The organism is Bradyrhizobium sp. USDA 3397, assembly GCF_054060965.1.
The window spans coordinates 3,778,659-3,894,001 of record NZ_JBSSDS010000001.1; the positions used below are offsets into that span (position 1 = coordinate 3,778,659).

The window sequence follows — 115,343 nt, forward strand, 5'->3', positions numbered from 1 at the left end:
ATAGCCCGCAACACTTCATGGCATGGATCGCTACGGGCGAGGTCTTCGCAGATCATCGTAGTGAATACCGACGCACTCCGAATTACCTTGACGTGAATCTCACGCTGCTGAAGCACAATCTTCTCCCACCACAGATATCGTGGATCGAGAGCTTTAGTGAGGTCGTAGCTAATGAGTTGATGCGAGTCCAACCGCCACCGATGGTGTTTGGCGCGACTGGTGGTCGCTGCCATCCTGGTGGATTGATCGTTTTTGGTCTCATCAAAAAAATGAGACGAAAGTGCGAAATTTCCCTTTTCTCCCGCGCAGTTATCGCTCGAGCCTGCAACAAAAAATTCTACATCAGGATGCTTGTCCCGAAGATTGTCTGCGACTGCCTTATACGATTTCCAATCTAGAGCATATTCTGGGAAAACAACTCCGTTGATACTCCCCGATTTCGCTCTGGCTTGGTCTAGAAGCAGATCGACCATTCTTACGACAGACTGTGGATTTCTCGGCAGCCAGTGCTGATCGAGCGTAAACCAACCCCACGGCTTGGCTCGACCGGATCTTCCGACCTCGTCTTCGCTGATCACCTTCTCACCTTGAAACCATTCGGCATCAAGCTCGAATGGATACGGTATTAAGAGCAAGCGAAGATCGGTCCGAGATTCTGGCAACATATATTGAGGTGGCCGCTGCCAATGCGCACGCATCTCCCCTCGCGGCGGAAGAAGCGCGAGATTGTGAGCCAACGTGCGGGGCGTGCAGCCCACCTCGGGCGTGTGAGATTTCGGCTGGACGCAGACGACGTCGCGATCCGCCATTAGGCAAATGCTTGCAATCTGCCTGTCAACGCGACGGTGGCGATCTGACGGAGTAATGCCGTCCGACGAATTGCGCAAACAATAGTCCACAGTGAGGGCAACCCAACTCCCGTGCCAATCGCTCTGTTTGTCGTCCACATGGATATAACCAACGTTCTCGCAAGCCTCGTCGGCTATGGCCATAAGCGCCCAACAAACCTTCCACCAGCTCGGGGCCGGCTTTCCTGCCTCGGGCTCCTTGAAGACTGGCTCGTTCCTAGATTTCCATAACTCTTTCCAAAGAGGCTGTATTTCGCTTGGCAGTTCGGGGTATTGCTTCGCCCAACTTTTTCCAATTCGCTGCCAGTTCTGGAGATCGGCGTCTTCAATGCAGACGCACGCTTCGCTCCATGCGTCACGAGCGCCTCGCGGCACAAAATAGTGATAGGCGCCCCCGACTTGGAGCAACAGGGCGGCAACCGCAAAGAGATCCGGGGGGAAACTCGCCGCGTCCTGCAGCCTCTTGTTCTGCTGATCAGGGCCGTCGGGAAACACCCAGGAAATGACCGCCCCGACGCTCAGAAACCTCGGGCCAGCTGAAGGAGAAAATGGAGGCATTTTCAATAAGATGGTTAATTGGGAACAGGAAGGCAGTTCCGCATTTATCTATCATGACAAGTTTGTAAGCAAGGGTTGTGCAGTGCAGCGTTTCAACTTAAATAAGCAGCAGAGGAGCGGCGCCAGTGCGACGCCCCGACGCGGGCGAGAAGATCATCTGCCTCGACTCAGAAGCGCGCATGTGTTTTGCTTGAACCACGAACGCTCTGGCGTAGACGGACGATTAACTGGATGACGCGAAGCTGATACCGTCATCTGATTCGTTCTTGCAAAAGGTGAACCGTGACTATCCTGGTTGATGAAGCGTACGAAGAAGCAAATCGCCGCTCCGCAAATTGGGCGGGCGAGATGGTTCGTCGTCGTTTTGCCGAGGTTTACGGCGCTCGCGGCGAGCAGGTCCTGACTGAAATTCAGTCGCGGATGGAATCCAACATCCGCAGCGATGGACGTTCGGACCCAAAGGCGACGGACAAACTATCGCAGAAGTGATTCTGGAGTCTGCGATCGAAAAGAAAAGCCCCGGCACTCCAACCGGGGCTTTTGCGTTAATGCGCCCAGATGATTGCACCCATCGCTTCAACGCTGACAGCGGGTGCCTTGACACCGTGCCCGCGATTAAAGAACGGACGTCTATTTCAGAGTCGCGATTAATGCCGTTGAGATCGCCCGACCCAGAACTTGGCGGTTCTCGCGGACATCCATCATAGTCACGTGGTCGCCTGGAATCGGCACGGCATGAATGGCCTTTGCACTTAGAATTCGGTCCCAACCCCGCAAAGGCGAAGTTGCTTCTGGACCTAGCGACGTTCTTCGAGAACGTGTCCGACTGCTAAGAGGCCGGCTCGCATAGAACTGGTGTATCTCAACTGAGAGGGACGGAACTTGATATAAGCGCAGCGCCTGTTGGAACTGCGTGGCCCTTTCATACGTCAGAATATCATTGCGTAGATCACGCTCCGGCGTGATCGCCCCCATCTTTTGAGCCTTTTCAAGCAGTCCGGAAATTGAGCTTTGTCCAGCGAAGCGGTTGAGGATTTCGAACTTCTCGTCACTCAATTCGAGAGACTCCAACGCTAGTTCTTGTATCATTTGGGTGGGTGATGTTCTTGATGGACTTGCAAATAACACAACGTCAATCAGGCCGATGAAGGAAACAGCTTCGTTGAGGTTTAGTAAGTGCTGCGCGATTGCATAAGCCAAGATTCCTCCTGATGAGTATCCAGACAACCGATATGGACCTCGTGGCTGGATCTCGCGAATCGCCAAGCTCGCTTGCGAGGCGATCTTTTCAAGAGTTGAAAATTGAAATGCACCGAATTGCGGCCATGGCAAAGCGTAGACAGGACAGTCGACGTCCATTTCTTGCGTCAAACTGGGGACATAGGAGCAATCGCCCAAACCTGTGGGAACAAAGAACAGCGGCGGCTGCGATCCGAATTCTCGAGCACAAATCGCTCTCAAACAGCTGAGCTGTGGCGCCAAATGAACTTTCGATGCAACTTCCTTCAGAAGGGGGGCTTGGAAGAGGTCGGCGGCGCTGAACTTGAGCCCGAGATCGACTGCGCGACTGAGCAGTTGCACCACTAGGAGCGAGTGGCCGCCCAGTTCGAAGAAGTGGTCGTTGCGTCCGACCCGCTCCAGCCCGAGAAGCTCGGCCCAGATCCGTGCCAACGCCGTCTCGACTGCGCCCTGCGGCGCCTCATAGGCCGCCCGTGCATAGGCATCGTCAGCCGGCGGCGGCAGTGCCTTGCGGTCGAGCTTGCCGTTCACCGTCAACGGCAGCACCTCAAGCCGCACGAATGCCGACGGCACCATGTAGTCCGGCAGCCGGCTACTCAAGTGCGCGCGCAAGGTGTTGGCAAGGTCAGGGCCATCCACCTCATCCGATTGAGCTTCGGGCGCACACACCACATAGCCGACGAGGTGCTTGTCGCCGCGGCGATCCTGTTGCGCCACCACCACCGCCTCGCGCACCAAGGCGTGTTCGCAAAGCCGCGCCGCGATCTCGCCCGGCTCGATGCGGAAGCCGCGGATCTTCACTTGGTCGTCATTGCGGCCCAGGAACTCCAGATTGCCGTCCGGCAGATAACGCCCGAGGTCGCCGGTCCTGTACAGCCGATCGCCGTCCACAAAGGGACTGGCGATGAAGCGCTCGGCCGTCAGCTCGGGGCGGTTCAGGTAGCCTCGCGCCACTCCCGCCCCGCCAATGTAAAGCTCGCCCACCGCCCCGAACGGCACGGGCGCGCCATGCCCGTCCAGCAGGTACACCCGCGTGTTCGCAATCGGACGGCCGATCGGGACCACTGCCCCATTAAAATCAGCCGGACAATTCCAGACTGTTGCGCAGACTGTTGTTTCGGTCGGGCCATAGGCGTTGACAATTGATGCCGGGGCAAGACTTTGGATCAGTTCAGCCTTCGGCAGCTCTCCAGCAAGAATGAGAACTTGTGAAGTCAAACATTCCAGATTCTTGCTTGCCTGAAGCATCGCTGGGGGTAGCGTCGCATGGGTGATGTCTTCGCTCCGGAGATAATCCGAGAGCTTGTCACTCGCTTGACGGATCTCGTCCGCAGGCAAGTGCAATGCGGCTCCAGAGCCAAACGCCATAGCAAGCTCCCAAGCGCTTGCATCAAACCCAACGGAGGCGAACTGCACCACGCGCCTGTTGGAAGAAGCGCCAAAAAGACCGACCTGAGCCAACATCAGATTGACCAACCCCCGATGCTCGACCATCACGCCCTTTGGGTTTCCGGTTGAGCCTGAGGTGTAGATCACATAGGCGAGATGGCGCGATGTGAGGCCGAGCGTGCGCGGGTCGGGGTCCGAAGCCGGCCGTTCGGCCCAGACCGGCGTGGCCGTCTCCAGATCGACCACTGTCACATCGATCAGCACCTCGGGGCCGAGTGCGGCGCGGCCGGCGGCATCGCAAAGCAGCAGCCGCGGCGCGGCATCGCCCAGCACTTGGCGCAGCCGCCGAGATGGGTAGGCCGGATCCAGCGGCAGATAGGCCCCGCCCGCTTTCAGGATCGCCAAGAGCCCCACCACCATTGCCGGGCTGCGCTCCAGGCAGATCGCCACGGGCTGATCGGGCCTTACTCCGAGTGCGATCAGATGATGCGCCAGCCGGTTGGCCCGCGCGTTGAGCTCGCCATAGCTGACGCGCTCGTCCTCGTGGACCATCGCCACCGCCTCCGGCGCCTTTTGCACCTGCGCCTCGAACAGCTCATGGATGCACCGCTCCGACGGATAGGCCGCCGCCGTCCGGTTCAGATCCTCCAGCAGGTAGCTGCGTTCGTCGGCCGGTAGGATGTCGAGCTCGCGCACCGGCGTGTTGGGGGCATGCTCCAGCGCCTGCGCCAGTTGCTCGAGCGCCCGCTGCATATAGCCGCAGAGGCGATCCGCAGAGACCGGCGCCGCCACCTGCGCCGTCAAGCCGAGCGCTTCGCCATAATCCTCCACCGACAGCGTCACGGGATAGTTGGTGCGCTCCTCGGCGCCGAGCCATTCCACGCCTGACAGGACATCATCCGGTCCGGGGCCGGGCGTGGCTGCCGGCCTGTTATGGCGGTAGTTCAACAGCGCGCTGAACAGCGGCGCCGGCGCCGCAACGCCGCTGCAGCGCTGCGCCAGCGCCAGCGAGGCATGCTCGTGCGCCAGCAGCTCGGAAAGCTGCGCGTGGGTGCTGCGCACGCTCGCCGCAACCCCGGTCTCGTCCAAGGCAAGCCGCACAGGCAGGGTGTTGATGAACAGGCCCATTGTGCGGTCGGCGCCCGCACCCGCATGCATCCGGCCGAACAGCACCGTGCCGAACACCACCTGCTCGCGGCCACTGCTGCGCGCCACCACCTGCCCCCAGGCCAGATGGCACAGGCTGGCCAGGCTCACCCCGAGCCGCCGCGCCTGTTCGCGCAGCCGCGCGTTGAGCGCCTGCGGCAGCATCCGATGCGCCTCGCCGACGCCGCTGCCGTCGCCGTAGACCTCGCTCAAGCCGAACGGCATGGTCGGCTCGTCGATGTCGGCCAGCAGCCCTCGGAAGAACTCTTCATGCGCCTTGGCATCAACAGCAAGACGCGCCTGCGCCACCAGATTACGGAACGGCAGCGGCGCGGCCAGTTCATCGGCCCGCCCTGCCAGCATGGCCCGCACCTCGGCATGCATCACTTCCAGCGTCGTGTGATCCCCGATCAAATGATGCTGCAGCTCCAGCAGCAGCCAGCGCCCGCTGCCGGGATCGCGCGCGGTCACAAACCGCAACAAGGGTGCCCGGCCAAGATCGATGCGCTGCCGGCGCGGATCAAACCGGCGCCGGAGCTCATCGGCGGCGCAACCATCACAGCCCTCCAGCTCGACCTCGCTCACCTGAAGCGAGGCACGACGCCACACCACCTGGGCCGGGCTCGACAGTCCGTCCCAGACAAAGGCCGTGCGCAGGATGTCGTGCCGGTCCACCACGTGCTGAACCGCACCAAGATAGCGCTCCAACAGGCTGCGGTCGGCAAACGCCATCTGCGACACCAGCAGATAGGGATCACCCTGGCTGGCCAGCAGATGATGGAACAGGATGCCGTCCTGCAGCGGCGTCAGCGCATAAATGTCCTGGATGTTGCGGACGCCACCAGGCACCGTGGCGACGATCCGGTCGATCTCAGGCTGGGCCAGCTCGATCAGCGGCAGCATCTGCGGCGTGATCGCCGTACTCTGCTCGGTGATCAGGTTGGCAGGCACCGCCACTTCATGAGGACGGCCAAGGCTTGCGGCAAAATCGGCCAGCACCGGCGTGGCGAACAGCGTCGACAGCGGCAGTTCGACTCCAACAGCCTGCGACAGCCGGCTCGACACCTGCACCGCGAGAAGCGAGTGGCCGCCCAGTTCGAAGAAGTGGTCGTTGCGTCCGACCCGCTCCAGCCCGAGAAGCTCGGCCCAGATCCGCGCCAACGCCGTCTCGACTGCGCCCTGCGGCGCCTCATAGGCCGCCCGTGCATAGGCAGCGTCAGCCGGCGGTGGCAGTGCCTTGCGGTCGAGCTTGCCGTTCACCGTCAGCGGCAGCCCCGATAGCCGCACGAACGCCGACGGCACCATGTAGTCCGGCAGCCGGCTACTCAAGTGCGCGCGCAAAGTGTTGGCAAGGTCAGGGCCATCCACCTCATCCGATTGAGCTTCGGGCGCACACACCACATAGCCGACGAGGTGCTTCTCGCCCGTGCGATCCTGTTGCGCCACCACCACCGCCTCGCGCACCAAGGCGTGTTCGCAAAGCCGCGCCGCGATCTCGCCCGGCTCGATGCGGAAGCCGCGGATCTTCACCTGCTCGTCATTGCGGCCCAGGAACTCCAGATTGCCGTCCGGCAGATAACGCCCGAGGTCGCCGGTCCTGTACAGCCGATCGCCGTCCACAAAGGGACTGGCGATGAACCGCTCGGCCGTCAGCTCGGGGCGGTTCAGATAGCCTCGCGCCACTCCCGCCCCGCCAATGTAAAGCTCGCCCACCGCCCCGAACGGCACGGGCGCGCCATGCCCGTCCAGCAGATACACCCGCGTGTTCGCAATCGGACGGCCGATCGGGACCACTGCCCCATTAAAATCAGCCGGACAATTCCAGGCCGTTACGTCGATAGCAGCTTCCGTGGGACCATATAGATTGTGCAGACCAGTCCAGGGTAATACGCGCCGAACCTTCTGCGTAAGGGAGGCAGAAAGCGCCTCGCCACTACACACGAGACGCTGCAGGGATGTGCAGCGATCAACGCCCTTCGTGTCCATGAAGCTGGCCAGCATGGATGGTACGAAGTGCGCAGTGGTGATGCGCTCGCCGATTATCAAGTCTACAAGCGCATCTGGGTCTTTGTGCTCACCAGGAAGCGCCAGCACCAGGGTTGCCCCTTCAAGCAATGTCCAGAAGAATTCCCAGGCCGAGACATCGAATCCGAACGGGGTCTTCTGCAAGACGACATCAGCCGCACTGAGTGCATAGGCCTTTTGCATCCAGATCAGGCGATTGATAATAGCCCGATGCTCATTCTGTACCCCTTTGGGAGTTCCGGTTGAGCCTGAGGTGTAGATCACGTAGGCGAGATGGCGCGATGTGAGGCCAAGCGTGCGCGGGTCGGGGTCCGAAGCCGGCCGTTCGGCCCAGGCCGGCGTGGCCGTCTCCAGATCGACCACTGTCACATCGATCAGCACCTCGGGGCCGAGTGCGGCGCGGCCGGCGGCGTCGCAAAGCAGCATCCGCGGCGCGGCATCGCCCAGCACTTGGCGCAGCCGCTGAGATGGGTACGCCGGATCCAGCGGCAGATAGGCGCCGCCCGCTTTCAGGATCGCCAAGAGTCCCACCACCATCGCCGGGCTGCGCTCCAGGCAGATCGCCACGGGCTGATCGGGCCTTACTCCGAGTGCGATCAGATGATGCGCCAGCCGGTTGGCCCGCGCGTTGAGCTCGCCATAGCTCAGGCGCTCGTCCTCGTGGACCACCGCCACCGCCTCCGGCGCCTTTTGCACCTGCGCCTCGAACAGCTCATGGATGCACCGCTCCGACGGATAGGCCGCCGCGGTCCGGTTCAGATCCTCCAGCAGATAGTTGCGCTCCTCAGCCGACAGGATGTCGATGCGGCCGACCGCCTGGCCTGCATCGGCAGCCATCGCCCGCAGCAGCGCCAGTAGATAACCGCGCTGCCGCTCGATCGTCGCCTGATCAAAAAGCGCCGTGGCATAACTCAGTGTTCCAGCGATTTCCTCGCCCTGCTCGCTAAGGCTCAGCTCCAGATCGAACTTGACTTGATCGAACGCCTTCCCGGCAGCCTCCACACTCAGTCCTGGCAGCTCCAATGACCCAACCGCATTGTTTTCCCAGGCCAACATCACCTGCACCAACGGCGTGTGGTCAAGAGCCCGGGGCGGCTGCACGATCTCCACCACCTGCTCGAACGGCAGGTCCTGATGCTCCTGCGCAGCCAGCGCCGTGCGCCGCGTCCGCTCCAGAAGCTCCGACACGCTCGGCTCGCCCGACAGGTCCAGCCGAAGCGCCAGGGTGTTGACGAAGAAGCCGATCAACTCTTCGATCTCGCGCCGGCAGCGATTGGCGCTCGGCACGCCGATCGCAAGGTCGTCCTGCCCTGACAGACGCGACAGCACCGTCGCCCAGCCCGCCAGCACCGTCATGAACAACGTCGTGCTATGTTGCCGGCTCAGCCGCTTCAAGTCCCGCGTCAGATCCGCATCGATGACAACAGGAATACTGGCCGCAGCAAACGACTGCTGGGCGGGCCGCGCACGGTCCGTCGGCAACACAAGAAGGGGCGTGCCTGACAGGGCGTTGCGCCAATATTTCGCCTGCTTCTGCAGCCGTTCCCCCGACAGCCATTGGCGTTGCCAGGCGGCATAATCCGGATATTGGATCGCCAGCGGCGGCAAAGGATCGTCCTGTCCAGCCTCGAACGCCCGGTAAAGCTGACTGAGTTCACGCGCCAACACGCCCATCGACCAGCCGTCCGAAACGATGTGATGCTGGGTCAGCAGGAAGACGTGTTCCTCATCTGACATCCACACCAGACGCCCGCGGATCAGCGGCCCCTGCGCAAGATCAAACGGTGTGCGCTCCTCTTCATGGCACAGATCCAAAAGTGCCGCTTCCGCATCCGGCCTCTGCCGTAGATCGTGTTCAAGCACCGGCAGTCCCGCATCCGGCGGCAGGATCTCAACCCGGGGCTTGCCCTGCGGCGCGACAAAGACACTGCGCAGCGCCTCATGACGCGCAAACAGACGGTCAAGGCTGCGCTGCCAGGCGCTGCGATCGAGGACCCCGCGCAGCCGCAAGGCTAGCGGAATGTGATAGTGCGTGCTGCCTTCGTCCAGCTGCGCTAAGAACCACAGCCGCTGCTGCGCAAACGACAGCACAAGCGGCTCATGACGCGATACGGCTGCAATCGCCGGCACGTCTTGGCGACCGGAGCGGCTCAACACCTCGACGATGCTTGCGGCCAGATCGGCCAGCACCGGCGTGGCGAACAGCGTTGGCAGCGGCAGTTCGACCCCAACAGCCTGCGACAGCCGGCTCGACACCTGCACCGCTAGAAGCGAGTGGCCGCCCAGTTCGAAGAAGTGGTCGTTGCGTCCGACCCGCTCCAGCCCGAGAAGCTCGGCCCAGATCCGTGCCAACGCCGTCTCGACTGCGCCCTGCGGCGCCTCATAGGCCGCCCGTGCATAGGCATCGTCAGCCGGCGGCGGCAGTGCCTTGCGGTCGAGCTTGCCGTTCACCGTCAGCGGCAGCCCCGATAGCCGCACGAACGCCGACGGCACCATGTAGTCCGGCAGCCGGCTACTCAAGTGCGCGCGCAAGGTGTTGGCAAGGTCGCCATCCACCTCATCCGATTGAGCTTCGGGCGCACATACCACATAGCCGACGAGGTGCTTGTCGCCGCGGCGATCCTGTTGCGCCACCACCACCGCCTCGCGCACCAAGGCGTGTTCGCAAAGCCGCGCCGCGATCTCGCCCGGCTCGATGCGGAAGCCGCGGATCTTCACTTGGTCGTCATTGCGGCCCAGGAACTCCAGATTGCCGTCCGGCAGATAACGCCCGAGGTCGCCGGTCCTGTACAGCCGATCGCCGTCCACAAAGGGACTGGCGATGAAGCGCTCAGCCGTCAGCTCGGGGCGGTTCAGGTAGCCTCGCGCCACTCCCGCACCGCCGATGTAAAGCTCGCCCACCGCCCCGAACGGCACGGGCGCGCCATGACCGTCCAGCAGGTACACCCGCGTGTTCGCAATCGGACGGCCGATCGGGACCACTGCCCCATTAAAATCAGCCGGACAATTCCAGACTGTTGCGAAAGTCGTCGTCTCGGTCGGGCCGTAGCAGTGAATGAGACGTACGGGACCTTCTTCTTTCAGCAATCTCAGAAATGAGCGAAGATCATTGCGCTCTCCTCCACAGAGGAGGTACTTGAGTTGGGCTAACGTCGGAGCAATCGATGATGTATGTTGATTGAATAATGCTGTTGTTAGAAAGAGTGACGTCACCCGGTGCTGTTTAAGCGCCCGGGCAAAGCTGCCAGGATCTGTGACAGCTTGCATTATAACAATGCAACCGCCGTTAAGCAGCGGCGCCCACACTTCGAATGTGCTTGCGTCGAAGGCGGGATTGCCGGCCCATGCCACACGATCCCCCGCCTCAATCTTCGCATATCCATTATTGATCACCAGCCGGTTGACAGCACGATGAGGAACAAGAACTCCTTTGGGAAGGCCGGTTGAGCCGGAGGTGTACATGATGTAAGCGGCAGCCTCAGCGCTCAACGCTAGGCCAGGATCGGAACTAGATCCCGTTCCAACTATGAGCGGCTCAATCGCCAGAACAGGTATCGTCGCCTCAACCAGATCATCACCGTCAATCTCGCTAAGCACCAGGCGGGCAGCACAATCAGCCATCAGCCATTCTTGTCGCGCGGATGGAAGGGCGCGATCAATCGCGCACATACACTCCGCCCGTCTTCAGGATCGCTAGCTGCGCCACCACAAGAGCGATGGAGCGATCAAGCAGTGTCGCAATTTTATCCCCCGGCCTTACTCCGAGTGCGATCAGATGATGCGCCAGCCGGTTGGCCCGCGCGTTGAGCTCGCCATAGCTCAGGCGCTCGTCCTCGTGGACCACCGCCACCGCCTCCGGTGCCTTTTGCACCTGCGCCTCGAACAGCTCATGGATGCACCGTTCCGACGGATAGGCCGCCGCGGTCCGGTTCAGATCCTCCAGCAGATAGCTGCGTTCGTCAGCCGGCAGGATGTCGAGCTCGCGCACCGGCGTGTTGGGGGCATGCTCCAGCGCCTGCGCCAGTTGCTCGAGCGCCCGCTGCATATAGCCGCAGAGGCGATCCGCAGAGACCGGCGCCGCCACCTGCGCCGTCAAGCCGAGCGCTTCGCCATAATCCTCCACCGACAGGGTCACGGGATAGTTGGTGCGCTCCTCGCTGCCGAGCCATTCCACGCCCGACAGGACATCATCCGGTCCGGGGCCGGGCGTGGCTGCCGGCCTGTTATGGCGGTAGTTCAACAGCGCGCTGAACAGCGGCACCGGCGCCGCAACGCCGCTGCAGCGTTGCGCCAGCGCCAGCGAGGCATGCTCGTGCGCCAGCAGCTCGGAAAGCTGCGCGTGGGTGCTGCGCACGCTCGCCGCAACCCCGGTCTCGTCCAAGGCAAGCCGCACAGGCAGGGTGTTGATGAACAGGCCCATTGTGCGGTCGGCGCCCGCACCCGCATGCATCCGGCCGAACAGCACCGTGCCGAACACCACCTGCTCGCGGCCACTGCTGCGCGCCACCACCTGCCCCCAGGCCAGATGGCACAGGCTGGCCAGGCTCACCCCGAGCCGCCGCGCCTGTTCGCGCAGCCGCGCGTTGAGCGCCTGCGGCAGCATCCGATGCGCCTCGCCGACGCCGCTGCCGTCGCCGTAGACCTCGCTCAAGCCGAACGGCATGGTCGGCTCGTCGATGTCGGCCAGCAGCCCTCGGAAGAACTCTTCATGCGCCTTGGCATCAACAGCAAGACGCGCCTGCGCCACCAGATTACGGAACGGCAGCGGCGCGGCCAGTTCATCGGCCCGCCCTGCCAGCATGGCCCGCACCTCGGCATGCATCACTTCCAGCGTCGTGTGATCCCCGATCAAATGATGCTGCAGCTCCAGCAGCAGCCAGCGCCCGCTGCCGGGATCGCGCGCGGTCACAAACCGCAACAAGGGTGCCCGGCCAAGATCGATGCGCTGCCGGCGCGGATCAAACCGGCGCCGGAGCTCATCGGCGGCGCAACCATCACAGCCCTCCAGCTCGACCTCGCTCACCTGAAGCGAGGCACGACGCCACACCACCTGGGCCGGGCTCGACAGTCCGTCCCAGACAAAGGCCGTGCGCAGGATGTCGTGCCGGTCCACCACGTGCTGAACCGCACCAAGATAGCGCTCCAACAGGCTGCGGTCGGCAAACGCCATCTGCGACACCAGCAGATAGGGATCACCCTGGCTGGCCAGCAGATGATGGAACAGGATGCCGTCCTGCAGCGGCGTCAGCGCATAAATGTCCTGGATGTTGCGGACGCCACCAGGCACCGTGGCGACGATCCGGTCGATCTCAGGCTGGGCCAGCTCGATCAGCGGCAGCATCTGCGGCGTGATCGCCGTACTCTGCTCGGTGATCAGGTTGGCAGGCACCGCCACTTCATGAGGACGGCCAAGGCTTGCGGCAAAATCGGCCAGCACCGGCGTGGCGAACAGCGTCGACAGCGGCAGTTCGACTCCAACAGCCTGCGACAGCCGGCTCGACACCTGCACCGCGAGAAGCGAGTGGCCGCCCAGTTCGAAGAAGTGGTCGTTGCGTCCGACCCGCTCCAGCCCGAGAAGCTCGGCCCAGATCCGCGCCAACGCCGTCTCGACTGCGCCCTGCGGCGCCTCATAGGCCGCCCGTGCATAGGCAGCGTCAGCCGGCGGTGGCAGTGCCTTGCGGTCGAGCTTGCCGTTCACCGTCAGCGGCAGCCCCGATAGCCGCACGAACGCCGACGGCACCATGTAGTCCGGCAGCCGGCTACTCAAGTGCGCGCGCAAAGTGTTGGCAAGGTCAGGGCCATCCACCTCATCCGATTGAGCTTCGGGCGCACACACCACATAGCCGACGAGGTGCTTCTCGCCCGTGCGATCCTGTTGCGCCACCACCACCGCCTCGCGCACCAAGGCGTGTTCGCAAAGCCGCGCCGCGATCTCGCCCGGCTCGATGCGGAAGCCGCGGATCTTCACCTGCTCGTCATTGCGGCCCAGGAACTCCAGATTGCCGTCCGGCAGATAACGCCCGAGGTCGCCGGTCCTGTACAGCCGATCGCCGTCCACAAAGGGACTGGCGATGAACCGCTCGGCCGTCAGCTCGGGGCGGTTCAGATAGCCTCGCGCCACTCCCGCCCCGCCAATGTAAAGCTCGCCCACCGCCCCGAACGGCACGGGCGCGCCATGACCGTCCAGCAGGTACACCCGCGTGTTCGCAATCGGACGACCAACGAGAGGCAACTGGGGCCAACATGATGGGTCAGCTGCAAGGTGGTGCTCGGCAATGACGCTGATTTCCGTGGACCCGTATTGATTGATCAATCTCGCCTTTGGGTGTGCTTCGAAGAAGGCCCTAAGCAGTGGAGTGGCCTGCAGTTGCTCACCCGCTGTATAAACCTCACTTAAGGAGGGCAGCTTCACTTGCTGCGCGCCCCAGACCTCCGCAAAATGGTTCAATGCTACGAATGGGAGGAACAATCGCTCGATCGCCTCCTTTTTGATGAATTCCAGCAACTCGGGGAAATGGCTACGGGTCTCTTCCCGCAGAAGTACGAGCAGTCCACCGTCTTTCCAACAAATGAACATTTCCTGACAGGACACATCGAAGTTGAGGGTAGCGAATTGAAGTGTGCATCGTTTTGACGTGCCAATCCCCGCGAGCGAATTCACAAGCGAGCCGTGGGACACTTCTACGCCCTTTGGCGTTCCAGTGGAGCCTGAGGTGTAGATCACGTAGGCGAGATGACGGGATGTGAGGCCAAGCGTGCGCGGATCGGGGTCCGAATCCGGCCGCTCGGCCCAGACCGGGGCGGCAGTATCCAGATCGACTACGCTGACGTCAGCCACAGCCTCGGCGCCCAACGCGGTTCGACCGGCGGCGTCGCAAAGCAGCAGTCGCGGCGCGGCATCCTCGACAATCTGCCGCAGCCGCGCCGACGGATAAGCCGGATCGAGCGGCAAATAGGCCCCCCCGGCCTTCAGGATCGCCAAAACACCAACCACCATTGCCAAGCCGCGTTTCAGGCAGATCGCCACCGGCTGGTCCGGCTTGACCCCGAGTCCGATCAGATGATGCGCCAGCCGGTTGGCCCGTGCGTTGAGTTCGCCATAGCTCAGTCTCTCGTTCTCATAAACCGCAGCCAACGCCTTCGGCGCCGTTTTCGCCTGCGCCTCGAACAGCTCATGGATGTACCGCTCCGACCGATAAGGCGTCGCCGTCCGATTCAATTCTTCCAGCAGATATTTGCGTTCGTCTGCCGGGAGAATATCCGTGCGGCCGACCGGCTGCCCCGCATCGGCCATCACACCATTTAACAAAGTCTCCAAATGCTGCGTCATGCGGCCGATCTGCCTCGGCGCAAATCGGCTGGCATCAAAATGCCAGCGGAAGCTCCCATCCAGAGCGCAAACCTCAAACGTCAGCAAATCGCCGCATAGGGCTGGACCAGCTTTGTGACTCGTCATCAGATCGCCAGCCACCGAACAGCTCTGTGTCGTGATTGTGATGCCAATCGGCCAGGGTCGCTGCGAGTGTAGCGCCTCCACACCTCGCAAGGACGGGCAGCGCGCGATAAGATCCCGGGCAAAGCTACCGTGCGCCCTCAGCTGAGCCAATTCGGCCGCTACGGTTTTGCGCACTTCTTCAAAATCATTAGCAAGGTCAATCGTCACTTCCATCGGCACGACAGAAGAGATCAACACCTCCATCACCTTGGAGGCAGCTTGCGAACCATCCGATGCAGGCGTCCATCCCAGCTGAAGCTCTCTTTCTCCGGTGATGCGGGCGAGATAGATCAGCCAAGCCGTTGCCAAGGATTCCGAGCGATCGCGTGGGGACAGTTTAGCCAAAGCACTTGGAGTGAACCACGAACTCGACTGCCATTCGGGCGGCGACGCGGCCACGGACGATGACAAGAAAGGAGGACGCAATGTTCTAAACTGCCCGAGCCGCTGTCGCCAAAAATCCTCCAGAGGCGCCAGCATTTCGTGGGCGGCAGTTATGCTCCGCGCCTGTTCATCGCTCAAGATCGGAAGGCGGCTACCTTCATCCACATTGAAGTGCCTGGCGAGGGCTCGCGCGTCCAGCTTCTGCCCATCGGGTTCCTCAAAGTAGACTTCGACATCCTCGGTGCCCGTCGCCACACGCCAATGGCTCGCGTGGACTTCAATGAGGGAGCCTGCCGGACGGCCCGCGCTTCGAGCCAACACCTTCAAGTTCCTGACTTCGACGGCCTGATCGCCTATGAGAACCTTGGGCAGACACATTGGATTAAGATCATGCGGCCCAAAGCCTAGGGCCCGTGTCATGGCCGATATCTCTTGCGCGGATTGATCCCATCGCAGACAGCCTGCGGAATCTGGCCGTCGATGTCTCGGAAAGTAGCTTCTGTCCACCAGTGCCTGCGGATAGGCTAAAAGCTCCCCGTTCTCGAGGCCAGTTAAGAGCTCGCGGAAGCCTTCGACCGCGGCTTCATGGCATTTAAGATTCAGGCTCAGTGCCGTATCGGTGGGCGCAATCAACACCTGGCGCTGAACCACGATGTCACCGGTATCAATACCGTCATCGATCAAGTACCACGTGATGGCATATTCGGTCTCACGCGCCAGCAGCGCCCAGGACGTCACGTGCGTTCCCGCATATCGTGGCAATGGACCGTCGTGGTAATTAAAAGCACCTCGACGAACCCACTCCAATACATCCGCCGGCAGTATGAACGGATTGGCAACTGAAAAAATGAAATCTACCGGCGCGGCCTTCAAAAAAGAAGAGAGCTCTTCAATGCTTGCTATAGACGGGATGTTCGAGCGAACAGCCCAATCGCGGAATACGCCGTCAGCACACAAGGCTGCACCAATGACGTGGCCCATCTCAATTGCCAGCTGCACACATCTGATAGCGAGCGTACCACTGCCGACAACGACGGCAGAGGAGATCGATCGCGCAGGTAATCTGTCCTGATCGCCTGGTTGGCAGACGCTCCCGCGCGCCGGAGATACCCGATACGACATCTTCACCGCTCCTGCAGTCAATCCATCAAGCTGGGCATTCCCACCATGGGCGTCGCGCGACGAAGCGACTCAAATCAGCCACACTGGTTCGAATATGCTCAGGATAACCGCGCCCGCCGTCGCTTGCGCAATATAGGGGTATTGGCGGTGCCGAAGCTCTTGGGCGCAGCCAAGATCTTCCCAACGTCGCGGGCAGGCCGCACGCCTCAGATATCGTCTCCGGCAGAATCGCAACTGCCATTTCAGCCTGGTCTGAGTAGAGATCATCGAACGACAGCTCCTCCGTCAACGCGCCTTCATAGAGGAGACTACGCATGTACTGTGCCAAAGGAGGAATCGTTCTTTGTCAGTATGCTGGCCCTAACACTGCTATGTCACTTATCCGACCTCGTCGGACATCATACCAATTCAGCGCGCTATCAATCGGCCCAAGGCTTGTGGAATCTCGCCAGATGTGTTTCGGGCAAAGGAAAGAGGAGCCTAGAACGTCAAAGAGATTTTTCCGCGGCGCACCGGCTTTTCAGGTGTGACTCTCTTGAAATTCCGATAGTGCGTGATCGAGGCCAGTGGCTTTCGCAGTGGACGCCTAGAGGTCGTGCTCGTTGATCGGGGGTCACAATCCAGCGGCTGCGAAGTAGTTGGCGCGTTGGCGCATGCCTGTGGCTCGAAGAGTTTGACGATTTGCCAACTCCACAGGGCGATGAACCGATCCGGGTTTGCCGGAGGCTCCAAATCCTGAGAGGATGGAGCCATGACAAGCAAGTGGCGGCGGGACGTCGATTGCGGCCAAGATCGGCTGCACACCGGAGACGCTGCATGACTGGGCCAAGAAGGCGGAAGTCGATAACGGGCAGCGGCCGGCGTTCCGACCGAGACGCTGAAGGCGCTGCAACGGGAGAACCGCGAGCTTAAGCAGGCCAAGTAGATCCTGCGCAAGGCACGCGCCTATGTTGCGATGGCGGGGCTCGACCGCCGTGTCTAAGCGATGATCGCCTTCATTGACGATCATCATGGAGCGCAGGTGGGCGAGCCGATCCAGGGTCTTGCCGAGCCCCCCTTCGGCCTACCATGCCGATCGAGCCAAGCTGTCAGCGCGCGCCCGGCGGCACGCGGCGACGAAGATCGAGGTTCGGCGCGCCTTCAATCAGACTTCTCCGTGTACGGCGTGCGCAAGGTCGCAAGGTCTGGCGCCAGCTCAAGCGCAGAGATCTTCCATATTGTGCGTTCCACAGTCTCGCCATTAATGCGGGACATGGGTTTGCAAGAAACATCCGCGGCAAGCCCGTCAAGACCAGCAGCGACAAGGCGGCGGCTTGCCAGCAGGATTACGTCAACCGCCAGTTCCAGTCGTCACGACCTTGGCACTCCGATTTCACCTATCTCGCGACCTGGACCGGCTCCGTGTACGTCGCCTTTGTCATCGGCGCCTATGCTCAAAGCATCGTGGGGCTGGCGGGCCTAGCGCACGACAAGCGCCGGCTTCGTGCTCGATGCGCTGGACTGGAGCAGGCCCTGCGGCGGCCGGTACGTCGCGGGGGCTTGTGCAGCATAGCGACAGGGGCCGCCAGAACCTCTCGATCACATACACCGAGTGCTGCTGAAGTAGGCGCGGAGCTATCTATCGGCAGTGTCGGAGATCCTATGACGACGCTCTCACCAGAACCATCAACGGCCTTCACAAGGCCGAGGTGATCCACGGCCGGGTCATGGCGAAGCTTCGAGGCTTTCGAATTTCCACCCTAGAATGGGTCGATTGGTCAACAAATCGACGGCTCCTGGAGCTCATCGCCAACATTCCCTCGTGCCGGGACAACCAGCCATGGCAGCATAACTCAAACCAAATGGCCTCGAGGGCAAGCCCGGGGTGGTTCACTTGCTTAATATGCCGAGCCTGCCGGGTCGTTGAGCTTGTGGCGCTCGGTTCCGTTGAGGGGCGGGTTGAAGATACTAACGAGGATCAGATCCTTGTCTCGCCCCCCACGCAGAAGATGCTTGTCATGCTTGTCTAGCACATACATGTCGCCCTTGCGAATGGGGAAGACATTGCCGTCCATGTCCTCCACCTCGCCCTCCCCGGCGATGCAGTAGCAGGCTTCGAGATGATTACGATATTGCAGAAGCGAGATGGTGTTAGCGCGCACTACGGTGTGGCAGATGCTAAAGCCCATGCCGTCCTTAGCCGTCAGGAGGCGGTGGCTAGTACCATTGCCCCAATCGACGAAGTGATCGGTCGCTTCAATATCGTGCAGGCTACGCACAATCATATTGTTTGATTCCAGGAATACAGGTGCGAGTCACTATTGTGGAAGCGCGCCATTGTTCTGACCTAGAAGCGCGGCTTCCGCGCTCCCGAAGCGGAAAGCCTAGGGCTATTTGGGCGGGGCGGGCCGGCGAGAGCCTGCCAATCCATGTCCTTCACGGCCACTCGCCCATTCCTGATACGGCGGCGTCTGACCTCACCGGGAAGCCGTAGCCCAATCACGAGACGAGAGACCCCGCCACCATGGCGGCGCGGCGGCTGCGGTGGCATCAGGATCGATTGAGCAAGTTTCATCCGAACTCTTAGAAGTGAGCTGCTAGATTGTTAGGGTCGTGACGGCCCTCTCTCAAGCAAGCGATGTGCCAACGACATTCTGAAAACACTCCTGAAAAAACAATGCGCCTCTCGCCGCGCTAGCTGGGATCTGCCGTCACGCTTGCGACACCGATGTCTTGAATGAAACGCAGCTCAACACAGGACCGCGGCGGGGCAAGCTTCGCTGAAATGTGGACAATGGTGATAAATGATCCGGAAACTCTCAAATTCGCTGCTGACATTCGCTGTTCGTACAGCAGCCAACTGGCGGCCAGTCGAAACGAGTCGGCGTCACATCAACCGCTATTCCGAAGCAATCTGTCACAGATCTAGGCAATACCTGGCAGGCTCACGGTCGGATCACCTATGATAACCAGCGTCTGCCTGTCCATCGCCACTAACTGGCGGTACAATGCGAAATCGCGCATACTTGGCTCGCCGGCGTTTATTCCAGCTATCGCATCTTGCCAAGCCGCATAAAACGCTCCGGCCTCGCGATAGACCTTCTGCAGCGCCCAACCGATCGGATTGCGCTCGTAACGTAAGTAAAGTCTATCGTAAAGCGCTGAGCAAAGGACATGCGTGAGCACCTGCTTGTTGGCCGGATCCCGCAGGGTCCAGTCGAATGTGGGCTCGACATGCCCGACAAATGCGCGCAGCGGCTTTTCCGCACCAAGCAATGCACGCGGCACCGGCGCGATCGCGGCACCTGCGACGGTCGCAATCCTGTTCAGAACCGTACTTATTGTCCCAGATTCAGGCAAAAGTCCCTTGTACCGTGAGACCGAATCCGATCCCGCCGAACAGCACGCATGCGAGTACCAGATCGCACCAGACGGCTGCCACATCTGCAATTGCGTGCCGTCGACTACCTTGTGGTCGATATCGACCGGGGCACCGATCCACGATTTCAAGCGAACGTCGTCGTCGAGCGGGCCAGTCATGCCGTGACTTGTCGTGATCAAGAGTGCTGGCGACAATTCCGTAAGTGAAGCAACCAAACTTGATCCATTGGCCGACGTGTCCGCAATCCTTCGGCGCCGAACCAGATCGTTGTTGCCGTCAATCTTCTCCCAGAGTTTTCCGGCGACCGCACGAGCCATCAACCATGTAATGTCGTTCTTTCCGAGATCGACGCTCCATACGACGGGCGCCTTCGGATCGGAAAATTGACCCTGCCAGTCGTTGATCCGCGCATCGACATAGTGATCGAGCGCAGTATCGACCAAGTCCAGGCGCCCGACGAAGAGCGACATCTGCAGCGCATATTGAAGCGCCCAGGGAAGTTGAGTGGGCGAACCATACAGCAGCAAATATTGCGGAATACAGCCCTTACCGGTTCCAACCGTAGGGGCGAGGGTCGACAAGTCGTGAAAGTTGCCGTCCGGATAATAGCGACGCAAAAAGCTTTGCCCCAAACTACTGCGCCAACGCAATACCGGCGCGTTTGACCGCTTCTCGATCAGTCGTCTGATTGCGGACGGCGCATCTACCGCGGTCGACCTGTCCGAGTTTGATAGAACATCATTGTCCAGCAGAACAACGCCCCAGCCTATTCGTGGATCGCTCCAGTTGCGTTCATCAATCTCTTGCGGTGCTGCCAGTTGCGCTGCTGACAGCGCAGGTACCAGCCTTTGCGACTGAGCCCAAGGCGTTCGCAATGGCAACACATCGCCCGCCGTCCTCTCGCCGTTCCATGCGTTGATCTGTACATCCTTGGGGCGGTTGATTTCGTCGGTCATGGTGTGACGAATTCGCCGAAGCGGTTCGGCCTGAAGTGCGGCGGAACCGAGGGTGGATTGTCGAGCAAGGCCGCGATCTGGTCGCGCACTTCCTCAGGCGTTTCCTCCTCCATCCGCCGCAGAGTTCTCGCAACGGCGAGCACCCTACTGGCGACGTCGGCAGGAAGTTGCAACGCTAGGAACGGCTTGTGAGATGCCTCATAGAGGACCGGCAACAACCATCGCCCAAAACCTCCGGGCATCGCGCAGCAGTGATCGTGAATGATTCGACGAGCGGGGATCACAGCTGGGGCGAAATCGAATATCACCGGACCGGCCGCCGGCTCAGGAGTGAGTTTCGACCCAACGATCCGAAACAGCTCTCTGTAAAACGCTTGGGTAAACGTCGTGGCGGCGGCTGTATCAATCGGCTCGGCCATACCGACGGTATAGGGACAACCCTTCCTGGCCACGGTGAGCGCCATCGAGAACAGCTGATGAAGGACCTCGGCACCGGAACAACTATTAAACACCGTAACCCAAACAGAGGAATTCAGTGCAAGGGCCTCACTCAAAGCTGTGACGGAGAGGAAGATCGACGAGGAATCGGCATTGCCGTTTGCCTCATTCGCTTCGTGATCGCTCGTCGTGGCGATCGACAATCCCTGAATGCCAAGCCGATCGATGCCGTGACAGAAGAAATGCACAAACTGTACCGGAGCGTCTCTCAGAAGGTTCGCTACTTGGGTGGCCGTGGAAGGCATCTGCTCGATGGTGATGCCGGTGTTGTGCAGCGGCCCCACTGCCGTCTTGTGTCGATACTCATCCAGCAACGCCTGCTCGGCTAGAAAGACGGTGCACTCGATCTCGAGGCCGTTCTGTTTGCTTTCGACGATCTGATCGCAGATCGTTTTCATTTCTCGGTCGGCCTTGATCCCGGCGGCGGACAGGAAGGCAAACATGCGCAACGGACGGGTGAACGCCTTCAGCGTCGAACCGATCCTGGCCGGGGCCAGCCTACTAACGGTGCACAATTCGCTCATGGCAAGGAAGCGTGGTTCTGCACCGCCATGGATCGCTTCCCAGCGGAACCGTTCCGCATCCGGTGCCTTCATGAGAAATCTCAAGGCCGCCCTTTGAGGAACCTGCTGGCCAAACATAGCGGTCAGCTCCGCTTTAATCGCCGGGTGGTCCGACAAGGCTTTGTGAACCGCGGCGCCGTAAGCGGTGACATTTGTCTCCGTATCGAGCGGCGGCATTGCTGCTGCATCGAGGTCGAGCGATCTAAACTCGAGCGCATAGGGATGATTGCTTTGACTCTCGAGACAGACAATCATGTCGTTGTTGCCGCCTCCGATAATCGAAACGATCGTGTCGCGCATATGTCAGCCGCCGAGCTTGCGGAGATAGTTGCCTACCACCTTGTGAATTTGCTCAAGAGTGTCGTCAGAACCTGCGATCGGTTCGACGCTTTCATCGGGAGTAACCTGGGTCCGCGCGTTATCCGAGGACGAAAGCAAGACGTCCGATGCGTTGCGACGTAGTCGTTCAAGTGCCGAAAATTCACATTGGCGCTGCAGCGACGTTGCCCAACTGGGCGCCTGCTTCATCTCATAGTCCGGGATGCCGCGAGTATCAGATGACATGTGGGGCGGTGTCCGATCTGCGATTGAGGCGGAGTGGAAAATGGATGCATTGGCCTTCAAGGCTGGAAGCGGCGAGGATATATGGAGGCTCTCGTACGCATCGACATAGTTGGGCGGGCAATATAGAAAACCATCGACCATAGAAGGCGCTGGCGCAGAGTTAGGTGCGAACAGGAACGAACAGGCGGCTCGCAAGGATGCAATTTGCTGGGAACTGCCGAGCGGTTGATAGAGCACCGCGGTGGGACGGGTGTGCGCGAGTGCGTCAGCGGCCAAGGCCAACGTTGGTCTGGCAGCGCCCGAAGGCGAATTTGAAAACAATGCCGCCCAAGCGCCGGCTCGTGTTACGATTGCGGCGAGATCCATCGCATCGACATATGAGTAAGACTCATATTTCTCATTCGGCGCGATCGAATTAGACATCCTGAGGGCGGGTCCGAATTCAGTCATGCCCGAATTGCAGACGAAGAAGATCGCATCGAGGCTTCTCGTGCCGAGTGCTGCCTTCATCCAGACCCACCAGAGCGATTGGAACGGTGGCTCGATGGGCCCCTGCGAGAATACTGCCGCGCTGGTGGGCGCAAACATGGGGTCATGGATTCTCAACCGTTTGTCATAGCCATCCTTTTCCAATAACCGATGCCAAAAGCTGGCGGTGAACAAGTGCACCCTGCTTTGGGCTCGCGGGGAAGCGGATAAGATGGTCTCTACGATCTGGTTGAGGAGCGTTTGAACGTTGGTCAGAGGCGCGCTTCGATCAGGGTCGAACCAAATCGCAAGTTCGAGAACATCACGGTCTTCGCATGGGCGTTCGAGAAGATCGGGAAAGCGCAGCACCGGGCGTTCCAAGGTTTCGGTCAGCGCCCTCTCCCACGGGAGTACGGATACATAGCCGTGGGGCTTGGCAAAACGAAGCCAGAGCGGCAGATCCTTGGCATCGCCTTTCAGGCTCTTTTTGATACCGCTGGTGATCTGCGGCCACAAATTCAGATCCGGCGCCGCATCGGTCTCGATGCTACTAGGTACACCCAGCTCTCGAGCAGGAATCTGCCAGCTCTCAGTCGACCCCGCCGTTCCAACGCCCCGGATCAATAGCAATTCAATCTGAGGGCTGGCTTCCCAGAACGTCAGCGTGACCTGCAATATAATCAACGGTGGAGTTGATGACTGTCCGGACATGAACGCTCTCGTCGACTAAGGCCGTTCGTCGTTTCAACGCGACATCTGCTCACGCAGTAACCAGGCGATGGAAGGATTTGCGATGCCGCCATGGGCATCGATCCGATTGCCTGCCGAGCCGTCGAAGCCGACAATGGGCGCATTCGGGTAATCCACATGTTCACCCGGCAGGGGAATGGGATCTACCAACTGCTCGGCGGCATCCCGGGGGCCATAGCCGCCCAGCGCCGCGTAAACGCTCGGCGGCGAGCCTGCCGTTGTCGGTGGTGCAGCAATTTGCAATTCGCCAAGATCCTTCTGCCTCAGCAAGGCAAGATGATAGATGGCGTGTAGAGGAATGTCCGCTGCACTGTAGGTGGAAAAGATTGGAGTTTCGACGAGATCGAAGGCGTCTCGATATCCACCCGGGGCATCGCGTCCGGGTATGTGGGTCGCAAAGCTGAGGTAGGAAATGGCGGGCTGCAGGAGAAGCAGCGACTTCATCCTGCGGGTCGGTCTTGAACCTGCCACAAGGGCCGACAGCATGACTTTGCATCCGAACGAATGCCCGACTCCGTGAATCGGCGCCGGACAACCAGTGAGCATTTCTCTCAGCAGAGTGGCGATGCCGTTTGCGCCGACCTTGCCGGCGCGATCCTTCATAATGTAAAGCGACGCCATCCGTATCGCGTTGCGGGGATCAAGATATTCGAGACCTCCGGCGGCCCTTATCCTGCCGCGCCCACCTTCCATCGACGGTCCCGATCGCGTCGATGTCGTCGTCAGTCGACGCTTCTCCTTCGCTTGCAAGCTGGATGTCCTTAATTGCAGCGAGGATGTTGTCCTCGTTGGCCTGGGCTTCCTTGACGCCTTCGGGCTGGCCAGGGATGATGATGGGTTTAAGCAGACGCGCCAATTCTCGCGCCTCCGTTAGGTCGATCTTGTTGACTTCCAGCAACTCATATAGGCGCGCGCGATCGGCTGTCGATGGAAGCAGGCCGGCGACTTCCTGCAATACTGCTTCATTTGTCAACATCTGCAGATCGCCAGCGGCCGCCATCTGTGGTCCGGGCTCGGACGGCAGCCAGATACTTGGCCAGCTCACGCCGACGAAAATAGCAGGTCCGTGACCGATGGGATGAGCCGCTAGGACCCGCTCGAAATCGCTCAGGAATCGTCGATATAGGTCGACTGCGTCGGCGAAGTCGTTATTCCAGCCGTGCGAGAAAAAGATGATTGGCTGTTGTCTATCGGCAATTCTCGTCAGCAGCGCATCGCGAGTCTTCGGAGAAGTGCATGCGCCATCCTTGTCAAACCGTATGAGCCAGCTTTCCATCGCTATTCCTGGCAATGGATATGGACCGGGAGGACGGACAGCAGCCATTTTCTACCCCGCTTAATCAGACAAACCGCTTGGCGCTACCTCTCCAATTGTGGCTTCCAAATTGCCCCGCATGCGAAACGCCCATTCGCTGGTTACTAGCTCCTAACGAGCCTTCACGAATTGAATAATAGGACGCGCGCAAGGGCGAGCTGTGAAGTGGGTCACACTCTATCCGTTATTTTAACCTACCCTTGGTTGCGGCGCTGCATTCCGGATGTCACAGGGCTTCGGCTCGTTGGTACAATGCCAAGATTTCGTCGTTTGAGATCGGCGCCGTCCGTGTCGTCGGCTGTCAAAAACGTTTCCGGCGCGGCAGTATTGCTTACCAATTCAGTTGGCTGAAACTCGGCACCGACCGTGCAGGAACACTTACGAAAGTGATCCAAAATTCTGTACCCCTATTCCGCGGTGCCGCTGCTCCGGCTCCCGCTCGCCTCTTCGACTGGACGTAGAGCCTGCAACCCGCACCGGTAGAACGCGCGGTCCTCGACAGTGAGGCGGATTCGCGTTGTGCGAAAGTCGTCTCTCGATAGCCAGACTCCAGAATACAGGCCTCCACCTAGTCCCAGGCAGCTGGCCTCATGGACGAACCGGATTTCCAGCGACGAGGTCTGAATGGCGGTACCCGTCCCCTCGGCTGGCACCTGGGAGTGAGGGACCCACCGGCGGCCTGGATCGCAGCTCGCACGTGATCGTGCGTGTCCGCCACAAACTGGAGTTTGCCTGCGAGCAAAAGGGAGGACATAACATTTGCGGGATACTGCCCACTGATCAATCTGCGGGGGTCCACTCGCCTTTCTGGCGTCAAACCAAAACGGGGCACCGGTTGGAAGCGTGAGCTGGCCGATGTTCGGGTCTCCGGCCGCCCAAGCACTTGCGCCCTGAGGCAGCCGCTTGGTGCATTTCGGTGAACAAGGAGTTCGAACTACACGACCGCCACCGCCGCCTTCTAGTGAAGGCAAATAAAACTTGGAGTATCGTGAGATAGTCCAAAGCGCCAAAGTAATCAGGGGCCTCCTTCTCGATGGGGGCACTCAACCCCATCGTCCAGCGACATCCGATCAAGCGCAATCCCCAGACCGTCATTCTTCATGAAGGAGATCGCCAGGTTCAAGCATGAGTGCGTATCCCTCTTCACGCTCGCCTGGAGCCAAGGAAAGCACATGCCCGTCCTACTCGGGGAGCTGAAGGCAATCCGGGTAGCGCCGGCTTTCCACTTGGGGGCAACGTTTTTCAGGCGAGACGAGCTGCCAAGTTAGCGGTTCAGCTAGAGCCGATCTTAGAATATTCACTCGCGGGAGTACTTTTTCTGACCGGTTCGGTCGAGGCCGGTTAGCGCGACAATAAAGGACAACCTGGTGCGCCACCCATGGACGCGTCCGCGCGAACTCAGATTCGAGAGGGCTAGCAAAGCAAGGGCTTCGCGCACCACACGTGGACAACTTGGCCTAGATTTCACATCGCGATGTGCTGGAAAGTAGTCCGCCTGCAGTTGATCCATAATCGGCGATTTGGATTCAGTCGCCCACAGCTACCAGGTCTCAGTAATCTGGACCGCGCAGTAGCTGCAGCGCTGATAGAAACACCCATGCCCCGAGGTGCCACGGCTTTTCCTCGCGGAGCAAGGCTGCAGCTTTTCGTTGCCCTCGCCGTGCTTCGCGCAGATTTTCCTCGCGACTCTGCACATCTTTGGAAACGGAAAGGCCTGGCCGCTCGGCACAGGACCGAGAAGTGTGAGCAACGAGTCGAGTGGATTGCAAAATCGTCTGCGCACGCCTATCGATGGAAAATATTGCTGGTCTGATTTGGACGAAAACTTTGCCTGCGCCCGTGGATAGCCAAGCCGAAACGTCAGCCTTCGACGCCTGGAAGAATGGAGCGCGAGAGCTTGCCAAGCGGCAGGAGCTGATCACGAATGCCAGTCGGGATGAGCTCAGAAAAGCGCTGATCGAGCTCGACATGTTGTTTAGGAATGCTCCGGGAAGCGTGCACAAGGCCTATCGGAATCTCACGGAAAAGCGAATCGAGGAGGCACGAGAGAGCTTCGCCTCCTCAATAGGAGACGGCCATCTCTCGTGGTCGTTGTCCGACGAGACGCCTGAGCTGGCGGCGTCAAGGATGGGCGGCCTCATACGGGAAATCGACAGGGTGCTTGCTGAGCGGCGTTCGCAGTGGCCGATTGCGCCGAGTGAGTGGCATCTCGATCAGCTTGGATGCTGGTTCATTCCGCGGCAAGGCGTGAGCGTACTGCGCCCAGCTCGAAGACTTCAGGCTTATTCGAAGCGGGGTTTACTCTTCCATCGGATATTGCCGGCAGTGATCCAGGGCTACCCTGTCCATGTCGTGGATACTCGCACGTTGCATACGACCGCTTCGGACGCGCGCAAATGGAAGATGGGTGCTTGCCTGTTCAAAGCCGTAGAGCTCAAGCCAGAGTTTTGCTCCATAGCAGGCGATAAGCGTTTCAGGGTCGCCAGCGTTGAAGCGCCGTCAGCAGAGGACGCAATTTCTGAGCAGATTACTCAGGCCCTGAAGGAGAACTGCATCGCGGTTGTGTGGCCGGAGTTAGCTGTCTCGCCGGACCTGCGTGCGAAGATCCTCGAGCTCATTCGAGACCGGGATGTTACGGACCAGCTCGAAGCGCCCGAAATTCTGATCCCAGGGACTTGGCATGAGAGAACCGACCACGGGACCGTCAACCGGGCCCGGATCTACGACGGCTACGGAGAGGAGCGCTTGAGCTACGACAAGATCGCCCCTTACGCCGACGATGGTTGGGGCATTGAAAATATCACCGCTGGCGACCGGGTATGTGTCCTTGCCACAGAAGGCGCATTGATCGGTGTCGCCATTTGCCTGGATTTTTGTGACGTGTGCCAGACGCCTTTTAGTGAGCTCGACGTCGACGTCATGCTCGTCCCGTCAATGGGTAACGACCGCACAATGCAGGGCCACCAGACCACCGCGGCGCAAGTTGAGGTGAGGTTCGGTACCCGCAGCTTCGTGGTGCAGCATCCGACCCAGACGACGCTACCGGACCGTCTAGGTACTATATTACCCCTGCTGAAAGAACCCGCCTCTGTTTCAGCCAAGGAACTCGGCCAAAACACCGTGTGGGCTGCCTACAAATGGGGCTCTTGACAACTAGATTGGGCGACTAAAATCAGAGTAAAGCGTTGTAAAGCGTTATTAACCGTTGTGATGTAGGGCTAGCCCATGTCGGATCTGGCACTGGAAAAGGTAGAGACGGGCGAAGCGACGGCGAGCGAAGCCAGGCATGTCATTTCCGAGCTCCTCAAAGAGGGGTCTGAAAAAAGCCTGGAGCGCCTCTACGCCACTCTGGGAGCGTGGGTTTGGAACACCCTGGAGAGCCGCCGGCGTGACCAAGAGCTACGAGAATGGTTTGATATCCTGCGACGGATAAGCGCAACGCTTGGCGCGCGGAATACTGCCTATGCGGAGCGCTTCAGAGCATTCTACGACCTTCTACATATGTCGATAAACACGTCCAAGCTCGCACGTCCGAGCAAGGTCCTGCATCGTCAGCACGTGGTGCCAATACTTCGATTGCTCCGCGACACGCCATCCCGACAGATGGAGAAGGCGGCGATCGCCAAGAGACTACATCTGCGAGATGCCAATCTCAGCAGGATTCTTCGTTTGATGACTAATGCACGGTTCGTCGAACGAACAACCCAAGGCAAATTTGCCCTTTTCGCCCTGACCCGTGGCGGCCTGCTCGAGCTGGAAAGGCGCGAAAAGCGCGAAACGAAGAACCGCGACCGATTACCCGCGCAAGTGCGAGAGACATTCGCGCGAGTCGGAGCCGCTCATCCTCAGCACGTCGTAGCAGACGCGGATGTTCTTCGGGACTTCTTTAACCTGGCGATCCACGGTTCAGTGCACACTCATGATTCCGCGGGGCTACGGAACGCGTGTCGCGCGATTGAGGATTATTTGCTCCATCTTCACGGACCAATACCTTCAGCGCCCGGATATTTGAAGGCTCCGACGAAAAACTCATATCAAGGCTTTTCAGTCACGGTTGTGCAGGCAAAAAAGGCCGAGGCTCATGGCTTCTACACGATTGAGGCGGTGAGCAATCCGAAACCTGCCTCATTCCCCGTGGGGATACTGCATCCATACGGCGAGGAGAGCGAACATGTCGACTGAAGATGATCTTGGTGCTTTGAGCCCAGATGAACCGCAAAGCGACCCCGATGCCGTCATGCTATACGGAAGCGCCCTAGTCGACCGGCTCACCTACATATCATCAACCTTCAGTTCGCTGGTCATGAGTGTAGGCAGAGCTGCGCGTGATAATCGCGATGTCCTCGTTCCATTCGTCGAGGTGAAGTTCGAGGGCCCCATCGGCCAGGACAACCCTGTTTCGAAGAGCTTCTTCTCGGAGCTCGTGCCCCTCGAAAATATAGCGTTCGTTCTCGAGGACATATCGAACGATCTCACAACTGTTTGCCAACACTTCAGCGCCGTGGCTGCCGGCCCAGTGAAGCCTGACTTCAAGCGACTTGGCGAAACGCAAAGGCTCTTGAACGATGCCAAGGGCAACCTGGAAAAGTGTCTGGCCGATTTGGAAAAAATCGGGTGAGAGCCCCTGAGTTTCAAAGTACCGATCAGATCGAAGGCTACCGCAGTTCGGAGAAGACATCATCGCGCTTCGACGGCGCCGGACGGCATGGCTGGATACATCGTCCATCACGTGGGTTGGCGCTCGGCGGCCGGCCGGCGGCAAGCTTCGCCAAGTGGCTCATGCTGCCTGTCAGCAACGATACCTTGCTGCGGGTGGTCCGCCGGCGACGGTGATGCCGACAGATCCGTTGCTTGTTGTGGGCATCGATGACTGGGCGTTCCGGAGAAACCATCGATACGGGACGATCGTGTGCGATTTGGAGCGCCGCCGGATCGTTACCCTGCTGCCCGACAGGGAAACTGCGACCGTTCGGGCGTGGCTATCGAAGCACCCAGCGATCAACATTGTGTCGCGAGATCGCGGTGGTGGATGCGGCGAGGCAGCAGCCAAGGCGCTGCCGAACGCCATCCAAGTCGCCGACCGCTGGCATGTGATGGAAAATGCGAGCGCGGCCTTCCTTGATGCGGTGCGCCGCTCCATGAACAGAATCCGAACCGCAATCGGAGCGACGATCAGTCCGGAACTGCACACCTGGGCGGAAAAGCTGCGTTATCAGGGCTATTTGCGGCGCCAGGACAGCCATGCCGCATTGCGGCTCTCGTCAGCGACGGTGTGCCGCCAAGGAGATCGTCCGCCGCACAGGACATGGTCGCAATCTGGTTCGCCAAATTAGCCGCGGCGGCGATGCGGATGTGTTCCGCACCCGTCAAAGCACCCCTGGACGGGCATCTGCCGTTCCTGGACACGCAGTGGTCAGGCGGCTGTCGCAACGGTGCCGAACTCTGGCGCCCTTTAAAGGGACAAGGCTTCAAGGGATCGCTGCGCGTGGTGGCGGAATGGGCGACGCGACGGCGGCGTGCCGAGACTATCAGCCATCAACAATTGCAGAAGGTCCCCGCCGCCAGGACGATAGCGCAGCTGATGACGACGACGCGCGACCACCTAACCAGGGCCGAGACCGTCACGCTTGCCGTCATCGAACAAAATTTCCTATGCTGGCCGATGCGCAAGCTTTCGTTGGCCGCTTCCACGCGATGATCCGAAGGAAGGCCGAGATGGAGCTCCAATCTTGGATTGATGAATCCAAGCGGAGCCTCATTGCCTCGTTCGCGAATGGGATCGCCAACGATAAGGGGCGCGGTGCACGCCGCTATTACGCAACCCTGGTCCAATGGCCAAGTGGAAGCTCAGATCACCAAGCTCAAGCTGGTCAAACGGCAGATGTACGGGCGCGCTAAGCTCGATCACCTTCAGACCAGGCTGATTGGCGCGCCATAAAACCAATCACGATCATCGAATGCGTCAGAGCCAAATTTGAACGCCGATTGACATTTTGGATGCGTCGTCTTGACCGCAGTCATAGCGGCCACCAATCATTCGCCGAGGCTGGAACAGCTACTCAACGAACGACGAAGAAGAGGTTCAATTCAGCCATCTGATGCGGTAGCCCCCTACTCGCTCGCAGGCAGCCAATTGCCCGATCTCGGGCCAATCGTAGCCGCGGATCAGCCCCGCGGTGGGCCATATGGATTAGGCCCGTCAATCCATGTTGGTTTCCTGTGAGCTCGCCACCCCGATCACGGCTGCCGGATTAACAAGGTGGGAGCCCTTCTGAGACCACATGGTCGGAGCGCTGGTCAACGCCGTCTGGCCGATTTGCTTGAGGACCTCAATGGACGTCTCTCCTCGTGACGCAGCTTCAAGAATTCTCGAAGCGACGTGCGTTCGGGTGCCAGTCTCACCTGCCGGGAGTTCTCTGCAAACTTCATTCAGAACTGCGCGCAAGAGAGCGGTGGTTTCGGAGTCGAACATGAGGACTACCAACAATTTTGATGGGTGTGCCTTGATGCGAATCCATACGAGCTTCGGTGGGGTAGTGCCGTTTACGTCGGGAAACAACAGACGAAGGCGTGCGCATCAGCTACTCAGCCTCATTGCGCGCAGGAGAGCCTTGATGACGCTCAATTCAGATCACTTCCTTCTATTGGCGATAGACCAGATCAGTGGCCACACTAGGCAGCCTTGGCCGTCTGCAGCTTTGGCTTGGAGCGCGCCACGCTGGGAGGACCAGCGATACTGAGCGGTACATCGCCATCGATAGCGCTACGCCTCTCGACTCCATCTCGGTCACTGGATTTTCCGATGGCGCAACGCTGGGTCGCGCGGTTATCCCAGATTACAACGTCGCCTGGTTTCCAGCTCCATCTTACGCTATTCTCGGGCGAGGCGAGGTAAGATCGAAGGCGCTCAAACAGCTTCTGGCTCGCATATCTTTCCAGGCCGACGAAGTTCCTCACGGACTCTCCAAGCACGAGCAACCGCTCGCCCGTCTCGGGATGGACGCGAACAACCGGACGCGCGTCCTCGCAGATGGCTCCGGTGAAGACATCACCAAATTGCTTTGTGTCCATCTCGGCGGAGTGCCTGATCAAGCTGCAATCATAGGTACTGCAGTGCACTGCCCAGAGATTGTCGGCCAGCATCCGCAGCGGCTCCGGAAGATCAAGATACGCGGCCGCAGTGCTTGACCACACTGTGTCACGGTCATCAGGCGGGATCACGACGCCGCGCAGCACCGAGATCTTCGGAGATTCGTCACCGAAACTGACGTCCCTGTGCACCTGGTCCGCATGGCTGCTGCGACGATCCGACTTCATATCTATAGGCGTTACCAGCGAACCAAGCCTGAGGGCAAAGCGATGCTGCTCGAAATCATCGAGATGTCCCTGATCGCGGAAGAAGATGACCTTGTGCTCGAGGAGTAACTGGCTAATAGCCCGAACCATCTCGTCTGATAATTCATCTGATAGTCTGATGTTCTTGATCTCGGCACCCAGCCGGGCCGTGGATTTGACGATATCCGCTCGCGGGATAATGTTATGGTCTGTCATGTTGCTCATGCTCATTCTCTCGCTATCGTGATGCGCGAACAAAGCTGCGTGATGCCTCGGTCGAGGGACCGACTCCAGAAGCCATCCAAGTCGGCTTGGCGATGCACCCTACTCGCTCGCAATGTGCTGCAGCAGTCGCCACAAAAGGTTGCGATGGATCTTGGGCTATAGACCACGACGATCGTGTGACCTGCTCCGTCGCGCACAGCTCCGACTCTTGCATCGGCTCTGACCAGAGGACGAGTCGACGGGCAGCGGTGCCGGGATCGACGTGCAACATGATCGATTACCTCGCTCTTACATCGCAATCATACGGTCAACAGATGTCCAGTCCATGAAACGAAACCAGCATTCTTTTCGCCGATGAGAAATGTTCGCTCTGTCCGGGAGCCAAGCTTAAAGATATTTTTGGGAACGCAATTCCTCACACGTCCGCAACAGGTACATTCGAGCTTATGAGGACGAAACGGATAACTCGCGGTCTCATCAATCAGCGCGACACGCAGCGATATTCTACCACAAGTTACGAATACTTACATATGCAATTTACACGTCAACATACATTTGTTTCGTCGCATTGAATTTAGTAAAATTGCGCAACGGTTTCATCCGCCTGTCACATACGAGCAGGCGCGCAGTCCCGAAACGAGAGATCAATATCAGCCGCAATATCACTTCCCGCTGCGGTTTAACAACGGGCTATACCACTCGTTTTGCGAGATTTCCATTTCAGGAGACCGCTTCAACGTGAACTGGGACTTGTTTCAGTAGCTTGGATATCATCGCTGCCAATCTAGAGGATTGAATTAAGTCGCGACTTGGCGATCATCGCTCGCACAAATGTCCGATACGTTGAGCGCCGTCATAAGCCACTTCTCGGAAAAGCCAAGACGGCCCGCACCGCCAGCAGTGGACGACAATGCCTCGGCGGAGTGACCCGTGCACGCAACGCACACCAAGGCGTGCTAATCCGTCTCGGCTTCCATTGGCGTGATCTCGGACTCGATTGTATCTCACAAAATGCTTTTTACGTTTGTCAATGCGCGCCACGACGTGCCAGCTCCGCTTCACCACCCTATTTGGTCGCGGGGCCAGGAATGGAAACATCGCGACTTCATAGCTCGACTCGACATTGGGAAACGAGATGATCGGTTGTCGCGACGCGAGCGAGTCATTTCGGTTGGGCAGCTTCAGGCCAATCTGCGAATTCCATCTCGAATTGACGAGAACTGACGGGTTTGATCGTGAAATTTAAGGTCCTTCCTGAGAGAGCCACCAACGATCCGGATGCGAACTTAAATACCATCTTACCGGAAGTTGCCATGCCAATAGCCCTGTTGTTCTCCGTGACAGAGGAACCGGTCGCCTCCAAGAGTTGACCAACCGCAATTCCGTCGAGCGCGCGGTAAACGTCGATAGAACCCAAGTACCTACCTTTCTCACTGTCCCACTCGCTGACCGACAGTCCCGTAATTCCCCCGTCCTTCAACAAACCATCTGTAACGCGGCAGGTGTATTGAAAGCTTACAATGGTACGCCCATTCCGATCGCCTGTCGGCTCTCGATCGGTGCCATCTATGGTGCACTCGTAGCGCCGCGTTGCGTCCGCGCGCGCAATCTCATTCAGCCAAAGCAGTCCGCAAAGGACACATAGTACCATACACAGAGAGAGCTGTTTCATTGCCTATACTCCGCCGATATGCCAGCGTAGTGTTGTACAACCTGACGCTACGACCGGTTCAAGCGCATCGAATGTGTTCGGATGGGTGCTCCTCATAGTCACATCTGCATGTTTGTAGGCACCGGAGTACTCGCTGGAATGAAGCTCAACGCTGCTGGAGAGCACAACGAGCAATTCGATCATAAGGATCAACGGCGGCTCAGAAACAATGTATCGGCGGTTAAGCCGCGTTTGGAGTTCTCCGGTCCCTTCCGCGACCGCTGCCGCACTCCGATCTCGCGTTCATGTCTCGACTGGCTCCATCTGGAGTTTCCCTCCGCCGGTTTGCGAATGCCGAGAGGCCGGCGACGAGAGGTGCAAGATCTGCCGCTGGCACGTGAAGACGCTGATGATGCGGCGGATGGGGTTAGAGGCGCTCTATCGCGGTCCGCGCACCACCAGACCCGAGCCCGGCCACAAGATCCATCAATATCTGCTGGGCGTCATCGAGATTACGCGACGAACCAGGTCTGAGCGATGGAACCACCTACATCCCGATGGCGATTGGATTCGTCTATCTCGCGGTGGCGCTGACGGGCAAAAAATCGCGTTCCGCCCGCGACTGTCGAACACCATGGAGGCAGCCTCAAAGTCGTGACGCTGGAGCATGCCTTTGCTGGTCATGGCAAGCCGGACATCTTCAATACGGACCAGGGCTATCAGTTCACTGGACAAGATTTTACCGGCGTGGTCGCCGAGAAGGGCATGGCGATCAGCATGGATGGCAAGAGCGCATGGCGGCACGACGTATTTGTCGAACGGCTCTGGCGCACCGTCAAATACGAGGAGCTGTACGTGACAGCGTCAGCCGGGCGCGCAGCTCGATCGGCATATGCTGAACTTCCGTAACAATAGGCGTCCCATTCGGGTAATGGCGGCAGGGCGCCGGATCCCGCCTCCTTTACCCCTCTGTCATTCCGCATGGGAGCCCAAGGCCGGCAAAGGTCGATCTACCGACGCGGAATCGGGACCGGCTTTATTTCACTTGAGGAACTTACAACGGGGGCGTCCGCGAAGCTGCAATTCCCCGATCTGTATAGGTGGACGACCTGGCCTGTCATGAGGTCGCCGCGTAAGAGACGTGCGCGACCAGCGCGATCGACGTCAGCGTAGTCCGCCAACCGGACCTGCGGTCAACGGGATCAATGTATGGCGGGACTATCGCTCGCTCGCAGATCACTTGCTGCTCCTCTCCCCCGGAGACTCGTCAGCGTTTCGAGGACCAATTGGCAATTAAGTCCGAGGTGTCGCGTAAAGCGAGGAGCTTCGGCTGGAGCGAGAGCAACTCGCTAGAGGCAAGCAGCAGGTTGAAGATGAAATTCGAGCCGCCTGCCCGTTGAGCGACCAATGCACGAACTGCCGCTGGTCTCTTCAAGCCCGCGCTTGCGCATGGCCACCAGACTCCCACCTTTCAGGCAACTCGATCCATATATCTGCTGGCCCATGCAACAGTGTATCCTGATCCGGTACAAAGATATTGTCAGGCACTCTGAGGCCACGACCAAGGGCGACTCCACTGATTATAAACGGAAGCTCGATCCGCTTCTGATCTTCAAAGCTGTCCGCGCCAACAATGCGAAGGGATTCCAATTCGAACCGCCGGAATTTTATCAGCCGTCTTGCCGACGCTATCAGGTCTTGGGCGCAAGACACTCCCCGCACTGCCTCTTTTCTCGCGTGGTCCAGCGCCAGGAAGAGGGACGAAAGCTCGTCCAGCTCGGAACGATTGAAGTGTCGCAAACGTGATGAAATAGGCACTCCGTTCTTGTATCGCACTGTCGGCACAAAGCGTATCTCGCAATCAAGAAGCAGGTCTGCCACCGCTCGCTTCACGAGAAGGGCCTGTCCAATATCCTTCAAGCCGAAATAGCTACGAGATGGCCGCGCGAAACAGATCCAGCGGATGCATCCGGTGATACCTTCCATGAGGAGGCCATGAGGCCCGTTCGCACGCAGCGGATAATCCCCTTGAGACACAAACGTTCGATATCCTGGCGGGAACATCTCCGCGTCCGTCGTGGAAATGACGGCAGAAGCGCCCGCTCCTAGCGCAAGCGCAATATCATCCTGTAGATTGAACTCGTATTCAGGACCTGGGCTGAGCTGAATCTTGTTCGGATAGACTGTGACAATGGCCACATCGTTCTCGACTGCGGCCCTCTTGATCAATTCCACGTGCCCCTGATGCAACGCACCTAGCGTGTGTACTGTGCCGATCGTTCGACCTCGTCTTGCCATGTCAGCGAGGAACGCCTTGCCAGCCGAAAGAGACGCTTGATGCATATATCCTGCTCCGTCTTGTTGATTGCACAGCAGCTTGGCTGCTCGATCAGACAGGAAGCGTGGTGAGCGATACCCTCGCACTGGTCTCCCCGCGGCCACTCAACAGCGCCTGGGAGCGCGGCCATAGCGGGGACTGTGCTCCTCCATTTTCTTCTGTGATGACATCTGGCCTCGATCGCCATGCGCATTTTGGCTTAAATCAGCTCGATCCCTCTCGACCGCGCCTCATTAGCGATGAGAAGTCAGCCAGATACTCTGAAGGCTTGTATTTCCGATCTTCGACGCCCTCCAAAGCGCCCTCGAGCCCCGGACATCTGTCGGCAAAGAACGGCGGTTCAAAAGTCGTTATCTCTGCATCCGAAAAATCAGTCTTTACAAAGCTTGCCTGGAACGGCGTTACTCCACTCAAGTTGGCCTTGCGGAGGGACGACTGATTCATTCGAACATATGCAGTACGGGCGGCTTCTAGATTGCTGCCGGTCATTCCTGCTGCAATATATGACTGAACAAGGTTTGCTCCTTCGAAATTGGCACGATTCAAGGCCATAGATTGCGGAGGATCACCGGTAATCATTGATCGATAGAGATACGCCTGTGAAAAATCAGCGTCATCGATATCGCAGTCGCGTATAAACGCACAGCGCGCACGAAAGCTGCCCAATTGAGCGTAACGCATCGTGCTTTCGGTAATTGAAATGGTTTCTCCTGATGCGCGAGATAGATCAGCCCCATCGAGCTGGCAAGAGCGAATAGATACTCCGTTCAACACCGCGCCGACGAGGTTGGCGCTGGCCAGATTCACAGACAGAAGTCGCGCCTCAGACAGGTCTGCCTCCCGAAGCTCTGCCTTTGCAAGACTTGAGAGGCTGAAATCCGAAAAGGGGGCGCTCAGCGCTTTGGCCAGGATGCGACCGCTCGCCTTTGAAAGCCTGAAATAGGGAAGATGAGCGTTTTCCAGAACGAGACCATCGACCGAAGTGGGCCGCAGGATCGATAGACACTCCCCTCTCGACTGCAGAAGCGAGCTGCCGGTGAGATGCGCCTTGGTCATTGTAACCTGGCTCAACTTGGCAAAATGGAAGGACGAGCGAGGCAGGTAGCATTCATTGAACGTCGATCCTTGCAGTTCGGCGCCATCAAAGACAGCCTGGCTTGCGTCACACTGATAAAACAGGACTCCACTTAGGACTGCATTGTCGAAATGCGATCTCCTCATGCTGCATCCGTGGAACAGGCTACCTGTTGCATCGATGAGATTGCGCAAACTTGCATCATCGAAATTGCAGACCTGAGCGGCGATGGCATGCATATACGCAAAATCGAGCTTGGCTCCGCGGAAGCTTGCTCGCTCTAATCCTGGGCAGATAAGGTTGGCCTCGGACAGATCGGCTCCATCCAGCTTCGCTCCGTGCAGTTGCGCACGATTGAGAATGCATCGCCGCAGCGGAAATCCGGATAGATCGTGACCGTTAAAGTTCTCGGAGGATAGCTGCAGGCCGATGCCAGTTTTCTTGATCGCTTCCTCGGTTCGCTTTCCCACTGCGACGAACGCGGACGCGCGATCACTGTTTCGGCTCCAGTAGCGGACAAAGTCACCATCTGCCGAGGATTGGCTTATCGTCGGTGGACGGATTCCCAGCTGCTCCTCATGCACGCTGACCTGGCTATTGGTATCGATTGCCTGCGTCACTGTCGACATCTTCCATTCTCGATGATGAGCGCAATTTCTCAGCCTCCTTTACGAGCGATATTCTGCATGGCCTTGCCTGTTTCAGGTAGCCGAAGTTTGCGCCTTATAGCGCTGTTGGGACTCCTTTGTGCGCCTAGCATCCTGCCTCACCAGGATGTAAACTACCTGACCGGCCCTTATGAAACTGTTCCATCAAGAGCCGACGCACGCGATACGCCAAAGCAAGTTGTGGCAGACGGAGGTGATCTCCCCACGACTTCCCCACGGATTTTTATCAGTGTGTCGACAGTAGACCGAAGAAGCCGCAACTTGGGTTACCTCCATGCATTCGTTATTCTAGCAGTCAGCCTTTACGAGGCACTTCAATAGCAATGTCTGTGCCAGCCCTCATCTATCCTGAATTGACGTTGAATGCGTGCTCAGAAACGGACGCGGCAGACGCCGCCAGAATTTTCGTAACTGAGAGCACTCACGTCTCTGTCACAAACGGGACATGGTTCGCAACGCTTGGGACGGCAAGTCCCGCTTGTTCTCTGAGGCTTGACCCGAAGGGGCCCGAAAGCGATGTCGCTCTCTATGACGATCCAGCTTTAGTTTCCTTCAATGCACGTACGTGCATTCTCCAGATGTCGAACCATTGGGCCAAAAATCGCCACCCGCATTCCGTTCCTCAGCTTTTTGTCCAGCGACGCAGTTCCTCCCCGGAAGTTCGCCGACAAAGTCGCACGAGGTTATGGAGGGCAGAGTTGGGACTAGCGGTCCACATGAACGCGCGTGAAATTGCCAGAACGGAGAAAGCTTCCGCTTTATTTTGCGGCGTCGGCCATGCCGGATTGAGTTGTCCAGATGGGGCAAGTTCGGTTGGCACATTGGTTTCGATGTGCATTGGCCCCGCTACTCCTGGTGACACGCGGTTTAGCATCTTCTTCCCAATTAAACAGCTTGCCGCGGTGAGAAGGCAGAGCGACTCTTTGTAAGTAGCCTCGCATTGCTAGGATTGTCATTCGCCAATAGCCGTGATTACCATCAAGTGGCAGCTTTGAGAGCACGCCTGCTCGCCAGCAGTTGGAAACGCAGGACGAGGAGCCCTGCATAGATGGTTGTCCCGATTGACAAGCCAATCCAGATACCAATCGCACCAAGACCGATCTTCAAACCGAGCACGTAGCCAAGTGAGAAGCCAATCAGCCAATAGGCAATGCCGACGAACAGAAGCGGCACCCGGGTGTCCTTCAGTCCGCGCAGACCGCCCGCCGCGATGCTCTGCGCGGCATCAGGGACAAGAAGGCTGGCTGCGACGATAAGGAGCTCTGCGGTTAATCCGATCGTTGCGTCGGCATCTCCGGCCGATTTGTCCAGAAACAGCTCGGCGATCTCAAGACGCGCGACGATCACCGCAATTGTCAGCAGGGCAGCGACTAGGCTGCCGAGCAGTATCGCGACAAGGCCTGCCCGCTGGATGCCGGGACCGTCGTTGCGGCCGAGCGCGTGGCCAACGCGCACGGCTGCGGCCATGCTGATGCCGAATGCGATCATGGACGTGATCACCGTGATCTGAAGCGCGATCTGATGAGCAGCGAGTGCACTGGTGCTGATTAGGCCGGCGAGGAGCGCGGCAGCCGACAAAACTCCGTACTGCATCACGGAGGCGATTGAAACTGGCGTTCCGATCACGATCAGCTGTCGCAAGAAGGGCCAATCGAGTTGCCAGAGATCTGCAAGCACGTGGTAGTCACGGAAAGGACGGCGCATCGTGGCAAACCACAAACCGGCCAGGAACATCGCACAGTTGACTAACGTGCTCGCAAGTGCCGCCCCGAAGAGCTCAAGCCTCGGCAGCCCGAACTTGCCATAGACCAGCAGATACACGAGCAGGGCATTGAGGGGGATCGCCGCCAGTGTGATCCACAAAATCGGCTCCGGCCGGTTGACCGCACTCATAAAATTTCGGATGACCTGAAGCCATAGCGCCGGCACCACGCCCAAGGCCAGTCCGAACAGATATTGCTGGGCGAGCCGCGCCGCGTCTGGCGCCTGACCGAAAGCAAGCAATATTTGCTCTCCGCAAACCGCAAGCGCGATGATCGGGAACGATAGCATCAGCGCAGCCCACAGGCCCGTGCGCAGTGCGCGCTGTACCATAGCAAGATTCCCTGCCCCATAGGCCTGCGCCGCCAAAGGTGCGATTGGCGCCAGCAGGCCCGCGCCAAAGGTGAAGCTGACGAGATAGAGCGTGACGCCCAGGGCGGCCGCGGCGAGTGCCTCAGGCCCGAGGCGCCCGATAAAAGCAAGATCTGTCGTCATCATCGCGACCTGCGCAAGCTGGGTCAACACCATCGGCCACGCGAGCTTCACAGTTTCGCTGAGCTCGATGGTGAGCTGTTGGCCAGCCGCCCGTTTCGTCGCCCTCTGCCGCAAAGCTGATATAGGTCGTGTTTCGACCGTTTTGTTCATGGATTGCTGCTCGATCCTGCCTCGTCCGCAAACGACGTCTTGTTCCGCCGAGAGGGATGCTCTTTCCCGCCCTGAATTCGTGATGGCCTACCGACGCGGAAGCAGACGGCCCGCTGGGGCAGCTGCGGTTCGGAAGAGGCGCGCATCGACTTGGACCTGCCGCTGAGCTTGGGGTCTGGCGACTGCTCGCCCGCTGATGAGCGCCTTGATCGGCGCCTCCGCCATCGCATCGACTTTTTGGCGCGTGCTAACCGAAGAAGACTGGTAAGTGCCTGGCACGCCGAAGGGTCGGTCATCGGCATCGCGCGATCGGTGCCAGCGCGGACAGCGATATTGGTTTGATCGATCACGGTGAAGGAACCGTGCGAGAGCGCGCATCCGGACGAACAACGGCTTCTGAGAATCGAAATCGCGCGCGAGGCATAGGTGAACTGAGAGGCCTTCATCTTGTGAGCCATCACTGCAATTTCTCGAGCATGCGAGTGCTGAATGACAGCTCCTTTTCAAGGCTCGTGCCAACGGTGATAGCTTGATTTGTAAAGGCTATTTGCTCTAGCGGACGTGTCCTGCGCTCCGACAATATGTCGCAAATCCCACAGTCGGCAGCAGAGACGCCCCCAAAGCGCGCAGACGTTCGGCTTTATGCACCGCAGGAATCCCGATAGACAGACGCGGAGATGACAATCCATCCGAGCTCACCAGCGCCCGAACCAGCTAGACTTGGACGGTGGCGATCAAGGTGAGACTTCCCAGCCAGAGTGTCGCGCTATAATTTATCGCCGTATCCGTCCGCAGCACAACATCTCCGATCGCAATCTCAAGCTTGATCGCCGGAACCTGACGCTCCTCCAACGCATCTTCCACGACCAGTGGCGCGAATGTCGGATGCGACGCCTCGCACGGCGGCAACATGCTTCGCCGCCGAAACCGCCGCCGCCAATCGTAGATCTGTCAGCGCGTCGCTCCATGCTTGCGCGCTACTTCGGGCACCTGGGCACCGGGTAACAGGCTCTCGCCGACGATCCGAGCTCTCTCAGCTTCCGAACGCACGCGGCGTCCCGATGGTCCTTCAAGAACCTCCAGCCGGCTCACCGACCCCGCCGATGAGCCGTCCAAATGGACGTCCGTTTTGCTGTCCAATCCCATCCCAAACCTCCGTCCAAGCCGGAAGCTTCTTCGCACAACTATCCCGATCCCAAAGCAAGGGCTCCAGCTAAGCGCTTACGTAACGGCAATGGAGAAGCAATGCTTTGCCGATCGACCCTCATTCCAAATGGACATTACGTCCTAGCAATTATGATTAGCTTTGGATTTTGGATGGCATCGTCCCGGTAATCCGACGCACTAACGTTCAACAACACCCATCTGCTTACGCGCGGATACAGCAGCACAGCCTTACAATGCATACCGCTATACTTTGCCGTAAGAACCTGCCTGGTTAAGAGGGCCGCCGACCAAGGCGAGCTGCTGAATGCGCCAGAAATCTTGCCAAAGACACCTCTATCTCACCACTTTGGTGTTGAAGTCCTATGCCATGAATTGTTTCGTAACCTGAGGAATTTATTTGTCACGATGGATTGCGGCCGTCGCATCAAACCGATCAATAAACTTCGCGGCGCGGTAGTTCGACCGCCTCCTTACGTCGGCAATGCGCTCTTCGCTTGGAACTTTTTGTACCGTCGCAACGCCTCAGGTGACCGATGCGGAATTTCCGCCAGATGCTCTGCGCAAGGAGCTGTGGAAGTTTGCAAACGAGCGGCGGCTTTTCGGATACTACTGATCATTCTTCTCAGTCTAGAAGGCGAGCCCTCCGGGGTCATTTGCTCTTCCTGGCTGTACCGTGAAGAACGTCCGGCGGTAAGTAAGCGAAGGGTGCGGCCGGCGCGCAGTTGGTACACGGTCCCCGTCCTGATCGAGGCGCGGCCCACTGCGGCGCCGATCCGGAATGTCGTCGTTGTGCTCGCTTCGATTTCATCCCTAAGCCAGCACCGGCGGGCGGCGCTTGTGCCAATCGGTCGCTTGCTGATAGGCGTCGGCCACTTTGAGCACGTTGGCCTCGGCGAAGGGACGGCCCGTGAAGGAGATGCCGATCGGCAGCCCGTTTGGATCGAAGCCGCAATTCACGCTGACCGACGGCAGGCCCAAGTAGTTGAAGAGCGCGGTGTTAGCGCAAGTCCTCAAGGACCTGGCACGGGCGTCGGCTGGCCCGTTGGCGATGTCAGTTTCGGCGAGGGTCGGGAGGCAGATAGGGATGGTGGGCGTCGCCAGTATGTCGACGCGGCCGAACACCTGTTTTGCAAACTCGGTCAGTATTGGTCCGCGTCGCGACGAGGCTTCCAAATAGCAAGCCGCAGGGATGGCGTAGCTCGCATAGAACCAGCTCGATATGTGCTGGCCATAGTCCTGTGGGCGCTTACGCATCCACTCGGCATGGATGGTGGCCGCTTCGACTCCCATCACGATGTCGGAGTAAGTATTGATCGCGTCCAGGAGTGGCAGCGAGACGCACCCAACTGTTGCACCGCGTCTGGTTAGCACCCTGACTGCCTCCTCAAATGCGAGCGCCACCGGCTGATCGGCGTTGTCCAGGAAATACGTCGTCGGGATTCCGATTTTGAGTTCGTCGAGCTTGCCATCGAGTGCCGCCTCGTAGTTAGGCACCTTCTCGGACGAACTGGTCGGGTCCAAGCGATCATGCCCGGCGATCACCGAGAGAATGCGCGCGCAATCGCGGGCTGTGCGGGCCAGCGGCCCGACGTTGTCTAAGGAAAAGGAGAGCGGCATGACGCCGGTGCGGCTTACGCGGGTCTGGGTCGGTTTGATGCCGGTGACGCCACAGGCTGCCGCGGGCAGCCGGATTGAGCCGCCGGTGTCGGATCCCAGCGCCGCATACGTCATGCGCGCGGCCACCGCTGCACCAGAGCCCGAGGACGAGCCGCCTGCAATGTATGGTAGGTTCCACGGGTTGTGACAATCACCAAATTCCCTGTTATGCCCGGTCCCGTTCGCCGCGAACTCCGCCATGTTGAGCCCGCCGAAACTGTACGCGCCTGCCGCATCCATGCGGGCGAGCACGGTCGCGGTCACCTCGGGAACGAAGTTCTTGCGGATGCTTGAACCGCCGGTGCAGGGCTTGCCCTTGCGGTAGTACATGTCCTTGTGCGCCATCGGCACGCCATGCAGCGGACCGAGCCTGGCACCTCTCTTGACCGCTTGGTCGGCTCGGCGCGCAGATTTGCAGGCACCTTCGTAGTCTAACCAGATGGTGGCGTTGAGCTCTCTGCCCGCCCGTTGGACATTGGCATAGCAGGCATTGAGGAGCTCGAGCGAAGATAGCTTGCGTTTGCGGACAGCGTCCGCGGCCTCAGTCAAGGTGAGATCGGCGGGATCGCTCATCGAGCCATTCCCTTTGCCCGAATGAGCGCCGCCTCGAAGCTCGCCGGCTCGTCCTCGAAGCGCAAGGAGCCGCGCAGGCTCTCGACCCTGTGAATCAGGTCGACGACCCCGGCGGCCCTGCGCTTGGCCTGCTCGTTCGGCGCTGAGATGGCGTGCCACGTCGATATGCACCATTCGACACGCTCGAAAAAATCGATCATTCGCCCCTTCCTCCGATGCTTGTGCCACGTATTGTAGTGGCCGAATAGGCCAAGGGGAGCCCAAGCCGAAGCTGAAGGCAGATGTGGCTCGCCAGGAAGCTACTTGTATTCTCCTTTGACGCCGAATATCCCCAATAAGAGAGCTCACGTGACCGAAATTGTGCGTCCAACCACAAGAATCGAGCGTCGACCTTGGGTCGAGGCCAGCAAGGCACGACAGTTGACCTGAGTTCTGGAACGATCAGGTGGGTCGACGCGATCGCTGTTCCGGACTTGCCGCCGGCATTCTGCTGTCGCTGGCCCTGATTCGTAACGAGTGAGCGCGGCAGGGGCGGACAGGACCTGCGCGAAGCAGCCTCTCCGGTGTGGTGATTGAATCGCGACGTGCGGTAATCACCGAAAACGCGGCGGCCGGGCTATTCGGGTTATAGAAACTGCTCTCCCCCAAGCGCGAGATTCTAGTGGCTTTGCATAGAGATTATGGCTCTTTGGAAGCGTTGGGTAGGCGCGTCCCATTTTGGCGCGGGCCTTTTCTATCGGAAGAGCTTCGTCTGCTGTTGCTGCTGTGATGGGGTGGACGCCCCCTCGACGGCATCGATGTGCCAAAGTGAAGGGTGTGGAACAGCCATCACAGAGAGAGGAAGCGTCCGTGAACGAAGTGAGCACGATTGGACTAGATTTAGCGAAGTATGTCTTTCAGGCCCATGGAGCCGATGCCACCGGAAAGGTCGTTTTTCGCAAACAGCTGCGCCGGAATAAGCTGCTGGCATTCTTAGCCGAGCAGCCGGCTTGCCTCGTGGCGATGGAAGCCTGCTCGGGCGCGCATTACTGGGCTCGTGAGATTGGCAAGCTCGGCCATGAAGTGCGGCTAATCCCACCGGCTTACGTGAAGCCCTTCGTCAAGCGGCAGAAGAACGACATGGCCGATGCAGAGGCGATCTGTGAAGCAGCGCAGAGGCCGACCATGCGTTTCGTGCCCGTCAAGAGTGAAGAGCAGCAAGCGAGCGCGGTGGTGTTTCGGACCCGCGACCTGCTGATCCGGCAGCGGACCCAGGCGATCAATGCTTTGCGTGGTCATCTCGCTGAATACGGGGTGATCATGGCAAAGGGCACGGCCCATGTCGGAGAGCTTGTCGAGCGCGCAATGGATCCAAAAACCAATGTGCCCGAAGCGGCACGGTTCGTACTCGACATATTGATCAAGACGATGGAGACGCTGGAAATGCAGATCAAGAAACTCGACAGCGAGATCACCCGTCGCGTCCGAAAAGAAAAAGATGCCCGCCGTTTGATGACAATCCCAGGCGTGGGACCAATGACGGCGACGGCGTTGCTTGCCCTTGCGCCTGCCGCCGGAAGCTTCCGGTGCGGACGCGACTTCGCCGCATGGCTGGGGTTGACCCCGTTGCAGCGGTCCACGGGCGGCAAACAGAAGCTGGGTGCGACGTCGAAAATGGGGGAGCGAACGTTGCGACGGTTACTTGTCATCGGCGCGACTGCGGTCGTGCAGCAGGCACGGCGGCGAGGCACTTCACCGTCATCGTGGCTCGGGCGCATGATTGCCCGCAAGCCACCTATGCTGGTAGCCACCGCTCTTGCCAACAAGATGGCCCGCGTCGTCTGGGCTCTGATGGCCAACGGTGGGGTCTATAAAGCTCCGGCTGTGGCGGCATAGCCGTCCGGTCAGAGGTCGTCGAGATGTAGGAAGGTCAAACGGAAGGTATGGCGCAACAGTCGAGAGACGGGGTTGGGAAAACCAGTACATGCCCAAGTGCTATCCAAGCACGCCGCTGTGATTTGGACCTGATCCGCGAACTCCCATACGGGCCCGCGACAAATGACGGTCGCATCAAAGGCCGGACAGATGTCAGCACCTGACTACAGCGCAGCGCTTGACGAAAGATTCTTCTTGCATCCCGGGGGCGTCCACAGAGGGCATGTGGTCAACGCCGGAGGCGTTGTCCAAGCGAAGCGTCATGTCCACAGGCCCCATGCTCAGGCCTTGCGAGCCTGCTGAGCCCTGGTGCCACGCAGGCTTTCGCCGGAGAGGTCTTGCCGGTGGCCGTTGTGGACCAGCCGGTCGAGCACGGCATCGGCATAGGTGGTGTCGCCGATCAGGGCATGCCGTTGATCGACTCGCAGCTGGCTGGTGACGATGGTGGAACGGCGGCCGTAGCGATCCTCGAGGATCTCCAGGAGATCATGGCGGGCGGCAGCATCGAGCGGCTCGAGCCCCCAATCGTCAAGGATCAAGAGATCGACGCGGCCGAGCGCGCGCAACAGGCGCTGATGGCGGCCATCGCCGCGGGCCATGACGAGCTCGGATAACAGGCGTGGGACGCCCTGATAGAGCACCGAGCGGTTGTCGCGGCAGGCCTTATTGCCGAGCGCCGAGGCGAGCCAGGTTTACCGACACCGGCGGGTCCGCAGATCAGGAGATTGGTATGCGCATCGATCCAACCGCCTTCGGCAAGTTGAGTGAACAGCGCGCGATCGAGGCCGCGCGGCGTGCGGTAATCGATGTCATCGACGCAGGCCTGCTGGCGCAGCTTGGCGTAGCGCAGGCGAGCGGAGAGGCGCTTGTCGCGACGCAAGGAGGATTCGCGATCGAGCAGCAGCGCCAGCCATTCGGCATGACCGAGGCCATTGGCCTCGCCAGAAGCCTGGATATCGATAAAGGCTTGGCCATGCAGGCCAAGAGCGTGGAGCTGATCGAGTCTCGGATGGGTCAGCACGTCTGTTCTCCTAATTGTAGTAGCGCGGCCCGCGGATGTTGGGATGGACGATCGCAGTCCCGTGTGCAGGACGACGATCGAGGTTGTTGGCGAGAATTGATTTGACCGAGCGGTAGTGCGCGCGCTGATGTCGATCGCACGCGCGGCGGCGGCTTCGAGCCGTTCGCGGCCATAGAAGCCTGATGGTGCCGAGACAGGCCCGGAAGCCCTGCTCGGGATACGGTCGCTCGTCGCGGATAAGATTGCACAGTGCCACAACGTCGCAGGCCCGATCGCCGCGGCATCCTTGCGGATGCGCTCGACGGTTCAGCCGGCGTAAAACCGACTGGAGGGGCCATGTGCTCGGGCACGGTGGTGTGCTTATGATTGCCGCTCATTCGCTGATGCGCGGCAATGCGCGCTCGCCCTTGTGGAAGATCTCCACCGTGCGCGCGGTAAGCCGCACCTCGACCGGCGCGGACGAAGCGATGCGAAACGCTGTAGTAGTGGTCTGCGACATCGACGTGATAGTCGAGGCTGACGCGGCGGACGCGCCACTCAGCGAAGACGCAAGGGGCCGCCGGCAAAGCCTTCAGCGCCGGCCGATCGATCTCGTCGAACAATTGCCGGCGCGTCACGCCGAGCCGGCGGATCGGGCGCTCGTCATTGAGCCTGTGCAACATCGCACGGATCGCTGCATTGAGATCGGCGAGGGTGTGGAAGACGCGGTGGCGCAAGCCAACGATCAACCAGCGCTCGATCACCAGCACCGCCTGCTCGACCTTGGCCTTGTCGCGCGGACGGCGCGGCCGTGCCGGCAGAATGGCCGTGCCGTTATGCCCCGCCATCTCGGCGTAGCTGCGATTGATCTGCGGATCGTAGAAGCACGCCTTGATCACGGCGGTCTCGGCATTGTCGGGTACGACCAGCGCCGGCACGCCGCCGATCGCCTCGAACGCGCCGACATGACCGCTGATCCAGTCGGCCAGTCCTTGCGTCCAGGTCGCCTGCGCGTAGGTGAAGCCCGAGGCGCCCAACACTGCGACAAAGATCTGCGCGTTCCGAATCTCGCCGGTCAGCCGGTCGACCACCGGCACGCCGTCACCCGCATAGTCCACGAACAGCTTGTCGCCGGCGGCATGCGATTGGCGCATCGTCACCGACAGGCGGCCTTCCCAGTCCTGTAGAGTTCACAGAAGCGGCTATAGCGGTAGCCATGCGGCTCGCTGGCGATGTATCCTCCCAGAGGATCGACAGTGAGCTCGCGGTCAATGGCCGCCCAGTCCGGCTCCGCGCGCCGCCTCTGGCCCGGTTTGGCTCCGGCGCCTGCAAACAGCTGCTCCTCCAGAACCGCATCCGCGATTTCGTCTGCAAGCGGCCAGCTCAGCCCTGCCGCTTCGAACCGCCGGATCGTCAAACGCACTGTCGAGGGAACGGCCCCGACCCGCCGCCCTATCTCCCGGATCGAAAGCCCCGCCTTAAGTCTCATCACCTCGCGCACATGGCGCATTGCAAGCCTCCCCATCCGCATCCGATCCACTCCTGCCAAAAGCCGAAAGGAGGGGACCTATCAGAGCCAGAAGAGCCGCTTCACCCCGGGCGATTTCATCCCGCAATGCTGGGCAATTTCATCTCGGAATGTGGGCGATTTCAAATCGGAATGGCGGGCGATTTCATTTCGGAATCATGGGCGATTTCGAGCGGAATCAGCAATCAGCTTGGGCAGCCGCACCAGATGTTAGGCGGCAGCAGCGATCACGGCCACGGAAGCGGGTCTTCTTTTGCCCGGCGACCATCTTGATCCAGCCGAATGCCTCCTCGATGCGGTTGCACCGGCAGGTGGATAGCCGCTGTGCCGCGACCGTAGCTTTGCGATCGACGGGCGAACGCCCCCGGGGCGATGCCGTGGTTGCAACTGCGCTGCTCGATCGGTTACTCCACTACGCCGTCGTCATTCAAACCGAAGCTATCGACTTCGCCAGCAAGCCAATCTCGTGCCAGAGTACGCTCCTATTAACGCGTCAATCCCGGCACAAGCGTGGCGCCGGGACAGCCACCTAGAAATGGAGAACAAGATGATCTTACCGGCGTCACCGAACCCCGCCACCTGGGGAATTTTACTTCGTCACATTTGCGGAAATTTGCAGCGACATTGACACCTTGCGTGTTCCGCCGCATCAGACCCGAAGGGTCACGTTGTAGTCGGTCAGGAAATCCTGGAGGGTAAGGATTTGCTCCACCACTCTGACGTTGTTCGTCGCGTTGAGCACCGCGCGAGAGCCGTCGACGGACAGCAGTGGTGCCACTGCCGCATTGCGATCATTCAGCAGCGCGGTGAACCGGGTGCGCAGCATTCTGTCGTAGGTCGGATCCTGGATAGCCGGATACGCGCTCTTGACTCGCTGGATCACCGACTGCGGCAGCAGGTCCGCGGTGGCGGCCCGCAGCAGGCTCTTCTCACGCCCGTCGAAAGCCTTGTGGGCCCAGGGGGTGCCGAACACGTACTCAACGAGGCGGTGGTCGCAGTAGGGGACCCGCACCTCGAGACCCAAGGCCATGCTGACCCGGTCCTTGCGATCGAGCAGCATCGGGAGGTGGCGCGTGAGATAGAGGTAGCAGACCTCGCGCATGCGACGCTCGTGCGGATCGGCCGATGCCGGCCCGGTCAGGGCGGGTACTTCCGCAAGTGCTCTGCGGTACTGCTCGTCGAGGTAGCCGGGGAAATCGAGCTTCTCGAAGAGGCCGGGATCTAGGCACTCCCGACCGGTATCTACGACGGACGCCCAGTTGGCGACCCAGGGAAACGTGTCCGCCCGAACGTGCGCGAGATCGTGAAACTCCGGGTACCCGCCGAAAACCTCGTCGGCCGACTCCCCGGACAGGGCCACCGTCGAGTGTTGCCGGATCTCCCGGAATAGCAGATAGAGCGAACTATCGACATTGCCCCAGGTCAACGGCAGATCGCGGGCGTGGAGGGTGGCGGCCCGCACGTTCGGGTCCATGAGTTCGTCCGCGGACAACGTGATATCCGTGTTGTCGGTACCAACGAACTTCGCGACCTCCTGCACGTACGGCCCATCGGGTGTCGGGCGCATCGGGCCGGGGGTAAAGTTGTCGGTGTAGCCGACGAAGTCGAGGGCGAAGGACCGGATTCGTTCGTCGCTGAATCGCGCGGCCAGTGCCGTCAGGGCGGAGGAATCAAGCCCGCCCGACAAGAGCGTGCACAGCGGCACGTCGGCGATGAGCTGCCGCTGGATCGTGTCCTCCAGCAACTCGCGGACGCGCCGAACGGTGGTAGGCACGTCGTCGGTGTGCCCGCTGTCGGTGAGCTGCCAATAGGTCATCTGCTGGATGCCGTCGCTGGTCACGCGGACGATGTGGCCGGGCCGTACCTCACGCATGCCGCGGAGCACGGTGTTAAACGGGTCGGCGATGACGGAGCATAGGGCGCGACGAAGCCCCTCGGCGTCCATGGTCCGTTCCGCGAGATTGTTGGCGAGGATCGCCTTTGGTTCGGACCCGAACAACACTCCGTGCTCGGTGGGGTAGTAGTAAAGCGGCTTGATGCCGAGCCGGTCGCGTATGAGAAGAAGTTCGCGCTTGGCGGTATCCCAGAGTGCGTAGGCGAACATCCCGTTAAGCTCGTTCACGGCGGTCCGGGGGTCGCGCTGGCCCCACTCGCGATGGGCGTGCAGGACCACCTCGGTGTCACTGCTCGTGTCGAACCTATGACCGAGGGCGGCGAGCCGTTGACGCAGCTCGCGGTAGTTGTAAGTCTCGCCGGTGTAGACGAGCACCAACGCGGGTCGGCAGTCCTCCTGGAGCGTCATCGGCTGGCCACCGCCCTCGATGTCGATGATCGCCAAGCGGCGGTGTCCCAGCGCCGCGGGCCCGTCGATCCAAGTCCCCTCGCCGTCCGGACCGCGGTAGGCCATGGTAGCCGTCATGGCCGCAACCTCCCGTCGCGCGTCGGGAGCTCCTAGGTCACGATTGAAATCAATCCATCCACAGATGCCGCACATATCTTGGCTCCTGGCTTACGTACCTATCGCGCAACTTCGGAGCCCATAGGGGGCACCCCACCTTCGCGAACACGTGATAATCCTTCGTGGTCGCCTCATCGGCTCAACTCGAGTAAACTCTATGAAACGTGACGGCTTATTCCCACTTGCTGACGCCCTAGCACAGCACCACGCAACGCGAACCCACTTATTCTGGTGGTCGTGGCAATTGTTGTGAAGTTCGATCAACGAGACGGTAGCACGCGACGCTCAACTTTTGTGCTAGCGGCTCGATCTGTGTCAAACAGGTGTACCAACCCGCAGCCAGCATTCATGGGGCGTCACGCTGTGTTCATGGCTGCATTGTGGAAGCATGCGAAGGCGCTTTGGTTGTTGTATTTGGTGGATGCCAAATACGTCCTGAGCGACTCTCGCGCCAATATGACAACCCTCCGAGTTCACCAGCGCCCGAACCAGCTAGGCTGAACTGTCGAATCGAATGGCAGTAAACGCTGCACGCAATGACAACGGCCGACGAGAATTTGGCTTCACTCGTTTCAATCGCCAAAGATCTTGGCCAGATCGTCACGGCGATCAACACAGAGCATTGAAACGAGCCCATCTATGCCGGCGTCTTCTTAGACGCGGCTGAATGAACGATTGGCCGCCCCACCGCGCTCAAGGCGCAGGACTGCGGCGAGCAAGCGCTGGGTATAGTCGGTGCGCGGATTGAGGAATATCTCGTCCCTGGTACCGGTCTCGACGACGCGCCCTTGGCGCATGACCATGACCCGGTCGCTGAGCTGGCGCACCACGCCGAGATCATGCGAAATGAAGATGTAGCTTATGTTAAGATGCGCCTTCAGATCAGTCAGCAAGTCCAGCACTTGCGCCTGAATCAAGACATCGAGAGCCGAGACCGGTTCATCACAGACGATCACAGCGGGCCTTGGAGCGATCGCACGGGCGATCGCAACGCGCTGGCGCTGACCGCCCGAGAGTTCGAGCGGCCGGCGATCCAGCAGGGCTGGGGATAGTCCGACCAGATCAAGGAGCTGGGCAACGCGCTCATGGCGCTCGCCTCTGCTCTCGACGTCACCTGCGAGGCTATCGGATATGATGTGTCCCACAGACCAGCGCGGATCAAAGGAGCTGAGAGGATCCTGGTAAATGACCGAGATGGCCCGGCGCCGCGCCCTGCGGTCGCGTTCGGCGAGCGTGGTCCAGGCCCGACCTTGAAACAGAACAGCCCCTTCGTCTGGCAGGTCAAGCGCCAGCGCCATTCGTGCCATTGTTGACTTGCCAGATCCGGACTCGCCGACGACGCCCAAAGTCTCGCCGGACCGCAGCTCAAAGGAGACACCATCGACGGCCGTGCGCAGCACGCCATCTGGTCCTTTGAAGCGTTTCACAAGCTTTGCCGCGCTGAGCACGACAGATGGGGATGTCGATGGCAATTGCTCCCAAGAGCCGAACTGCGGCTTCGGCCGGGCAGCGGGCAAAAATGAGTGGCGAGAGGCGCGCGGGCGCGCAGAGGGCACCGCATCCAGAAGCTGGCGTGTGTAGGGGTGCTGCGGGTCTTGGAAGAGGTCTGCCGATCCGCGCTCGACGACTTTGCCTTCATGCATGACCAACACCTCGTCAGCTATCCGGGAGACCACCGCCAGATCATGGCTGATCAAGAGAAGCGCCTTGCCCCGCACCTTGGTCTCTTCCAAAAGTCCCAGCACCTGCGCTTGCACGGTGACGTCGAGAGCCGTGGTCGGCTCGTCGGCGATCAGGACGCGTGGATCGAGCGCCAGGGCGGCAGCGATGAGCGCGCGTTGGCGCTGGCCACCGGATAGTTGATGCGGCAGTTGCCGCGCTTTGATCTCTGCTTCAGGGACGCCGACGAGCTCAAGGAGTGCGACAACGCGCCGCTCGAGTTCCTCACTTGATGCAACCGCCCCGTGGAGGCGCAATGCTTCGCCGATCTCCTTGCCCACCGGGCGTAGGGGGTCGAGCGCAACGAGTGCATCCTGCAGAACGAAGCCGATCTCCTTGCCGCGGACGCGTCGCCAGCTGCGATCATCGAGAGCTGTGAGATCGGTGCCGGCGAAGGATAGTTGACGCGCATGGACATGAGCCCGGTGGCCGGCAAGACCGACAATGGCCCGCGATGTTACGCTCTTGCCGGATCCGGACCCGCCGACAATGGCCAGGCAGCGCCCAGCCTGGAGAGAAAATGAGACGCCGCGCACGGCTGTTCCCTGAGGAATATCCCGCCCGAATGAGACACAGAGCGAATCGACAGTCAGGAGGTTCGCCTGCGGGGGAACTTGCCGATTAAGAACGTGGAGCATTACTTAGATCTTTCCTTCCAGGCGATCCTGCAAATAGCGTCCGACGACAGTCAGGCTGAGAGCAAACGACACCACGGCAACGCCCGGCATAATCTCAAGCCACCATGCGAAGATCACATAGTTACGCCCAGCATTTAGCAGCGCGCCCCATTCAGGCGCCGGGGGAGCGACGCCGAGGCCGAGAAACGCAACACCCGCCGCCCAGACGATGGCTTGGCCAACGCCAAGCGTCATCATCGCGGTGAGCGGGCTCATCGCGTTCGGAATGATATGCCGCCATAGGACGCGCGGATAAGGATGGCCGAGCGCCTTGGCAGCCTCCACATAAGGCGCCCCTTTTACAGACAGAACCTGTCCTCTGATCATCCGAGCATAGCCCGGAGCTGTGCCAACTCCGACCGCTATAACGAGGGTCAGCACCGACGGACCGAACAAGCTCACGAACAGAAGCGCGAGGAACAGCGTGGGAAGTGCGAACAGCACGTCCAAAAGCCGGCTGAGAACATTGTCGAGCGCGCCACCCACAAGGCCGGCAATAACCCCGAAGACGAGCGCAACGCCGATGCTTAGCGCGGTTGCGCCAAGCCCGATGGTGAGAGACTGGCCTGCTCCCTCGACAATTCGGGAGTAGAGATCCCGGCCGGATTGGTCCGTTCCGAACCAGTGCGCGAACGAGGGAGCTTGCAATGGTGCCGTCAAATCGATTGCGAGCGGGTCGTGCGTCTGTAGCAGACTCGGCGCGATTGCCGCGACGATAAAGAAACTGATGACGATCAGAGCGACGTAAACCCGAAGAGGAGCACGACGGATCGCTCCCGATGCCTCTCCGGGCTGCGAAGACACGCTCCAGTCACCTACCCTGCTCATGTCATTTTGATCCTTGGATCCACGATCCGGTAGGTGAGATCGACGAGCATACTAGTGACGGCGAACAGGCCGGCGGAGATCAGAATAGCCCCCGAAACGACTGGAACGTCTCGAGAGGACGTGGCAGCGACAAGAACTCCGCCGAGGCCTTGACGCGCAAACACCGCCTCAATCAGAATCGCACCAGAAAGAAGCTTTCCGATCGCCCAACCGGATAAAGTGATGCCGGGCAACGCCGCATGACGCAGGACATGGCGAAATCTGACGCCGAGCTCACCCATGCCTCGCGCACGCGCCGAGATGACAAACGGCTGCTCGAGGACACGCGTAAATTCGCTGCGCACGACTTGCCCCAAAAATCCCGACAATTCCAAAGCCAACGCAATCGTTGGAAGAACGAGCCCGATCAGGGAATTCCCCCCGATGACCGGGAAAATGCGAAGCTGCACCGCAAACACAACGAGGAGGATCGTAGCCAGCCAGTAGGGCGGCACAGTCGCCAACAACACCTGTACTCCGCTGAGCAAGGTCGACCACATGTTGTCTCTGCCGGCGACGAGGACCGTCGTCAGAACCGCGATGACCCATGCCGCAATCAGCGCCGTACTCGCCAGAATGACGGTTGGGCCAATCTGTTCTGCGATGATGTCAATGACCGGCCGATGCTGCTGGTATGACAAGCCAAGGTCCCCATGCAGGACACCCCATAGGTATTTTGCGTATTGCAGAACGAGCGGCTGATCAAAGCCGTACTTTGCGTTGACCGCCGCGAGCTCTGCTGGAGGGGCCTCTCCAACGTTGCCACTCGCGATGTTGATGATGATCTGGGCGCGGTCGCCGGGCATCAGGCACTGAACGAGGAACGTGAAAGTCGCAGCAAGCCACACCACAGTCGCAGCGGACAGAAACCTGCCCGCAAACGAGCCTATCCGAACATGAGCTGCGCTATTTATACGCATCACTTCACGTCGATGAAATGAGCGTCATAAAAGACGGGTTCACCGACCGACCCGCGGTCTAGCCAGACATCCTTCAGCTTTGGGCTGGTCGCCAATGTGACATCGAGCACCGTGAAGCCTAGGACCGCCGCTTTCTCCACGATATTGCGCTCAGCCTGCTGATAAAGAGCAGTCCGCCCGGCATCGTTGAACTCCTGTTCCGCTGTCTGAATGACATTCCACAGTGCCTCATCCTGGTAGCGCGATGGATTATAGCGGTTCCGCTGGCCGTTCTGATCAGGCTTCCATGAAATGCGGAATATCTCTGCGCCGGGTGCAACCCAATAGAGGAGCACAACCTCGTAGTCGTTTGGACCGAGATTCTTCCCGGCAAAGAAATCCGCCTGGTTGGTCGGCTGAAGGCGCACATCGAATCCGGAAGCCTTTGCCTGCTGCTGGATGACCTGCAATGCTTGCTCGCCATCGGGCTTTAGAAAAGCGCTCGAATAGGAGATTCGCACGACGAGGGGCTTGCCATTCTTGAGACGAATGCCGTCCTTGTTGTGTTCAGTCCAACCCGCTTGGTCGAGGAGCTGATTGGCCTTTCCGACGTCATACCCATAGGACTGCCCGAGCCCCCTGACATATTCCGGCGAGCTCCGGCTGAGCGCTCCATTAGCCTCGAATGGCAAAGCGCCGAGGAAGGACAATTCGACGGCGGCTCTTCGGTCAGCAGCGTATCCAAAAGCCTGGCGGACGCGCACATCGTCAAACGGAGGCCGTGCCGTATACAACGCCAGGCGTAAAGGGGTGCCACCCGTAATATGCCGCAAAACGGCGAAGCGGGAGTTGGCATCCTTCCAGGCAACCGCCGGAATATCATAGACAACATCAGATTCGCCCGTCAGAAGTGAGCCATAGCGAACGGTTTGATCCGCAAGGAACCTCCAGTTGATACCATCAACGTAAGCCGGCCCCTGGTGCTTGGCGTGACTTGGCGCCGAATTGTAATCCGGGTTGCGGCGAAACACGACGTTCTGCCCGTGATTCCATTTCTCCACGATGAACGGGCCTGACCCAACCGGGCTGTTGCAGTTGACGGCAAGTCCGCGCTTGAGCGCAGTTGGTGACAAAATGCCTTGGGAGGACTGCGCGAGAACGTTGAGCAACGGCTGAAACGGTGTCTTCAGCGTTATCTGCAGCGTACGCGGCGCAATTGCTGTCGCCGATTCGAAGCTGTCTTCGAGGTAAGGAGCGGCAGTCGGGTTGCGACGATCCGGATCATTGCCGAGCCAGCCGTTGATGTTCTCGGCAACAGCTTGCGCATCGAGAGGCGTCCCGTCGGTAAACTTGACGTTTGGCTTGATCTCAAAGGTGTACACCTTCCTGTCGTCGGAGATTGTCCAAGACGTAGCGAGCCAAGGCACAATCTTTCCATCTTCCCTCCGCGCAACCAGATTGTCGCTATACTGCCGTTGAAGATACCATTGCTGCACCCATCCCCCGAACAGGCAGGGCGGCTCTTGAAAATGCCCATACCGAATAATGCCTCCGCGCTTCGGCCCGCCGGTTAACGCGTCTTGGGCAAAGCAGTTCGCCATGATCGAGATCTGCAGGAGCGTTGAGACCGCCAACAGGACTGCCGTTGCCTTTTGCTTTCTTCGAGTATCGCGTTCGATAACAGACATCTCCAAACTCCAATCAATGTGGATAAACACTGCGTCACAGAGACGACGGCCTCGCCAACGTCTCGGCAGCGACATCGGGGAGAGGAATTCCCAGGTGCTCGCGCAGTGTCTCCCCCTGGTATTCCGTGCGAAACAGACCGCGGCTCTGTAGGATCGGCACGACATGATCGACAAACGCCGCCGCCCCGTCTTCCAGCACGTCTGGAATGATGTTGAAGCCATCGACCGCGCCAGTGCGAAACCACGATTCGATCGAATCGGCGATCTGCTCGGGTGCACCGACGAGCAGGCGATGGCCGAAGGCTTGAACGCTGCCGATGATCTCGCGAACCGTGCGGCCCTCCCTCGCCAATGCTTCGAACGTACGGTGATGACCGACCGAGAACGCAACATTGTGCGGATCCGGCAAGAGCTCCTCGGGAATGGGCCGGTCGAGTCTGAGTTTTTCGACCGGCAGGTCCATGCTCCGTGCGAGAGCGTCCATCGCGCGCCTCAGATCAAGCAGCCCGTCTATTTCCTTTTTTCGCCGCTGCGCGTCCTGTTCCGTGCCGCCGATGAAGGTGACGAGGCCGGGGAGGATGAGTGGAATTGCACGGCGGCCAAATTGAAGCGAGAGCGCGCGCAGACGCTCGGATTCCCCGATTGCCGAATTCAAGTCCCCGGCGGCGGTAAAAACGACATCGGCGCTACGCGCCGCAAGGCGCACACCAGGATCCGAGCCTCCAGCCTGGACGATGATGGGATAGCCCTGGCGCGAGCCGGGATGGGTGAGCGGGCCTCGGATTGCGAATGTGTTCGTGTTGGGATCGAGCAGCCGGAAATGATTGGTATTGGCGTAAACTCCAGACGCCTGATCAGCGACGATGGTCTCATCGCCCCAGCTCAGCCAGAGAGAGCGGACAGTTTCAACGAACTCCTCGGCCCGCTTGTAGCGCTCGTCGCGTCCGATCTGCCGGCCGCCAAAGTTCGCGACCGTCGCAGGGCTGGAGGTCGTAACGGCATTCCAGGCAGCTCGGCCGCCACTGATGACATCGAGCGAAAGGAAACGTCGTGCCAGATTGTATGGCTCATTGTAGGTCGTCGAGGCCGTTGCGATCAACCCGATGCGCGTTGTCTCACGCGCGATCACGGCAAGGACGAGCGTAGGCTCAAGCCCGTTGAGGGGCGGCTGGCGAGTGATGTCATAGGAGATGGCGGGGGTATCCGCCAGAAACACTGCATCAAATAGGCCGCGCTCGGCAATCTTCGCAGTACGAACGTAGTGCTCGATGTCGAAGAAAGCGCTGGGGTTGGTGCCCGGCCAACGCCAGGCCGCGGAGTGACCGCCCGCGCCGTGAAGGTTGAGACCAAGATGAAGGGTGCGGACAACGGAAGACATGACACTCCCAAATGCGGCGACCTCCGAAGCGGGTGGGAACGCCTTCGATTACAAGTTGATCTTGACTACGCTATTCGACAACCGCTCGCGGAGAGGCTTGGCCAGAGTGTGCCGGAACGAGAACGGCGACCGGACGATGCTTCAAAGATAGCAATCTCGGAAGGTGAGCCTCTGGGCATTGCGTTCGCCAATGGGCCGTGACTCGGCCCAGCTGACGGGCATCAAGTGACGCCAAAATGATTCCGAACGTGGCGCTGAGTCGGGCGCGCAGCGGCGCAGTTCTTTCGGATCGCAACGCGAGCGGCCGCAGCAACAGTCTGTGACACGCACATCCCGCACCAGACAACGATAACGCGCCTCGCGCCCATTGGCGGCTCGTCGCAGCAGCAATCACAAATTGCCTCATGGAAAACAGTTCCCCCTCCGCCAACGAACGAGAACGCAGCTCATGGCAAGACAACGTGTAGCTGTGAAGAGCGCGTGAACGCAATAGTTGAGAATTTCAATCTACTAACGCGCGATGGTACCGTTTTCTAAGACGAGCTCTTGTTCGATTCATTTGATACGCCTTGGTGGCACCGTCCAAGTTCGCAAACTCCGCCGATGCAACGATGGCACCTTCGTTTCTACGCAGCATTACTCGAACAATCACCGTAGGATCGATGCGCGAACATCGCAGGTGAGCCGTGCATTGGAGTTGGCGATGCGGAGCAGAAGTTTGCCACTGGCGAATTCTTGCAATCGCCGACAACTTTTGACCGGACGGCTGCATCGAATAATGCGATTGATTGATCTTTGTTTTGCGATGGATTGCGTGAGACCTGGCAGCCCAATCGGGTCCTGGTGTTTTGCGACGGGCCCCGGATCTCTATTCGGATCTGCGCACCGCGGTGCCTGAGGTGACCGCGTCTTTGCCCGCCAGAAGTGCCGACGTTCTCCGCACAGGCCAGAGAGCGCGTGATGCCCACAGCCTCATACCCGGGTGCGCTGACCACCCATGAAAAGCCAGCGCAGCGCCGCGCAGGTAAGCCCAGGGATCAAGATCACAATCGCGCGACGCGGCCTCCTCTGTGCTGCTCGTACGCTGATGATCACCGCCGGGAATCCCCTTTTCCTTCAGGCGCTTCTCAGGATCATCACGATGTCCCTGCTGCGCGAGGGAAACCGGTTGCAGGGCCGGCGAGGATTAACACGATGCCGGCAACTTCTTCCAAGCAGCGCCATGGTCTTCAGCATCTGGGCATAATCAGTATTGTCACCGGCAGCCGTTCGTCATACGGCGTCAGCATCAACTCATTGGGCGCCGCGTGCTCGACCTCTGGATCTAACGCCGACTCTTTGATGTAAGCCCACGCGGCGAGTTCGCTATCGTTCGAACGAACTTGCGGCAATATAGCGGGTATAGGCAGTGGTTTGATGGCCTGCCGAATGGCTGCTTTGGCGCATGGAAGCTCGTGCGCTTGTAGCCTGGAATGTGCGGCGGATCCGCGTGGATCTCGGTATTCCGCAGGAGCAATTGGCCTACGATGCTCAGATTGACCGTTCACATATGGGGGCTGTTGAGCGGCAAGATGCGAATCCAACGATAGATCTTCTCGATCGAATTGCTAAAGCACTTGGTGTCCATGTATCTGAGCTTTTTGTCCAGCCACCCAAGGGAGCAACGCCCCACAAGACATTGCGCAAAGGCCGCAAGCCTGCTCGTCTACGTCAAAAGAAGAAATAACGCTCTGCTCGCATAAGCTCGCTGATAACTTGCAATTGGCGAGCCGGAGTTCGAAAGGCTACGGAAGCGGAAAGGCTTCAGGCAGGAGAGATTCGCCACGGTCCTCGGCTTTACTCAACAGTTCATCAGCCGGAGTGAAGCCATACTTTTATGGCATCGCAGCGATGTTTCTGGCCGCGATCAGCTGCTATTTATAGCTTTGCTATCGCAGCCGAAACCAGAGATCTCGGTTGCCACGCAGCGTCGCTGAATTACGACAATGGCAGCCCGCAAGCCTGGTGCGAGCATATCATCGGCGAATGCCAGGAGAAGCTTGCGTCATGTTCGATCGTGATGAAACGGAATGGCTTTCCAAATGCGTTTAAAAAAGTGGTCAGGTGGATGTCAGGAGCTCAATGTGGATGTCGTCACCATGCCGTCATCCCCTGCGCTTCAGAAGACACTCAAGACCAGCAACCATAGGGGCGGACTGACACGACGTTGATCGATGACGATTGCTGCTGTTGGGAAGTCTGAAAGCGCCAGATTGTCGGTTGCCTAGCGTGCCAACGCCGGCCAGGAGACGGACTACGGAATGGTTCGTTCTAAGCCGGCCTTGCGATGCCAGGAAACCGGCGGCGAAGGCACATGATTGGGCATCGCCGCAGATATCAACGACGGCATGGTCTCCGTCAAGAAGCCGGATTGCGCCGGTGAGGCGAACGGGTGCCAAAGCAGCAAGAACAAGCGTTCTCTAAGCCAGGCGTGCATGCCGCGGAGATTGTGGCCGATAGCATAGCCCGATTGGGCGCGACGGCACAGGGCGGACGACCCATGCCTTTACCAGGAAGGTCGCGCGAAAACGAGTTGCTGCCGAAGAGCTGGCTCTCGCCAAGTACCTTGATCGACTCCCTGCGAGGAGCCACGGGGCCCTGCTCAACGAGTATCGCGATGCACTGGACTAGGACAACGTGACGAACAAACACCATCCTCAGTCGTGGAGAGGACCTGACATGTCTTACGATCCACTCATAGCCAAACACGCGGCAGCGCCCCACCCCTTGCCTTTCGAATGCTTCCTTGATCTTTAGCTCGCTTGCGCCTGATACGGCATGATTTGTGAGAATGATGTAGTCGGCTGCCAAGCGCCGCTTCGCAAGCTTTCTTGTCTTCTCCAACTCTTCAGTGAGAATACTCAAGGATAAATTCGAGGGTTTGGACGTAAATTTACACTGGATCGTTGATGCACCAGCTCCCGGATCGTCTCCGTCCCATCGGCCAACAAAGGCGCCGTCGCGGCCGGCATCATTGTCCCAAGAAGTTCTGAACGGGACGACAGAGGCATTCTTCGGCAAGTGCAATGCAGAGATCCTGAAATGCTTTCCAGCCGAGAAGATGTAGAGGATACGTCATTTGCTAACTAATCCGCTTTGACCTGCCGTTACAGATTTAGTTTGCCAAGTCGAAAGATGAACAACTTTGATGCACTGGTGCGGATGAAAGCAAGGCTCGACAAACGGACAAGAGGCCGAGATTGAAACGCGCAGAGCTAGGAAACGAGACCCGACCGAGAGGTCAGGTCTCGCTACGCAACACTCGCCGGGAACATATCCCCGGCGTCGTCACTGGCCAATCTGAGCCGTGCCCAATTTGTCAAAAGCCGAAGTCAAGTTGTCCCGGAAGGGACCGGAAGTGGGAGCACACATGCTCCAACTTGCCGAAACGCCAACGCAGATAGGCATTGACCTAAACAGACTTTGGCTGGCCGCCATGGTTTGCCATAGCCGCCTCCCTTTCTGCTTGAGCGGGTTACAGCCCGCCGGCTCGGACTCGCGAAACGCGGAGTCCCCGACGCGGGGGCCCGGCGGTTAGGCCGGCTGCAGAGGGATTGCCGTTGACGATGCTGGACTTTAGCCCGATTCGGCTTCGCGTTCCCACATCGCCCAAAGCGCTTTTGCGGTCATCTTACGATTGCTTTGCCTCAGCTCCGGGACCGTCCAGCAGTGGCGTGTCCAGGCTCTCTATTTCAGGCATGGCTTTCCCCGCGATGCCTTGCAAATCTCCATACATGCCGATCGTGGTCTCAATGACGCTGTTTAATTGGCTTTCGCGCTTTGCCCATAAGCGCGTCATGAACTTGCGTTCCTTATCCAGATCCTCGCGCATGTCATTGAAGCGTTCGACGATGGCCTCGAGACGTTGCCGGAATCTCTTTCCGGTCAGATACTGATAAACCTCCTCAGCCTTGCTGAGCTGTCCCTGCTGCATGGTGCGCGCACCGTCGACGGCCACGAGCGACTGCCGAAGAGCTATCGCGACTGGGACTGCGCAGCGCGGATGAGCTATCCAAATGCCATCCACCAAATCGAAGTGTTCAATATCCTTTGGAAGAGCGTTCGAGATGACCAACGCAACATCGGCGCCGCAGCGTCGTTGATCATCCCGTAACTTGGGCAGCCATCCGTCGGACCAGTTCTTTGTGCGTTTTGACTCCCACAAGATCACCCCCGCAGGCACCCCGATCGCGCCGTTGACACGCTGAATGACATCAGCGCCGAGTTCACCCTTCGCCACCGGTTCAATCACATCCGTCGGAAACCGCGCCCTGAGCACGTCCTCCAGTTCAAGCTCCAGGACCTCGCCTTGGGCCTGCTGTGAGGTTTGCTCGGCCTTTCGCTTCAATTCCTCGATCGTGCGGGCCATGCCCGAAATTTGTTGATCCTTTTCCGACACCTTGAGCTTCAGCTCGTCCTCAGCCTCCTGCCTGGCCTTCGTTCTCACGCCGGCAAGTTCCTCCTGGACCTTCTTCTGGACCGTCAGATCCAGCTCTCTCCGGGCGTCCTCGATTTCGCGCTGTTTGCGCAGGAGCTCTGCCTGGTCTTTTTGGGCCGCGGCAAGCTTCGCGTTGTTTGTGGCCAGCAGCTCCTTCAGCTCAGCCGTTTCCCTGTCCTTGTTCTCGAGTTCGAGGGCTGCCGCCTCACGGGCCTTCCTGGCTTCGCTGGCCGCGATTTGTGACCGCTCACCTTTCAACTTGGAGGCGACCAACTCGTCGATCTGCTCCCGCGCTCTCGCAACTTCATTCTGCTGTGCCCGAAGTTCTTCGGATCTCCTCGCGAATTCCGCTTCTTTGGCTGCCAGCTGGCTTTGAAATTGCTTTTGGGCTTGCTCAAACAATGGCGCCGCGAGCGATTCGGTCAGCTTTATCTCGCTGCTGCATTTTGGGCAGGTGATAGTTGGCTCGATCATTGGCTCGTCCGTCCTTCCTCGCTGCTCTCCTCTATCTGACTCGTTTAAATCGGAAACCGGCATCCTTGATAAAGGCGTTCAGGTAGCTCCCCACCGAAGCGGCTGCTTTGAGGCCTTCGAACTGCGCCTTGGGCACGGCAAAGTAGTGATATTCACTGCCATTGAGGTATTGTACGCCCAAGACCCTTGCGTCCTCGTCGTATCCGACGGCGCTCACCGTGCTGGATCGCACTCTCACGTAATCCATTATTGCCCCATGTCTCAAGCCAGCGCCAGGATCGCTGCACAAAGGCTGTCGAGCGTCGGCATCTTTGCACCTTTCCCTCTCAGGATTGCCAGATGATCCCCAATGTGGACGGTGTTCTTGACGAAGCTGCCGGAGGGGCTGCCCAATCCCTTGGTGGCCGCCGAATAGGAACTGTCCCAAAGCGCGGCTCCTGCCTCATGCTTGAGGATCGCGCCGAGATTCTCCGGCCAAACGGCATAGCTGCTCGTCCACACCGGATTGTCCGGAAAAGGCGTGGTTACATCACCGTCCAGCAGGGCGAGAATTTTCAGGTTGTCCAGTTTGTGAAGGTTGCGGCGCCCCGGGTTTTGCTCGTTGCCATCGGCATCAAAGACGACAAACGTCGGAATGCCCAGTTCCTTGGCGATCAGCAGGGGCTCAATTAGCGAGCTCTTGCCGTTCGCAGCAACAATGTTGCAGCCCGACTTGCGATAAACATCCCAAAGATCTGAGTATGTCATCCACGCGGTGATGTAAGCCGTGTCTTCCAGACCCTCCACCAACACCAGCTTCTGGGTGAAGAACATCTCGTTGAGATGCGGTTGCAGAGCTTGATGGAGCTGCGCCCGCTCCGCCTCAATCGGCCTCACCTTCTCTCCGGATATCTCGGATAACCTTGCGACGACTTTTTCGCAGGTGGTCCAGCGTATGCTGGACTCCTTTTTGGTCTCATCCCTTCGAACCAGACGCACATGTTCAAAATGCCTTCCGGACACAAAGTACGGGCTGTGGGTCGAAACCAGGATCTGCGCATTTGCTTCGCTCAGCTTCTTGAAAACCGAGGCCAAATGACGCGCTTGCGGGGGGTGTTGATAGAGCTCCGGCTCCTCGCATCCCAGGATCAGCCGAGGTTGTGCCGACTCGTTCGTCGCGGCGAGCTCTTGAAGGAGAGCCAAAAGATAGGATCGCTGAAGCCCATGCCCAAATCTGGCGAGATCGCCTGAAAACGTTCCCTCGCTCGCGAATAGCCGCGCCGCGGGATCGGCAATCTGCACGGACTTGAGCGGGTCCTCGGTCCATTCCAGCCGCGCAACCGCCTCGGGATGCGCCCATTCACCGAGCTTGGCTGTCAGTGCTTGCGAGAGGTCGTCCAGCGCAGTTTGCTGCTTCTGGATGATGTTCTTGTACGCATCGAGGGTGGTGTTTCTGAGTGAGGCGATCTCTCCATCGAAAGTCACCTTTGAGCGCACCGTCCGTGCGAGGAGCTTGCCCAGTGCGGTGTTGCGACCTTCAACGTTCTCCTTGGTCGCATCCTTGACTGCGGGGACGTAGACCCATTGGACATGGCGGGATAGACGGTCGCCGCCCTTGCTGAAGCCGTAGAATTGATCTTCGCTATCAATCAGAACGCATCGTTCCGGGTGATCTTCCTCGTATGATCGAAGCGCTTGGCGATTGGCTTCTTTACTGCCCTTTTTGGGAAGACCGAACTCGGGGTGAGTCTCGCGTATCCCCTCATAGATCCCCGCCAATTCACCGGCAGCAGCCCCGTCGTTGTACTTGCGGAAGAATTCGCTGAACTCGTTCATGGCACTGCGTTTGGCGAACTGGCGAACCGTCGCCTTGCGCGTCGTGTCGCTGAATTCCGCAAGCGCTGATACGACCAGGATGCCTGACCGGTAGTATTCGGAGAAATCCGCCTGCGCCTCGGGCTCGAGATCGTGGAAGGTCAATGTAATCTCGATCGGCTCTTTGGTGTTGCCGTTGTGGAAATCTTCGGCGTCAAGCTCAATGAGATTTGTCGGAGCTTCCTCCGTCTGACGGAAAAAGATGTTCAGTGCGCAAAGTACAGTGGACTTTCCGGCGCCATTCGGTCCCACGAAGGCCGTGTAATCATCCAGATCAACCACCATGTTTTTGAAGGACCGAAAATTCTTAACGGCGATAGACTTAATCTTCAAAAGTAGTTCCCTCATCTAGGACAATCAAAGGTCGCATCTAAGAGGAGCCCCTGGGACTTCAAACAGTAAGTGCTTGTGGTGACTTCAGCCTGGCCCCAGACGCTGTCAGGGACAGTTAATCGGGCCTGCAATTGTAGGTCCCGCCGTGCGCTCTCGCCGTCCGTTCTCAAAGGGCGGCCGGCTCTCCTGCCGTTGAGCCTAGCTTCTTTGCTGCGCTGCATTTCACCAAATTCTTGGGCTACCGAGCTTAACGTATCGTCCGCCCGGTTGATTTGCGCAGCTTTCGCGCGCCTCCTGCGGTTTGAGACGAGCGTTCCCCCAAGGTCGCTTGTGGACCCCGAGGTCTGGCTCGAGATCCTCGGACTCCAGGAGGTTGGTCGCAACGACGAGCCCGAGAGGCCACGCGCATGTCGTTTTGTCATAGGCTACACCGATCCCCCTTTGTTCGGCGGCTTCATCGAGCATCTTGGGTGCTGCGTCTACGGCGGCACCTACGAGCCGGGTCATCCGACGGCGGACGAGCGTGGATTTCGCTGCGGGGACGTGCTGGCGCCTATGAAGGAACTTGGTCCCACCCTCGTACGATATCCGGGAGGCAATTTCGTCTCCGGCTACAATTGGGAGGACGGCGTCGGCCCGTGGAGAGTCGCCCGGCACGGCTCGATCTCGCCTGGTTGAGCACCGAGAACAACCGCTTCGGCGCGAATGACTTCATCCACTGGTGTAGGGCTGCTGGCCTGGAGTCGATGCTGGCCGTCAATCTCGACACCCGCGACGGCGACGCTGCGCGCAATCTGGTGGAATACTGCAACTATCCCGGCGCCACGGCCTGGTCGGATCTGCGCCGCGCTCACGGTTGGGAGAAGCCGCGCGTGAATGTTTTCGGCCTCTCGCTGACCGATCTTACGCCACGACCCGAACGAGTGCGTAGCCTTCCCTCAAACAGGTCCGGCAAGCACCAAGCCCACGAACCTAACGCATGTGCTGTTTTTGGGAGATTTGACGCGAGGGTTTCCCGCGTTTAGTTATATGTGGGCCCCAGCATATGCGCTTGGCAGAAGGTAATTGTGCCATGTCTGACATGGATGGCGAAGCAAGCATCATGAACTCCTATTTCCGGCGCTGGCTTGCGGACTACGTGGAGTATCATCGCGCCCCATGGAATTGCGCGATGCACGTTTTGGGCATCCTGTTCTTGTCCCTGGCTCCCCTGCTTCCTCTTAGCCTGTGGTTCCTCACAGCATCGGAATCAAGATCCCCGTGGCAATTATCGCACTCGCGCCGGCGCTGATCTTTGGCTTTCGATCGACGTCACGCTTGGTTTTGTTATCCTTGGCGCTGCGGTTGCTTTGCTTGAAGCCGCGGCGTGCAAGCCAGGCGCACGATGAAATTCATTCGCCAACTCAGTGCGGTTGCCCGTCGCCTCGGCTGATGAATTCCAACACCGTCTCAGCGTGATCGATCTCACGTGAGATACGCTTCAATATCCGAATTGTAGATGCTCGCGTAGCAATAAAGCCGGCTCTTTTGTAAGCAAGCTTCAAATGATGCATCACCGTTTCGGGGGTAGGAGCGAGGCGATTCTGCAGGGCGCTAATTGTCATTGATGAGAGCACCTGCTGCACCACGCTTTCTTCCGCTTGAATCAATATTGATTGCCTCTTCTGACTGAGGGCTCATGTTTAGTTGAAATCGCATATCGGCGAAAGGGTGTGCGTTCCGAGACGACGTCGAAGCTCTTCGCCGGCCCCGCACTCGGTAGCTGCAGGAACTCGGCGCAAAACGCTGGACGCGCGAAGAAAACACGCATCGTCTTCAATCTCGTCCAAGAAGGAACATTTGGCGATGCAAGATGAGGATTCGCATTTGTTGTGGCAGCGTTTTCTGGATACATGTTGTCTAGCCTGTGTTGCTTCCCTCCAATGAGCGTTGAAATGGAAAACTGTGTGATCGTGCGTGCATCAGGAAGACTATTGGATCAGCTGCGCGAGGAGGCGTACCTCGTTTCACGAGGGCACAAGGCGAACTGGTGGATCGAGCATGGTGACCAAGGGAGACGCTTTTGCTTCGAGAGCGTCGAGGCGAAAAAGGCATTCGCGTCGATCTGCGAAAGCCTCGCTATTTCGTACAGGGAAGCTTAGGGAGGCGTTCCAATCAGAGCCAGAATAGCTGAAAGCGCCCGGATGGCTTCACGGCCGGCTATGTGCGTGCGCCCACGCTGGGATGGCAACGATCGGACCATCACGCTGCGCAGATTAGTGCCGACGCAAAAATGGAGCTCCAAGGAAGTGAGGAGGGAGGTTGGCCCTACCAATTCGCTCATCGCATACTGCCGCGCCATTGCTTTCAGCGTCAACCAACACGGCGCACACTCGCCATCCTCGCGAGGACGCGCCGTCTTGCCGGATCCAGACCGGCATGCCGAGCTTCTGGCAATTCAACGAGATGCATACTTCAGTCCAGATGAATATCGCTACGTTGCGGGAATATGCGTTCGACCGCATTTGGAGGTCGATTTTGTGCGGACGGCTCGCGATGCTCGTCATGTTCGCTTCCCGTGGGCTAGTCCTTGCCGATAGAGCCGCCCTCCCCGTGTTTCTACAAAGCGATCGGACGGCAAGGATACGGCGCAGGAGGTCTCGGCTATTTTCCGCCGGCTTGTTTGCAGCACGCACTCGCGCAAGCCGAGCCTTGTACGCAACAAAATAGCCGCGCCTCTGCCATCCTCCGCCTCATCGGCCCTTGCTTTGCTGCGCGCGCTGGCCTGCGAACCCATTCCAAAGCCTTCGAATTCGTCGTATGGAAACTTGCGGATTCACTGCGCACTCCTTCTGCATCAGCTACGTCGACATCCTTTCGTTGTCTTGTCGGCCATGCTGCATGTCGAGCGCATACTGCTGCAGGAGAGATCAAGACGCGCGGTAGACGCTCCTTCCCTTCTCGGAGCATAGAGCGGCAAGACGTTGCGGAACATCGATCAAGTATGGCGCGACAATCAGGATGAGAGCGAGTCTCACCTGATCGCCGCCGCCCACATCAAGCCACGCGCAGGCTGAGGTCGGAGGCGGGCGCGTTCTCGCCGTTGCCCCGTCCGGTCTGGCAGTTGGATTTCGCACGGAGGCCGGTTGAACGCACTTTGCCGGGTCGTCGCTCGTCGATTCTCCTCCCCTTACTTCTGTTTTGGTCCTCTTTCTCTCGCAAACCCCCGTCGCCTGCGTCGTCCAAGGCGGCCAGGCGCGCCTGCGCATCGGCCTCTCGATTTCCCCAGCCGAGAATGATCGCAATTCATTAAGTCAGCAGGGTCAGCGGGCGACGCGATAACGCATTCGCCTCGATACCGACCTAGGCGCCACTATCCGCGTGCCTCGAGTTTACCGGAGCGGTCATGATCGGTCCGCGGTCAACCGGCATCGAGCGCGGCTAAAGCGTACGAGGCCCTGCTCGGAACGGGATCAGCAACAACGCAGAGCGAACCGGAAGACGGTGCGCAGAATCCCACGTCCAAGCGGCGACGGACTGATGGATACTGAAGACGAGCTCGTTGCAAAAGAACGATTTGCGCCTTGCCGGCACGAAAATTGCTGTCTTGAGCCTCGAGCGTGCTGGTCAGAGCGATGTACGGAGATCGACAATGTCTTTCGTGTCGAGCGTCATGGAACGTCCGATTCTATTCGAAAAACCTGAGTTCTCTCTCCGCCCCGCGGCTAGAAGCATCACCAGAGGGCCTTCAATCGCTCATCATGCCGAGATCTTGAAGGCCGGGAGGACGGGTGAGCTGACCACAGCAGGCAAGGATACAGGCTGCCAATTCGCACCCGCAAACTCGACAATGCGGTACGGCATGGTTTTCGTGAACTACCGGCCCGTGCACCCAACACGATGGAGAGCCAGATGAATCGGCCGACTGTTACGGAAGTCAATCTCCATGACTTACGAATCACCGATCCGCTCTTTGGAAAATACCAGCAATTGGTGAGGGAGGTGACGATACCCCATCAGTGGGAGGCGCTGAACGATCGTATTCCCGAACTCGCACCGAGCCATGCGATAGCAAACCTCCGGATCGCAGCAAACCGAGCAAGTGGCGAATTTTACGGCCGGGTTTTTCAGGACAGTGATGTGGCAAAATGGCTGGAAGCAGTCGCCTGGTCGTTGTGCACCACACCCGATCCGGAACTGGAGAAAACAGCCGATGACCTGATCGAGCTGATGGAGGCCGCCCAATGCGGCGACGGCTATCTGAACACTTATTTCATCGTAAAGGCGCCTGGGGAACGATGGACCAACTTAACCGAATGTCACGAGCTTTACTGCGCCGGCCACTTGATTGAAGCGGGCATCGCTTTCTTTCAAGCGACAGGTAAACGGCGCCTGCTGGACGTCGTTTGCAGGCTCGCTGACCACATCTGCTCGGTTTTTGGTCCGGAGCGCGATCGTTTACACGGCTATGATGGCCATCCGGAAATCGAACTTGCATTGACACGCCTCTATGAAGTGACGTTGGAGCCGCGATATCTCACGCTGGCTAACTATTTCGTGGAGCAACGCGGCACAGAGCCGCACTTCTATGACCTAGAATATGAGAAGCGATCCCGCGATCGGAAAGCACACGACAAATCCTGGATGGTCAGACGGAAAGACTATAGCCAGGCGCACCTGCCGGTCATTGAACAGCGAACTGCAACAGGTCATGCGGTTCGGTTTGTATACCTCATGACTGGGGTTGCCCATCTGGCGCGTCTGCTTCAGAACGAGCAACAACGCCAAGCTTGCCTGCGGCTATGGCAAAACATGGCGCAGCGGCAGATCTATATCACCGGCGGCATTGGTTCGCAAAGCGCGGGCGAAGCCTTCAGCAGCGACTACGATCTGCCGAACGATACTGCGTACGCGGAAAGCTGCGCGTCGATCGGCCTGATGATGTTTGCCCGCCGGATGCTGGAGATGGAGGCGGACAGTCACTATGCCGATGTGATGGAGCGTGCTCTCTATAACACGGTTTTGGGCAGTATCGCCTTGGATGGACGGCATTTTTTCTATGCCAATCCACTCGAAGTTCATCCCAAAACGCTGCGGTCCAATTACGGCTACAGTCATATCTCGCTGGTCCGACAGGGCTGGTTCGGCTGCGCCTGCTGTCCGCCGAACATCGCGCGACTTTTCACATCAGTTGGTCATTACATCTACACGCCACGCTCCGAGGCGCTCTATGTCAATCTCTACATTGGCAACAGCGTGGCATTCGCGATTGGAGAGCATACGCTACGATTGCGCATGAGCGGGAACTATCCCTGGGAGGATCGGGTGGAGATTACCGTGGAATCGGAGCAGCCAATCACCCACACGCTCGCGCTGCGCCTGCCGGAATGGTGCAGCGCGCCGGAGGTCAAGCTGAACGGCGAACCGGTCAAATGCGAGCCGCGCAGGGGCTATTTGCACATTCACCGCACGTGGCGGCAGGGCGATTGTTGCAAATTGCAACTGCCCATGAAAGCACGCCGCGTATATGGTCATCCACAACTTCGCCACTTGGCCGGCAAAGTGGCTATTCAGCGTGGCCCCCTGATTTATTGTCTGGAAGAAGCCGACAACGGGCCGGAGCTGCATAATGTTTGGCTGGATGCAGACAGCCGGTTTTCGCTCGTTGAAGGCAAGGACCTCTTTGCCGGCAAAATTTTGTTGCAGGCTGAGGGCTTTCGTTTGCGACACACGCTCTCTGAGGAAGCGCCGCTTTATCACTACGACAAAGTGCCTGGAAAGCGGCAACCGCAACGTTTGACATTCATTCCGTGGTTCAGCCGGGCCAACCGCAACGAAGGTGAAATGCGCATCTGGATTAATGAGTGGTGACTGAGGCCATGATCGGCGCTTTGACAGCATCTCGGCCGGAAAGGAGGGCACAGGCATCTGGACCAACTGGACGTCGGTGAGCAAGGTCGAGGGGGGCGAGACGGCCAACGACCTCTACGCGTTCTTTACGACGGAGCCCAGGACGAAGTCGGTGCTATCCACCAGAAGGCTATGCTGGTGATCCTGACGAGAGAAGACCGCGCCTTGGGACGTCGCCCTGAAGTTGCAGCGCCCCCTGTCAGACGGGGCGCTGAGGACATCGCCCGCGGCGTGAACAGCCGCTGCGGAACGAATGGACAAGCCTCAGGCCAACAAATATTTCCGAAATAGACATACCCACACTAGCGAGCTCGTAATTGCGCTCTGTGGACCAATTGGCTCCCCCATTCACGGGGTGGCACGGACGCTGAAGGAGTGCCTAGAGAAGAGCTTTGAGTACGATTACGCGAAGATAGTAAGCGCTCAGCCAATACCCCTCCGGGGTTGGATGAGATGTGCGAAGAAGCCTCCGGCTTGAACGGAGGTTTGGGATGGGATTGGACGGCAAAAAAAGACGCCCATTTAGACAGCTCAACAGTTGGGTCTGGAGCAGTCAGCCGGCTTGAAGTGCTTGAGGGCCCGTCCGGGCGTCGTGTGCGTTCAGATGCCGAGTGGGCTCGGATCGTCGGCGAAAGTATCTGCTGCCCGGCGCTCAGGTGGCGGAGGTAGCGCGCAAGCACGGAGCGACGCGCTGGCAAATTTACGATTGGCGACGACGCTTCCGACAGCGCGGCGAATTACCGTCGTGCGAGGCTCCGCAGCCGCCGTTCGCGCCGCTCGTCGTGGACGGGCCGTTAGAGGAGCGTCACGCTCCAGCAGTTAAGCTCGAGATTGCGATTGGCGATGTCGTCGTGCGGACGGACGCGGCGATAGATGGGGAGCAGCTGTCTCGATTGATCCGCGTGGTGCGGGCGTCACGATGATTGTCCCCGGCTCCGAACTGAAGATTTACATCGCGACGCGGCCCGTCGACTTACGCTGTGGGCACGATGGGCTTGCTGCGAAGGTGCAGGTGACGCTTGGTCTCGATCCGCTCAGCGGTGCAGCCTTCGTGTTCCAGTCGAAACGGACGGACCGGATCAAGATTCTGGTGTGGAATCGAACGGGCCTGGTGCTGGTGCATATCCTCAAGGGTTGCAAGTTCGTGTGGCCAAGGATTCGCGAATCTGCGATGTCCATGGATGTGGGACCGTCCGGCGGGCACATTACAGGAATGGTTAAGAACGGCGAGCGTCTTCACACAGTCAAGACTGACTCGATCTCCCGGATTATGCTAGCCGACGAAATTGATCCTAATCGCACCAATATCAATGTGCCAAACTCGCAACAGGAGGTTCTGGACTGCGGCTCAGACTCGCCGTTGGTCGCCAAAACGCTGCTGACCGGCAAGCAGCTTTGAGAAGGGCTTCCTAGGTCCCCAACTTCGAGTCTACGAAGACAATTGAGCTCAGCTTCGAATGCTTGAAGAATTTGGCTGCGATTTCCGCTCGCACGATTGGCAGATCACCCTTCGACATCACGGAGCGCAAGGACGGATTGTGATGGATTTACCTTAACCTGGAAACATTGGCTCCAGCGACAAGGCTTCAATCTTTGCACCGGGTCTTGCCTTCGACGAAAAACATGCAATTTGAGACGGCGGCCAAACCGCCGTGATGAAAGCGAGCGTCGAATGCAGGGAGACTCCTGCGATGCCAAGTATGTCTTCAAGGATAGACCAGCGTTTATGATTGACGGAACGCTATAGGCGGCTCAAGATGGCGGTTCTCGCCCGTATGCTCTGCATCCGATTGCGAGCCTGGAGCCTGTCGCTAAGGAGCCTACCGCAGGTGCATAGGGAACAGGCTTAGGCAGGATGACGTAGCCGTTCTGCACAACCACGAAGTAGGTGAGCAGCGCAGCGAATGCCGCGAATGCCAGCAAGTAGACGGCGCCGACCAAGAAGCTATGGCTCCGCAATGATTTTAGCGTCCGCTTGTCGTTATCTGTCTTCTCGGTCGTGAGCACGCCTTTAAAGACCGATCCTTGTTCATTGATCGACCGAAAATCGGTGAACAAGAGTTGCGCTTCGATGAGCCGGATTGCCCGTTCGCTCAGGTGAATGATTTGCCGGTTGCGTCGATCCAAGCCAAAAAAGAAGATTGCCAACAACGCGCCGGCGCACGATGCAATCTGCCCCGGCATATAGCCGACCATCTCCCGTTCCTTGAACAGGTAGAAGCATCCGCCGAACATGAATGGCGCCAGGATAATGAAAAAGTGGAATAGCTGGGTCCGTTGCCGCGCGTGGAAATCGAAATAGCGCCACGACAGCTCGAAGCGCATTTTCTCAAACTCCATGGTAGCCCGCGCATCCTCCGGCGGAGTGGCGCGCGAGAGAATTTCAGTCAATTGCATTTCCTGCCCGTTCTATTTGCGGCGATAAAGGTTTCAAACAGGTCGCAGCTCTCAGTCTGACGATAGTCTGATCTGCTTTCCGACATGCTCCCGCCAGAGGCCGAGTCGCTTGATTCTATAGTCGACCAATTCCGATGAGGTCCCGAATGCAGAAGCGATCTGCTCCGAAGAGCGTTTCTTGTTCACGGCAGCAACGATGGCAGCTCTCGGTAGGAGCGTCGCCGAGGCGAGATAGTAAGCGTCGTGTTCCTCAGACTTGTCATAGGTGCGCCCGTAAGCGTCAGCGATCCTGGCAATCTTAGTTAGTTTGTGCCCGAGCAAGATGTGCCAGAACTCCTCCAGCAGCGTAACCCGCTGACGCTCCACGGTGTGGGTATCGTTCAAGAGCACCGCCCAATTCTCGTGATCAGGATCAAGAGGCACGCTCATTGCGGACCATTCGCCGGCGGCTTTTCTCCTCAATTGGCTTATGGTTCGAGCTTCCAAACAGTCAGCCTCCCGACGGGAATAACTCGGATGCCGTCCACCTGGACGCGAAGACCGAACGCCATCTGGCGCCGAAAGGAAGATACAGCCTGGCGACTCCCCTCCTTCAAATCGATTTCAAGTCGGCATCGGCGTCATCCGGGCTAAGACATTTCGGCTATTCAGATTACAATCTTGAACTCGCAATCAACCGACGTTTTTCCGAACAGTCTCGCTCAAGCTTGGGAAGGGGGTGGTTTTTACCGAGATCAGCAATTCCTTGCGCTTTCTGCCGTCCCGGTAACGCCCCCGCTCGACAACTCTCTCAGCTGGTAACGGTCCAGGGATCAATCATCGTCAGACCGGCGGCATTGAACGCACTCGTGTCGCGCGATGCCACGGCGAACCCATGCGCAGCGGCGATCGCAGCGATGTAGCCATCCGGCGTAGGAAAGCCTTTTCCGGCCGCGCGCGCCTTGACCGCGAGTTCGGCATAGCGCCGCGCCGCGGCGGTATCGAAGGGCAGGATGCGGGTCGCGAACAGGTCCAACACACCGTCGAGCGCAGCTGCCAGCCTATCCTTGCGCTTGCCGCGCTGCAGCGCGCCGATGCCGAACAACAGTTCGGCGATAGTGACGCTGGAAAGAAACAGCGTCTCGGCCGCCTGGGCGTCGAGCCAGTCACGCACCGATGAGTGCGGATCGGGCTTCATCGCCTCGGAGACCACATTGGTGTCGAGCAGGATCATTCGAAGCGCATCGGCTCGGCAGGACGCGCCTCGCGGCCATGTTCAAGTGCCTCGACATCGGCATTGGTGAGGCCGATCTTCCGGCTCATCTCCGAAAGGGCGGTGCCGAGGCGCAGCCGGCCCTCGGGACGCACGGCGGCCTCCAGAATGGCACGCATTTCCGCTTCCGCGCTGCGATTGTGCTGCGCGGCGCGGACTTTCAAGGCGCGATGCGCCTCCTCGGAAAGGTTGCGGATGGTGACAGCGGCCATGATGGCATCCAGACTGACTGCGATGCTATCAAAGTAGAGTGTTTGATAGCATTTTTCAAGAGTGATTGCGGCGCTCACGCGTCGCCGAACCTCAGCCCTCCAGCTGCGGATAATACGAACTTTTTTCATCAATCCGGATAGTCGACATTTCTCACCCGCGGATTGGGTGGTGTCGCGCGGTGACCTGAACTCGCGGATGCAGGCGATTGCTGACAATGCCGCGAGGCTACTGTCGTTGGCCGTAGACGCCACGCATATCGCCTGATCCGGCTCTAAGCCGGATTATCGTCCTCAGTCGTCCGAGCACGGGAGGTCAGCTGCGGAATTTGGTCTTTGAGTATCCGACGCACGGTCTTTTCGTGGACCCAGCAATCCGCAGCGATGGCCATGACAGGCCGGCGAAGCGCCTCCATCCGGATACGCTCGACCAATCTTTCAGTCATTCGATACCGATAGTCCACTGGTTGAAGCGCGGTCCGCTCCGCAAAGCCCGCACCGAACCTCAACCGGTCGATCACGATCACGTGTCGCGCAACATGGAAAACTGCCCCCTCATATTGCCTCAGATGAAAATGTTACCGAAACGCACCCTAGTGTCTCCCGAATCAGCTGCCGCGAGTCCGAGCAAGCCGCTCGCGAAGCGCGCCCTCCAGAGCGCCGTAGCGAGCGAGCGGCTTACCGGATCAAAGATGCTCGATTTCAGCCCGAGACACACCCCGGGCTCGTCGATCGGCTTGCCCCATTCTGGCAGATCGCTACCGCCCGATCATCACCGGCCTCAATGGCTCTTGCCTGGCTGCTGTCCAAGGCCGCGACAATCCGCGTCATTCCAAGCGCGACCAAGGAGCAACTGAGAGCGAACGTCCGGAGTGCATAAATTGTCCTCACTCGAGAAGAACTCGCTGCTCTTGAGCAAATCAACTAGGCGCGACACCCTGGAGCGCCCTCCTTGCCGGAGCGCTGTACCTTCAGCCGGTGCATTGATAGAAGAACCTGTACGCATCGGTAGGCGTCGTCTCCTCTTGCGCGGCGGCACAATACGGACAGGTGACGGTCGATTGAAGAAGCATGGATGAGTCTTAGGCGCGACGGGCGTTATTTCGTGACCGGCTTGGCGTCGTAGCGGTCCAGGATGGCGCGCAAATCATCCAAGTTCAGGACAAGCTTACAAATCTTTTTGGCGGGCGTCTCACCGAAATTATCTGCCATGACGTCAACAACTACGGCTCGCGAGGAATTTTCAACATCCCCACCTCTTCGTGGAAACGAAGCCAGCGTCCGGATACGTAACAGGACATGGAGTTCTTGCCCCGACGGTTCTTAGTTCGCTGACTGCCGTTCGTTGGGAAGCGGATGACGTAGGTGCTCATAAATGGCCTCTCGGTTTTGCTTCAATGAGACAGACAAATCATAGTAAAAAACGGCCTGACCACGCTCTGTCACATCAATTCCCGCTATTGGCCACCGCCAAGATTTCACCAGGCATTCGCGGGCGGGAGCTTGGGATCAAGCTCCTCCTGCTCCAGCCACTTGGCGTCATCACGCCTAAGGTAGGCGACGAGATCGGACATAGCAGACGGCATGGTGCCAGTCGGCAGCCTAGTACGATCAGCCGGCAGCTTGCCCAGCCTATCGGCCAAGTCTACCGACATAAGATGAGGCTTCAATTCCCGCGCTATCGCACGCTCTATGGTACGGAAGATCCAGGTCCCGTCGGGATCGATGTCCGACCAATGAAAAAATGGAATGTTCGCAGGGAGTGCCGTCGCAATCGTTTTTAGCGCGCTCTGGGTCGCAAGCGACGGATATCCACCCACATAGATGGTGATGCCGACGCGATGAGGATCGGCCTCCATGATGTGGCGACTGAAGCTCGCGAAATTCTCGACCGTGAGCACGTATTCTGGCCGCTCGCGAAACCGCAGACGCTCAGCCTCTGCAGGCGGTATACCGAAATACCTGGGCGCTGCGGCTGACAATTCGGCTACATCGAAATCGAGACGTCCCGACAACAGAATTGGTGGCGCAAACTTCTCGAGCCCCAATGTCCGCAGGGCATCCCGTGGACGCGCGGCCGGCGGGACCTCGACCAGCCCGCTCAAGAGCCGAACAACCGGTCCTTCGAGCCGTTCAAGGGCCTTACTATCGCCGGCGAAGCGCCGTGAAAAGGTTCGGTAGTCGAGGCCGACGTGACGTTGCTCAAAGATTGCCTTTGCCATGACAAAGGCCGGCCTTAGGCGATCTGCGTCGTCGAGCGAGAACCCTTGCCATTCCCGGCCGCGCGACCAAGCTGACCGAAGAGCGTCCAGCGACGTCTCGAATTGGACCGGCAGTTCGAGCCCCTCTAGCAGGCGGCCCGTCGCTGCCTCCATGAGCTGTCCTACCGGCCGCCGTCCGAGCAGTTCGTACAACAGCGGGGGGCTCTCTAGCCTAGCGTGCTTGATCTGCTCACTTTTGAGCCCCCGCCCCCTGGCTATGCGGATTCCGCCGCGTCGTTCCACATCGCGGAGCTCCCTGACAAACTTGTCCATCTGAGCGACATCGATAAACCCGTCATAGTCAGGATAGGCGATCGGGCTTTCGGCGCCGCCTTCATAACGGTCTAGAAGATCCGACATCAGCAAGCGGGCGTCAGTGAATTGCCTTGGCATCTTATTCCGCGGCTATCTTCTTGAGCTCATCATCCGACATGCGATCGGGATCCATCGCTTGTAGCTCCTTGCGAGCACGCTCCTTGAGCTCGGCCACCGTGACCCGAGCGCTCTCACCAATTCGGTCTACCTCGACCACAGTATCGATATGCTCGAGAACTGCGATTCTCTTCTCATTGGGTGCCGCGATGATGATCTGGAGCCCAAGCTTCTTGTAAAAGCTCATCATCTGCCGTTGATTTTTCCCGTCCATCTTGGAAAACGCTTCGTCGAAAATAGCTACCGACATCCCCGAGGGTCGCCCTGCTCCGGACTTGCCGCTTCCGTAAACCGACGCGAGCGACGCTCCGATAGCTACATAAATCGGCACCTGTTGCTCGGCACCGGACCCGGTACCGCGCCGCGTCTCCCACCGGGTCGTCCGGCCGGTGATGATGTCCTGCATGTGGATCTCGAACGTGAAGAAGTTGCGATAGTCCTCGAAGAGACCGAAATCCTTATCTGGATCCTCAAGCAGCGCCTCGATCTCGCGCAAGGTATCGCGATGAGGAAAGTCTTCCGGGACCTCATTCCCCTTGAACAACATGTCGAGCGCCTCCGGTGACGTCTTGCTGATCTCAACGACCTTCAAAATCGGTTGAAACTCGGCCAGGCGCGCGTGGTGAAACGAATACCGCTCATTGTGGAACGGGTGATCGGCTAGACCAAAGTTCATCGCAGCGAGCTCGCGCTCCATTTTGCTGATGCGAGACGTTAAGGCGTTGATAAATTCGCCCCGCAACAAGGTCTTCGCTTTGTCGGCCGCTTCAGCAGCCTGTCGTTCATACCGGCGCAGCTCATTCTCTTCCATTTCCTGGATCAACGTCTCGATCCAGGGCCGCACCTCTTGCAGAGGCTCGCTCTCGGTGCCCACCTGCGACACGACACCGAACTCATCAAAATAGTCTCCGAGCGCTTTTCGAACCCGTCGTTCAATCTTGAACCTATCATCGTCTGCCGCCGCCACTGCTTTCGATGCCTCGGAGGCGATCATCCTATGCCTATCCAGGACCGCCCGCGTCGAAAGGTCGGCGAACCGAGACCCATAGGCCGCACGACCGGAAATACGGTTGTAGAGTTTTCGGTACTGCCCGTACGAAGCCCAAGCTATCTTTGCTCCCAGCTCCGAACCCGAAGTACCCTCTCCAGATTCGATGGTGTGCATAGCAATATCGGCCGCTCTTGTATGCTTGCGATGAGCTTCCTCCTGAAGGGCTCTCTGTCCTGCACGATGACGCTTCAATTCCAACTGGGCTTGCCGCTTTTGCTTCAACCCGCCATCACCAGCGCCGTCGAGCGCGGCGATCCGTTGCTCGAATTCGTTCCGCTCTCGGGCAGACTTCTCAAAGTCTTCGACGATTGCCTTGAAGGAAGGCAACTTGTCGTCGAATATCCTTCCGAGTTGGACGTACGCGGCGTCAGCCAGCTTGGCTGCACCATCAGACTTTGTATGCGCATCCGAAAGCTGCTCGGCTTTCTCCTTGAGGTCATGAAACGCTTGCGTCTGTGCCGCCTTGCCGATCTTGAAATCCGACGGCTCGGCCGCACGATGCGTCCTTACTAAGCCATCGTCGTAGAGACCGTCCTTCATAATCGCCCGCCCCGGTTCATTGAACTGGGCGATCGTATCCGCCAGGCGCACCGTACCATGCCTTCGGACTATAAATGCGATGGCATCCCGATCGTCGGACTTAAAAAGTGCTGGAAACGTTCCAGCACGCGGCCCTGGCCCGTTCGGGTCGAGCTTGTTCAGGCTTACCAACGAAGCACGCCGAAAGTCCCGACGCCCTTCTTTGAAAAGAGCCGTGGCACGAGCGATGTCTGGCCGATCTACGAGAACCGCCTCCCGGTCTCGGCCCAAGAGACCTTCCGCCGCGGCGGTCCAAGAGACATCCGACAGTTCAACGAGGTTACACAGCACGCGGGGCGACATCCCAGCCTGCCGCAATTTGAGACACAAGCGCTCCGTGTCTTCATGCAAATAGATCGAGCTTCCACCACTCGAATGTTGACGAATCCGATCCTCAAGCAACCGAGCTCGTTCCTTTTCGTCTTCGGCCTTCCGGATCAGATCGCGGCGCGCCTGATCCACCTTCATCATCAGCGTCCGATCCGCAGCAAGAAGTCGCGTTTCCGCATCCAGCAAGCTTCCGACGGGCCGCTCAAGCGAAACGCCCGTCGCGGCCCGGGTCAGCCCGGAAATCAACGTAATGAACTCGTCGAAGCCAAACTCCCTCATGGCACTCAGCGCCTGCAGAGAACGGACGGACTCTAGCCTTCTCTCGAACTCGATTGTCGCACGCTGTCCGGCCTGCAAGGAGGACGTCAGCGATTGAGCGAGCGAAGTCCGGCCGCTCTTGGCGTCATGCTCGGAGATTGCGATGTCCAGTCTTCTGATTTCGGTCTCGATCGCGCTCAAGTCTTGATCGATAGAATCCATCTCCGCCTTGGCAGCATCCCGCTTGGCTGCCTCCTCCGTGAACTTCCTGACTTCTGCCAGATAAGCGGTACGTGCTCCAAACCAATTGGCGCGTTTCAATATCCATTGTTCCAGAGATCTGCGCTCGTGAGAGTCGGCAAGTTCGACAAGAATGGCTCTCAGTTCGATCAGCGCCTCCAGCTTTTCGCGCATGGTGCGGATCGTATCGTTGATTTTTCGGTAGGTCCGGATTGATTCGCGAAGCTCGCCCACTTTCATATTATTTTTTTCGAGAATGTAGTTTCGTACAAACTCGGTGGCGGTCTGATCGTGATCCAGCGTCATCGCGTTCACGACGGCTTTTTGAAGCGAATTTGCGTTCTGCTCTCCTACGACGGACGCGTGAGGAACCAGTTTTCGCATATATTCTCGGACATAATCGATCGCCTTGTCGCGGTGATTGACGAAATTCTCTTGCCCGACAGCTGAGACGATCCGGCCGCGAACATCGTCCCATTCTGCCGCAAATCGCTTGCCTTCCCTCACTTCGACGAAGTCCTGCGCCTTCAAAATCTTACCGGTAACAACGAAGCGACCGAGCACGGTCTCGTTGGTCTCCGACCGCCTGGCCTCTATCGCCATTCCGATGCTCACCGGAGGCCGTTTGCCTTCAGTGTCGACAAACCCGAGACAAATATAGGTGCGAGCTTGCTCTCTCTTGCGTTCGTCCTCGCCTAAGGCGCCGAGGCAGTAGTCCACAATGGTTCGCTTGGAGGCACTCCGGCTTTTTCCCTTGTCCCCCGCGACCGCGTTGAGCCGCTGAATGTTCTTGTTCCCGCCGGTCAGCACCACTTGGGCCATGTCGAGAATGGTCGACTTGCCAGACCTGTTCTCGCCGAACACGCCGGTATGGCCTGTTAAATCGAAATCCTCGACATCGAACAGGTGCCACTGGACCATGGACACATGGCGTAATTCCATCACGGCTCGTCTCCGTCGACCGCTTGTGACGCACTCACCTCTTGAGATCGAACGTACCGCTCGATCCGTTGCAGGGCATCCGAGCCGCTGATCAACTTAATCATCGGACGGATCGCTACCTCGAAGTCCTGCGCCTCGTTGTCGAACTCACCGACATCGACGAGGCTCCTTTGGGACGCCTCTTTCAAAATTTCTCGGAAACGGCTCAAAGAGATCGAGCTCGAGCCGTTCGGCTGAACCATGTCCTTGTAGCGATCGAACAGATTATTCAGCGTCGTGACGACTATCGCACGATCTTCGACCGCACCAACGTTCACCTCATCTTGCCAGTGGGCGGCTAACACCAGAATGACGATCGTCTCATCGAGCTTCATTCGCGGCAGCGGCACGTCTTCGCCAACAGCGGTGATCCCTGCCCACTGGGCCTCAGTGTCGCGGTGCACGCGATACCCGCAACTATCAAAGAACTCGTCGATCACCGACCGGAAGCGACCATCCATGATGACGTTGAAGATCGCGCCGGTTCGCGGATCGCCGGCGAACAGGAACTGCCGCCTCAACAGGAAGTGCACCGCCTTCCTAAGGTCAGCCGCCTTTTCGGCGCCCAAACTGCGCTCGATCGCTTCGAACTCACTGAGCATGGCGGCGCCCTCCAACGGCATGGCGCCTGACGATGAAATTGGAGCAGCGCAGCCAATCACTATCATGAGGCGGCGAATCCGGAGCGAACTCGAGCTCGAAGTGAAGGCTAACCTCCGGCGGAATTTCGTTGGTCAAGGCAAACCTGCGTGCGGCATCAAATGCAAGGAAATCATCAACCGTCTCGAGCGCCATGAAGCGCGCTTCTCTCGTCCCCGCGACAGGCACCTGGGACTCGAGAAAGCGTTGAACTTCCTTGGGACCGGGCGCAATTCTCTCGATATATCGCCTGCGCAACTTCTTTCGAAGTTCGTAGAGCGGATCGTCGGGCCAATCGGCCAACGGCTTCAGTTCGATTGGTTTGCGCGGCTCGCGGCTCGGTGCGTGATGGAATTCTGACCACGGCGACCGGAGCGGCTCAAGGCTCCATTCGACGGTGGCGTTTGAGTGGCGCCCTCGCGCGATGAGGTCGTCGAGGCGGCGCACCAGATCCCCTGCCCGCCCTACCAGGCCGTGGGTTCCTCGCTCCGCGTATTTAATGGTGTTGCGGACGCGCGCCTCCAGTTGGCGGCGGAAGGTCTCGATCCTCTCAAACATTTCGCCGATATGACCGAACGTGCTTTCGATCGCTAGCAGATCACCCTCAACGTCGAGGCTCGCCTCCGACATCGATGACGAAACGCCCGCGGTCACGTACTCCTCTGACAGTACCTGCATCGTCGCGGGTGTATGAGCGATCCTTCTTGCCAAATCGACAATGGCGTCCCTGAACCGGTACGGGTGATTGAACGTCAGGATCGATTGAAAGTCGCGCAGCAGAAGTTGCTCGACGAACTCCTCGAAGAAGGCTTCGAGCCGATCACCGACCGTCTTGGATTCCATCACAGTCCGTCGGATTCTCTTCAGGTCCGAAAGGATAGCCCGAAGACTCTTGGTGAACTGATCGACCTGGTTGCGTGCTTCACGAAGAGCCAGGGCGACCTCACGTTGCTTCGGGTCAACAATCTGCGGATTGAGCTTTTCCACTGCCTCGAGGTTCACGCGGACAGTCACTATGAGCCCGCCAAACCTTTGTGAGACGTCCTTATTCAAGCTTGCCAGACGCTGGATCACCAACAGCGGTCCCATCGACATGTCGACAGTAACGCGAAGGCCGTACTCCTCCTCTTCGAGCCAGCCCCATGAGATAAGACTCTGATATACTTGACGGGCGATCAGCAGAGCCCGATCCGCCTGTTCCGTCTTCGCTGCTGCAGCGCGTTTAATCCGCCTGCGTCCCGCGGAAATGACCTCCGGCAACGGATCGCCGAAGTCGTCATTTTCGTTCCAAAGCGACGGATTGGCCCGCATGACGTCGTAGACGGCATGCGTGACTTCCTGCGGGGTCGGGAACGCGGGAGCGCCAGTGAAAAAACGTTCGTACAGATCCAGCAAAACGAGCGAATACAGGTGCTTATGGTCCCGCGAAAAGGCCAGAAACGCATCGTCATGAAGGTATCTAAATAACAACGCTTCGCCCCCAGCGGCCGGTTCGGCCTGAAGCCCCACCTACCAGCCAAACCCTGTTCCCTTTCCGTTCATGCTAGAACGACAAGCAGCGGTTGTCCATCGGCCTAAGACCAATCGACCCCGGCGTCCGGCGGAAGAAACCGCGCCTGATCGTCGCGGTTCAGCTCTGCAACCGCTTAGGGGCCAATGGAGGACGGCTACTTCGCACACGGTTTGAGCAGCTTAACGGCGGATCCTCTCCTGTCATTGATAAGAATTTCGTGCTAGTGGTTCTCTATACTCTGGGAGATTCATTGAAAGTATTTTGCCATGCCCTGGCGAGCGATGGAGCCCGAACATCTTACCGGAGTTCGCGGTATCGCGGATCGCGTCCACCTGAACTACCCTGAGGATGAGGCCGTTTTCTCCGAACGGCTGGAGCTGTACCCTGAGGGATGTTTCGTGCTCGAGCGCGCGCAGGACGGCTTGGCCGGCTACATCATCAGCCATCCCTGGCATTTCAAGAAGCCTCCCGCGCTGAATGTCCTTTTGGGCGCGGTCGCCGAGCCCGCTTCCACCTACTATATTCATGACATCGCGCTGCTGCCGGCAGCACGCAGCAATGGCTCGGCTTCCGAAGCCGTGCTCAAGCTGGTCAGGCACGCGAAAAAGGCGCGGTTTCCCAACCTCTCGCTGGTGGCGGTCAACAATTCAGTGAAGTTCTGGGAGGGACACGCTTTCCGAACGCTGGACGACGCGGATTTGAACCAGAAGCTCGCAAGCTATGATGCGCGGGCAAAGTATATGATTCTGGAACTGACGTGATATCTCCGCACTTAGTTTCCTTGGGCCGAGTTGTTGCTTCACGAAGAGGCACGAGTCATGCATCTGCTGATCTGCCAGGGGCAGCGCTTAGCTACCGCCGACCTTGAAATGCAGGCGCCGAAATAGGCGTGCTTGAACAGCTCGACAAGTTGGGGGTGAGCAGGGGGGCGTCGGTGGCGGAGCGGAACGACTCGCTCTGTCCGGTAAAGTCGAGCGCCGGCGACATCAGAGCCAACGCACCCGGAATGGGCAGCCCTTCATCGCGGGCACGTATCGCGGTCGATATGGTGAGGTTACCGCCCGCCGAGTCGCCGGACAGGCAAATTGCGGATGGCGCGAAGCCATGCTCCAGCGGCCATTTGTATACGGCGAGCGCATCATCATGGGCGGCGGGCGCCGGATGTTCAGGCGCGAGCCGATAGTCCGCGGCGAGGACGGCAACGCCCGAGCACGCGCGAGATTAGCGGCGACGACGCGGTGCGAGCGCGACGAGCCAAAGAAAAAACCGCAGCCGTGGTAATAGACGATCAAGCACTTGTCGTTCGAGTTAGGATAGTGATCAGGTCGCCCGACAGGCCCCGATGATACCCGCTTGATCATGGCGCCGGCTGGGATCGGCGTCTGCGCATTGATCGCCTCGAACCATGCGCGCATGTCCGCCAGGCTGCCATTGTCGGGCGGCGGGAATTGCGCGCTCGTTTGCAAAATCGCAGCGAGCTGCTCTTCGACATGTTTCCTCCTTGTTCGAAGATGAGCGGAATGCCGGTGGATCGGTCTGTGCCATTTTTCCTGAAGGCGGGCGAGGCGCCAGGCCCGGCGCCTCGCCCGCTGGGAGTGATCTTTTTCAGTCCATTCGCACGATCGGTTTAATTACGGCGCCGCTCTCGGAATCGAAGATCGCAGAATTGATCTCATCGAGGGTGTAGAACTCAACGAGCTTGTCAAACGGGAAACGGCCGCTTCGGTAGAGATCGATCAGCTCCGGGATGAAGACTGCAGGATCGGAGTCACCCTCGACGATGCCGATCAGGCGGCGGCCGCCGCTCATGAAATGCGTCTCGTTGAGCACGATCTCCGCATCCGGCCCAGACGCGCCGAGAATGCCGCAGGTGCCGCGAGGGCCGAGGCTCTCCACCGCGTTGCGGATCACCGCGGGCTGGCCGGTCGTGTCGAGCGCGAAATTCAGTCCCGAGCTGGTGATCTGCATGATCGCTTCGATCGGGTTGGTTTGGCGCGGATCGATCACATGGGTGGCCCCAAGTGATCTGGCGATCTCGAGCCTTGCCGGGTTGATATCTACCGCGATGATGGTGGTTGCACCGATGACGTTGGCCGCCATCAGCGCCGACAATCCGACCGATCCGGATCCGAACACCGCGAAGGATTGCCCGGCGGTAACCTTCAGAGCGTTCATCACCGCACCAGCGCCGGTCTGCACGCCGCAAGCGAGCGGCCCGAGCAGTTCGAGCGGGACTTCGGACGTGACCTTCACCACATTGACCTCGTGGCAAAGCGCATGCGTTGCGAATGACGACTGGCCGAAGAAATTGCCATTTATTCGAGCGCCGTCGGCTGACAGTGAGCTCGATCCGTCCGCGCGCGCGGCGAAGAAGTTGCGCGGGAAGAATTCATGGCAGTAGCTTGCAGCGTGATCCTTGCAGCTCGCGCACCTGCCACAGGAATTAAAGGTCATTACGACGTGGTCGCCGGGCTGCACCTTGGTGATCGCATCCCCCACCGCTTCGACGACGCCAGCTCCCTCGTGACCGAGCACGACCGGCAGCGGCGTCGGCAGCATGCCGTCGCGGACGACCAGGTCAGTGTGACAGACCCCCGTGGCTTTGACCTTGACGAGGATCTCGTCTGGGCGCGGGGGTTCGAGCTCGATTGTTTCAAGCTTGAGCGGCGCGCCCGTTTCGCGGGCCACGGCGGCACGAATCTTCATGCCTAATCTCCAAAAGTCAGGTGGTTTGAGGCGCAAGCTTCCGGCACGCAAGCGCCGGAAGCTGTGCGGATTTGCGAAGGGGCTCAAAACGGATACGGCGTCGCCTGAGGCTTCTCCGAGGTCCACGTCCACTGTGTGAACTCTTCCCAGATCGCCGGACCGCTGATCCGGCTGCCATTGCCGGAACGGCCGCGCCCGCCGAACGGAGCGAAGGGCCCGCCGTTGACCGTCTGGTCGTTGATGTGGAGCTGGCCGACCTCAAGGCGATCGCCCACGGCGCGCGCCCGCGCGATCGAACCGGAAATCACGCCGGCCGCGAGGCCATAGTCGGAACGGTTGGCGAGATCGACGGCTTCGTCGTCGTTAGCGAAACTGACGAGGCAGGCAACGGGGCCAAAAATCTCCTCCTCGAATGCGCGCATACCTGGCTTCACGCCGGCCAGCACGGTCGCTTGGTAATATCGCCCCTCGTGGCCGCCGCCGGCCATCAGCCGCGCGCCTTTCGCCACCGCATCATCGACGATTGCTTGGATCTTCGCGACTTGTGCGTCGCTGATGATGGGGCCAAGCGCAACTTGGCCTGACGACGGATCGCCGGCGGGCAGATGTCGGGCCTTCGCGGCGATCTTCGTGGCCAGCGCATCGGCGATGTTTGCATGCGCGAGCACGAGGCCAGTCGACATGCAGATCTGTCCCTGATGCAGGAACGCACCCCAGGCGGCATTGGAGGCTGCGACGTCAACATCGGCATCGTCGAGAACGATCAGCGAATTCTTGCCGCCGAGTTCGAGTTGCACCTTCTTGAGATGACGACCTGCAACCTCGCCAACCTTGCTGCCGCCCTCGGCCGACCCTGTGAAGGAGATCATCGCCACGTTGGGATCGGCGCACATCGCCTCACCTGCCGCCGCCCCGCCGGGCACTACCTGCAGCACTCCCTTGGGCAGGCCCGCATCCTCGAAGACGCGCGCGATGATGATACCGCCTGATACCGCAGTGCGGGGATCAGGCTTGTGGACGACAGCGTTACCCACCGCGACCGCTGCGGCGATGGCCCGGATGGAGAGCACCAGCGGGAAGTTGAATGGCGAGATCACGCCAACCACGCCATGAGGCACGCGCTTGGCGGTGTTGGATCGTCCATGCTCCACCGACGGCAGCAGGAGGCCATTCGGCTCAACCGCAACCGCAGCCGCATGCCGCACGAACCCTGCACCGTGCTCGATCTCGATCGCAGCCTTGGGCTTGGTCGAACCGCTCTCGCGCATGATCCAGCCGATCAGCTCTTCGGCGTTCTGCTCGAGCAGATCGGCCGCTTTATTGAGGATTGCTGCGCGCTCCTGCGGCAGTCTCAAAGCCCATGCCAGCTGGGCCTGGCGCGCCTCGCGTGCGGCCTTCGCGATGTCCTTGGGATCGGCGATGCCGACCGAACCCAGCACCGCGCGCGTCGCCAGGTCATTGATGTCCATGACGCCGCCGTCGGTGACGCTCCACTCGCCCAAAAACGCCTTGCCGCGCCAGCGGTCGATGGCAATGAAATCGCGCGCCTGCATATTCATGGATAGTTTTCTCCCCCGCTTCGCGCGGAACAATTTATGGTGCGGCCGTTGCGACCGCGGCTTACCGGGAGAAAGAGGGGCAAGGGCCGCCCCGCGCGCGGCGGCCTATGGCGCGCCGCACTGCTGGTAGGAGACCGTAAGCCGGTCCTCTTGCTTCGCTTCCTCCCGCGAACGGCTCAGCAATTAGCAAGGTCGGTGCCAGCCAACGCGGGTGGCTCCAACCGAATAGCGAGTTCGTTTAATTTCCTAGTTAGACCAGCTGCTTAGCTTCTTACCGCTCTACACAATTGCTCCTGGCCAAGGAGACTTCCATCCTCGAAAATTATGAAATAATGAAAATCTGATCGACCAATTCACTATTTCATGAACACAAAGGCGCCTCATGAGGAGGGATGAAACCCGGATTTCACTGGCGGAGGCATCCCGCCGCGCAGCGCGGATTCTCACTCGCGGCGCCAGCAGCGAGCTCGAGACCGGCGCTGCGCCGACGTTCGATGATCTCGCCGAGTCGCTTCATTTCGCGCTCGGCGACGGTCGCATCTGGCTCAACGATCAGCGCATGGTGCTGATGCAGTCACAGGTGCTCGGGCGCTTGCGCACCGAGATTATCGACACCTTCGGGGTCGAGACCGCGAAGGCGCTGTTCATGCGCGTGGGTTACATGCAAGGCATGCGCGACGCCGAGTTGGTCCAGAAGCGCTTTCCGAACGAGGATCTCACTCACGCGCTCGCGGCCGGGCCGCGCGTGCACACGCTGGAGGGCTTCGTCAAGGTGACGACGCGGCATTTCGAGTTTGACAGCGACAAGTGCACATATTTCGGTGAATTCCTGTGGGAGGACTCCACGGAAGCCGCCGAGCACCTTGCGAGCTATGGCCTCGCCAGCGAACCGGTCTGCTGGCTTCAGATCGGTTACCCCTCCGGCTACACCACCAAGCTGTGCGGCTGGCCCGTCATCTTCCGCGAGGTCGAATGCGTCGGCATGGGCGCGCCACGTTGCGTGGTAGTCGGCCAGCACGCCGAGGCATGGGGCGCGACGACGTGCCGGAGCGCAACTATTTCGGCTTGGAATGGAAGAGCCGCTCGATGCACGCGATCGGAAAGGTCTCTGTCGCAGCAGACCAAAGCCCCACCGCCGCAGGCGATGACAGCACAGTCGCGGTCGGCGTCTCGGCGGCGTTTGTCCGCACCCGCCGTCAGCTCGAACGCGTCGCCACGACCGACGCCACCGTGCTTTTCGTCGGCGAATCGGGCGTCGGCAAGGAGCTGTTCTCCAGTCAGTTGCACGCCATGAGCCGGCGCAGCAGCGGTCCGTTCGTTGCGATCAACTGCGCGGCTATCCCGGAGCAGCTCGTCGAGTCAGAATTATTCGGCGTGGAGAAAGGCGCCTATACCGGAGCCATCGCCTCGCGCGCCGGCTATTTCGAACGCGCCTCCGGGGGCACGTTGTTTCTCGACGAGATCGCGTCGCTGACCTATTCGGCCCAGGGCAAGCTGCTGCGGGCGCTGCAGGAGCGCAAGATCGAACGAGTCGGCGGCACGAAGACTATCTCGCTCGACGTTCGTGTGGTGGCGGCATCCAACGTCGATCTGACCGCCGAGGTGGCGGCCGGCCGCTTCCGGCAGGATCTATATTTCCGGCTATGCGTGTTTCCGATTGCGATTCCGCCGCTGAGGGAGCGGCGCGACGACATCCCACTGTTGATGGCGCATTTTCTCGGTATTTATTGCACGCGCCACGGCCGGCAGCTTATCGGCTTCAGCCGTCGCGCCACTGAGGCGCTACTCAAATACGATTATCCGGGCAACATCCGCGAACTGCAGAACCTGGTTGAGCGCGGCGTCGTCTATGCCGACGACGGCAGCACCATAGACATCGGTCATCTGTTCAGCGCATCGGAGCTGCTGCCGCCATTCTCAATCCAGCTCACAAGTGAGGGACGACTGGGACGCACGCCGTTATTTGGAGTGGATCCACCTTCAGCCCAAGGCAACAACACCGTTTCGGTCAACGGAGGCGGATCGTTGCCGGACGGCTCGTTTGCAGAAATGGAGGCCGCCGCCTATCGCTCCGCGCTGGTCCAAGCAGACGGTAACGTATCGGCCGCTGCGCGCCTTTTGAAGATCAGCAGACCAAAACTCGACTATAGACTCCGGCGTCTTGGCCTAAGGCCGTAACGACCTATCTTCTACTGACCTGCCACTGAGTAATTCCTCCAGAAGGAGTTAGAGTCCGACCTGACGAAGGACGGACAAATGAAGCGAGCAAGGTTTACGGAAGAGCAGATTATCGCGGTGCTGAAGGAGCATGAGGCCGGGGCGAAGACGGCCGATTTGGCTCGCAAGCATGGGATATCCGAAGCGACGATCTACAATTGGAAGGCCAAATTCGGCGGCATGGACGTTTCCGAGGCGAAGCGGCTGAGGGCCCTGGAGGAGGAGAACGCGAAGCTGAAGAAGCTTCTGGCCGAGCAGATGCTTGATACGGCCGCCCTTCGCGAGCTCCTTTCAAAAAAATGGTAGGGCCCGCCGCCAAGCGCGCTGCGGTCGCGCATCTGCAGGCCGTCATGAGCCTGTCGGAACGGCGGGCCTGTTCGATCGTGGGCGCGGATCGGAAGATGATCCGCTATCGCTCCAGCCGTCCTCCGGAAGCGGCTCTCCGTGGCAGGCTGCGCGACCTCGCCAACCAGCGGCGACGTTTTGGCTACCGCCGGCTGTTCGTCCTGCTGCGGCGGGAGGGCGAGCCGTCGGGGATCAATCGGATCTACCGGCTTTATCGCGAGGAAGGGCTCACCGTCCGCAAGCGGCGCGCTCGCCGCAAGGCCGTGGGGACCCGAGCTCCGATCCTGGTGGAGGCGAGGCCCAACGCACGCTGGTCGCTGGACTTTGTTCACGACCAGTTCGCCAATGGTCGACGCTTCCGCATCCTCAACATCGTCGACGACGTCACCAGGGAATGCCTGGGCGCCATTCCGGAGACGTCGATCTCGGGGCGGCGCGTAGCCCGCGAACTGACGACAATCGTCGAGCGACGCGGCAAGCCAGGAATGATCGTGTCCGACCATGGCACCGAGTTCACCTGCAACGCCATGCTCGCCTGGTGCAAGGACGCAGCCATCGATTGGCACTTCATCGCACCGGGAAAGCCGATGCAGAATGGCTTCGTCGAGAGTTTCAACGGCCGGATGCGCGATGAGCTGCTCAATGAGACCCTATTCTTCCATCTCGACGACGCCCGCGCCAAGATCGTTGCCTGGATCGCTGACTACAATCTCCAGCGTCCCCACTCGTCGCTGAAATACCTGACCCCCGCGGCCTATGCCGCCCACCTCACCGCAACGGACGATCGGCCGCGCAACCCCGACCAGCTCCGCCGATCGTCCGTTGCTCCACCCGCGCCGTTTGGCGTACAAAACCCCGAGACTCTAACTCCCGCTGGATGAAAATTCAGTGGCAGGTCACTACTCGCAAAAACTCTAGTTTTGGGTAGTCCAAAGTTCGGTCTCGAGTTCGGTCTCGCTGCAAGTCTCGCTGCAACTCTAACCGCCGCTCGGTAAAACTCAGTTGGCAGGTCAGCTCCCGACGAGAGCCGTGGCTCGCTCAGTGATGGCCGACCGCCGCCCGCATCACTCGTCGATAAGCGCGACCAGTTGGGCTCATGTGCTGAAGTAAGATCCAAGCCGAATAGCTATATCTGCTACTAGGACAACTATGAAAATCAAGACTGCGATCATAGCGGCAAGGTAGCTAATTGGATCTTTGAGGACTGCCTCCTGGGAGTATCCATACTTCACTCGCAGCAGGTACTCGATTTTAAGCAGCCCTAAGCCGCCGGCGTACGACAGATTGATCGCCGTAATGACCATAACGGCAGACAAGCAAAGCACCATGGTCCCAAATATCCCGACCTTCGCGGCAAACACTGCAACGTCTCCAAGATCATCATCACCCTCGGCCAGGAAAAGGGAATGAAAAGTCTCAGGAATGCTCACGAGTGCACGACCAAGCGCCTGAAACATATTCTTATCCGTCGTCATTCCGATGAGTGAAGCAGAAGCGAGCCCGAGCGGCAATAACAGCAAAATGCAAATCGAATAACCTAGTGCCAACAACAGCAAATATTTCCATAAACTGTTTTCGAAACGCCACCAGCGTAGTGTTATCACATCGAACACATAAAAGGACACGTGGCAGACCAGAAAACCGAGAAGAACCAGTAAGAAGCATTCGAGAGGAACAACGCTCCAAAAATGGAAGTACCAAATCGCATACATCTTGATCATCGATTTGAGAAATCCGGCTTGAGGTCCGACTTGAATGGGTGCAGCGGCGAACGCGAGCAGAAGCAGAAAGAACACCAAGAACACAAGTGCAAAAGATAAATTTCTCTTCCAACTCAATGCCGTGCGGCCGTAGAAAAAGCGCCTGAGTAGTACGTATTGTCGATGAATGGTCGCCGCTGGATCGCGATTAGTGAGCCAGTTCAACGTTGCGAGCTGCAATGGCTCCGAGCGGCTCAGCAACTTCAGTGCTGCAAAGGCACTTCCTGCCGTGGCGAACGGCACCGCTATGAGAGAAAATGCTTCCGAAACATCGAAGGACATAGGAATTACTCAGCGCAATTTTGCCGTGACATTAGCCTTGCATCTCAAGAAACGCATCGTCTCAAATCAATGGAATATCACGTTCAGTAAAACTCACCACGATACCGTACGCTTGGCGTCAGTTGAGACCGCGCGACCTATTGTTGAAAGGGTTTGTCGGCAGTGCAGAATCTAGATTGGGTGCCATGAGCCTTAGAGCATCGTTGACGCCCGGCTGGATCCCTGTTCCTCTTCCTTGATGCGCTGCAAAAAAGGCGGGGTAAAGAGGTGCATTTGCAACTTTAAGCTTTTCACGGGCCGGCAAAAGATAACGCGGCGTGTCGCTGTCTCCTTCAGGTTCGAGGACAAGCTGATAGCCTGTATCAGAAACCATGAACCGAATAAATTCTTCGGCGAGTGCCTTCTTTAGTCCATGAACGCTTGTGTCGATTCCTAGAGCGTCAACCCAGCCTACGCCATTGTCTTTGCGGGGTTCGAAAAAAGCAGGAAGACCACGAATGCCGATGGTATCCGTTGTTAGGCAGCGCCCAAGACAGTTCTCGGTGCTGTCTTGGAGACCATAGTAGATGGTTTCAGAATAACCCACATAGACTTGAGCTTCTTTTCGCACAAAAGCCCGGGCATAGTAGCCCGCACGGCTGTGTAGCTCGCCATTTCGACAAAAGCCGTTCGAGCAGACGGAGATTAGCTCACTCAGGGCTTTTACGACGCGCAAGTCCGGCTGGGAGCTTGCTTTAACATCGGTTTGAGCTTGAGCCAGACCAACGATATCAGAGTAGGCCGTTAGGTACCACTCACCTAGCGTGCTGCGACCGAACAGATCGACGAACAGCTTCTTGTCGTAAGCTTTTAGGCCCGATATTAGAGCCGACCAGGTAGTTGCCTGTTCCACGATGGCGACGACACTGGCATCGCTCTTGTCATAAAAAAGGAAGTTGCCGCACATCCAATGCGGCACGGCGTAAATTTTTCCGTTGCGCCTGACCGCGTCTACGGCTGTCGCGGCAAAGTCACTGAAAGGTAGTTCAATGGGCTGGATTTTGCCGCTGTCGGCTAGGTCCGTCAAAAGGATGGTATCGATCTCGTAGACATCGGCTTTGACCCTGGCGAGGCCGCCGGAATAGTAGTCGGCGGCTAACGACTTCGTCTGGCCTTCATCTTCGTAAGTCTCCACGAGCTCTATGTTGACCCCGGGATACATTCGCTCGAATTGCTGCTCAAGTTGCGTGAAGAGCGCGCGTCTCTGGGGTACGGCCGGATAGAGCGCCACTCGCAGCGTCAACCACTCAGCACCGTTCTGGGCAACGGCAACGGTACCCTCGATGCAGACAAAGGACGTAACGGCGATTATCGCAAAAGCGCCCAGGACTTGGCGGATGGCGTACCATCCACAGCGGATAACTTGTTGGGTTGGAAGTGCCAGGTCGTGCAGAGGCGCACCCTTGGGAAGCCTCTCCATCATTTGTCTCCGCAATTTCTGGCGGATCATTGTAACGAATACATCCTACAATGCTACGGCGAATGGTCAATCCCTGACGAACGAGAGGTAAGGTGGTGTTGGCCATGAAAAAGCGAAGCGCCAGAATTCGAAGCTGCGGCGCTGCGATCATCACTTCACCGACGAGTTGCTCACAAATACCGACGCAATAGTCTCGTAGCCGTTATAACCGTTGAAGCTGGATGATGCCGCGAAAGCCTTCGATTGTTAAACAGGTCGACGGCACCGCGACCAATCGTAAGTGTACGCCACTGCCGGCGGACCGACGACGCCGCACGGCCGATCGTCGCGCGTTAACTCCTGATGCGACCGGCCGCAAGGGTGGCAGCTCATCCTTCATCGGCGTGCCGCAGGATGCCTGTGTGCGCGCCGCATCGATCGCCCGCCCGTCGACCTACTTCAGGCGATGGGCATGATCAGATTCGTTACAGCCGCGCGATGAGTTCGACGATAAGCTGAATCCTTCAGAGGTCGCTCGAAGGACGACGCTAGCTGGATCCATATCCGCCTACGTGAGGGTGCGCCAGAAACGAGCTTTTCACAGGTTTCGGTGCTTATCGCGGGTGGGCTCCAGCGAGAGAAACGTTGAGCGCGCCCCTCGGCCGGGAAAGTACCGCGCGCATTTTGATTTTTGTAAAGCGAGCGGTGCAGTGCCTCGACCTACTTTTTGGGCCCATGCTCGGCCCGAACGGCACCGAGCTTTCGTCGAGCCGTGAGTTCCCAAATAATCCGGACGTGCCCATCTGGAATCGAGGGTCGGAGAATATGCATATCTCTGACGCGCAGCTCACTCTCATCAATCAAATTCAGGACTCGGCCGACATCTCCCTGATCAGAGAAAAGCACATACATCACGCCCTTGTCATTTAGGCGGATGTGCGCACCTTTCAGAGCCGAGGCCATGACATTGTGATCTTCATCGAAGCAAGAGCGCTCCAGGTCGTCTTTCGCTCTACGATTCCAATAGGGGGCGGCAAAGAGAATGATGTCGAATTTTTCTCCAGCCTGCAGTCCAGAATAAGTGTCGCTATAGCGCACCTCGGCTTTGTCTGAGTAGCCTAATCGCTCGATATTTATCCTCGTCGTGAGAACGGCTTGCGGATTTATGTCGAGAGCCACGAGACAGCCTGCGCCGGCCCGGAGGGCTGCAAGCCCCAGCACACCTGATCCGCATCCCAGATCGAGCACGGTCGCGCCAGGTTCGATGTGCCACTTCGACATCAATGCGTCCGGACCGTGACTTAGGCGCGGTGACAAAACGCCAGGCAGGACGTGTAAGGGCAGGCCGCTTACTTCCACGTCGTGCGGGCGCTCGTATAATCGCAGTTCAGCTAGCATTGCATCTACGTCCGTCGTTTGGCGCCGTACAGATACGGCTATGGGGGCATTCATCTAACTCTCCATCTCCTGGCGAAAACAACATCGCGCGTCGTCCGGACCGATCCGGCTAGCAGTCCGGTCTGGGCGAACTGCTCCAGCGGCCGGCAGGCAAGCTGGGAAACCGGAAAGGCGGGCTCATAGTGCTCTCCATCAACCGATTGCCAACGGTAGCGCGGCTGTTCCCGCGCCTGTTCTCTCGCACATGGACACACGGCTTCAGCGAGCACCTGTCTTACACGTCTGAATGCACTGCTATACTCGGTGTTGCTACCTCCCAATAGCAACGGCCGTGCCAGGAACGACAAGCGCAGCAAGCCTATGATGACGCTCTGCGGCAGCCGGCACTGGCTCGCCGGGCACCGTGATTTGCCTGTGTCCTGTGGTAGCTATGCCGAGGGCCATACATGGAATCGTCTTCTTGCCCGCACGACACGGCTTGAAGTCCTCTCCCGGCGCAACGTTAGGCGACGTCCGGTGGTCAAAGGCTCGGCGCCATATCTCTCCCCAGCAAGATGGCTTTACCGTAGACATGCGCTATTCTTAGCGGGAAGATGCGGTTGGACCGGCAATTGTTCACTAAGTTTTCGTCCACAGCATGCCATCGCACCACACATGCTCAACGCCTCCCCACTGGCAAGCCGCTGCGACATTCGGGAAGAACCCACGCCCACGGTGGTTAGCACTCGTGTTGCAAAGCAGTGGAATACCGGTCAGTTTTTCATATTCGACGAGAAGCTTGGCGACTTTGTGCTGAGACGTTCTGGAAATGGTCTGCAATCGCGCCGTTCCGTCCAGATGTACAACGGCGGGTACCTTGTCCCGCCACTCTGCTCGTGTCTGATGATCGAAGAGCATGCGGCCGGTGGCTCCGATATGCTTGGAAGATCGTGCCCCGGACATTTTCAGTCCTGGAACGCCGGATCCTTACACAACCGAGCCTAGCGCGATGTAGGCCATCAACTTGCCGGCAACGCCGAGGTCCCAATTGGTGCGGCTCGCCTGCTTATATGGTCCGAAGTGATAGCCCGCGGCAGCATAGGCGTGCCCAATCATTGGGAACAGGCATTCGACGAACCGGGCTCCGCGGCGTTCTACATAATAAAGACGTGGAAAGGTGCCACCGTCCCACACAAGACAGAACGCGGGTTGCCCGGCTTCCGCAAAGGGGCTGGTGCAGTATGCGGCGGCCACATGGCCCGTGACGTGCGGATAGCTTTTGTAAGGGAAGGACCTGCCGTCCAGCATCAGGCCAGTGCCATCACGCGACGTTAGCAGGCCATCGGCGCGACTTTCAATATACGGCGCACCTTTGAGATTGAGTGGCGTCACCCCACTGAGGACCTGCAACTGCGGCTCTCCTTCTCCCCACCAGCCGTCAAGGACGAAGTGATCAACATCCGACACATCCAGCCCCTGCTCCGCCAAGGCCAAGACAACTGCATCGAGATTGTCGATGGCTTGGTATCGCGGATTGTTGTTCCGCTTCTCCTGCTCGACACAAAAGACAAGCCGTCCGTCCTCGATAAGAGCGATTGATCCGTCATGCGTCAGCTTGATACCGCAGATGCGCATAGTGTCTCCATGTTTGGACCCTAACGATTCGATTGATTTGAAGATCAACTTTGATACCGAAAGCGGGCGAGCAAGCAGACGCGCTCGACACGATTAAGCCTTCGTTTAGCGCTTTGCTGAACCGCCTCTACACCAGCGGTGTCACGCCAAGTCTCCCGCGGAAGCCATTACGCGCCGACCGTGTAACGGATGCCCACCCGGCGTGATCGCTCGCACTAGTTTTTGGGTGACCAGTACGCATCTGAGCCATGTAACCAGGTAAGAGAGGCCTTCGGCCATCGAGTTCGCCCCCCTGCCTGGTCGCGGTCGGAGTTCGGATCACGACTTATCATTACCTCACATGCTCGGTGGCAGCCTTGTGATAGCCGACCGGCGACGTCATCGTCGCTTGGCTGATTAAAACTCAAAGGCCGTGTCCCATTCTGGCGTCCTCGCCGGTAGCTGCTGCACGATTTGGGCCAGTGCGAGCTAGAGGAATATCTCGGGATTTTTTGGCCGAATGTCGCGTGTGCAGACACGCTGGCGATTTGCTGACATTTGGCACGTTTGGTTTCGGACAGAAGTTCAGACTGCGCTTGCCTGATCATGTTGAGCTCCCGAAAGCTGCCCAGCGGGCGAGGCCCGGCGTATGGACCGGCTTCTGGTAATGCCTCGCTCGGTGCCGACTGCGAGTTGTTGCAAGATGTGCTGTGCTGATGGGCTAGTCGGCCGCCGATAACGGCCTGCTTTTGCGGTATGGCCTGATGAACAGTCCCCTGTGCGCCAGCGCCGTGTCACGGCACGCAGACGTTGGGAGCTATTGAGCGATGGCGATCCCTGTCGCAGCTTGAAATTGGGGATCAAACCTTTTTTGAAGCGACCACTGCTGCCCCTCTACCGATCTCAGACCACTCTTGTGGGGACAGACTCCCTGCGCAGACGAGTCCCCTCTTACCGCCCCGACCGCCTAGGGCTTTGCCAGTGAACTCCTCAACATCGGCCGGTTGCGATCCGGCCGGGCAAGATTGGAGCACCGATAACGTCGGCCGGACGCTTTTCGCTGTTTTGCCCTCTTGGGATTCAATCCTTCATCATCCCTATGTCGGATCGCAGACTTTCCCTTAACCCATCGCGAATATCGTCCTCAAGCTCGCCGACCGCTTCTTGATCTCAGGAGCGCAAAGCCCTGACCAGAGGCATCAACCACGCAGGGTCCAAAACTGCTCAATATGGCAGTCAGATCTCTCGTCATCTGCAAGCGGCTCATGCTGGACGTTCTTGGACGCTTACTCTTCGTGCAACGGTTAGCGCTGCGCGAGATTGGCGACCATCGCCTGCTCCCGCAGTGCTTCCAGCGCGATCTGCGCCGTTAGGGCCGATTCGCACCTCCGTCTCGTCCTCTCGCGTCGTTCCTCGCTCCGGCTGTTGCGACGGAACGGCACGAAATTCCTAGTCAACTGGTCCGAAATCCGGGGCTGCTTGGCCGGGCACTCGCGGGTGCAATGGCCCACCACCGCCAATGATACGGAAGCCGGCGACCCTGACGGCCAGATCGCTGGACGCCAACGTCACCGCTTCGGTGCCCCCGGTAATCCCTCGCTTGCGATCCGATACGGCCAATTAAGATCAGCCTAACCGCCCTAAGCTCGTGCCGCACCGCATCCACCAGCATTGCCGCGTCCTATGCGAGAACATCGAGATCGATTCTATAGTTCTCGGCAGTTTTCGAAGCGTTGTCGATATTCCGGATCTGACTTGCAAAGCTGGCAGGCGCTTTGACTAAGAATATCCGCGTGATGAGGCCTGTTGCAATGAAATTCGGCGCGAAAGGCATGAAGTTCAGCTGATATATGCAGGCGAGGATTGTACACTTGCCACCCATCATCCAGGTGATGATTCGATCTTTCACCTGTGAATCAATTACAATCGAATGTCGCCGAATAACGTGCAAATCGAACGAGCGAACGCAGCACGATCCGACGGTGCACCGGGTGTTCGACTGCACGCGAACGCGATCCGAAACTGACTTGAACGACCCGGACTTCACGCAGGGTAAGTTAACGCACATTTTGGCGAGCACGATTTGATTATTTCAAATGCGCAAAGGTGAAGAGGAAACCGGGGTAATCCAACGTAGTCTACATTCTTCTCGACCGAACCGCGCATCACGCGTGGGGAACGGCGCAGAATGATTGGTGCGCTTGGATTGCTGAATCGGCCCGCGATTGTAATCGATCATCACGGCATGGTGCTCGACGTCAATGAAGACGCTTTGAAGCTTTTCGATGATGACCTCTGGATCAAAGGAAAACGTCTGTTCGCGGCCGACCAACAATCGCGAATGAAACTGGATCGACTGGTCAACCATATCCGTCTCGCATTGAGTAAGCCGGGTCGTACAAGCCTTCAAACCGTGATTACCAAGCGTCAGGGCCTTCCGGTCGTCGTTGACGCCTTTGTGCCAGGGTTGGAAGACGAGAACCTGTTGCCGGATGTGGGCGCTCTTCTTCTCCTCACCGACCTGAACGAAAACCATCAAGTGTCGCAGAGCTCAGTGATGGAGATTTTCGGAACGACACCAGCTCAGGCTCGTCTCGCATCGCTCCTGGTCGAGGGAAAAACGCTGGAGGAGATTGCTTGTGATATGAGGATTTCGCTGGGGACGGCCCGCAATCATCTCAAGGCTGTTTTCCTGCGAACCGGGACAAGGCGGCAAGCCGAATTGGTATCTCTGTTGTCGCGCCTGCGATAATTTTGCTGGATCCGGCCTGCCGGATTTGACGTTTTCGATTTTGACGCTCGCGCGGGTTCTTTTCCAGATCATTTCACTGCAGCCGCGCTCAATCCCTCACCTTGGCAGATAGGGCGATGTTGCCCAAGCCGAAATCCGCACGGGCTGATCAACAGGATGAGCGGGACCGGCTCCTCGGCGCCATGACCAGTTGCCGGAGCTTACGTTGATCCCGCAAGGCCATGCTTGTACGGTGATGATGTGAAATCGAGAAGCGCTCGCGATGTTGCGAGAAATGGCGAGGTGAGCACCTCTTCAAGCACCAAGGCTATTTTTCCCGGCGCCGGTCTGCTCGAAGCTATGCAATCCTATTTGACCGCAAGAAATCCCTCGAAACAGACATGCTTGTAGATGGTCATGGTATCTACAAAACCTGCCCGATGCAGCATATCGAGATTGCCTTTGGTGGAAAACGGCTCAAGTACGCCTTTCAGACTATTTGCTTTTCCCAAGACTTCTTCCGGAGAGTAACCGTTGTCCAATTTGTAGTCGATATAGATCGCGCTCGCGATATCCTGAAACCGTGCATCTGGTGCTCTGACTTTCTCGAAAAACAGGAATGCTCCGCCCCAATTGAGCGACTTATAGATCCGATCGATCAGGTTCTGCCGGTGCCGGGGCGGAACGAACTGAATCGTATAATAGGAGACGATAAAATCGCTGGCTTCGTAATCTACCTCGCACGCATTTGCGAGTAGGTACTCAACGTTCGGCGCTTTGCCCTGAGCGCTGCGCGCGTACTCAATCATGGCACGTTCGTTATCGATTCCGATCCAGCGCGTTCCATGTGAATGCCGCTTCGCCAATTCCCGTAGCAGCGTTCCGGTTGAAGTACCGATTTCATAAGCCACGGAATCACTCTTGACGAAAAAGTCACTCACCTGTTCGATCAGCCTATGGCCGGCTTCGTAGTTGGGAACAGACCTTGCGACGTGGCGATCAAAATATTGAGGGGTATCCCCACCGAAGCTCCAGCCGGCCCGTTCGGCCCGTATGCCGTCTCCCGTAGGCCCTCTTTCCCGTGCAGTCGTCTGCTCCAAGCTCTCCATGATAACCCTTTTGGCGTTTTCGGTTATGCAAGCTGCAGCTTGCGTTCTCGTGTCGGTTTTGTGGTCAATGCGCTTTTGACCGCGGGACTGAAGAAAAGGGACAAGACTTCATCTTCAAAAAGCTGACCCAGTGATGAAAGTCTCAGTCCAGGCTGGCCGCTAGCCTCGAGATAGGATTCCAATGCGCCGGCATTGTTCAGCTCATTGACAAGCGCGTCGTAATGTCGCGAAAGCTGGGGATGAGCGGCGCGGAGCGACCGCAGGCTTTCGTCCTCGATGCGTCCGATCCGAAGCCCTGTCGAATAGGACCCGGCCAGCACCTCCTCTTCGTCGATGCAGCGTCCGGTGGCGATCGGAACGCTGCCTGTCAAAACGGCATCAACATAAGTCGGAATGCTTGGGTCGTTGCGAAACACGTACCCGCGGTCGCCTCTCTTCCGCACTTCGACCCCGACGTGGGAATAGGCTCCCGCGCCCACTCCAAGAAGATCGCTCGAGGCCGAGGTCCGGATCTTCTTGAACGGATCGGTAAATTCACGGGCTCGCACAAATCGATTGCCGTCGGTCTGGTGATAGCCGAGTGTTGCCATTTCCTGCCAGATAAGCATACGGCCAAGAAGCGTGGCGAACTCGTCCTCGAACGCCGCTCGCTTTGTTTCTGTCCTATACCAGTGCCCTTGAGGACGATCTCCAAATCGTCCGTGATACCAAGTGAGGTGTGGCGGACGAATCTCGGCAATTGCTTCGAGGTTGTCCCATACTTCCGAACTGGATCCCTTATAGAGCCCCTGGATCAAGTCGAGATTCCAGTTTTCAAAAATTCGCGTTGCAATTGCGCATGCGCGGATGGGAATGTCGCGTTTGTAGCCGCGGGCCGCATATTTGAGTACGTCGTCATCGAACGATTGCACTCCAAAGCTCAGGCGCGTGACGCCCTGAGCCTTGACAGACCACAGCTTGTGCTCCCCCTCAGGCGCGGCGATCGTCAGGGGACTACCTTCGATGCAAAACTCTGCCCCGGGTCGCAAGTCATACTCGTTTCGAATAGTACGTATCAAACCGTGCAACGCCGGCTCATCGAGAACGAGCGGTGTGCCTCCCCCGATGTAGACCGATGACACGACGGTTCCAGCCCGAGCAAGCCGTGCGCCCCAAAAAGCGAGTTCACGATGCAACGCCGTCAGATAACGAGCAACTTTAGTGTCGTCCTCGACAGAGGTTTTTGCCCGGCCGGTATAGTGATCGACCGTGTAGTGACAGAATGTACAGCGCGTTTCACAGAATGCTACGTGAACATACAGGCTCGTTTCTCCGCTCCACGCAATCTCATCCACCAGGGTCGTTGGATCGAGCGGTGTCAATGAATCGATGGGCGGGTAGATCGCCACTGAGTGCGATCCGCCCAGCACCGCACGACTTATGCCGATGCCGGCGGCATGAAGTGCCGGTAGCGAAGCTGGAATTCCGAGCCGTCGCAGCGAAGAGCGTGCTTTCTCAAAAGCGGATTCTCGCGATCTCATTGTCGGGCCTCACGCTATCGAGCCTGCCACTTGAATAGATCACTGCCGTTGCGCGATGATCGTCAGATAAACGTCGGCGCGCGTATCTGGACTGTCGTCGAATCTGTAGATTACGTCGAAGGGATTTATCAGCCGCGGCATATACTGCTTGCGCCAAAGGCTTGCATGCTCGCCCACGAGCGACGGAACGATTTGACCCCAGATGCGCTCCGCGATAATGGTTAGGTCCGGATGCACACAGGCTTTGCGAATCCAATCGTAGATTTCGTTATACTGGACCCACGGCTGGGCGAGCGAGGCAAGATGAAGCTGCACGAGACGGTGGGTGATCGCGATGCGCCCTCCTGGGCGAACGACCCTCGCCATTTCTTTGACCATGCTCGGTCCTAGTCCAAGCTCCCAGATGCCTCCGGTCCATTCATTGATGGCAGCGTCAACTGACGCATCGGGCAGAGCCAGACGCTGCGCAAGGCCAGGACGAAAATGGAGGTTCGTGTAGTTTCGTTCGGAGGCGAATCGGCGCGCCAAATCGCTCAGGCAGCGAAACATCTCGACCGAAATAACGAGTCCGTCTTTGCCAACCGCTGGCGACAATCGCCGTGCAACACGTCCCAAGCCGCCGCACACGTCGACGACGATGCTCCCTGGCTTGAGCAGCAGCAATTCCGGGTGATTTGGGATCAGATCCTCTTGCGCGCGGACCAGTTTGTCCTCGACTTCTGGTACTTGGCTCCAGCTGTTGTCGTTCTCGCACGCCTTCAACAACGGCAAACGCCATCGCAAATAGGCCGCTCGAAACCGCTTGGCAAAATCAGACAGCCCGACGGGAGGCGTAGAAGACGCCGCATGGCCCAGCAGCACTTCATCGCTTGGTAAATCAAGGATCAGGACATCGCCCAGCGTGTTCTCGATCGCCCGGACAGCGTTGAAAATGGCGACAAAATCATCTTCGCCCGCGTCGCTCACTGGCCAGAGAGCTTCCGGATCCAGCCGTAAGCACAGACCTGAGATGAAGGCCGAGGCCGCCCAGGTCAGAACGCGGGCCCGCTCGGTCGCATTCAGGATCGATAGGTCTGGCGTCATGATGAGATGGACGGCGACGCAATCGCTGACCATCTCCTCCAGCCCGGAAATCGGGTGGTTCGGCACGGGCCAAGAGATTCTATCAAGGTAGACCGAGGCGCCGAGCCGGACAAGCGAGCGACGGAGTTCACGGTCGCATGGCAGGTGTCGCGTTTGCACCACGGTCTGGTGCATTCGAATGATACCGGTCTGACGAAGGCGGGCCAGTTCGCCCAAAATTGACTTATGATCCGCCAGCTGCGCGCAACACAGCAGCAGCTCCGGCGGATGTATTTCATCCTTAAGGCGTGTGGAGATCTGCTCGATTGAACTCTCGGCATCCAGGTCGATCACGATGGAGCGGCGCAAGGTTGAGGTGCGCGCCCTTTCCGCGATAGATCTCAGATGCTCAAGCTGTTCTGCCGACGGCCTCGCTTGCGAGGTAACGTGCATAAAGCCGTGCTGGCGCAGCGAAGCTAGCATCTTGTCGACAATGTGCTGATCGTCGAATTGAGCGCGCAGAGCCGTGAGATTAACGGGCCCGTTGATGAGCGTAGTGACAAAATCCAATAAGCCATCGCCGGGTGGTACGACCATGCCGGTTTCGAAGTAGCGGTGACTGAGCAATCGATGTTCGGCAATCTCGACGTCCAGAACCTCGACAGCCGGATCGAGCATGACAAAATCATCGTGCGGCAGTCCGCCGGAAAGGCCATCCGCACTGGGGCTCTGAAGGCGCTCAAGCAGTTTCATGAGGCGCAGAGCCGCAAATCCGGTGGCAAGAAAGATCGAGATCGTCTTTTTGCCTTCCCTGTCCCATAGACATTTGTCGCAGATCCGATTCGCCTACGATGACGCCGAGCGACGCTAAACTATCGATCAGCGAGAGCACATTAGCGTAGGGAACATCGTTCAGAGCCGTCGACAACTCCACCAAGCTCTTCGGGAAGCGAAGAACGTCAAAGAGGCGGGCGGCCCGCTGCGAAAGTTCCGCATATTCGTGGCCAGCTTCGGCAGCCGGAAGATAAATCAGCCAATGTCGCTCAGAGGCTTCAAGGTCCTGGCCGGGGTCGAAGTCGAACGGACTTTCAATCCATGGGGTGAGGTCGCAGGATGACGAAATCATCGTTGCCGCCGGATGGGCGACGAAGCGGGTTGACCGCAAATTCCTCGGGCTCCCTGCCGAGAAGGCCTCCGCCGCGGTGTTCGGCCATGTCGGGGGAGCGTATTCACCAAGCCGCCGGGCAAGCGCAATCGCCGCCGCGTCGATCGCCAGCACGTCTTGACGCGCGCGGGCGAAGAACTCCGGACGACCGGTCAAATATGCAACAAAAGCCGCCGCGGTCCGCCAGAAGTAGGGCCCGTTGTCAGCGTAACCGGACGACTGCACGAACTCTGCCGCAACTGCCTCGATATCGAGTCTACTCGCGTGCAGCAGACGCCGGGTGAGCGGGACAAGGTCCAGCGCACCAAGAGCATTCCTGACCAATCCGCGACGATACATGCCAATGTTGGATTCGGTCGGCGCGGGTGTGCCCGCATAGTCGGCCAGTATTGCTAGCTCAGTCGCCGTGCAGCCATGGAGGTCTTGGGCCCTTGGGTTGGGATCCATGACCCAATTCGCAAGGCGATCGTCTGTCAGTACGCGGCGCCAGGTATCCCAAACCAGCTGTGCGTCCATCAGGCAGCCTCGCTGCGGGTGGTGCGCCTGCTCGCCCGGCCGTAGGCGCGATCCCATGCCACACGTCCCCGCTCCAGATCCGAGAGGATTAGATCGGTGGTACGGCCGGTATCAGCCATTTCCCCATTGCAATAGAGGGATTGGGTTTCATATTCGAGGATGACGGCGCCCGGACGGGCGCGCGACAAAACATCGTCGAGCAGATCCCAAACGGCGTCCGCAACCTGGGTGTCATGAAGGTCGTGATACTGACCGTTGATCCAACGCCCTCCCGCCATGTGAATGGTGATGATACGGTCGAGCGGTATAGTGCTCAGAAATCGATCAATGGAATAGCCTTTCGCGCGGTGGTTCTGCTCGTTCGCATACAGATTGTGCAAATCTAGGTGCAAGTAGGTGCCTGATAGCTCAAGCATTCGCGCAAGGAATTCCTCTTCGGGCAGATCGCTGCCGGGGCACACGCGATAGTACGCCGCATTTTCGTGCGCGAGCGGAACGCCGTAAAGATCTTGAAGCGCGCGCGCCCTTGCCGCCACACGAACAGCCTCAGCCCGCGAGAACTGTAACGGACTGCTCCAAACATCGGACCAGGAGGCGTCGCCATAAAAACAGTGGTTCGCAACTGAGCAAACATTTAGTTTCTGAGAGAGCGGAACGTGCCGCCGCACGGCCGCCGTGTTCGTCAGATCGTCGAAGCCGAAGTCACCGCCGTAGTTCGAATGTCCGAGGAGCGGATATTTATCCGCGATATCGCGCATAAGATCGACGGCGCGGGGAGACATAAGCCCCGGCCCATCAAGAGGACTCATGATCGAGTCGAACAATATTTCCAGCGCATCAAGCGGCTGGTCCAGAAACGGAAACCAACCAATCAATTCAGGATTGAACTGAAGCCCAACGCCCAAGCGGGGAACGCTCATTTCCGAGGTCTCCAATAGCCTTGGCACCACGCCGACGGCGATGCGCCAAGGCCAAGCCGGATCAGAGTCCGTCAGTTACGGATGTTCTGCCGCGCACTTCGCCGCAGTTGCGGCGCATCTCGCTGCGGTCGCAGCGCACCGCGCCGCGGTTGCGGAGCATCGCGCTGCGGCGGCTTTTGCCTGTGCTTGCGCTGCAGTCGCCGCACATTTGGCAGCCGTAGCGGCGCATTGCGCAGCCGTCGCCGCACATTTAGCGGCCGCTGCCGCCGCTTCTTTCACCGACAGTTTTTTAACGTCCATGAATTCTCTCCACGTTGGAATAAAAGTTCTGCCAAAAATCGCTTCTCGGCAGGACTCGGCTCAATCACTAGTAGAACTACCCCATCCAGACACGGGAGCCAGTCCCATTTGAGATAGGAAAAGTATTATTTTGCCAGGACGGCCACAAAAGCAGAATATGACTTCGATTAAGCCCGCCACAGAAGGACACTCGGAAAACACCTACGTCAGGTCCGGCAAAAGCGAGTCAGGCAGACTCTCCCTTGAGTCCACTGATAGCTGACATTTGTGCATGACACGGTCAGAGCTTCTCTCGTGACGCTTTTCCAGGGGACAACCGCTGATGCAAGTTCCGGGCGAGCTTCCGCACAAGCGCGCCGTTCTCGCCCAGCATCGCTGCCCAGCTCACACCGTCCCTATTGATGTCTCCATGATCGTGCGACGGAGTCCAGCATTGGCCAGTTGCAGCGGACAGTTAGCCAAGTTGAGGCACCACCTAGCCGGTCGCGCCAGCGAAACCGGCTCGCGTTGCTTGAGCATATTCATTTAACGGGGAGCGATTGCGCACTGCTGCTCGCGGGCGATAATAACCGGCATCAGGTCCCAGCTCACTATCCTTCGGCTCGCCTGCGATACAGCCTGGCATGAGCCGATCGGTGGAGGTGAAGCGATGGCAAATGCATGCTTGATGCCAAGCAGGAAGGTGACTCCTATCGTCGCCTCGGCGTGATCACTGGGGGAGCGCCGCCGGCAGCGGTGGACGGGCGAGAAGAAAGCAAGGGTCGCTGCGGAGAGCTTTGAGAATAGCGCGAAGATCTCCGAGGCAGCGCGGCTCAATGGCGTTTCCCGCGGGCTCTCACGGCGTGGCGACGCCAGATGCGGCTGCGGTGCCCGGCAAGGCACCGAACTTCGTGCTAACCCAAATTGGCTCCGGAAGCGGTGGCGGCACAGCCGGCAGATTCGAGCGTATTTCGACGGCAAACGACGCCTTGTGCGATCGCTGCTCGGCCAGCAAACCCTCCGAGGTGATCGAGACCGAGATGAGTGGAGCGGTCATCCGCCTCGAGCTAGGCGTGAAGCTGGGACGCTTTCGACCGTGCTGTGGACGCTTAGGGCGTTCTGTGGATTGCGCTAAGGCCTGCCCTGAAGGGACCCTGAAGGGGGTGTTGGCGGCACAGCCGGTGGAAACTTTCGCAACCCAGATGCTACTTCAAGCGCGTCACCCTTCGTGGGAAACAGTTCTTGGACGTTTTCAAGATCGCCCCCTTATTACGGTTGCCCACCCAGGCGACATAAGAGCTGAGCGGATACGGATCGATATTGGGTCTGTCGTCGGACATTCAGGTACTCCTTCCTTCACTGGCCAAAGATATTGTGTACCTGAGCTCCCAATCGAGCGCACTCATCGACACCGGGCGGCCGCAATCGCGGCGACATCGCCGTCGAGCATGGGAAGGCAGGCGGCGTCGGGATGGTGCTCCGCGCGAACCTGCAGCCACCATTCCTGGTAGGTGCCTGCGCAAGGTTGTCGGAGATACAAGGCCGCATGGCTGATGGTAGCAACACCAGACCAGCCTTTGTGTCTGCCCATTGTCCTCGCCAGCTCCATCCCAAAGACCGCAAAAAACACACCACGCAGACATGATGCCACTTATTTCAAGAGGTGATCAGCCTCATGCGCAGCGTTTGCGATTTTGTTGGCTATTTACGAGGCGAGCGTCGGCTCTACTGGGACATGACGGACGAGACGCGCGCCTTCGCGAAGCGTTACAAAGCGGCGTTCGATGGTAGGATCTCGAACGAGGCGCAGGCGAGCACGTACAGTTCCGCCGCACTATCTCAAGGCAATTGCTGCGATACAGACCGATGAAGGTGAGGCGGTGGCGCCACAGATGAAGAACACCTCGATCAATAATTTTGAACTGAAGAATGTTAGAATGCACCCTGATGGCCAGGTGATGCGGCCACTCCACGCCGCGCGCATAAAGGCGCCGATCGAATCGAATTATCAACGACTACTACGAGATAACGGAGACTATTCCTGCCGAAAATGCGTGGGGGGGCAGCCGCGAAGAGTTCCTGCGATCTCCTGAAGATTCAGTAAAGGGGATCGGCGGCCCGTCGACCTGCCTTTAGATCTCTCGCGCCGCCTTGACGATATGAAGTCAGCGCAGCTCGAGACGCGCTGCAAGCCAGGGAGGCTGGTAACAGTCGTCCTGTCTGGTGAAGGTCAGTAAGTTGGCTGCCTACATCATGGGGCCGTTCTAATCTGTTGATCTTGTTGGGATCGCGTTGGCGCTGCTCTTGGTGCAGCGTCCCGGACCTCGCTTTCAACCATGGCAGCATTGACGACAAGTGGTGAAAGGAGACCCCCGCGGACATTAAATCTGATTGGTGCGCAAGGTGACCAGCACATCATCCGCTGCCGCTTAGTAGACTGCTACCGCAGCAGTCGCTCATCTTGGGCGTCATCGACATCTTGCTTCCTGAACTCTGCCGATTCGCTCATCGGACGCGCGATCGATACGGCCCTGAACAAGCCCGATCTAATCTTAGCGAATTGCCTTCAGGTAGCACAATCCTCCATCACCTGTGTCCAGCACTGCTTTTACTGGCCGGTGTCAAACAGATTAGCCAATTGGAACGCCGTGAATGAGCAGCCCACCACTCTTCCTACCGCTCCTTTGCGGAACACTCGCGACGGTGAGCTGGAGCATCGGCAACGTTCTGTCCAAGGCCGCGCTCTGCTGCATCGAGCCGCTCTCGCTGTTAACAGGGCAGCTGGCTGTAAGTGCCGCAAGCCTGACCGTATTATCAATCTGGTCAGGCGCGCCGCCTCGCTTGAGCGATTGGCGTGCTGGCCTCCCGGGCATCCTGCAGCCGGCGCTTGCGTCTGGTCTGTCGATCTTCGGGCTATCGATGCTGCCGGCCTCGGTGGAGGCGATGCTGTTCGCAGTTGAACCGCCATTGATCATATTTCTTGCGTGGTTCATCCTTGGCGAGCTCCCTAACCGTGCTATCATCTTCCTCTGCTTGTTGGCTGTTGCCGGGGTCGGCTTTTTGAGCTGGACCTCTGACCCTGATCCTTCCGCTGCTCGGGGATTGGGCGTCGCTCTCGTTCTCGCCGGCGTGCTATTCGCCTCACTGTACAGCATAGTGGTCCGTGTGATGTCGGAAAGCGTAGATACATTGCGCCTTACAACGGCGAGCCAGATCGTCGCGTTTGCGCTGGTCGCATTTGCGTGGATTGGCTTTCGCCCATTGCCGACGCTCTCTGTGACTATCGGCGATGTTGTTCCGGTGGTCGGATCAGGATTGTTGCTCCTTTCGATCCCCTTTCTACTCTACGGGATTGCGCTGCAGCGAATGAGCGCGACCGCCGCCGCACTGTTGCTACCGCTCGTTCCCGTGTTTACAGCCATTTTCGCCTCCATCTTCCTTCAGGAAACCTTGACCGCAACACAGTGGCTCGGGGCCGCCGCCGTTCTTTTATCGGCGCTTGGAACTCCCCTGGCGTTGCGTTCCCAACCGCATGGCTCGGAAGTATCATCCCACTCCCGAAAGCCTTGAATAAGGTGCGGGGCAATGCCCGCTATTGCAACAATACTGTCTCCGCGTTCAGCCCGTCCGCGCCAAGCTCTCGTCAAAAAGGCCGATAGGCTGGCCTCTTAGTCGTGGTGTTCGCGACCTTTCGACTGGAATCAGTGCGTCACCGGCCGCCAGCAGCTTGGTCTCCTGGCCGCGTTCGCCGGCATCGGTCTGGTTGCGCTCGGACGCGATCAGGCGACCGGCTCGGTGGCTTGATCCGGCGTGGTAGGCGCGTTCTGGATGCTGCTCTCGGCCGTCGCGACCGCCTTCTACATCTGGAGCGTCGATTACGCGCGAGTGCGATACCGCCGCCGTCGTGGCCTGGAGCACGCTCTTCGGGTTACTCGCGATGATGCCATGGTATGCCTGGAAGCTGTCGCACAGCGAGGTCCATCTCGTGGCCGGGGCGATAGCTGCGGCGGCCTCGGGCTGGCGGTCAGTGTCGCAGGGTTGTGTTCTACATCCTGAGAACGGTGTCGGCTCCCGTCGCAGCGAGCGTTCAATACCTTGAGCCTGTTTCGGCATCGCGGCGGCCGCGATGAGTTCGGTGAGACACTCTTGCTCTTCGGCGCTGGCGTCGTCCTGATCATCATCGGTCTGCCCTTGCAGCGGCCACCCGGCGCAAGACCAAGGAAGCCGTGCCGCACGAATGAGCCTCGTCGTCCTCAAGCTGGTCCTGTCGCCCTTCTCATCCTCGCCGCCTCCCTGGCCCGGTGCCGTTGATGAGATGCCATCGGCGGCTGGCTGGTCCGGTTGCCTGACGTCAGGCCCGGTCGCTGCGTTCCTGGCCGTCCAGTACGGCCCGGATTTCGCCGCGGCTGCCGCCAACGGCTCATTGATCGGCACTGCCGCGCAGGCCTGCTTCAGCCTCGGCTCGCGCTTCTTGCCCGGAAAGGCTGGGTGGCCCGCCGTGTTGGGCGGCGCCGCAGCCTATGCCGCGGGATCGGACAGCGAGATGAACTTCGGGACAACGTCGCTGGCCGCGCCCCATGCCGTATCATCGAGGGTTGCCAGATACTCCTTCACGGCGCGGCTTGACCTCGCCGGATCGCGATCCCTGCGCCAATCCTGACCCGGGATTGAGCGCTGCTTGTTGGCATCTGCCTGGATCAGGCTCGCGTCTACGGCAAAACCTTCGCCACCAACCAGACCGGCCACTATGCACGCCTCGACGATATGTTCGAATACACGACGAACAACATCTCCCTCGCGGAAGCGTTCATTGCGGGCCCGCGAGAAGGCCGAATGATCCGGGATAGCATCCTCGAGACCGAGCTTGCAGAACCACCGATAGGCGAGGTTCACCTGTACTTCACAGCAGAGCAGCCGCTCCGAGCGGATCGCGAAGACATACCCCACGATCAGCATCCGGATCATCAGCTCCGGATCAATCGACGGGCGACCCATGGACGAATAATGAGGAGCTAGTTCGCTGCGAAGCCAAGACAGATCGAGAGCAGTGTCGATCTTGCGTACCAGATGATCTTCGGGAACCGCGTCGCTGAGATGAAACTCGTAGAACAGTTGACCTTGGTCACTCTTCAGGCGGCCCATCATGGATCGACCTCGTCGCGATTCGCGTCAACACAACGGAATCACGCTTGCCGGCTCGCCTCAACCGACTTTTGCAACAAAATCGACCCTTGGCGGACCTCCCAGGATGTCCGCTTTTGTGCTGCTGCTGGGGAATAAGCGGACATCACGCATGATGGCGCTGTACTTCAGGATTTTATGAGTACGCGACCTAGTATCAAGCTGAATGAGCGCTATCGAACTTCGGCAAACATTGGCTCGGGACTGCAACTTGGCCAAACAGCGGCCGACAGCCGCAAGAGGAGGATAGCGGCTGGTTGTGATGATGGTGGCAGATGAGAGGAAACTTGTCGCCGGATGCGCTCGAACTAAATCATCCGTTTTTCGTGGCCCGCAACCTACGAACGTAATACCCTTGTCGCGCAACGGATGACCTAATCTCGTCGCTTACTTTGAGAATTCTTTTTCTGCTCTTGCGCCACTTATTGGCGGAGTAAGTGCCGGGTATCGCGGAGCCTGTGCCTAGAACGAGGACGTCGCCCTTCCCATTGCGATAGACATCAAACATTTTTCGCCCCGCCAATCCTGTCGAAGGAAACACGAACACTGTTTCAGTCATTCTGATCGACCAGCTTACCATCTAGAACGGCTGCGCCGGTTGCAAATGTGCAACGGCTCCGAGACTTCTGCTTCAGCCGCCGAGCTGGCGGAGCCGCCCCGGCCTCCCCTGGAGCGCCCTCGGCAGGTGAGGTTCCGCGCCTCAATGCAGCTTGACCGCTTGAACCGCAGCATCTACCTCGTCTTAATACTTAGCTGTCGAGACGGTGCGGCCTCGGCTGGTCCTCATTCCCGTTCAAAGACACACACACTAACTGCGTGTCCGATCAAAGACGAGGCCGCGAAGCTCAGGCGTCACTTCAACTTGATCTGGACGCCATCAGGGCAGAATTCTTTCACCAATGCCTAAGCCGTCGATTTGACGGTCAGGTTTCTGTCAAGATCAACCGGGAATGTGGAGAACAGAAAATTAAGCTGTATGTGAGCTCCACTGTCACATTGCACCCGCCATATTCATTGTATTCAACACGGACGAGCTGAGCCACCGGCCACCGCCATCAAAACGAAGCATCGTTATCAAAGCCCATCAGGAGGACTGGGGCAGGCCGGCCAGACACTACTAGATTCGTTCCGAGGATTTTGCGCATGACACATCCGGCCTCTCAAACCAAGTTGTATGCTGTTCTGAGAGGTGCTCTGGACGATGCTGTCCGGATGGTGCCCGAAGCGAAGCGAACGTCTTCGTTGAAGGCTTGTCTCGCCGAGAAGATTCTAACTCTGGCCGCGCGGGGCGAGAAGAACCCGACGATCCTAACTCGTCTAGCGGTGCTGAAAGTGCAGGAGTCCTGTCAGAACTGTTACGGATGCGAAAGGTGGTGATCGCGCAGCCTAGGACGAGGGCTGAGCATCGTCAGTCAAACTTGTAGAGGCGTGCCGCAACGTGCCGCATTGCTCCATGCTGCGGTTCGTCGATCGGTCGACTTCATCAGGGGCTTCAGCTGGCTCGGCGATAAGAACGGCAGCACAGTGGCTCGATGCTCCAAGTGATATCTGGATGCAGCTCATCGCGACGGGCTTGTTATGAAGTCGCGCAGCATCCTGGTCTTCGGCGGAGCAGACCTATGCCGCGGATAGTCAGTTCGAGGTTGTCGTCGAACTGTTCCCGCGCCGAGCGCTTCAGGCATCAGCCAGAAAAAGACGAGTGGGATCTCAGTGCCAAACCTCGTAAGATGCTCTACATCATCGGCGGGCTGGGCTGCGGTCTCTGACCACCGTGTGCGTGCTGAACGCTCTGTTGGCACGGCTTGCAGCGTGGTCCGGCCGCCATAGGCCTCGTAGTTGGCTCCGTTCGTCACCCTGACCATGACGCAGCATCCGGTGTGTTGTGCCATCGTTATCCGCCACATAGATGCGTTCCATTCAACAACCGATTTTTCCGACGACTCATAGTCAAGCTGATCTTAGAGGCCGCATTCACGAAGTGTCGTGTGACGATGGTTCTCTCACTTTGGTCGGTTGCTGATGAATTCGACTGGGCAGCCACGTTGTTTTATAGGACGTCGATTCCCGTGGTTCAGCTCCGGGCATGTGGCCGCAAAATAGCATTCGGCTCACAATGGCTGACGCGGATCGATCAAGGCCCTGTCTTATGACTATGCTTTGCCTGAAACTCCGCAAGAGCGCTTCTCGCCCACTTCCATTCACAGCGCCTCATGAATGCGCCGTAAATGAACGAGCCGCAAAATGCTTACCGCGTTGGGAGGTCTCCACGGCTGACCTATCGCGCGGCTCCGCCTGCGTTCATCGCAGCTTCAGGAGCCCCGCAAGCCTTGAAGGTAATGCACCCAGCCCCTCAAAGGACTTGAATCGCACCTAACGTCAGATTGTAGGCTTTCCAACACGTCGCGCCATAACGGCTGAGAATGGTGCGCCAGAGAATGGTGGATGATCGACATGCTCTCCTTCGTCGCTCTTCGCCTCTACGATCTACGCCGAGTGGGAGCTGTTCAGATTCGCCGGACCTCTTGATCGACCGTGATGCGCTCAGGTCTAAGTAGATAGAGAAGAGGCGCTGAAATGCGGATTCTCCTGATTGATCACCATGTGGACTTTGCACGCACCGTGAAGGGCGCTCTACTGAATTGCGGATTCGCAGTTGATGTGACACGCACCCTGGATGAGGCGAAAGCCGCTCTGGATTGCGCCAAATACGACATTCTCCTGCTCGATTCAGTTCTTCCCGACGGAGACAGCTTGGATTGGCTGAAGAAGTTGAGACGCGAGGGACGTCCAATCCCTGCCATGATGATGTGCAGCTTCAACTATCTCGGCCGCCGGATTGCGATTTTCAATGCCGGCGCGGACGGCGCCCGTGGTCATATTCGGCAATCTACATTTCGATCCGATCGCCCGGCAGGTCTCCGTTGGTGGCCGGCTACTAAAGATCGCGCGTCGCGAAGTGTGCATTCTTGAACACCTGCTCAGCCGCGCTGGCCGCACCGTGCTGCGAGCGTCACTGGAGGACGGGCTTTATGCGTTTGACGAAGAAGTCTCGGCCAACGCACTAGAAGCCGGCGTCTATCGACTACGCACCCATTTGAACCAATCGGGTGCGACGTTAATCATCAAGACCGTGCGCGGCATCGGTTATACTCTTGAACTGAATAGCTCAGCATCGGGTGCCTAGCCTCGAACGTGAAAGCAACGATTCACTTGAGCTGTTAATAGCGCTGCCGGCAGCCATGGACGATCGACTGCCGCCAGCCCCTACGTCTGTCCGTCCTGATCTTTCCTGCGTCCTAAGCGGGCTTGCTCTGCTGTTCCCACTTACTGCCGCCGCTTAGACAAAGCGCGATGCAAAAGCAGCGCCGCCGCCTGCGGGTGCAGACGGCACCAGTGGATGGCTGACTCTTTCCTATCAGGGCAGGTCAATTCATCTCACTGCACAGGCGGCGAGCATCATTCTTGCTGGTCCGACGATCGAGGATCAACAGGTGCCATCGAACACGACAATCTTTCGTTTTGGGCAAGAGCGAACCCAGCCTGTTCGCCTTGAACGACAATGGGCAGGCTCTTGCCCAGATGCGCGTTGTCGTAACGCAACAGATCGAGGATCTGCGCCTATACTCAAAGCTAACGACGGCGAGTCGTATTGTGATCAGTGCAGATCTTGGGGAGATGGTCAGTTCGGAGAGATTGAAGTGCTGAGACTATTAAGCAGGGCTTCGACCCTCAATTCGCAACGTCTCTGACCCCTCTCAGCATTGCTATAGCTCGCCCTTGGCTGACCTGATAAAGGCCTCCCGCGAAACCATCGGGATGGCGCCGCCGCGGGTCGGATCTGCGTAGGCACCTCCTGCTGAAGCGTAATCCTTGCCTGTACGTCGCTCGAGCACGACGCCGATCGCCTCAACGCTTGGGATGTCCGATTCAGACAGCTCGGGCCTCCGTAACTTTCGCGCAAGTGCTCTCTCCACGTAGGGTGCCAGTTCTTCCTCTTTACGGCGGACGCGCCGGTCTTCCTTTTCTTTCAGTGCAGGCATGACATCCTTGGCGAACAGCTCGAGTGCTTCGCAGATATGTTCGTGCTTATTCATGCCGCACTGCTGGATAAAGATCATCTGATCGATGCCGATATCCGCATATCCCATAAGATGCTCGCGAACATTCTGAGGCCGTCCGATGCTGCCAGAGCCTGGCGTGTCCTTCATGTCCGCCTTGATCGTTTGGAATCGCCGCCACAGATCCGTGCGTCCGGGACGGTGTTCACCATACACCGCGTAATGCGCGATCGAATAGCCGAAGAACCTGAAGCCATCAAGCCCACGACGCATGGCTTCTTCGGCGTTGTCATGAACCATCATTCCGTTGAGCGCGGCGATATTGGCATTAACCGAATGACCAATGGGAACGCACTCTTCCGACTTGATGATATTGTAATACTCATCGCGCCAGACTTTGGCTTGGGAAGCCTCGACAAAGCCAAAAACCAG

Annotated in this window: 65 protein-coding genes, 12 pseudogenes and 1 other annotated feature (2 of these 78 cut by a window edge); of the genes and pseudogenes, 22 read left to right on the forward strand and 55 right to left on the reverse strand. The window is 58.8% G+C overall.

Annotated features, from left to right (window positions below; all coding sequences use genetic code 11):
- Positions 1-1,343, reverse strand: the 5' portion of a protein-coding gene (locus ACVWYQ_RS17475) for a hypothetical protein (RefSeq protein ID WP_456726112.1). 427 nt of this gene lie to the left of the window's left edge; the window shows 1,343 of its 1,770 coding nt (coding positions 1-1,343); its start codon is at positions 1,341-1,343; the stop codon falls past the left edge of the window.
- Between the two features lie 345 nt (positions 1,344-1,688).
- On the opposite strand from ACVWYQ_RS17475, the gene ACVWYQ_RS17480 reads away from it, so the two are divergent.
- Positions 1,689-1,895, forward strand: a complete 207-nt coding sequence (locus ACVWYQ_RS17480) for a hypothetical protein (protein WP_157287949.1) — start codon at positions 1,689-1,691, stop codon at positions 1,893-1,895.
- A gap of 141 nt (positions 1,896-2,036) precedes the next feature.
- Here the strand turns inward: ACVWYQ_RS17480 and ACVWYQ_RS17485 are convergent, their stop codons facing one another.
- Positions 2,037-10,826: an amino acid adenylation domain-containing protein gene (locus ACVWYQ_RS17485; protein ID WP_456726113.1), complete on the reverse strand. Its 8,790-nt coding sequence runs from the start codon at positions 10,824-10,826 to the stop codon at positions 2,037-2,039.
- A gap of 34 nt (positions 10,827-10,860) precedes the next feature.
- Positions 10,861-16,065, reverse strand: a complete 5,205-nt coding sequence (locus ACVWYQ_RS17490; protein ID WP_456726114.1) for an amino acid adenylation domain-containing protein — start codon at positions 16,063-16,065, stop codon at positions 10,861-10,863.
- A gap of 914 nt (positions 16,066-16,979) precedes the next feature.
- Here ACVWYQ_RS17490 and ACVWYQ_RS17495 point away from each other — a divergent pair.
- Positions 16,980-18,005, forward strand: a pseudogene (locus tag ACVWYQ_RS17495) (IS3 family transposase); the annotation flags it as partial.
- Positions 17,149-17,264 (forward strand) — a sequence feature (AL1L pseudoknot). It overlaps the preceding pseudogene by 116 nt.
- A 78-nt stretch (positions 18,006-18,083) precedes the next feature.
- On the opposite strand, the gene ACVWYQ_RS17500 reads toward ACVWYQ_RS17495, so the two are convergent.
- From ACVWYQ_RS17500 to ACVWYQ_RS17525, 6 genes are all read right to left on the reverse strand, one after another.
- Positions 18,084-18,470: an ectoine synthase gene (locus tag ACVWYQ_RS17500; RefSeq protein ID WP_275501652.1), complete on the reverse strand. Its 387-nt coding sequence runs from the start codon at positions 18,468-18,470 to the stop codon at positions 18,084-18,086.
- A gap of 640 nt (positions 18,471-19,110) precedes the next feature.
- Positions 19,111-20,523, reverse strand: a complete 1,413-nt coding sequence (locus tag ACVWYQ_RS17505) for a hypothetical protein (protein WP_456726115.1) — start codon at positions 20,521-20,523, stop codon at positions 19,111-19,113.
- Positions 20,520-21,884 carry a CHAT domain-containing protein gene (locus tag ACVWYQ_RS17510; RefSeq protein ID WP_456726116.1) on the reverse strand — a complete coding sequence of 455 codons (1,365 nt, stop codon included), beginning with the start codon at positions 21,882-21,884 and terminating at the stop codon, positions 20,520-20,522. The genes ACVWYQ_RS17505 and ACVWYQ_RS17510 overlap by 4 nt, the downstream gene beginning before the upstream one ends.
- 3 nt (positions 21,885-21,887) lie before the next feature.
- Entirely contained in the window at positions 21,888-23,327 is a 1,440-nt protein-coding gene (locus ACVWYQ_RS17515) for a hypothetical protein (RefSeq protein WP_456726117.1), read from the reverse strand.
- Between the two features lie 33 nt (positions 23,328-23,360).
- The gene (locus ACVWYQ_RS17520) at positions 23,361-23,987 is read right to left on the reverse strand and encodes a hypothetical protein (protein WP_456726118.1); all 627 of its coding nucleotides are present in this window, start codon (positions 23,985-23,987) and stop codon (positions 23,361-23,363) included.
- A 19-nt stretch (positions 23,988-24,006) separates the two neighbouring features.
- A complete protein-coding gene (locus ACVWYQ_RS17525; RefSeq protein ID WP_456726119.1) occupies positions 24,007-24,642 on the reverse strand; it encodes a hypothetical protein in 636 nt (211 codons plus the stop codon).
- A 1,830-nt stretch (positions 24,643-26,472) separates the two neighbouring features.
- Between ACVWYQ_RS17525 and ACVWYQ_RS17530 the strand changes: the two genes are divergently transcribed.
- The 4 genes and pseudogenes from ACVWYQ_RS17530 to ACVWYQ_RS17545 all read left to right on the forward strand — a co-directional run.
- On the forward strand, positions 26,473-27,831 hold the full coding sequence (locus tag ACVWYQ_RS17530; protein ID WP_456726120.1) for a hypothetical protein: 1,359 nt from the start codon (positions 26,473-26,475) through the stop codon (positions 27,829-27,831).
- Positions 27,832-27,906: 75 nt separating this feature from the next.
- Positions 27,907-28,863, forward strand: a complete 957-nt coding sequence (locus ACVWYQ_RS17535) for a hypothetical protein (protein WP_456726121.1) — start codon at positions 27,907-27,909, stop codon at positions 28,861-28,863.
- The gene (locus tag ACVWYQ_RS17540; RefSeq protein WP_456726122.1) at positions 28,853-29,299 is read left to right on the forward strand and encodes a hypothetical protein; all 447 of its coding nucleotides are present in this window, start codon (positions 28,853-28,855) and stop codon (positions 29,297-29,299) included. Before ACVWYQ_RS17535 ends, ACVWYQ_RS17540 begins: the two co-directional genes overlap by 11 nt.
- A gap of 43 nt (positions 29,300-29,342) precedes the next feature.
- Positions 29,343-30,619 (forward strand): annotated as a pseudogene (locus tag ACVWYQ_RS17545) (ISL3 family transposase); the annotation flags it as partial.
- Positions 30,620-30,958: 339 nt separating this feature from the next.
- On the opposite strand, the pseudogene ACVWYQ_RS17550 reads toward ACVWYQ_RS17545, so the two are convergent.
- From ACVWYQ_RS17550 to ACVWYQ_RS17560, 3 genes and pseudogenes are all read right to left on the reverse strand, one after another.
- Positions 30,959-31,153: pseudogene (locus ACVWYQ_RS17550) on the reverse strand (hypothetical protein); the annotation flags it as partial.
- Between the two features lie 200 nt (positions 31,154-31,353).
- Positions 31,354-32,241: a TauD/TfdA dioxygenase family protein gene (locus ACVWYQ_RS17555; protein ID WP_456726123.1), complete on the reverse strand. Its 888-nt coding sequence runs from the start codon at positions 32,239-32,241 to the stop codon at positions 31,354-31,356.
- A 1,162-nt stretch (positions 32,242-33,403) separates the two neighbouring features.
- A complete protein-coding gene (locus ACVWYQ_RS17560) occupies positions 33,404-33,913 on the reverse strand; it encodes a hypothetical protein (protein ID WP_456726124.1) in 510 nt (169 codons plus the stop codon).
- A 233-nt stretch (positions 33,914-34,146) separates the two neighbouring features.
- Between ACVWYQ_RS17560 and ACVWYQ_RS17565 the strand changes: the two are divergent.
- Positions 34,147-34,882, forward strand: a pseudogene (locus ACVWYQ_RS17565) (transposase); the annotation flags it as partial.
- A 441-nt stretch (positions 34,883-35,323) separates the two neighbouring features.
- Here ACVWYQ_RS17565 and ACVWYQ_RS17570 read toward each other — a convergent pair.
- From ACVWYQ_RS17570 to ACVWYQ_RS17590, 5 genes are all read right to left on the reverse strand, one after another.
- The gene (locus tag ACVWYQ_RS17570) at positions 35,324-36,235 is read right to left on the reverse strand and encodes a pantoate--beta-alanine ligase (RefSeq protein ID WP_456726125.1); all 912 of its coding nucleotides are present in this window, start codon (positions 36,233-36,235) and stop codon (positions 35,324-35,326) included.
- Between the two features lie 199 nt (positions 36,236-36,434).
- Complete coding sequence (locus ACVWYQ_RS17575) at positions 36,435-37,934, reverse strand: pentapeptide repeat-containing protein (RefSeq protein WP_456726126.1); 1,500 nt, start codon at positions 37,932-37,934, stop codon at positions 36,435-36,437.
- 1,017 nt (positions 37,935-38,951) lie between these two features.
- Positions 38,952-40,379, reverse strand: coding sequence for an MATE family efflux transporter (locus ACVWYQ_RS17580; protein ID WP_456726127.1), 1,428 nt, complete (start codon positions 40,377-40,379; stop codon positions 38,952-38,954).
- A gap of 1,977 nt (positions 40,380-42,356) precedes the next feature.
- Positions 42,357-43,775: an amidase gene (locus tag ACVWYQ_RS17585; protein ID WP_456726128.1), complete on the reverse strand. Its 1,419-nt coding sequence runs from the start codon at positions 43,773-43,775 to the stop codon at positions 42,357-42,359.
- On the reverse strand, positions 43,772-43,975 hold the full coding sequence (locus ACVWYQ_RS17590; RefSeq protein WP_456726129.1) for a hypothetical protein: 204 nt from the start codon (positions 43,973-43,975) through the stop codon (positions 43,772-43,774). Before ACVWYQ_RS17590 ends, ACVWYQ_RS17585 begins: the two co-directional genes overlap by 4 nt.
- Before the next feature lie 649 nt (positions 43,976-44,624).
- Between ACVWYQ_RS17590 and ACVWYQ_RS17595 the strand changes: the two genes are divergently transcribed.
- Positions 44,625-45,650: an IS110 family RNA-guided transposase gene (locus ACVWYQ_RS17595; protein ID WP_456726130.1), complete on the forward strand. Its 1,026-nt coding sequence runs from the start codon at positions 44,625-44,627 to the stop codon at positions 45,648-45,650.
- Between the two features lie 320 nt (positions 45,651-45,970).
- On the opposite strand, the pseudogene istB reads toward ACVWYQ_RS17595, so the two are convergent.
- From istB to ACVWYQ_RS17640, 9 genes and pseudogenes are all read right to left on the reverse strand, one after another.
- A pseudogene (gene istB, locus ACVWYQ_RS17600) lies at positions 45,971-46,710 on the reverse strand (IS21-like element helper ATPase IstB).
- Positions 46,704-47,807 (reverse strand): IS21 family transposase, encoded by a 1,104-nt coding sequence (gene istA / locus ACVWYQ_RS17605; RefSeq protein ID WP_456726131.1) that lies wholly within the window; start codon positions 47,805-47,807, stop codon positions 46,704-46,706. The pseudogene istB and the gene istA overlap by 7 nt, the downstream one beginning before the upstream one ends.
- Before the next feature lie 38 nt (positions 47,808-47,845).
- Positions 47,846-48,220, reverse strand: coding sequence for a helix-turn-helix domain-containing protein (locus tag ACVWYQ_RS17610; protein WP_456726132.1), 375 nt, complete (start codon positions 48,218-48,220; stop codon positions 47,846-47,848).
- A gap of 646 nt (positions 48,221-48,866) precedes the next feature.
- Positions 48,867-50,711 (reverse strand): asparagine synthase (glutamine-hydrolyzing), encoded by a 1,845-nt coding sequence (gene asnB, locus ACVWYQ_RS17615; protein ID WP_456726133.1) that lies wholly within the window; start codon positions 50,709-50,711, stop codon positions 48,867-48,869.
- A 617-nt stretch (positions 50,712-51,328) separates the two neighbouring features.
- The gene (locus tag ACVWYQ_RS17620) at positions 51,329-53,032 is read right to left on the reverse strand and encodes a dipeptide ABC transporter ATP-binding protein (protein ID WP_456726134.1); all 1,704 of its coding nucleotides are present in this window, start codon (positions 53,030-53,032) and stop codon (positions 51,329-51,331) included.
- Positions 53,033-53,035: 3 nt separating this feature from the next.
- Positions 53,036-53,899, reverse strand: coding sequence for an ABC transporter permease (locus ACVWYQ_RS17625; RefSeq protein WP_456726135.1), 864 nt, complete (start codon positions 53,897-53,899; stop codon positions 53,036-53,038).
- The gene (locus ACVWYQ_RS17630; RefSeq protein ID WP_456726136.1) at positions 53,896-54,858 is read right to left on the reverse strand and encodes an ABC transporter permease; all 963 of its coding nucleotides are present in this window, start codon (positions 54,856-54,858) and stop codon (positions 53,896-53,898) included. Before ACVWYQ_RS17630 ends, ACVWYQ_RS17625 begins: the two co-directional genes overlap by 4 nt.
- Positions 54,858-56,525, reverse strand: a complete 1,668-nt coding sequence (locus ACVWYQ_RS17635) for an ABC transporter substrate-binding protein (protein WP_456726137.1) — start codon at positions 56,523-56,525, stop codon at positions 54,858-54,860. The genes ACVWYQ_RS17630 and ACVWYQ_RS17635 overlap by 1 nt, the downstream gene beginning before the upstream one ends.
- Positions 56,526-56,559: 34 nt before the next feature.
- Positions 56,560-57,903: an NtaA/DmoA family FMN-dependent monooxygenase gene (locus tag ACVWYQ_RS17640; RefSeq protein WP_456726138.1), complete on the reverse strand. Its 1,344-nt coding sequence runs from the start codon at positions 57,901-57,903 to the stop codon at positions 56,560-56,562.
- A 1,444-nt stretch (positions 57,904-59,347) separates the two neighbouring features.
- Between ACVWYQ_RS17640 and ACVWYQ_RS17645 the strand changes: the two genes are divergently transcribed.
- On the forward strand, positions 59,348-59,629 hold the full coding sequence (locus ACVWYQ_RS17645; RefSeq protein ID WP_456726139.1) for a helix-turn-helix domain-containing protein: 282 nt from the start codon (positions 59,348-59,350) through the stop codon (positions 59,627-59,629).
- Positions 59,630-61,573: 1,944 nt separating this feature from the next.
- Here ACVWYQ_RS17645 and ACVWYQ_RS17650 read toward each other — a convergent pair.
- From ACVWYQ_RS17650 to ACVWYQ_RS17660, 3 genes are read right to left on the reverse strand one after another with little or no spacing between them, the layout of a single operon-like run.
- Entirely contained in the window at positions 61,574-62,854 is a 1,281-nt protein-coding gene (locus tag ACVWYQ_RS17650) for a DUF2130 domain-containing protein (RefSeq protein WP_456726140.1), read from the reverse strand.
- A 31-nt stretch (positions 62,855-62,885) separates the two neighbouring features.
- On the reverse strand, positions 62,886-63,101 hold the full coding sequence (locus tag ACVWYQ_RS17655) for a KTSC domain-containing protein (RefSeq protein ID WP_157287257.1): 216 nt from the start codon (positions 63,099-63,101) through the stop codon (positions 62,886-62,888).
- A gap of 14 nt (positions 63,102-63,115) precedes the next feature.
- Positions 63,116-65,056 (reverse strand): ATP-dependent nuclease, encoded by a 1,941-nt coding sequence (locus ACVWYQ_RS17660; protein ID WP_456726141.1) that lies wholly within the window; start codon positions 65,054-65,056, stop codon positions 63,116-63,118.
- A gap of 339 nt (positions 65,057-65,395) precedes the next feature.
- Between ACVWYQ_RS17660 and ACVWYQ_RS17665 the strand changes: the two are divergent.
- The 5 genes and pseudogenes from ACVWYQ_RS17665 to tnpB form a co-directional block, all read left to right on the forward strand.
- A pseudogene (locus tag ACVWYQ_RS17665) lies at positions 65,396-65,910 on the forward strand (hypothetical protein); the annotation flags it as partial.
- A 3,022-nt stretch (positions 65,911-68,932) separates the two neighbouring features.
- Entirely contained in the window at positions 68,933-70,891 is a 1,959-nt protein-coding gene (locus ACVWYQ_RS17670; protein WP_456726142.1) for a glycoside hydrolase family 127 protein, read from the forward strand.
- A gap of 52 nt (positions 70,892-70,943) precedes the next feature.
- Positions 70,944-71,221: pseudogene (locus ACVWYQ_RS17675) on the forward strand (hypothetical protein); the annotation flags it as partial.
- Between the two features lie 365 nt (positions 71,222-71,586).
- On the forward strand, positions 71,587-71,853 hold the full coding sequence (locus tag ACVWYQ_RS17680; protein WP_456727182.1) for a hypothetical protein: 267 nt from the start codon (positions 71,587-71,589) through the stop codon (positions 71,851-71,853).
- Positions 71,850-72,329 (forward strand): IS66 family insertion sequence element accessory protein TnpB, encoded by a 480-nt coding sequence (gene tnpB, locus ACVWYQ_RS17685; protein ID WP_456726143.1) that lies wholly within the window; start codon positions 71,850-71,852, stop codon positions 72,327-72,329. The genes ACVWYQ_RS17680 and tnpB overlap by 4 nt, the downstream gene beginning before the upstream one ends.
- 353 nt (positions 72,330-72,682) lie before the next feature.
- Here tnpB and ACVWYQ_RS17690 read toward each other — a convergent pair whose 3' ends face one another.
- The 9 genes from ACVWYQ_RS17690 to ACVWYQ_RS17730 form a co-directional block, all read right to left on the reverse strand.
- Entirely contained in the window at positions 72,683-73,327 is a 645-nt protein-coding gene (locus ACVWYQ_RS17690; RefSeq protein ID WP_456726144.1) for a RipA family octameric membrane protein, read from the reverse strand.
- 51 nt (positions 73,328-73,378) lie between these two features.
- Positions 73,379-73,813, reverse strand: coding sequence for an ImmA/IrrE family metallo-endopeptidase (locus tag ACVWYQ_RS17695; protein WP_456726145.1), 435 nt, complete (start codon positions 73,811-73,813; stop codon positions 73,379-73,381).
- Between the two features lie 304 nt (positions 73,814-74,117).
- On the reverse strand, positions 74,118-74,540 hold the full coding sequence (locus ACVWYQ_RS17700; protein ID WP_157287251.1) for a type II toxin-antitoxin system VapC family toxin: 423 nt from the start codon (positions 74,538-74,540) through the stop codon (positions 74,118-74,120).
- Positions 74,537-74,791 carry a FitA-like ribbon-helix-helix domain-containing protein gene (locus tag ACVWYQ_RS17705; protein WP_157287250.1) on the reverse strand — a complete coding sequence of 85 codons (255 nt, stop codon included), beginning with the start codon at positions 74,789-74,791 and terminating at the stop codon, positions 74,537-74,539. Before ACVWYQ_RS17705 ends, ACVWYQ_RS17700 begins: the two co-directional genes overlap by 4 nt.
- A gap of 272 nt (positions 74,792-75,063) precedes the next feature.
- On the reverse strand, positions 75,064-75,315 hold the full coding sequence (locus tag ACVWYQ_RS17710; protein WP_456726146.1) for a transposase family protein: 252 nt from the start codon (positions 75,313-75,315) through the stop codon (positions 75,064-75,066).
- Between the two features lie 951 nt (positions 75,316-76,266).
- The gene (locus ACVWYQ_RS17715) at positions 76,267-77,409 is read right to left on the reverse strand and encodes a Wadjet anti-phage system protein JetD domain-containing protein (protein ID WP_456727183.1); all 1,143 of its coding nucleotides are present in this window, start codon (positions 77,407-77,409) and stop codon (positions 76,267-76,269) included.
- 34 nt (positions 77,410-77,443) lie between these two features.
- The gene (locus tag ACVWYQ_RS17720) at positions 77,444-80,881 is read right to left on the reverse strand and encodes an SbcC/MukB-like Walker B domain-containing protein (protein WP_456727184.1); all 3,438 of its coding nucleotides are present in this window, start codon (positions 80,879-80,881) and stop codon (positions 77,444-77,446) included.
- Complete coding sequence (locus ACVWYQ_RS17725) at positions 80,881-81,522, reverse strand: DUF4194 domain-containing protein (RefSeq protein ID WP_157287248.1); 642 nt, start codon at positions 81,520-81,522, stop codon at positions 80,881-80,883. The genes ACVWYQ_RS17720 and ACVWYQ_RS17725 overlap by 1 nt, the downstream gene beginning before the upstream one ends.
- Complete coding sequence (locus ACVWYQ_RS17730) at positions 81,512-83,068, reverse strand: Wadjet anti-phage system protein JetA family protein (RefSeq protein ID WP_456726147.1); 1,557 nt, start codon at positions 83,066-83,068, stop codon at positions 81,512-81,514. The genes ACVWYQ_RS17725 and ACVWYQ_RS17730 overlap by 11 nt, the downstream gene beginning before the upstream one ends.
- 285 nt (positions 83,069-83,353) lie before the next feature.
- Between ACVWYQ_RS17730 and ACVWYQ_RS17735 the strand changes: the two genes are divergently transcribed.
- Positions 83,354-83,833 (forward strand): GNAT family N-acetyltransferase, encoded by a 480-nt coding sequence (locus ACVWYQ_RS17735; protein WP_456726148.1) that lies wholly within the window; start codon positions 83,354-83,356, stop codon positions 83,831-83,833.
- A 91-nt stretch (positions 83,834-83,924) separates the two neighbouring features.
- Here the strand turns inward: ACVWYQ_RS17735 and ACVWYQ_RS17740 are convergent.
- From ACVWYQ_RS17740 to ACVWYQ_RS17750, 3 genes and pseudogenes are all read right to left on the reverse strand, one after another.
- A pseudogene (locus ACVWYQ_RS17740) lies at positions 83,925-84,221 on the reverse strand (alpha/beta hydrolase fold domain-containing protein); the annotation flags it as partial.
- Positions 84,222-84,677: 456 nt separating this feature from the next.
- Entirely contained in the window at positions 84,678-85,778 is a 1,101-nt protein-coding gene (locus ACVWYQ_RS17745) for an NAD(P)-dependent alcohol dehydrogenase (RefSeq protein WP_456726149.1), read from the reverse strand.
- 83 nt (positions 85,779-85,861) lie between these two features.
- A complete protein-coding gene (locus tag ACVWYQ_RS17750; RefSeq protein ID WP_456726150.1) occupies positions 85,862-87,337 on the reverse strand; it encodes a benzaldehyde dehydrogenase in 1,476 nt (491 codons plus the stop codon).
- A 382-nt stretch (positions 87,338-87,719) separates the two neighbouring features.
- Between ACVWYQ_RS17750 and ACVWYQ_RS17755 the strand changes: the two are divergent.
- The 3 genes and pseudogenes from ACVWYQ_RS17755 to ACVWYQ_RS17765 all read left to right on the forward strand — a co-directional run.
- Positions 87,720-88,286, forward strand: a pseudogene (locus ACVWYQ_RS17755) (XylR N-terminal domain-containing protein); the annotation flags it as partial.
- Between the two features lie 77 nt (positions 88,287-88,363).
- The gene (locus tag ACVWYQ_RS17760) at positions 88,364-89,515 is read left to right on the forward strand and encodes a sigma-54 interaction domain-containing protein (RefSeq protein WP_456726151.1); all 1,152 of its coding nucleotides are present in this window, start codon (positions 88,364-88,366) and stop codon (positions 89,513-89,515) included.
- Between the two features lie 78 nt (positions 89,516-89,593).
- A protein-coding gene (locus tag ACVWYQ_RS17765; protein ID WP_404651318.1) for an IS3 family transposase occupies positions 89,594-90,780 on the forward strand; the annotation gives its coding sequence in 2 pieces (ribosomal slippage) (positions 89,594-89,846 and positions 89,846-90,780; 1,188 coding nt in all).
- 213 nt (positions 90,781-90,993) lie between these two features.
- On the opposite strand, the gene ACVWYQ_RS17770 is transcribed toward ACVWYQ_RS17765, so the two are convergent.
- The 5 genes and pseudogenes from ACVWYQ_RS17770 to ACVWYQ_RS17790 form a co-directional block, all read right to left on the reverse strand.
- Entirely contained in the window at positions 90,994-91,941 is a 948-nt protein-coding gene (locus tag ACVWYQ_RS17770) for a hypothetical protein (RefSeq protein WP_456726152.1), read from the reverse strand.
- A gap of 118 nt (positions 91,942-92,059) precedes the next feature.
- Positions 92,060-93,430: an extracellular solute-binding protein gene (locus tag ACVWYQ_RS17775; protein WP_456726153.1), complete on the reverse strand. Its 1,371-nt coding sequence runs from the start codon at positions 93,428-93,430 to the stop codon at positions 92,060-92,062.
- 669 nt (positions 93,431-94,099) lie between these two features.
- Positions 94,100-94,831 (reverse strand): methyltransferase, encoded by a 732-nt coding sequence (locus ACVWYQ_RS17780; protein WP_456726154.1) that lies wholly within the window; start codon positions 94,829-94,831, stop codon positions 94,100-94,102.
- Positions 94,832-95,395: 564 nt separating this feature from the next.
- A pseudogene (locus ACVWYQ_RS17785) lies at positions 95,396-96,391 on the reverse strand (carbamoyltransferase N-terminal domain-containing protein).
- 1,660 nt (positions 96,392-98,051) lie between these two features.
- Positions 98,052-98,279: a hypothetical protein gene (locus ACVWYQ_RS17790; RefSeq protein ID WP_157287902.1), complete on the reverse strand. Its 228-nt coding sequence runs from the start codon at positions 98,277-98,279 to the stop codon at positions 98,052-98,054.
- Between the two features lie 279 nt (positions 98,280-98,558).
- Between ACVWYQ_RS17790 and ACVWYQ_RS17795 the strand changes: the two genes are divergently transcribed.
- Positions 98,559-99,122, forward strand: coding sequence for a helix-turn-helix transcriptional regulator (locus tag ACVWYQ_RS17795; RefSeq protein ID WP_456726155.1), 564 nt, complete (start codon positions 98,559-98,561; stop codon positions 99,120-99,122).
- Positions 99,123-99,469: 347 nt separating this feature from the next.
- Here ACVWYQ_RS17795 and ACVWYQ_RS17800 read toward each other — a convergent pair whose 3' ends face one another.
- The 5 genes from ACVWYQ_RS17800 to ACVWYQ_RS17820 all read right to left on the reverse strand — a co-directional run bounded on the left by ACVWYQ_RS17800 (position 99,470) and on the right by ACVWYQ_RS17820 (position 105,393).
- Positions 99,470-100,210, reverse strand: a complete 741-nt coding sequence (locus tag ACVWYQ_RS17800) for a methyltransferase domain-containing protein (protein ID WP_456726156.1) — start codon at positions 100,208-100,210, stop codon at positions 99,470-99,472.
- 23 nt (positions 100,211-100,233) lie between these two features.
- Positions 100,234-101,598: a radical SAM protein gene (locus ACVWYQ_RS17805; protein ID WP_456726157.1), complete on the reverse strand. Its 1,365-nt coding sequence runs from the start codon at positions 101,596-101,598 to the stop codon at positions 100,234-100,236.
- Positions 101,599-101,769: 171 nt separating this feature from the next.
- Positions 101,770-103,545 carry a class I SAM-dependent methyltransferase gene (locus ACVWYQ_RS17810; protein ID WP_456726158.1) on the reverse strand — a complete coding sequence of 592 codons (1,776 nt, stop codon included), beginning with the start codon at positions 103,543-103,545 and terminating at the stop codon, positions 101,770-101,772.
- Positions 103,532-104,473, reverse strand: coding sequence for a hypothetical protein (locus ACVWYQ_RS17815; RefSeq protein ID WP_456726159.1), 942 nt, complete (start codon positions 104,471-104,473; stop codon positions 103,532-103,534). Before ACVWYQ_RS17815 ends, ACVWYQ_RS17810 begins: the two co-directional genes overlap by 14 nt.
- Entirely contained in the window at positions 104,473-105,393 is a 921-nt protein-coding gene (locus ACVWYQ_RS17820) for a DUF692 domain-containing protein (RefSeq protein WP_456726160.1), read from the reverse strand. The genes ACVWYQ_RS17815 and ACVWYQ_RS17820 overlap by 1 nt, the downstream gene beginning before the upstream one ends.
- Before the next feature lie 1,012 nt (positions 105,394-106,405).
- On the opposite strand from ACVWYQ_RS17820, the gene ACVWYQ_RS17825 reads away from it, so the two are divergent.
- Positions 106,406-106,807 carry a transposase gene (locus tag ACVWYQ_RS17825; protein WP_157287904.1) on the forward strand — a complete coding sequence of 134 codons (402 nt, stop codon included), beginning with the start codon at positions 106,406-106,408 and terminating at the stop codon, positions 106,805-106,807.
- A 1,517-nt stretch (positions 106,808-108,324) separates the two neighbouring features.
- On the forward strand, positions 108,325-109,242 hold the full coding sequence (locus ACVWYQ_RS17830) for a DMT family transporter (RefSeq protein ID WP_456726161.1): 918 nt from the start codon (positions 108,325-108,327) through the stop codon (positions 109,240-109,242).
- A 48-nt stretch (positions 109,243-109,290) separates the two neighbouring features.
- Here the strand turns inward: ACVWYQ_RS17830 and ACVWYQ_RS17835 are convergent, their stop codons facing one another.
- The 3 genes and pseudogenes from ACVWYQ_RS17835 to ACVWYQ_RS17845 form a co-directional block, all read right to left on the reverse strand.
- Positions 109,291-110,106, reverse strand: a complete 816-nt coding sequence (locus ACVWYQ_RS17835) for a hypothetical protein (protein ID WP_456726162.1) — start codon at positions 110,104-110,106, stop codon at positions 109,291-109,293.
- Positions 110,107-110,193: 87 nt separating this feature from the next.
- Positions 110,194-110,817 (reverse strand): annotated as a pseudogene (locus ACVWYQ_RS17840) (transposase); the annotation flags it as partial.
- 349 nt (positions 110,818-111,166) lie between these two features.
- Positions 111,167-111,361, reverse strand: coding sequence for a hypothetical protein (locus tag ACVWYQ_RS17845; RefSeq protein ID WP_246732398.1), 195 nt, complete (start codon positions 111,359-111,361; stop codon positions 111,167-111,169).
- A 2,066-nt stretch (positions 111,362-113,427) separates the two neighbouring features.
- On the opposite strand from ACVWYQ_RS17845, the pseudogene ACVWYQ_RS17850 reads away from it, so the two are divergent.
- Positions 113,428-114,037, forward strand: a pseudogene (locus ACVWYQ_RS17850) (winged helix-turn-helix domain-containing protein).
- A 580-nt stretch (positions 114,038-114,617) separates the two neighbouring features.
- On the opposite strand, the gene ACVWYQ_RS17855 reads toward ACVWYQ_RS17850, so the two are convergent.
- A protein-coding gene (locus ACVWYQ_RS17855) for an LLM class flavin-dependent oxidoreductase (protein WP_456726163.1) crosses the window boundary here: on the reverse strand, positions 114,618-115,343 show its 3' portion. It continues 591 nt past the right edge of the window; only the last 726 of its 1,317 coding nucleotides appear in the window; the start codon falls outside the window, past its right edge; its stop codon occupies positions 114,618-114,620.

Coding starts and splice junctions, on each gene's coding strand:
- ACVWYQ_RS17745 (WP_456726149.1), bottom strand. CDS start 85,778: ATGAAGATTCGTGCCGCCGTGGCCCGCGAAACGGGCGCGCCGCTCAAG.
- ACVWYQ_RS17720 (WP_456727184.1), bottom strand. CDS start 80,881: ATGGAATTACGCCATGTGTCCATGGTCCAGTGGCACCTGTTCGATGTC.
- ACVWYQ_RS17575 (WP_456726126.1), bottom strand. CDS start 37,934: ATGTCGACAGTGACGCAGGCAATCGATACCAATAGCCAGGTCAGCGTG.
- tnpB (WP_456726143.1), top strand. CDS start 71,850: ATGATTGTCCCCGGCTCCGAACTGAAGATTTACATCGCGACGCGGCCC.
- ACVWYQ_RS17625 (WP_456726135.1), bottom strand. CDS start 53,899: ATGAGCAGGGTAGGTGACTGGAGCGTGTCTTCGCAGCCCGGAGAGGCA.
- ACVWYQ_RS17505 (WP_456726115.1), bottom strand. CDS start 20,523: ATGACCGACGAAATCAACCGCCCCAAGGATGTACAGATCAACGCATGG.
- ACVWYQ_RS17485 (WP_456726113.1), bottom strand. CDS start 10,826: ATGGCTGATTGTGCTGCCCGCCTGGTGCTTAGCGAGATTGACGGTGAT.
- ACVWYQ_RS17670 (WP_456726142.1), top strand. CDS start 68,933: ATGAATCGGCCGACTGTTACGGAAGTCAATCTCCATGACTTACGAATC.
- ACVWYQ_RS17715 (WP_456727183.1), bottom strand. CDS start 77,409: ATGTCGGATCTTCTAGACCGTTATGAAGGCGGCGCCGAAAGCCCGATC.
- ACVWYQ_RS17520 (WP_456726118.1), bottom strand. CDS start 23,987: ATGGCGTCGCTTTACATTATGAAGGATCGCGCCGGCAAGGTCGGCGCA.
- ACVWYQ_RS17510 (WP_456726116.1), bottom strand. CDS start 21,884: ATGCGCGACACGATCGTTTCGATTATCGGAGGCGGCAACAACGACATG.
- ACVWYQ_RS17655 (WP_157287257.1), bottom strand. CDS start 63,101: ATGGATTACGTGAGAGTGCGATCCAGCACGGTGAGCGCCGTCGGATAC.
- ACVWYQ_RS17530 (WP_456726120.1), top strand. CDS start 26,473: ATGGAAAATATTGCTGGTCTGATTTGGACGAAAACTTTGCCTGCGCCC.
- ACVWYQ_RS17540 (WP_456726122.1), top strand. CDS start 28,853: ATGTCGACTGAAGATGATCTTGGTGCTTTGAGCCCAGATGAACCGCAA.
- ACVWYQ_RS17585 (WP_456726128.1), bottom strand. CDS start 43,775: ATGAGCGATCCCGCCGATCTCACCTTGACTGAGGCCGCGGACGCTGTC.
- ACVWYQ_RS17795 (WP_456726155.1), top strand. CDS start 98,559: ATGATTGGTGCGCTTGGATTGCTGAATCGGCCCGCGATTGTAATCGAT.
- ACVWYQ_RS17705 (WP_157287250.1), bottom strand. CDS start 74,791: ATGGCCGCTGTCACCATCCGCAACCTTTCCGAGGAGGCGCATCGCGCC.
- ACVWYQ_RS17635 (WP_456726137.1), bottom strand. CDS start 56,525: ATGTCTGTTATCGAACGCGATACTCGAAGAAAGCAAAAGGCAACGGCA.
- ACVWYQ_RS17645 (WP_456726139.1), top strand. CDS start 59,348: ATGGAAGCTCGTGCGCTTGTAGCCTGGAATGTGCGGCGGATCCGCGTG.
- ACVWYQ_RS17810 (WP_456726158.1), bottom strand. CDS start 103,545: ATGAAACTGCTTGAGCGCCTTCAGAGCCCCAGTGCGGATGGCCTTTCC.
- ACVWYQ_RS17650 (WP_456726140.1), bottom strand. CDS start 62,854: ATGATCGAGCCAACTATCACCTGCCCAAAATGCAGCAGCGAGATAAAG.
- ACVWYQ_RS17490 (WP_456726114.1), bottom strand. CDS start 16,065: ATGGGCCACGTCATTGGTGCAGCCTTGTGTGCTGACGGCGTATTCCGC.
- ACVWYQ_RS17580 (WP_456726127.1), bottom strand. CDS start 40,379: ATGAACAAAACGGTCGAAACACGACCTATATCAGCTTTGCGGCAGAGG.
- ACVWYQ_RS17750 (WP_456726150.1), bottom strand. CDS start 87,337: ATGAATATGCAGGCGCGCGATTTCATTGCCATCGACCGCTGGCGCGGC.
- ACVWYQ_RS17560 (WP_456726124.1), bottom strand. CDS start 33,913: ATGAAACAGCTCTCTCTGTGTATGGTACTATGTGTCCTTTGCGGACTG.
- ACVWYQ_RS17845 (WP_246732398.1), bottom strand. CDS start 111,361: ATGTTTGATGTCTATCGCAATGGGAAGGGCGACGTCCTCGTTCTAGGC.
- ACVWYQ_RS17525 (WP_456726119.1), bottom strand. CDS start 24,642: ATGGAAAGCTGGCTCATACGGTTTGACAAGGATGGCGCATGCACTTCT.
- ACVWYQ_RS17780 (WP_456726154.1), bottom strand. CDS start 94,831: ATGAATGCCCCCATAGCCGTATCTGTACGGCGCCAAACGACGGACGTA.
- ACVWYQ_RS17760 (WP_456726151.1), top strand. CDS start 88,364: ATGGGGCGCGACGACGTGCCGGAGCGCAACTATTTCGGCTTGGAATGG.
- ACVWYQ_RS17775 (WP_456726153.1), bottom strand. CDS start 93,430: ATGATCCGCCAGAAATTGCGGAGACAAATGATGGAGAGGCTTCCCAAG.
- ACVWYQ_RS17570 (WP_456726125.1), bottom strand. CDS start 36,235: ATGCATCAAGCGTCTCTTTCGGCTGGCAAGGCGTTCCTCGCTGACATG.
- ACVWYQ_RS17640 (WP_456726138.1), bottom strand. CDS start 57,903: ATGTCTTCCGTTGTCCGCACCCTTCATCTTGGTCTCAACCTTCACGGC.
- ACVWYQ_RS17800 (WP_456726156.1), bottom strand. CDS start 100,210: ATGGAGAGCTTGGAGCAGACGACTGCACGGGAAAGAGGGCCTACGGGA.
- ACVWYQ_RS17690 (WP_456726144.1), bottom strand. CDS start 73,327: ATGCAATTGACTGAAATTCTCTCGCGCGCCACTCCGCCGGAGGATGCG.
- ACVWYQ_RS17660 (WP_456726141.1), bottom strand. CDS start 65,056: ATGAGGGAACTACTTTTGAAGATTAAGTCTATCGCCGTTAAGAATTTT.
- ACVWYQ_RS17735 (WP_456726148.1), top strand. CDS start 83,354: ATGGAGCCCGAACATCTTACCGGAGTTCGCGGTATCGCGGATCGCGTC.
- ACVWYQ_RS17770 (WP_456726152.1), bottom strand. CDS start 91,941: ATGTCCTTCGATGTTTCGGAAGCATTTTCTCTCATAGCGGTGCCGTTC.
- ACVWYQ_RS17830 (WP_456726161.1), top strand. CDS start 108,325: ATGAGCAGCCCACCACTCTTCCTACCGCTCCTTTGCGGAACACTCGCG.
- ACVWYQ_RS17535 (WP_456726121.1), top strand. CDS start 27,907: ATGTCGGATCTGGCACTGGAAAAGGTAGAGACGGGCGAAGCGACGGCG.
- asnB (WP_456726133.1), bottom strand. CDS start 50,711: ATGTGCGGCATCTGTGGATGGATTGATTTCAATCGTGACCTAGGAGCT.
- ACVWYQ_RS17815 (WP_456726159.1), bottom strand. CDS start 104,473: ATGGACGCACAGCTGGTTTGGGATACCTGGCGCCGCGTACTGACAGAC.
- ACVWYQ_RS17725 (WP_157287248.1), bottom strand. CDS start 81,522: ATGCTCAGTGAGTTCGAAGCGATCGAGCGCAGTTTGGGCGCCGAAAAG.
- ACVWYQ_RS17515 (WP_456726117.1), bottom strand. CDS start 23,327: ATGTCCGGACAGTCATCAACTCCACCGTTGATTATATTGCAGGTCACG.
- ACVWYQ_RS17610 (WP_456726132.1), bottom strand. CDS start 48,220: ATGCGGATGGGGAGGCTTGCAATGCGCCATGTGCGCGAGGTGATGAGA.
- ACVWYQ_RS17700 (WP_157287251.1), bottom strand. CDS start 74,540: ATGATCCTGCTCGACACCAATGTGGTCTCCGAGGCGATGAAGCCCGAT.
- ACVWYQ_RS17500 (WP_275501652.1), bottom strand. CDS start 18,470: ATGATTGTGCGTAGCCTGCACGATATTGAAGCGACCGATCACTTCGTC.
- ACVWYQ_RS17820 (WP_456726160.1), bottom strand. CDS start 105,393: ATGAGCGTTCCCCGCTTGGGCGTTGGGCTTCAGTTCAATCCTGAATTG.
- ACVWYQ_RS17620 (WP_456726134.1), bottom strand. CDS start 53,032: ATGCTCCACGTTCTTAATCGGCAAGTTCCCCCGCAGGCGAACCTCCTG.
- ACVWYQ_RS17555 (WP_456726123.1), bottom strand. CDS start 32,241: ATGAGCAACATGACAGACCATAACATTATCCCGCGAGCGGATATCGTC.
- ACVWYQ_RS17590 (WP_456726129.1), bottom strand. CDS start 43,975: ATGATCGATTTTTTCGAGCGTGTCGAATGGTGCATATCGACGTGGCAC.
- ACVWYQ_RS17630 (WP_456726136.1), bottom strand. CDS start 54,858: ATGCGTATAAATAGCGCAGCTCATGTTCGGATAGGCTCGTTTGCGGGC.